Raw genomic sequence first — 112,496 nt, forward strand, 5'->3', positions numbered from 1 at the left:
GGCGCGGCGCCGGGCATCATGGCTCGGCCGCTTGCCGCGCGGAGCGCCGGCCGATGGCGGCTTGCCGCCACGAGGAGAGTTGCCCCTGCCCTTGCCGCCCACACCCTTGCCGCCAGCGCCCTTGCTGCCGGGGCCTTTGCCGCCCGTCTTCATGACATGCTCCGCATAACAGCAAGGCCACCGACCAGCGCCGCCAGCGACAGCACGACCGAGCCGATCACATAGGTGGCAGCCAGCATCGCCTCACCCCGCTCCCAGAGCAGGACGGCATCGAGCGAGAAGGCCGAAAAGGTGGTGAAGCCACCAAGAATTCCGGTCGCCAGGAAGAGACGCAGGTCCTGCGGCACGCCTTCGCCGGCGCGGAAGGCGAACCAGCCGGCGACCAGCCCCATCAGCGCCGAGCCGATGACGTTGATGGCCAGGGTACCATAGGGAAAGCCCATGCCGAACCAGCGCGGCGACACCACGTTGATGCCGTGGCGCAGGGCGCCGCCGATGCCGGCGCCTACAAAAACGAAAACGGTGGAGATCATCGCTGTGGAATAGAGCGCCATGCGGTCCCGCACAAACGAAATCCGCGACCTCGCATTGCCCCGACGATGCACGCGCGGCCATGGGGTAAGGTCATATTGGCAGTGGAGCCGCAGAGCTCACTGCGCCGCTTCGGTGCCATAGCCCCGCAGGAAGGCATCGACCGCAGCCTCGGCATAGCGGGCAAGCTCGGCCGGGTCGGTCTCGCAATTGCCGCTGAACATCGCACGGTTCAGCGGTATCCAGAGCACCAGGCCGGCGAAATGATCGGCGGCGAGCAGAGGATCGTCCATCCGCAGCCGGCCATTGGCGACATAGCGCTGGAAGGCGCCCGCCAGCGTCTGGAGCACCCGTCCGAAGCCACGGGCGAACCAGTCGCGTCCGACTTCGGGAAAACGCTCGGCATTGGCGATCACCAGGCGCCGCAGGCGCAGCAGATCGGGCTGTGTCAGCGCCGTCAGGAACTTGCCCGCCAGTAGGCCGAGCCCTTCCCTCGGATCGTCGGATGCGGACAGCGCGTCGGCCACCAGCCGTAGCAACGCATCGATATCGTCGATCGTCGCCGCGACGATCGCGGCATAGAGCTGCTCCTTGTCGGCGAAGTAGCGATAGAGCGTCGGCTTGGACACGCCGGCCAGCGCCGCCACCTCGTCCATCGTCGTGCCGTCATAGCCCTTGCTCAGGAACAGGCTCGTCGCCGCCTCGGTGACGGCGCCGCGCTTGCGTCCGGACCTGTCGAGGGTGACTTGCGACATGGCGGCTCTCCTTGGCGCTTGACAGCGAGAATGAAACTACACAGTGTAGTTATACTAAACCGTTCAGTTTCGTTCTAACCTACCCTCTCACGGAGAGCCAGATGAAAACCGCGCCTTCCCAGCCCGTCACAAGCCGCCTTCTCGCCTGCGGCGTCGCCTCGACCCCGTTTTTCTACGCCGCCGTTGCGGTTCAGCTCGTGCTCAGGCCGCATTACGATATCCGGACCCAGCCGCTCAGCTTCCTCGCAATCGGCGAATTCGGCTGGATCCAGGTCGCCAACTTCCTGGTGGCGGGAGCCCTGGCGCTTGCCGGCGCGGTCGGGCTGCGCCGGGCATTGCGCGGCCAGCGCGGCGGCGCATCCGGTCCCATCCTCGCCGGCCTCTACGGCATCGGCATGATCGGCGCCGGCCTGTTCGGTCCCGATCCGCTGCCTGTGCCGGGCCAGGCGCCGCAGATGAGCGTCACCGGCGCCTTTCATATGGTGGCGTTCCTGCTCTCGTTCCTGTCGCTGATCGCGGCCTGTTTCGTCTTCGCCCGGCGATTCGGTTCGGTCGGCAAGCGAGGCTGGGCGATCTACAGCATCGTCACGGCATTGCTCGCCCCGGCCCTCGTCGCGGCCGGCATGGCCACTCCGTCATGGGCCGGCGTGATCGTCGGTGGCGCCGGCATCGTTCTCTTCGGCTGGCTGTCTCTCGTCGCCTTCGAGATCCGCTCGGAAGGCTCTGCCTCACCTGCGCGTCTTGCGCCGCGCGCTCCCGTGGCGGCATGACGCAACCCTGATCCGCCCGCAGCGCTCGCAAAAGCCTGCGCAGCGGATGACATCGCTGTGGAACAGGGCGCAGCCTTCATCCGTATTGACGAAATCCGCCGCAATTGGCTGCGCTTCTGCCGCCGCCTCGCATCCACTATCGCGAGGCGGCCGAGGCGACAGCATGATCAGACGGAATGGACCTTCGACCCCGACGCGCCGGCCGCTGCTTCACGCCGCGGCCGCGCTTGTATTTCTGGGTATAGGCAGCGGGTTCGCGGGGGCGCAGCAGCCCCCTGCCCCGGATTGGCCGACGGAAAAATGCAACCGCTACAAAAAGGCTTACGAGCAGGCCTTGAATCGGCAAGGCAAGAAGGGAATCGGGCCGGAGTTCCTCGCCAGCCACGATGCCTTCCTCGCCGCGAACTGCCAGGCGCGCGCCGAAGTCTGCGCCCGCAGCAAGGAGGAGCTCGACCTCGCCAACCGGCTCGTCCTGATGGCGATGAACAGCGGAATGTCCGGCACCTTCCTGCCGTTCAACTGCCGCAGTTGAGAGCACTCAAGGCTGTCGGCGCCGCCGCAGCCAGGGATGCACATAGAGCTCGAAGGCGATGGTCAGCACGATGAAGACCAGCGCGATGGCGAAGGCGACGACCCAATAGGAGACATCGTCCTTCGAGACGAACCAGCCCGCGATCACCGAGGGCACGATCAGGAACAGGCGCGCGAACAAGAACATCCCTACTCTCCCCGCTCCTGCCGCAGCCGTTCCCAATAATCCAGCCGCTTGCGGATCTCGCGTTCGAAGCCGCGTTCCGGCGGGTCATAGAAGCGCTGCCGGCCGAGCGCATCCGGCCAGTAGTTCTGCCCGGAGAAGGCATCGGGCTGATCGTGATCATAGGCGTAGTTGGCGCCATAGCCCTCCTCGCGCATCAGCTTGGTTGGCGCGTTGAGGATGGTCTTGGGCGGCGTCAGGGATCCCCGCTCCTTTGCCACCCGCACAGCCGCCTTGTAGGCGGTATAGGCCGCGTTCGATTTCGGCGCGGTCGCCAGGTAGATCACGCAATTGGCCAGCGCGAGCTCGCCCTCCGGCGTGCCGAGCTGTTCATAGGTCTGCGCCGCCGCGCGGGCATGCAGCAGCGCCTGCGGATCGGCCAGCCCGATATCCTCCACCGCCATCCGCACCAGCCGCCGCGCCAGGAAGCGCGGGTCCTCGCCGGCATCGAGCATGCGCGCGAAATAGTAGAGCGCCGCGTCCGGATCGGAGCCGCGGATCGTCTTGTGCAGGGCGGAGATCAGGTTGTAGTGGCCGTCCTGCGCCTTGTCGTAGATCGGCGCGCGCCGCTGGATGACATCGGAGAGTCCGTGCTCGTCGAGGGTTTCGCCGGGCTTCGCCGCCCGCCAGATCTCCTCGGCCAGCGTCAGCACGGCGCGCCCGTCGCCATCGGCGAAACGCGCCAGCGCCAATCGCGCCTCCGGCGTCAGGGGCAGTTCACGCCCCTCCAGCACTTCGGCCCGGCCGAGCAGGAAGAGCAGCGAACCCTCGTCCAGCGACTTGAAGGTCAGCACCCGCGCCCGCGAGAGCAGCGCCGCATTGAGCGCGAAGGACGGGTTTTCGGTCGTCGCCCCGATCAGCGTGATCGTGCCGTCTTCCATGACGGGCAGGAAGGCGTCGAGCTGGGCGCGGTTGAAGCGATGGATCTCGTCGACGAAGAGCAGCGTGCCCCGGCCGCCCAGCCTTCGCCCGCGCGCCGCCTCGAACACCTTCTTGAGATCGGCGACGCCGGAGAAGATCGCGCTGATCTGCTCGAAACCGAGATCGACGAGCCCCGCCAGCAGCCGCGCCACCGTCGTCTTGCCGGTGCCGGGCGGGCCCCAGAAGATCAGGCTGCCGACCGTGCCGGAGGCGACAAGCCGCGTCAGCGCGCCGTCGGGCCCAGTCAGGTGCTCTTGCCCGGCGACCTCGGCCAGCGTCGTCGGCCGCAAGCGGTCGGCAAGGGGCCGCGGGCCGGACTTGTCCAGCCCCGAGGCTGCGAACAGGTCGCTCACCCCGGGAAGACCGAGGTGATCGTCTGGCCGTTGCGGATGATCGTCACCTCCCAGGCGCGCTTGCGATCCTTGAGGATCGCCTCGACCTCGCGGGAATTGGTCATCTGCTCGCCGTTCAGCGCCTTGATCATGTCGCCTTTCAGGAAGCCGACATTGGCGGCCGTGCTGCCCTCCTCGACCTCGCTGACGACGACGCCCTCGTTGCCGGTATCGACAGAAAGCTCCTCGGCCAACGCCGGCGACATGTTCCCGACGGTCAGGCCGGCCAGTGGCGAGCGGCTGGTCAGCTTCACCATGTCACGCGGCCGTGTCTCGGGCGCGGCGACGAGCTTCACCGGGATCGAGATGCGCTTGCCCGCGCGCAGGACGGTGAGCATCGTCGTGCCGCTGATCGGCCGGGTGGCGAAGCGGTAGCCGAAGGATTCGGGATCATCGACCGCGAAACCATCGACCGAGAGGATGACGTCCGAGCGCTTCAGGCCGGCCTGGTCCGCGGGGCCTTTCTCGACCACGCTGGCGACGACGGAGCCAGCCGGCCGGTCGAGCCCGAGCCCATCCGCGACATCGGCCGTCAGAACCTGTAGCCGCGCCCCGAACCAGGGGCGCTTCACCGTCTTGGCGCCGCTCCTGGCGCTCTCGACGACAAGGCGCACCATCGCCGAGGGAATGGCGAAGCCGATGCCGACGCTGCCGCCGGTGCGCGAATAGATCGCGGTGTTGATGCCGACGACACGGCCCTTCATGTCGATCAGCGCGCCGCCCGAATTGCCGGGATTGATCGCCGCGTCGGTCTGGATGAAGGACTGCGCGTCGCCGACACCGATCTGCGTGCGCGCCAGCGCCGAGACGATGCCCTGCGTCACCGTCTGGCCGACGCCGAAGGGATTGCCCATGGCGAGCACGATGTCGCCGACCTGGAGCTCGTCGGTATCGGCGAGCTCGATCGCGGTCAGGTTCTTGGCATCGGCGAGCTTGAGCACGGCGAGATCGGTGCGCGGATCGCGCAGCAGGATCGTGGCCTCGACCTCGCGCTTGTCGGCGAAGGCGACCTTCACCTCGCTCATGTTCTCGATGACGTGGTTGTTCGTGACCACGAGCCCGCCGCCGGCATCGACGATGACGCCGGAGCCGAGCGAGCGCTGCACCCGCTCGCGCGGCACGCCGAATCCGCCATCCCCGAAGAAGCGGCGGAAGAACGGATCGTCCATGAACGGGTTCTGCGGGCGCTTCTCGACGCGCGCGCCATAGACGTTCACGACCGCGGCCTGCGTCTGCTTGACCAGGGGCGCGAAGGAGAGCGTCACCTGCTCGCGCGTCTCGGGCACCTGGCGCTGCTGGGCGATAGCCGGCAGCGTCGCAGTGCCGACCAGCAGCGCACCCGCAAGGGACGCCATCGCCAGGGTCTTCCGGTATGCTGCGGGGCGGTTGATCATGCTCATCCTCGTTCAGAAACAAAAAGGCGCCGGCACGGAGTTTTCCGTTCAGGCGTGACACCCGCTATACCCATGCAAAGCCCTGCGGTTCCCGCAGCGGCATCTCCCACCTCGATATGGCCTCTCTAGGCCGGATAGGAAGAGTAGGGTGAGCCTGATTCGGCTTGTGTACGCCAGCGAGAGCCGGCTCGTCGACGCCAATCGCCGCGCGGAACTCGACAGCATCCTGGCGAGCGTCCGCCGCTTCAACGACCAGAACGGCATCACCGGCTTCCTGTTGGCCACGGACAACGCTTTCGCGCAGGTCCTGGAAGGATCGCGCGACAGCGTGATGGAAACCTATGGCCGGATCGTGGTGGACCCGCGTCACGCAGGCTTTCGACTGCTCGCCGAGAAACCCATCGCCGCCCGCTCCTTCCCCGGCTGGGCGATGGGCGTCGCCGAGCGCGACGAGACGACCAGCTTCATCTTCGGCCTCTATGGCATCTCGCCTGAAGCCGATCTCCACGCCCAGCCGCTGGAAACCCTCGTCGATCTCGCAGGCGAACTCGCCGGGCGGCCTGCCTGAGGCGACACCCGCCACCATCCAGTCAAAGAAAAAGGCGGCCCGCGAAGGCCGCCTTTTCCAATTCAGTCGGATGAAGCCGATCAGGCGGCTTCGTCTTCCGCCGTGAAGACCGGGCCGGAATCCTTGCCCTTGGCGTCGACATCGCGATCGACGAACTCGATGATCGCCATCGGGGCGTTGTCGCCGAAGCGGAAACCCGCCTTCATGATGCGGAGATAGCCGCCGTTGCGCTCCTTGTAGCGCGGGCCGAGGACCGCGAAGAGCTTACCGACCAGCTCGACATCCTTGATCTGCGCGATCGCCTGACGGCGGGCGTGCAGGTCGCCGCGCTTGCCCAGCGTGATGAGCTTCTCGACGACCGGACGCAGGTCCTTGGCCTTCGGCAGGGTCGTGGTGATCTGCTCGTGCTTGATCAGGGCCTGGGCCATGTTGGCGAACATCGCCTGGCGATGCTCGGCCGAGCGGTTGAAACGACGACCGCGGAAACCGTGACGCATTGTTTGGCTCCTTCGTTGCTTACGGCCGCCGTGCCACGGTACGGCCGTTCGTTATGCTCCGGCTCGGGTAAGCCGGGCGGGATTGGCGCGGGATGCCTCCCGCGCCGTTTGAACTCAGTAGTGCTCTTCGAAGCGCTTCGCGAGCTCTTCGATGTTCTCCGGCGGCCAGCCCTGGACGTCCATGCCCAGGTGCAGGCCCATGGTCGCCAGCACTTCCTTGATCTCGTTCAGCGACTTGCGACCGAAGTTCGGGGTGCGCAGCATCTCGCCCTCGGACTTCTGGATGAGGTCGCCGATATAGACGATGTTGTCGTTCTTGAGGCAGTTGGCCGAGCGGACCGAAAGCTCCAGCTCGTCGACCTTCTTGAGCAGCGCCGGGTTGAAGGGCAGCTGCGGCGCGGTCGAGACGGCCTCTTCCTTGCGCGGCTCCTCGAAGGTGATGAACACCGCGAGCTGGTCCTGCAGGATGCGGGCGGCGAGCGCCAGCGCGTCCTCGGGGGTGACCGAGCCGTTGGTCTCGATCGCCAGCGTCAGCGAGTCCTTGTCGAGGTTCTGGCCCTCGCGGGTGTTCTCGACGCGGTAGGAGACCTTCTTGACCGGCGAGTACAGGCTGTCGACCGGGATCAGGCCGATCGGCGCGTCCTCGGGACGGTTCTGCTCGGCCGGGACATAGCCCTTGCCGGTGTTGACCGTGAACTCCATGCGGATCTCGGCCCCGTCGTCCAGCGTGCAGAGCACGAGGTCGGGGTTCAGGATCGAGACGTCGCCGATGGTGTTGATGTCGCCGGCGGTGACGGTGCCCGGGCCGGACTTGCGAAGCGTCATGCGCTTCGGGCCCTCGCCCTGCATCTTGACCGCGACGGCCTTGATGTTGAGGACGATGTCGGTGACGTCCTCACGGACGCCCGGAATCGAGGAGAACTCGTGGAGGACGCCGTCGATCTGGACGGCGGTCACGGCCGCGCCCTGGAGCGACGACAGCAGCACGCGACGGAGCGCATTGCCGAGCGTCATGCCGAAGCCGCGCTCGAGCGGACGCGCAACCACAGTCGCCTGACGCTTCGGGTCGTCTCCGACCTTCACTTCGAGCTTGTTCGGCTTGGAAAGATCCTGCCAGTTCTTGCTGATCACGACCGCACTCCTGGTGCTGAATTCTTCTGGCGGCCACCGCCGCCCCGGACAGGCGCCCGCCCCTGCGGGCGCCTTGGGCTAACCAAGTCAGGCGTCAGACGCGACGGCGCTTGCGCGGACGGCAGCCATTGTGCGGGATCGGCGTCACGTCGCGGATCGAGGTCACGGTGAAGCCCGCGGCCTGGAGAGCGCGAAGAGCCGACTCGCGGCCCGAACCCGGACCGGTCACCTCGACCTCGAGGGTGCGCATGCCGTGCTCGGCAGCCTTGCGGGCGGCGTCCTCGGCGGCGACCTGGGCGGCGTAGGGGGTCGACTTGCGCGAGCCCTTGAAGCCCATCGTGCCGGCCGACGACCACGAGATCGTGTTGCCCTGCGCGTCGGTGATGGTGATCATGGTGTTGTTGAACGAGGCGTTCACATGCGCGACGCCGGAGACGATGTTCTTGCGTTCGCGACGACGGACGCGCTGGGCTTCCTTGGCCATATCTCTTCTTCCATCCTTCAGGCGCGCCCGTCATGCCAGGCGCTGGGGATGCCGGCGGCCCGTGAGCGGACCGGCCGGCGTATAGACAGCGGGCCGGATTACCGGCCCACCGAAATCACTTCTTCTTGCCGGCGATCGGCTTCGCCTTGCCCTTGCGGGTACGGGCGTTGGTGTGCGTGCGCTGGCCGCGGACCGGCAGCGAGCGGCGATGACGCAGGCCGCGATAGCAGCCGAGATCCATCAGGCGCTTGATGTTCATCGAGACTTCGCGGCGCAGATCGCCCTCGACGAGATAGTCGCGGTCGATCGTCTCGCGAATCTGCAGGACTTCGGCGTCGGTCAGCTGGTTGACGCGGCGCTCCGGCGCGATGCCGACCTTCTCGATGATCTCCTGGGCCTTGGCCGCGCCAATGCCGTGGATGTACTGCAGGCCGATGACGACGCGCTTGCCGGTGGGAATGTTGACGCCCGCGATACGAGCCATGGCCTCATCTCCATGTCGGCCGAAGCACCCGATGGCACCCCGGCGGTGGGAAAAATCCCGCGTCCGGTGGAGGCCGGCTCATGCAGGACGTTGAACGGCTCCACGCGATAATGCGACGTCGTCCCTTCTCGCGAAGGCAACGGCATCGCTCCCATGAAACCGGATGGCGGCTCGTTAACGGGTTGGGCGCAACGAGTCAACCCGTGCAACCAAGAAACATGCCAAGGCCGGTGAACCAGCCGAAGCGCTGCGAGGTCAAGGCGGTAGCCGCGATTGCTATATAAGGGCTCCGTCATTCCGGGCAAGCGGCGTGGCCGCGCCCGGAATGACGCGCTCACGGATGAACCCTTACTTCTTCACCAGGCTGCACTTGCTCTCCGAGAGCGGTGCGATGATCTCGGCCGCCGGGATCTTGCGGACGACCTTGAAGTAATCCCACGGCGCCTTCGAATCGGTGGGCTTCTTCACCTCGACCAGCAGCATGTCGTTCATCAGCCGGCCATCCTCGCGGACCTTCGCGCCCGGCGCGTAGAAATCCTCGACCGGCAGCTCCTTCATCTTCGCCGCGACCGCGGGGCCGGCGGCGGTGCCGGCGGCCTTCACGGCCTTGAGATAGTGCAGCACCGAGGAATAGACGCTGGCCTGGATCATGCCCGGCATCTTCTTGGTCCGCGCCATGTAGCGGTCGGCGAAGTCGCGGCTCGGCTTGTCGGCATCATGGTAATAGGCGGTGGTGGTTATCAGCCCCTTGGCCTTGTCGAGGCCGAGACCGTGGACGTCGCTCAGCACCACGACCATCGCCGCGAGCTTCTGGCCGCCATCGACCAGGCCGAACTCGCCGGCCTGCTTGATCGAGTTGATCGTGTCCGTACCCGCATTGGCGAAGGCGACGATCTTGGCTTTGGAGGCCTGCGCCTGCAGCAGGAACGAGGAGAAGTCGGGCGTCGAGAGCGGCGCGCGCACCGTGCCCAGCGTCTTGCCGCCATTGGCCTTCACGATCGACTCGATATCGGCGGTGAGCTGGTGGCCGAAGGCATAGTCGGCAGCAATGATATACCAGCTGTCGCCGCCCTCGCGCAGCACCGAAAGCGCCGTGCCCTTGGCCGAGGTCGCCGTGTCGAAGGTCCACATGAAGCCGGTCGGCGAACAATCCTCGTTGAAGAGGCGCGTCGTCGCCGGGCCGTTATAGAGCGCGATCTTCTGCTTTTCCTTGGCGATGCCGGCCACCCCCAGCGCGACGGCGGAGTTGGTCAGGTCCGCGATCGCGGTGACACCATCGACATCGTACCAGCGACGCGCCAGCCCCACGGCGATGTCCGGCTTGTTCTGATGGTCGCCCGAGACGATCTCGATCGGCTTGCCCAGCACCGAGCCGCCGAAATCCTCGATCGCGAGCTTCGCCGCCTCGACCGAGCCCAATCCTCCGAATTCGGCATAGTTGCCGGACTGGTCGTTGAGGATGCCGATCTTCACTGCGTCCTGCGCCCGCGCCGCCGCCGGCATCAACGCCAGCGTGCTCGCGACCAGCAATGCTCCAAACCTCGTCATGCGCCTGCTCCCTGTCCTGCAACCGGACCCGGAAAACCGCTTCGCCTTCCGGTCGACGGATGCTTGCCACCGCTTCGCGCGGATTGGGCTTCAGCACATCCGCCGTGGTTGAGCCTGTCAACGCACGGGCAGGCCGAGAAAAGGCAAAGGCATCAGCGCAAAAGCGCACCGCAGAAATGAAGAACCCGGCCGAACCGTAAGGTCCGCCCGGGTTCGAACTGGTTTCGCTGGAGAGCCGATCAGCCCTGAGCGGCGACCGAAAGCGCGTCCGCGATCGCCTGCGAGACATCGTCGATCGGCTGCATGCCGTCGATTGCCGTCAGTTGGCCACGCTTCTCGTAATAGGGCGCGACCACGGCCGTATCGCGGTTATAGGCTTCGAGCCGGGTCTTGAAGACCTCCGGGTCGTCGTCCTTGCGCACCGGCTGCCCGGCCGCCCTCGCCTCATCGGCGCGGCGGACGATGCGGTCGACGAGCTTGGTCTGGTCGACCCTGAGTTCGAGCACGGCGTCGAGCTTCAGCCCCTTCCCGTCCAGCATCCGGTCGAGCGCTTCGGCCTGCGCCAGCGTCCGCGGAAAGCCGTCGAGGATGAAGCCCTTCCTGGCATCCGCCTCTTCGATGCGGTCGGCGACGATGCCGATAACGATCTCGTCCGAGACCAGCCCGCCCGCATCCATCACGGCCTTGGCCTTCTGGCCGACCGGGGTGCCGGCGGCGACGGCCGCGCGCAGCATGTCGCCGGTCGAGAGTTGCGGAATGCCGTGCTTCGCGACAATGCGCGCCGCCTGAGTGCCCTTACCCGCCCCCGGCGGCCCCAGGAAAATCAACCGCATTTAGCGCCTCGCTCCTCGCAACTTGGCCTTCTTGACCAGCCCTTCGTACTGATGGGCCAGCAGGTGCCCGTGAACTTGCGCCACGGTGTCCATCGTCGTCGTCACCACGATGAGCAGCGAGGTGCCGCCCAGCAGGATGATCGGAATCTGAGCATAGGTGATCATGAACTCGGGGATAAGGCAGACAATCGTCAAATATCCTGCGCCGAGAACGGTGATGCGCGTGAGGATGCGGTCGATATGCTCGGCGGTCCGCTCGCCCGGACGGATGCCCGGCATGAAGCCGCCATGCTTCTTGAGGTTGTCTGCCGTCTCGACCGGGTTGAACACGATCGCGGTGTAGAAGAAGCAGAAGAAGATGATCAGCGCCGCGTAGAGGATCATGAACAGCGGCCGGCCATGGGCCAGATAGGTCGCCATGGTCGACAGGAAGCCGGTGCCGCCCGAGGCCTGCTGGAAGCTCGCGACGGTCGTCGGCAGCAGCAGCAGCGACGAGGCGAAGATCGGCGGGATGACGCCGGCGGTGTTGAGCTTCAGCGGCAGGAACGAGGTCTGGCCCTCATACATGCGGTTGCCGACCTGGCGCTTCGGATAGTTGATCAGCAGGCGGCGCTGGGCGCGCTCCATGAACACGCAGAAGGCGATGACGCAGATAGCCATCACCAGCACGCCGAGCAGCAGGCCGGTCGAGATCGCGCCCTGGCGGCCGAGCTCGAAGGTCTGGGCGAGCTGCGAGGGGAATTCGGCGATGATGCCCGCGAAGATGATCATCGAGGTGCCGTTGCCGATGCCGCGGCTGGTGATCTGCTCACCGAGCCAGAGCAGGAACATCGTGCCGCCGACGAGCGTGATCGTGGTCGAGAGCAGGAAGAACGGCCCGGGCTGCAGCACGAGGTTGCCCGAGCCCTGCAGGCCGACGCCGATCGCATAGGCCTGGAACACGGCCAGCACGAGGGTCAGGTAGCGGGTGTACTGGTTCAGGGTCTTGCGGCCCTGCTCGCCTTCCTTCTTCAGCGCCTCGAAGCTCGGCACCACGCTGGAGAGCAGCTGCACGATGATCGAGGCCGAGATGTAGGGCATGATCGCAAGCGCGAAGATCGCAAGACGTCCGACCGCGCCGCCAGAGAACATGTTGAACATGCCGAGCATGCCGGACTGGGTCTGGCGGAAGAGATCAGCCACCGCATCCGGATTCATTCCGGGCAGCGGGATATAGGTGCCGAGCCGGTAGATGACGAGCGCGCCCAGCGTGAACCAGATTCGCTTCTTGAGTTCATCCGCCTTGGCGAAAGCCCCGAAATTGAGGTTCGCCGCAAGCTGTTCAGCCGCCGATGCCATGCGTCCGGTCCCTGGGTCTCAAACTGGTCGTTGAAGCACATCGCTCAACGCACGCGAGGTGCTGTCTGCGGATTCGTGCCTTGCGTCAAACAGTCAAACGGCGGCCAAGGCGCTGGGCCCGGCCGCCGTTCGCAAACGTCATGTAGGCGTTCGGATCACGCCTGTGAAGCGGCAGCCGCCAGGATCTTGACCGAACCGCCAGCCTTCTCGATCGCAGCGACGGCCGACTTGGACGCGCCCGCGACTTCGAAAGCAAGCTTGGTCTTGAGCTCGCCGACGCCGAGGATCTTGACGCCGTCCTTGGCCTGGCGGGTGATGACACCGGCGGCGACGAGCGCCTCGATGGTCACGGTGCCCTTGGCGTCGAGCTTGCCGGCTTCCACCGCCTGCTGAATCCGGCCGAGGTTCACCTCGTTCAAATCCTTGGCGAAGAGGTTGTTGAAGCCGCGCTTCGGCAGGCGACGATACAGCGGCATCTGGCCGCCTTCGAAGCCCTTGATGGCGACGCCGGCGCGCGAGGTCTGACCCTTCACGCCGCGACCACCGGTCTTGCCCTTGCCGGAGCCAATGCCACGGCCGACGCGGATGCGCTGCTTCAGAGCGCCTTCGTTGTCACGGATTTCATTGAGTTTCATGTGTCGCCCTCCTCACTTCGCGTCGACGACGCGGACGAGGTGCTTGACCTTCTCGACCATGCCACGCACCGCGGGGGTGTCCTGGAGGGTCGAGCGGCGGCGGATCTTGTTCAGGCCGAGACCGATGAGGGTCTGGCGCTGGGTGGCCTCGCGGCGGATCGGCGAACCGATCTGCTCGATGGTGAAGGTCTTCTCAGCCTTTGCCATGATGTCCCCCTCACGCTTCCGCGGCCGCATCCGTGCCGGCATCGCGGCGACGGGTCTGCAGGGCCGAAACCTTGAGCGAGCGACGAGCCGCGACCGAGCGCGGGCTGTCCTCGTTCTTCAGCGCGTCGAAGGTGGCGCGCACGAGGTTGTACGGGTTGGAGGAGCCGAGCGACTTCGACACGACGTCCTGCATGCCGACCGCCTCGAAGACGGCGCGCATCGGGCCGCCGGCGATGATGCCGGTACCGGCCGGAGCCGCGCGCAGCACGACCTTGCCGGCGCCGTGGCGGCCCTGCACGTCGTGATGGAGGGTCCGGCCCTCGCGCAGCGGGATGCGGACGAGACCGCGCTTGGCGGCTTCAGTTGCCTTGCGGATCGCCTCGGGAACTTCACGGGCCTTGCCGTGGCCGAAGCCGACGCGGCCCTTCTGGTCGCCGACGACGACGAGCGCGGCGAAGCCGAAGCGACGACCACCCTTCACCACCTTGGCGACGCGGTTGATGTGGACGAGCTTGTCCACGAATTCGGAAACTTCCGTTTCCCGATCTTTACGCTCACGCGGCTCTCTAGCCATGTGTCTGTCCTCTTACTTGCGCGGACGAGGATCGAAGCCCCGCCGCTCGCTCGAGCCTAACCCCGTGCGTCATTGCGCGGGGAAGCTTGTAAACAGGCATCGCCCGGCCGGCGCTGAACGCTGGCCGGGCGAAACCCGATAACCTCAGAAGCTGAGGCCGCCCTCGCGGGCCGCTTCGGCCAGCGCCTTGACGCGGCCATGGTACATGTACGGGCCGCGGTCGAAGACCACTTCCGTCACACCGGCCTTGACCGCGCGCTCGGCGACGATCTTGCCGATCTGGCCGGCGGCCTCGACATTCGCGCCGGACTTGATCTGCTCGCGCACATCCTTGTCCCGCGACGAAGCGGAAGCGAGGGTGACCCCGTTCACGTCGTCGATGACCTGGGCGTAGATCTGCTTGCCGGTGCGGTGCACCGACAGGCGCGGGCGACCATTGGCTACGGCCTTGATCGCGCGGCGGACGCGGGCCTTGCGGCGCGCAGTCACATCGTTCTGCTTGCTCATGGCTGGCGTCCTTACTTCTTCTTGCCTTCCTTGCGGAAGATGAATTCGCCGGCGTACTTGACGCCCTTGCCCTTGTAGGGCTCGGGGCCACGATAGTCGCGGATTTCCGCGGCGGTCTGGCCGACGACCTGCTTGTCGATGCCGCTGACGACGATTTCCGTCGGCTTCGGCGTCACGATCGCGACACCGGCCGGGATTTCGTAGTCGATGTCGTGGCTGTAGCCGAGCGACAGCTTCAGCACCTTGCCAGCGACGGCGGCCTTGTAGCCGACGCCGTTGATCTCGAGGCGCTTCTCGAAGCCGGCGGTGGTGCCGATCACGAGGTTGTTGATGCGGGCGCGCGAGGTGCCCCAGAGCGCACGGGCGCGCTTCGACTGCGAACGCGGCTGCACCGCGATCGCGCCGTTCTCCATGGCGACCGAGACGTCCTCGGGAACCTCGAAGGAGAGCTCGCCCTTGGAGCCCTTGATCTTGACGAGCTGGCCGGTGACCGAGGCGGTGACGCCCGCGGGAACCGAAACCGGCTTCTTACCGATACGAGACATTTGGATTTCTCCTGAAAATGAGCGGGGCGCCTGTAAGGTCAGAAGACCTTGCAGAGCACTTCGCCGCCCACGTTCTGCTCGCGGGCCACATGATCGGCCATCACGCCACGCGGGGTCGAGACGATCGTCACGCCAAGGCCATCGGCCACGCGCGGCATGGTCTCGACCGACGAGTAAACGCGGCGGCCGGGCTTCGAAACACGCGAGATCGACCGGATGACCGGCTGGCCCTCGTGATACTTCAGCTCGATGTCGAACTCCGTCCGGCCATTGCCGAACTCGGTCTGGCTGTAGCCGCGGATGTAGCCCTCGGACTGCAGCACGTCGAGCACGCGGGCGCGCAGCTTCGAGCCAGGGGTGGAAACGCGGGACTTGCGACGCATCTGCGCATTGCGGATGCGGGTCAGCATATCGCCGAGCGGATCAATGATTGCCATTGTTCCAGTCCTCCTTACCAGCTCGACTTCACGAGGCCGGGAACCAGCCCCTTGTTACCGAGCTCACGCAGCGCGACACGCGACATCTTGAGCTTGCGATAGAACGCGCGCGGACGACCCGTCACTTCGCAGCGGTTGCGAATGCGAATCTTGGCCGAGTTGCGCGGCAGTTCGGCCAGCTTCAGGCGGGCGAGGAAACGCTCGTCCATGGGCTGGTTGTCGTCATTGGCGATCGCGAGAAGGCGAGCCCGGCGGCCGGCGAATTTCTTCACCAGCTTCCTGCGGCGCTCGTTGTTCTCGACGGAGCTTTTCTTAGCCATCGATCTCTCCTGGTTTCCGCGTATGAACGCTTAGGTTCACTGCCGGAACGGGAAGTTGAAGTGCTTGAGCAGAGCGCGTGCCTCGTCGTCCGACTTCGCAGTCGTGCAGACGATCACGTCCATGCCCCAGACCTGGTCGACCTTGTCGTAGTTGATCTCGGGGAACACGATGTGCTCCTTGATCCCGAGCGCGAAATTGCCGCGCCCGTCGAACGACTTGGGGTTGAGGCCCCGGAAGTCGCGCACGCGGGGCAAAGCGATGGTGACGAGCCGGTCGACGAACTCGAACATCTTGGTCTTGCGCAGCGTGACCTTGCAGCCAACCGCCATGTTCTCGCGCAGCTTGAAGCCGGCGATGGCGAGGCGGGACTTGGTGATGACCGGCTTCTGGCCAGCGATCATGGCGAGGTCGCCGGCAGCGTTGTCGACCTTCTTGCGGTCGGCAGTCGCTTCACCAACGCCCATGTTGATGACGATCTTCTCGATCGCCGGCACTTCCATGACGTTCTTGTAGCCGAATTCGGCGATCATCGCGGGACGAACGACGTCCTCGTAATGCTTCTTCATGCGCGGCGAGAGCGCCGCCTGCTGAGCCTCAGCCATCGATCAGATCCCCCGAACGCTTGGCGAAACGAACCTTGCGGCCGTCATCGAGCACCTTGAAACCGACGCGGGTCGCCTTGCCGTCCTTGGGATCGGCGATGGCGATGTTCGACAGGTCGATCGTCGCTTCCTTGCTGATGATGCCGCCCTCGGACTGCGGGGACTGCTTCGTGTGGCGCTTCACCAGGTTGACGCCACGAACGACGGCGCGGCCGTCCTTCGGCAGAACCTGGAGCACCTCACCCGCCTTGCCCTTGTCGCGGCCGGCGAGCACGACGACCTTGTCGCCCTTCTTGATCTTCGCAGCCATCACAGCACCTCCGGCGCCAGCGAGATGATCTTCATGTGGTTCTTGGCGCGCAGCTCGCGCGGAACCGGTCCGAAGATACGCGTGCCGACCGGCTCCTTCTGGTTGTTGATCAGCACGGCCGCATTGCGGTCGAAGCGGATCACCGAACCGTCCTGGCGCTTGACGTCCTTGGCGGTGCGAACGACGACCGCCTTCATGACGTCGCCCTTCTTCACGCGACCGCGCGGAATGGCTTCCTTGATCGAAACGACGATGATGTCGCCAATACGGGCATAGCGCCGCTTCGACCCGCCGAGAACCTTGATGCACATCACGCGACGCGCGCCGGAATTGTCGGCGACGTCGAGATTCGTCTGCACCTGGATCATGGCCTTGATCCTTCCAATCTGTGTATCAGCGCGGTTTCCCGGACCGCATCAGCGCCGCCCGGGACTACGACTGACGGGGGTCGATCGCCCCCTGGCCTCAAACAAAACACGATGCGCAAAAGTGGTTTCCACCTTTGCGGAGAAACATGTCCGGCTTCTTTCCTGCCCCGCCCTGCCCCTGATTCGGGGCCGGGCGAAGCCGTCTCGAATCACGCCTTGGGGGCGTCCTCGAGCACAACCCAGCTTTTCAGCTTGGAAATCGGCTTGGACTCCTCGATCCAAACCGTGTCGCCGACCTTGAACGAACCCGCCTCGTCATGGGCGTGATAGTTCTTCGTACGGCGCACCGTCTTCTTGAGGAGCGGGTGCGTATAACGCCGCTCGACCTTAACCACAACAGTTTTGTTCTGCTTGTCGCTGACGACGACGCCCTGCAGTACGCGCTTAGGCATTATTCTCTCCTCACGCGCTCGCCGCGACGGTCTTCGACCGCTGCAGCGTCTTGATGCGGGCGATGTCCTTGCGCACTTCGGTGACGCGCGCGGTGTTCTCGAGCTGCCCGGTGGCCTTCTGGAAGCGCAGGTTGAACTGCTCCTTCTTGAGCTTGAGGAGCTCGTCCTGGAGCTGGTCCGTGCTCATGGCCTTCAGGTCGGACTGACGCTGAGTGATTTTCATGTCGGCCTCCCTTACTCGGCGATGCGCTGGATGAAGCGGGTCTTGATCGGCAGCTTGGCGGCACCGAGACGGAGCGCCTCGCGGGCGATCTCCTCGGACACGCCGTCGAGCTCGAACATGATCCGGCCCGGCTTGACCTTGGCCGCCCAGAACTCGGGCGAACCCTTGCCCTTACCCATGCGGACTTCGGTCGGCTTCTTGGAAACCGGCACGTCGGGGAACACGCGGATCCAGACACGGCCCACGCGCTTCATGGCGCGGGTGATCGCGCGGCGAGCCGCCTCGATCTGCCGGGCGGTGACGCGCTCGGGCTCCTGGGCCTTCAGGCCGAACTGGCCGAAGTTGAGGTCCGTGCCGCCCTTGGCGACGCCGGAGATGCGTCCCTTGAACTGCTTGCGGAACTTGGTGCGTTTTGGTTGCAGCATGGCTCTTCTCGATCAGCCTTACGCAGCCTGCTCGCGACGATCGCGATGGTCGCGATCACGACCGCCGGAGCGGCCGCCCTCGTCGGAGAGGCGCTTGTCCTGGGCCATCGGGTCGTGTTCGAGGATCTCGCCCTTGAAGATCCAGACCTTGATGCCGCACGTCCCGTAGGTCGTGAAAGCGGTGGCGACGCCGTAATCGACGTCGGCGCGCAGCGTATGCAGCGGCACGCGGCCCTCACGGTACCATTCGAGGCGGGCGATCTCGGCGCCGCCGAGACGGCCCGAGCAGTTGATGCGGATGCCTTCGGCGCCCAGACGCATCGCCGACTGCACGGCGCGCTTCATGGCGCGACGGAAGGCGACGCGGCGCTCGAGCTGCTGGGCGATCGAGTCGGCGACGAGCGTCGCGTCGATCTCGGGCTTGCGCACCTCGACGATGTTGATCGTCACGTCGGCCTTGGTGAGCTTCGAGACTTCCTTGCGGAGCTTCTCGATGTCGGCACCCTTCTTGCCGATCACCACGCCCGGACGAGCCGAGTGGATGGTGACGCGGCACTTCTTGTGCGGACGCTCGATGATGATCTTCGAGACGGCGGCCTGCTTCAGCAGCTTCATGAGCGCGGCACGGATGGCCATGTCTTCATGCAGCAGCTTGCCGTACTCGCCCTTGTTGGCGAACCAACGCGAGTCCCAGGTACGGTTGATGCCGAGGCGAAGGCCGATCGGATTGATTTTCTGACCCATCGTTCTCTCCTCAGGCCTTCGCAGCCTGCACTTCGCGCACCACGATCGTGATGTTCGAGAACGGCTTCAGGATACGGGCGCCACGGCCGCGGGCGCGGGCGTGGAAGCGCTTCATGACAAGCGCCTTGCCGACGAAGGCCTGTGCCACGACGAGATCATCGACATCGAGATCATGGTTGTTCTCGGCGTTGGCGATCGCGCTCTGCAGGCACTTGCGCACGTCGAGCGAGATCCGCTTGCGCGAGAACTCGAGATCGGCGAGCGCGGTCGCGACCTTCTTGCCACGGATCAGCTGAGCGACGAGGTTCAGCTTCTGCGGCGAGACGCGAAGGTTGCGAGCGATCGCAGTGGCTTCGTTCTCGGGCAGCGCACGGGGGGCGGATGCTTTACCCATGGCTTACTTCCTCTTCGCCTTCTTGTCGGCGGCGTGGCCGTGGAAGGTGCGGGTCGGCGAGAACTCGCCGAACTTGTGACCCACCATCTCCTCGGACACGGACACCGGCACATGCTTATGGCCGTTGTAGACGCCGAACGTCAGACCGACGAACTGCGGCAGGATCGTGGAGCGACGGCTCCAGATCTTGATAACTTCATTACGAGCCGAGGTCCTGGCGACCTCGGCCTTCTTCAGGAGGTATCCGTCGACGAACGGACCTTTCCAAAGCGAACGCGCCATGACGGACCTCAGTTCTTCTTCTTGCGGGCGTGACGGCTCGACACGATGAACGTATCGGTCCGCTTGTTCGAGCGGGTCTTCTTACCCTTGGTCGGCAGACCCCAGGGCGTGACCGGATGACGGCCACCCGAGGTCCGGCCTTCACCACCGCCGTGCGGATGGTCGACCGGGTTCATCGAGACGCCGCGGTTATGCGGACGGCGGCCGAGCCAGCGCGAGCGACCAGCCTTGCCGTCATTCCGATTCATGTGATCCGGGTTCGAGACGGCGCCGACGGTGGCGTAGCACAGGCCCGAGATCAGGCGCTGCTCGCCCGAGTTCAGGCGGACGATGACATAGCCCTGGTCGCGACCGACGATCTGGGCGTAGTTGCCGGCCGAACGGGCGAGCGCGCCGCCCTTGCCGATCTTCAGCTCGACATTGTGCACGATCGTGCCGATCGGCAGCGTGCCCATCGGAGCCGCGTTGCCGGGCTTCACGTCGACCGAGTCACCCGCGAGGACCGTGTCGCCGACAGCCAGGCGCTGCGGCGCCAGGATGTAGGAGAGCTCGCCGTCCTGATACTTGATCAGGGCGATGAAGGCCGTGCGGTTCGGATCGTACTCGATCCGCTCGACGGTCGCCGGGATGCCGGCCTTGCCGCGACGCTTGAAGTCGATGAGACGCAGCGTGCGCTTGTGGCCACCGCCGCGGAAGCGGACGGTGATGCGGCCGAGGTTGTTGCGGCCGCCCGAGGAGCTCTTGCCCTCGGTCAGCACCTTGACCGGCTTGCCCTTGTAGAGCTCGCTGCGGTCGACGATCACGAGCTGGCGAAGGCTCGGCGTGATCGGCTTGAAGTTCTTCAAAGCCATGATGATTTCCTCACAGGCCCGTGGTCACGTCGATGGAGTGGCCCTCTTCGAGGGTCACGACCGCCTTCTTGACGTCCGAACGCTGGCCGGGACGGCCACGGAACATCTTGACCTTGCCCTCGGTGACGATCGTGTTGACGCTCTTCACCTTGACGTCGAAGAGCTTCTCGATCGCCGCCTTGATCTGCGGCTTCGTTGCGGTCTTGGCAACCTTGAAGACGACCTTGTTATGCTCGGAGAGCATCGTCGCCTTCTCGGTAATGACCGGCGCCACGATCACATCGTAGTGGCGCGGGTCGAGGTTCTTGGCGGACTGGCTCATTTGAAGCGCGCCTCCAGCGCATCGACGGCCGCGCGCGTCAGGACGAGCTTGTCGCGACGCAGGATGTCGTAAACGTTGATGCCCTGGACCGGCAGCACGTCGACATTCGGGATCGAGCGAGCGGCCAGGCCGAAGTTGGTATCGATCTCGGCGCCGCCGATGATCAGCGCGCTCGACAGGTCGAGCTTGCCGAAATGGCCGAGCAGCACCTTGGTCTTCGGCTCGGAGAGCTTGGCATCGTCGATCACGATGATGCCGGCATCCTTGGCCTTGGCCGAGAGAGCGTGGCGCAGAGCCAGCGCACGGACCTTCTTGGGAAGATCATGGCCGTGGTCGCGCAGGACCGGGCCAAAGGCCTTGCCGCCGCCGCGGAACTGCGGAGCCGAAGCCGCGCCGTGGCGAGCGCCGCCGGTGCCCTTCTGCTTGTAGATCTTCTTGCGGGTGCGATCGACTTCCGAGCGGCCCTTGGACTTGTGGGTCCCGGCGCGGCGCTTGGCGAGCTGATAGCGGACCATGCGGGCGAGCAGATCGGCGCGCGGCTCCAGGCCGAACACCTCATCCGACAGCTCGACCGAACCGGCCGACTTGCCCTCGAGAGTGGTGATATCGAATTTCATCACGCGTTCTCCTCAGCCTGGGCCGCAGGAGCCTCATCCGCCTTGCCCTCGCCGGAAACCTTGAACTTGCCCGGCAGCGGCGCATCCTTCGGCAGGGCGCGCTTGACGGCGTCACGGACGTGAATCCAGCCGCCGGCGACGCCAGGAACGGCGCCCTCGACGAGGATCAGGCCACGCTCGGCATCCGTCTGGACGACGCGCAGGTTCTGCGTGGTGACACGCTCGGCGCCGAGATGGCCCGGCATCTTCTTGTTCTTGAAGGTCTTGCCCGGGTCCTGACGGCCACCGGTCGAACCGATCGAGCGATGCGAGACCGACACGCCGTGCGTGGCGCGCAGACCGCCGAAGTTCCAGCGCTTCATACCGCCGGCGAAACCCTTACCGGTGGTGGTGCCGGAAACGTCGACGAACTGGCCGACGACGAAGTGGTCCGCGGTCAGCTCGGCGCCGACGGGGATCAGCGCGTCATTGCTGACGCGGAACTCGACCACCTTGCGCTTCGGCTCGACCTTGGCGACCGCGAAATGACCGCGCTCAGCCTTCGAGACATTCTTCACCTTCGCCTGGCCGGAGCCCAGCTGCACGGCCACATAGCCGTTCTTCTCGATCGTGCGATGCGCGACGACCTGGCAGTTGTCGAGCTTCAGCACGGTGACCGGGATGTGCTCGCCGGCATCCGTGAAGATGCGGGTCATCCCGACTTTCTGTGCAATCACACCGGAACGCATCGGTGCATACCTTCCTTTGGGGTCATGTCCATCCGGGGTCGCCGGAAACAGAGGACCCGTTTAATCGGATCAGAGCTTGATTTCGACGTCGACGCCGGCGGCGAGATCGAGCTTCATGAGGGCGTCGACCGTCTGGGGGGTCGGGTCGACGATGTCGAGAACCCGCTTGTGGGTCCGCATCTCGAACTGCTCGCGCGACTTCTTGTCGATGTGGGGCGAGCGGTTGACGGTGAACTTCTCGATGAGCGTGGGCAGCGGAATCGGTCCGCGGACCTGGGCGCCCGTCCGCTTCGCGGTCGACACGATCTCGCGCGTCGAAGCGTCGAGGATGCGGTGGTCGAACGCCTTGAGGCGGATCCGAATGTTCTGACCGTTCATGGTCTTAGTTCTCCGTGACGTGAGAAAAGGCAAAGGCCCCGAAGGGCCCTTGCCCCTCACGCAAACGCGTTACGCGATGATGCTGGCGACGACGCCGGCGCCGACGGTGCGACCGCCTTCGCGGATGGCGAAGCGCAGCTTCTCTTCCATCGCGATCGGGGCGATCAGCGTCACCTCCATCGAGATGTTGTCGCCCGGCATCACCATCTCCGTGCCTTCCGGCAGCGAGACCACGCCGGTCACGTCCGTCGTGCGGAAGTAGAACTGCGGGCGGTAGTTGGTGAAGAACGGCGTGTGACGGCCACCCTCTTCCTTCGTCAGGATGTAGGCCTCGGCCTTGAACTTCGTGTGCGGCTTCACCGAGCCCGGCTTGCACAGCACCTGGCCGCGCTCGACGTCCTCACGCTTCGTGCCGCGCAGCAGCGCGCCGATGTTGTCGCCAGCCTGGCCCTGGTCCAGCAGCTTGCGGAACATCTCGACGCCCGTGACGGTCGTCTTGACGGTGTCCTTCAGGCCGACGATCTCGATTTCCTCGCCGACCTTCACGATGCCGCGCTCGACGCGGCCGGTCACAACCGTGCCACGGCCCGAGATCGAGAACACGTCCTCGACCGGCATCAGGAACGGCTGGTCGATCGGGCGCTCCGGCTGCGGGATGTAGTCGTCGACCGTCTGCATCAGAGCGACGACCGCGTCATGGCCGATCGCCTTGTCGCCGTTGTCCAGCGCGACCTTGGCCGAGCCCTTGGTGATCGGGATGTCGTCGCCGGGGAAGTCGTACTTCGAGAGGAGCTCGCGGATCTCCATCTCGACGAGCTCCAGCAGCTCGGCGTCGTCGACCAGGTCGACCTTGTTCATGAACACCACCAGCGCGGGAACGCCGACCTGGCGCGCCAGCAGGATGTGCTCGCGGGTCTGCGGCATCGGGCCGTCGGCAGCCGACACGACCAGGATCGCGCCGTCCATCTGCGCCGCGCCCGTGATCATGTTCTTCACGTAGTCGGCGTGGCCGGGGCAGTCGACATGCGCGTAGTGGCGGTTCGCCGTCTCGTACTCGACGTGAGCCGTCGAGATCGTGATGCCGCGAGCCTTCTCTTCCGGAGCCTTGTCGATCTGGTCATACGCCGTGAACGAAGCGCCGCCCGTCTCGGCCAGAACCTTCGTGATCGCAGCCGTCAAAGACGTCTTGCCATGGTCAACGTGACCAATCGTTCCAATGTTGCAGTGCGGCTTGTTCCGCGAAAACTTCTCTTTGGCCATCGTAGCCTCCGTCAGATCTTGTTCAAATGGTCAGTCGGGTCGGTGCGGGGTTCAGGCGTACTTGGCCTGGACCTCGGCGGCCACCGCCGACGGCACCTGCTCATAGTGGTCGAACTGCATCGTGTAGTTGGCGCGGCCCTGCGAGAACGAGCGAAGCTGGTTCACGTAGCCGAACATGTTCGCCAGCGGAACCATCGCGTTGATCACGACGGCGTTGCCACGCATGTCCTGGCCCTGGATCTGGCCACGGCGGGAGTTCAGGTCGCCGATGACCGAACCGGTATAGTCTTCCGGGGTCACGACCTCGACCTTCATGATCGGCTCGAGCAGCACCGAGCCGCCCTTCTGCAGACCTTCGCGCAGCGCTGCACGAGAAGCGATTTCGAAGGCGAGCGCCGACGAGTCGACTTCGTGGAAGGCGCCGTCGATCAGCGAGACCTTGACGTCGACGACCGGGAAGCCGGCGAGCACGCCGGAGCCGATGACCGAGTTCAGGCCCTTTTCGACGCCCGGGATGTACTCCTTCGGCACCGCGCCGCCGACGATCTTCGACTCAAACTCGAAGCCCTTGCCGGTCTCGTTCGGTTCGATGACGAGCTTGACGCGGGCGAACTGGCCCGTACCGCCGGTCTGCTTCTTGTGGGTGTAGTCGACCTCGGCCTTCTTGGTCAGCGTCTCGCGATACGCAACCTGCGGCGCGCCGATATTGGCGTCGACCTTGTAGGTGCGCTTCAGGATGTCGACCTTGATGTCGAGATGGAGCTCGCCCATGCCCTTAAGGATGGTCTGGCCGCTCTCCTGGTCGGTCGACACGCGGAAGGACGGGTCCTCATTCGCGAGCTTCGACAGGGCGAGGCCCAGCTTCTCCTGGTCGGCCTTGGACTTCGGCTCGATCGCGATCGTGATGACCGGCTCGGGGAACTCCATGCGCTCAAGGATGACCGCGTTGGTCGGGTCGCAGAGCGTGTCGCCGGTGCGGACGTCCTTGAGGCCGGCCAGGGCGACGATGTCACCGGCATAAGCCTCCTTGATGTCCTCGCGGTTGTTCGCATGCATCAGGAGCATGCGACCGACGCGCTCCTTCTTGTCGCGGGTCGAGTTGATGACGCCCTGGCCGGCTTCGACCTTGCCCGAATAGATGCGGCAGAAGGTGATGGTGCCGACGAAGGGGTCGTCCATGATCTTGAACGCGAGCATCGCGAACGGGTCGCTGTCGCTCGGGTTGCGGGTGGTCGGCTCTTCCGTCTTGAAGTCGATGCCTTCGACCGCGCCGCGATCGATCGGCGACGGCAGGAAGTCGACGACGGCGTCGAGCAGGGGCTGCACGCCCTTGTTCTTGAAGGCCGAGCCGCAGAGTACCGGGTGGAACGCGCGGCGCTGCACGGCGGTACGGACGAGCTTGCGCAACGTCGCGGCATCCGGCTCGGTGCCCTCAAGATAGGCCTCCATCGCGGCGTCGTCCATCTCGACGGCGGCCTCGACGAGCTTGTTGCGATACTCGGCGGCCTTGTCGGCGAGGTCGGCAGGAATCTCCTGCTCCTCGAACGAGGCGCCGAGCGCCTCGCCGTTCCAGACGATCGCCTTCATCTTGATGAGGTCAATCACGCCGGCGAAGTTCGACTCCGAACCGATCGGGATCTGCAGGCAGACGGGCTTGCCGGCGACGCGGTCGATGATGTCCTGGACGCAGCGATAGAAATCGGCGCCGATCTTGTCCATCTTGTTGACGAACACGATACGCGGGACGTCGTACTTGTCGGCCTGACGCCAGACGGTCTCGGTCTGGGGCTCGACGCCCTGGTTGCCGTCGAGAACGCAGACGGCGCCATCGAGCACGCGCAGCGAACGCTCGACTTCGATGGTGAAGTCGACGTGGCCGGGGGTGTCGATGATGTTCAGACGGTTGTCTTGCCAGAAGCAGGTCGTCGCAGCCGAGGTGATCGTGATGCCACGCTCCTGCTCCTGCGTCATCCAGTCCATGGTCGCGGCGCCGTCATGGACTTCGCCGATCTTATGGGACTTGCCGGTGTAGTAGAGGATGCGCTCGGTCGTCGTCGTCTTGCCGGCATCAATGTGGGCCATGATGCCGAAGTTGCGATAACGGTCGATGGGATGGGAACGGGCCATGATCGTGCTCTATGTCTCGGGTCAGCGCGCCGCTTACCAGCGGTAGTGCGAGAAGGCGCGGTTGGCTTCCGCCATCCGGTGCGTGTCTTCGCGCTTCTTGACCGCGTTGCCGCGGTTGTTGGCGGCATCCATCAGCTCAGCCGACAGGCGCTCAACCATGGTCTTGTCGTTGCGGCCGCGAGCGGCAGCGATCAGCCAGCGGATGGCGAGAGCCTGACGGCGCTCGGTGCGGACTTCGACCGGAACCTGATAGGTCGCACCGCCGACGCGACGCGAACGGACCTCGATCGCCGGAGCGACGTTCTCGAGCGCCGACTTGAAGACGCCGAGCGGCTCGCTCTTGGTCTTGGCCTCGATGATGTCGAAGGCACCGTAGACGATCCGCTCGGCGGTCGACTTCTTACCTTCGTACATGACCGAGTTCATGAACTTGGTCACGACGATATCGCCGAACTTCGGGTCCGGGATAACTTCGCGCTTTTCGGCACTATGGCGGCGGGACATCGTCTAGTCTCCGTAAATCTTCAACGCGGCGGACCGGCTCAGGCAGGTCGCCAGGCCGGTCGGGCCGAAATTACTTGGGACGCTTCGCGCCGTACTTCGAACGGCGCTGCTTGCGGTTCTTGACGCCCTGCGTGTCGAGCACACCGCGCAGGATGTGATAGCGCACGCCGGGAAGGTCCTTCACGCGGCCGCCACGGATCATGACGACGGAGTGCTCCTGGAGGTTGTGACCCTCACCCGGAATGTAGCCGATCACCTCGAAGCCGTTGGTCAGGCGAACCTTCGCAACCTTGCGGAGCGCCGAGTTCGGCTTCTTCGGGGTCGTCGTATAGACGCGCGTGCAAACGCCGCGCTTCTGCGGGCAATTCTCAAGCGCCGGGGCGGTGTTACGCGCCTTCACGGGCGACCGCGACTTGCGGATGAGCTGGCTGATTGTCGGCATTCTGGCCTCTCGCCCCACTGAGCGTTTGGAAATTCCTGGTCAATCTCCCAGGCCGAGCAAAGCCATGACATAAACGAAGCCGCGCCATCGGCGCCCTTTTCGGGGCCTCAGGCGCGTTCGCCAGCAGAGGAACACGGAAAACCCGCGTTCATGCATCCTGCCATGTCGTCAATCGACGCTGGAATTCCGACGGAGTTTCGGTCGCGAACCTCGCTCGCGAACAATGCGCAAGCGACAAACGTGTCCGACAGCCGTCGACAGTGGCGCGCTTATGACTCACACGGAGATTCGCGTCAACCCCGGATTCAGGTTCCGGACGCGTTTCGGCCGGTATTTCCGCCACCCGCCGGGCGGATGACGTCTTCGAGCCTTGCGAGATCGAAGGTCGTGCGCTTATCGACAGCATAGCGAGCCGAACCGAAGCGTACAGCTCCCTTCGATCCCGGGAATCGCACCATCCCCAGAAGAGAATCATCCGGTTACGCCGTCGTCCGGGAACTTGCCGCCCTCCCCTGTCGGGCCACCATGCCGGCAAGCGCTGGGGAGAAAAGCAGGAGGTTCCGGGACGCGCGACCTTGAGGCGCGCCTTCCGGAAGACGGGCGTGCCCCGGCAGAGCGAGCTTTCGGCGCGGCATGGCGCCTCTCCGCTGCCCCCAAGGCTTCGGCGAGCAGGCCGCGTCAAGCGCGCGGGCTGCCAAAAATGCCGTGCCCAGAAAGCAAAACGGCCGCCCGAAGGCGGCCGTTCCGTAACATCTGGCTTTGGCCGGGCTGCTTACTCGGCAGCCGGCAGCACCGCGGCGGCTGCCTTGGCAGCCTTGGCCGCCGCATCCGCCTTCTGGCCGACGATGAGATCGTCGCGACGCGTGGCCACCTGCTTGATGCGGGCGACCTGGGCACCGGTGCCGGCCGGGATGAGCGAGCCGACGATGACGTTCTCCTTGAGGCCTTCGAGCATGTCCGACTTGCCGTTGACCGCCGCCTCGGTGAGGACGCGGGTGGTCTCCTGGAAGGACGCCGCCGAGATGAAGGAGCGGGTCTGCAGCGAGGCCTTGGTGATGCCGAGCAGGACCGGAACGCCGGAGGCCGGCTTCTTGCCCTCTTCGCGCAGCTTCGCGTTGACCTCTTCCAGCTCGATCCGATCGACCTGGTCGCCGGTCAGGATGTCGCTGTCGCCGGACTCGGTGATCTCGACCTTCTGCAGCATCTGCCGGACGATGACCTCGATGTGCTTGTCGTTGATGGTCACGCCCTGGAGGCGATAGACCTCCTGGATCTCGTTGACCAGATAAGCCGCCAGCTCCTCGACGCCCTTGATCGCAAGGATGTCGTGCGGGGCCGGGTTGCCGTCGAGGATGTAGTCGCCGACCTCCACGACGTCGCCGTCCTGGAGATGGATGTGCTTGCCCTTCGGGATCAGGTACTCGACCCCGTCGGAACCATCGTGCGGCGTCAGCGTGACGCGACGCTTGTTCTTGTAGTCCTTGCCGAAGCCGATGACACCCGACTTCTCGGCGATGATCGCCGCATCCTTCGGACGACGCGCCTCGAACAGCTCCGCCACGCGCGGCAGACCGCCGGTGATGTCGCGGGTCTTGGCCGAGTCGGTCGAGACGCGGGCGAGCACGTCGCCGGCCTTGATCGAGTGGCCCGGCTCCACCGAGATGATGCCGTCGACCGGCAGGATGTAGCGGGCTTCGCCACCGCGGGCGAGCTTCGCAACCTTGCCGTCGGCGCCCTGGATCACCATCGCCGGCTTGAGATCCGCCGTACGGGCCGAGCCGCGCCAGTCGATGACGACGCGCTTGGAGATGCCGGTCGCCTCGTCGGTCGTCTCGGTGATCGACATGCCGTCCACGAGATCCTCGTAGCCGACCTTGCCGTCCACTTCCGCGAGAATCGGGCGGGAATAGGGGTCCCACTCGATCAGGCGCTGGCCGCGCTTGACCTTGTCTCCCTCGTCCACGCGCAGCTTCGAGCCGAACTGGACGCGATGGACCGCGCGCTCGGCTCCATCAGGGCCGACGATCACGATGGCGATGTTGCGCGCCATGGCGATGAGGTCGCCGTCCGAGTTCCGCGCGACGTTGCGGTTGCGCATCTTGACCGTGCCTTCGAAGTTCGACTCGACGAAGGACTGGTCGGCGATGGTGGCCGCGCCGCCGATGTGGAAGGTACGCATGGTGAGCTGCGTGCCCGGCTCGCCGATCGACTGCGCCGCGATGACGCCGACGGCCTCGCCCATGTTGACGGGCGTGCCGCGAGCGAGGTCGCGACCGTAGCAGGTGGCGCAGACGCCGTTCTTGGTCTCGCAGGTGAGAACCGAACGGATCTTCACCTCCTGGACGCCGGCGGCGTTAATCCTGGCGATGTCGCTCTCTTCGATCACGACGCCCTTGGCGACGAGGACCTTGCCCTCGACATCGACGACGTCCTCGGCCGCGGCGCGACCCAGGATGCGCATGCCGAGCGAGGCCACGACCTGGCCGGCATCGACGATAGCGCGCATCTTGATGCCGTTATCCGAGCCGCAATCGACCTCGGAGATGATCGCGTCCTGCGCCACGTCGACGAGACGGCGGGTGAGATAGCCGGAGTTGGCCGTCTTGAGCGCCGTGTCGGCAAGACCCTTGCGGGCGCCGTGGGTCGAGTTGAAGTACTCGAGAACGTCGAGGCCTTCCTTGAAGTTCGAGATGATCGGGCTCTCGATGATCTCGCCCGACGGCTTGGCCATCAGGCCGCGCATGGCGGCGAGCTGGCGCATCTGCGCCGGCGAACCACGGGCGCCCGAGTGCGACATCATGTAGATCGAGTTGATCTGCTTGTCGCGGCCGGTCTCGTCCTTCTGGACGGTCGAGATGCGGGCCATCATCTCCTGGGCGAGCTTGTCGGAGCACTTCGCCCAGGCGTCGACGACCTTGTTGTACTTCTCGCCCTGGGTGATCAGGCCGTCCTGGTACTGCTGCTCGTAATCCTTGGCGAGCGCGCGGGTCGTGTCGACGATCTGCCACTTGTTCTCCGGCACGACCATGTCGTCCTTGCCGAAGGAGATGCCGGCCTTGAACGCGTGGCGGAAGCCCAGCGCCATGACGCGGTCGCAGAAGATCACCGATTCCTTCTGACCGCAGCCGCGATAGACGGCATCGATCATTCCGGAGATCTCCTTCTTCGTCATCAGCTTGTTGACGACGTCGAAGGATACGGCCGGATGCTCCGGCAGCGCGGTCGACAGGATCACGCGACCCGGCGTGGTGTCGTAGATCTTGGTGTACGGCTTGCCGTCATGGCCGACGCCGGTCCAGCGGTATTTGATCTTCGAATGCAGCGTCACGACCTTCTCGTGCAGCGCGTATTCGAGCTCGCCGAAATCGCCGAAGATCTTGCCCTGGCCCGGCTCGCCGTCCGAGATGATCGAGAGGTAGTAGAGGCCGAGCACGATGTCCTGCGACGGCACGATGATCGGCATGCCGTTCGCCGGGTGCAGGATGTTGTTGGTCGACATCATCAGCACGCGCGCTTCGAGCTGCGCCTCGAGCGACAGCGGGACGTGCACGGCCATCTGGTCGCCGTCGAAGTCCGCGTTGAAGGCGGCGCAGACCAGCGGGTGGAGCTGGATCGCCTTGCCCTCGATCAGCACGGGCTCGAAGGCCTGGATGCCCAGGCGGTGCAGCGTCGGCGCGCGGTTCAGCATCACCGGATGCTCGCGGATAACCTCGTCCAGGATATCCCAGACCTCGGGCTTCTCCTTCTCGACGAGCTTCTTGGCCTGCTTGACCGTGGTCGAGTAGCCCTTGGCGTCGAGGCGCGCATAGATGAACGGCTTGAACAGCTCCAGCGCCATCTTCTTCGGCAGGCCGCACTGGTGCAGCTTCATCTCCGGGCCGACGACGATGACCGAACGGCCCGAATAGTCGACGCGCTTGCCGAGCAGGTTCTGGCGGAAGCGGCCCTGCTTGCCCTTCAGCATGTCGGCGAGCGACTTCAGCGGGCGCTTGTTGGCACCCGTGATGACGCGGCCGCGGCGGCCGTTGTCGAACAGAGCGTCGACGGACTCCTGCAGCATCCGCTTCTCGTTACGGATGATGATGTCCGGCGCGCGCAGCTCGATCAGGCGCTTCAGGCGGTTGTTGCGGTTGATGACGCGGCGATAGAGGTCGTTCAGGTCCGAGGTCGCGAAGCGGCCGCCGTCGAGCGGCACGAGCGGGCGCAGATCCGGCGGGATGACCGGGATCTGGGTCATCACCATCCATTCCGGCTTGTTGCCCGACTCCTGGAAGGCCTCGATGATCTTGAGGCGCTTCATCAGCTTCTTGGGCTTCAGCTCCGACGTCGTCGTCGCGATCTCATGCTTGAGATCGGCGTTGATCTGGTCGAGGTCGAGCGCGCGCAGCATCTCGCGGATCGCTTCCGCGCCGATCATGGCGGTGAAGGTGTCCGCGCCGTACTCTTCCTGAGCCCGGACGTACTCTTCTTCCGACAGCAGCTGACGGTCCTTGAGCGGGGTCAGGCCCGGCTCGATGACGACGTAGCTTTCGAAATAGAGGATGCGCTCCAGGTCCTTGAGCGGCATATCCATCAAGAGGCCGATGCGCGAGGGCAGCGACTTCAGAAACCAGATATGCGCGACCGGGGCGGCGAGCTCGATATGGCCCATGCGCTCGCGCCGGACGCGGGCAAGCGTGACTTCGACGCCGCACTTCTCGCAGATGACGCCCTTGAACTTCATGCGCTTGTACTTGCCGCACAGGCACTCGTAGTCCTTGATCGGCCCGAAGATGCGCGCGCAGAACAGGCCGTCACGCTCCGGCTTGAACGTGCGGTAGTTGATGGTCTCCGGCTTTTTGATCTCGCCATAGGACCAGGACAGGATCTTCTCCGGGCTCGCGATCGAGATCTTGATCGCGTCGAAGGCCTGCTGGACCGGCTGCTGGCCGAAAAGGTTCATGACCTCTTGCTTCATCGCCTGTCTCCTTCCGCCGGTGGGGCTCAAGGCCGCCCTGCCCGGCTCGTCAATTCCGTCAGCCGGCGGCGTCAGTGCCGCCGGCGAATATCCAAGGTTCGTCTAGCGGCTCACTCGGCCGCTTCGGCCGGCGGCAACTCGCCCGGCTTCACCTTGTTGTTGATCAGCTCGACATTGAGGCCGAGCGAGCGCATTTCCTTGACGAGAACGTTGAAGCTCTCGGGGATGCCCGCCTCGAAATTGTCCTCGCCGCGCACGATCGACTCGTAGACCTTGGTGCGGCCCGCGACGTCGTCCGACTTCACCGTCAGCATTTCCTGCAGGGTGTAGGCGGCGCCGTAGGCTTCGAGCGCCCAGACCTCCATTTCGCCGAAGCGCTGGCCGCCGAACTGCGCCTTGCCGCCCAGCGGCTGCTGGGTGACGAGCGAGTACGGACCGATCGAACGCGCGTGGATCTTGTCGTCGACCAGGTGGTGCAGCTTCAGCATGTAGATGTAGCCCATCGTCACCTTGCGGTCGAAAGGCTCGCCCGTGCGGCCGTCATAGAGGGTCGACTGACCCGAGGAGTGCAGGCCGGCCTGCTCCAGGAGCCGCTCGATATCGGCCTCCTTGGCGCCGTTGAAGACCGGTGTCGCGACAGGAACGCCGCGGCGCAGGTTCTGGCCCATCTCGACGAGTTCGTTCTCGTCCATCGAGGCGATGATCTCGTTATCCTCGTAGACGGCATCGAACTCGGCCTTCAGCGCCTTGAAGTCGTTGGACTTCTTGTAGGCGTCGAGAGCCTTCGAGATCTGCTTGCCGAGACCGGCAGCAGCCCAGCCCAGATGGGTCTCCAGGATCTGGCCGACATTCATGCGCGAGGGCACGCCGAGCGGGTTCAGCACGATGTCGGCATGGGTGCCGTCCTCGAGGAACGGCATGTCCTCCACCGGCACGATGCGCGAGACCACGCCCTTGTTGCCGTGGCGGCCGGCCATCTTGTCGCCCGGCTGGATCTTGCGCTTCACCGCGACGAAGACCTTGACCATCTTCATCACGCCCGGAGGCAATTCGTCGCCGCGCTGCAGCTTCTCGACCTTGTCGAGGAAGCGCTGCTCAAGGCGCTTCTTCGACTCGTCGTACTGCTTCCGCATCGCTTCGATCTCGGTCATCAGCGCGTCTTCGGCGGTCGCGAACAGCCACCACTGCGAACGCGGGAACTCGCTCATCACCTCACGGGTGATGACCGTGTCCTTCTTGAAGCCCTTCGGGCCGGCGAGGCCGGTCTTGCCGGTCAGGATCTCGGCCAGACGCGCGAAGGTGTTGCGGTCCAGGATCGCCTGCTCGTCGTCACGGTCCTTGGCGAGACGCTCGATCTCCTCGCGTTCGATCGCCTGGGCGCGTTCGTCCTTGTCGACGCCATGGCGGTTGAACACGCGCACTTCGACGATCGTCCCCTGCACGCCGGGCGGAACGCGCAGCGAGGTGTCGCGCACGTCCGAAGCCTTCTCGCCGAAGATGGCGCGCAGCAGCTTCTCTTCCGGGGTCATCGGGCTCTCGCCCTTCGGCGTGATCTTGCCGACGAGGATGTCGCCCGCCGCCACTTCAGCGCCGATATAGACGATGCCGGCTTCGTCGAGGTTCTTCAGCGCCTCTTCCGAAACGTTCGGAATGTCGCGCGTGATTTCCTCCGGGCCGAGCTTGGTGTCGCGGGCCATGACCTCGAACTCCTCGATATGGATCGAGGTGAAGACGTCCTGAGCCACGATGTTCTCGGAGAGAAGAATCGAGTCCTCGAAGTTGTAGCCGTTCCACGGCATGAACGCGACGAGCACGTTGCGGCCGAGCGCGAGCTCGCCGAACTCCGTCGACGGGCCGTCGGCGACGATGTCGCCCTTCTTGATGATGTCGCCGACGCGGACCAGCGGGCGCTGCGTGATGCAGGTCGACTGGTTGGAGCGCTGGAACTTCTGCAGGCGGTAGATGTCGACGCCGGGCTTGGTCGGGTCCATCTCGTCCGAAGCGCGGATGACGATACGGGTCGCGTCGACCTGGTCGACGATACCGCCGCGGCGGGCCGCGATCGCAGCGCCCGAGTCACGGGCGACGACGGCTTCCATGCCGGTGCCGACGAAGGGCGCGTCGGCGCGAACCAGCGGCACCGCCTGGCGCTGCATGTTCGAGCCCATCAGCGCGCGGTTGGCGTCGTCGTTCTCAAGGAACGGGATCAGCGCCGCGGCGACCGAGACGAGCTGCTTCGGCGACACGTCCTGGAAATCGACCTTGTCGACCGGGGTGACGATGACTTCACCGGCGCGGCGGCAGACGATCAGGTCGTCGGTCAGGCGGCCTTCGGCGTCGACGGCGGCATTCGCCTGGGCGACGTTGTACTTGGCCTCTTCCATCGCCGAGAGATAGATCACCTCATCGGTGACCTTGCCGTCACGGATGCGGCGATACGGGCTCTCGATGAAGCCGTACTTGTTCACCCGCGCGAAGGTGGCGAGCGAGTTGATCAGGCCGATATTCGGGCCTTCCGGCGTCTCGATCGGGCAGATGCGGCCATAGTGCGTCGGGTGCACGTCGCGCACCTCGAAGCCGGCGCGCTCGCGGGTCAGGCCGCCCGGGCCAAGCGCCGAGAGACGGCGCTTGTGGGTGACTTCCGAGAGCGGGTTCGTCTGGTCCATGAACTGCGAGAGCTGCGACGAGCCGAAGAACTCGCGCACGGCGGCGGCCGCCGGCTTCGCGTTGATCAGGTCCTGCGGCATGACCGTGTCGATATCGACCGAGGACATGCGCTCCTTGATCGCGCGCTCCATGCGGAGCAGGCCCAGGCGATACTGGTTCTCCATGAGCTCGCCGACCGAGCGCACGCGGCGGTTGCCGAGATGGTCGATGTCGTCGATCTCGCCCTTGCCGTCGCGCAGGTCGACCAGCGCCTTGACGACCGCGAAGATATCCTCCTTGCGCAGGATGCGCACGGTGTCCTCGGCGTCGAGGTCGAGGCGCATGTTCATCTTGACGCGACCCACGGCCGAAAGGTCGTAGCGCTCGGCATCGAAGAACAGCGACTGGAACATGTTCTCAGCCGTCTCGAGGGTCGGCGGCTCGCCCGGACGCATCACGCGGTAGATGTCGAACAGGGCTTCCTCGCGGCGCGAGTTCTTGTCGACGTTGAGCGTGTTGCGGATGTAGGGGCCGACCGTGATGTGGTCGATGTCGAGCACCGGGATCTCGTCGAAGCCTTCGTCGACGAGCTGCTTCAGCAGCTTCTCGGTGATCTCCTCGCCGGCCTCGGCATAGACCTCGCCCGTCGCCGGGTTGACCAGGTCCTCGGCGATGTACTGGGTGTACAGGTCCTCGTCCTGCGCGCGCAGGAACTTCAGGCCCTTCTCGGCCAGCTGGCGGGCGGTGCGGGCGACGAGCTTCTTGCCGGCCTCGACCACGACCTCGCCGGTATCGGCGTCGATCAGGTCCTCGGAGGCCTTGAAGCCCTTCATGCGCTCCGCATCGTAGGGAACGCGCCAGCCCTTGGCGTCCTTGGCATAGGTGATGTGGTTGTAGAAGCGGTTGAGGATCTCCTCGCCGTCCATGCCGAGCGCGAACAGCAGCGAGGTGACCGGGATCTTACGCTTCCGGTCGATACGGGCATAGACGATGTCCTTGGCGTCGAACTCGATGTCGAGCCAGGACCCGCGATACGGGATGATGCGCGCCGCGAAGAGCAGCTTGCCCGAGGAATGGGTCTTGCCCTTGTCGTGGTCGAAGAACACGCCCGGCGAACGGTGCATCTGCGAGACGATGACGCGCTCGGTGCCGTTGACGATGAAGGTGCCGTTATCGGTCATGAGCGGCATATCGCCCATGTAGACATCCTGCTCCTTGATGTCCTTGACCGACTTGGCCTGGGTGTCCGGATCGATATCGAACACGATCAGGCGCAGCGTCACCTTGAGCGGCGCCGAGAAGGTCATGCCGCGCTGGCGGCACTCGTCGACGTCGTATTTCGGCGGCTCGAAGGTGTACTTCACGAACTCCAGCAGCGAGGCGCCGGAGAAATCGCCGATCGGGAAGACGGACTTGAAGACGGACTGAAGGCCCTCGTCGGCGCGGCCGCCCTTGGGCTCGTCGACCATCAGGAACTGGTCATAGGACGCCTTCTGAACCTCGATGAGGTTCGGCATCTGGGCCACTTCCTTGAGTTTGCCGAAGAACTTGCGGACGCGCCTGCGACCCTGGAGCGAATTGACCATGTTGTTCCTCGCGTTCTTCGGGCCCGGCGGAGAACGCCATGCCCAACCTTGACACATCCGCGCAGATTCATCTGGCGATGAACCGCTGTTGCAGACGGCTGACCCGGAGGTCCCACCGAGCCGACGGCAAGGCCGCCGGGTCAGCCGTTCGAGGCAAATCCTGCCTCACTGATTCGTCGCACCTTGCGGAAACGACGCAACAGCCCCGGAGGCGTTAAGCGCCCCGGGACTGTCGATAGTGACTACGGTCGGACCGGCATCAGCCGGCCCAAGCTCACTTGAGCTCGACCTTGGCGCCGACGGCCTCGAGCTGCTTCTTGAGCTTCTCGGCCTCGTCCTTGGCAACCGACTCCTTGACCGGCTTCGGAGCGCCTTCGACCAGGTCCTTGGCTTCCTTGAGGCCCAGGCCGGTGATGGCGCGGACTTCCTTGATCACCTCGATCTTCTTGTCGCCGGCCGAAGCCAGGACAACGGTGAACTCGGTCTGCTCTTCAGCAGCGGCGGCAGCGCCACCGCCAGCAGCCGGACCAGCCGCAACGGCGACGGCGGCGGCGGCGGAAACGCCCCACTTCTCTTCGAGCATCTTGGCGAGGTCAGCGGCCTCGAGAACGGTGAGCGACGACAGCTCATCGACGAGCTTGGCGAGATCGGCCATGTTTAACTTCCTGTCTTAAGAGGTTCGAACGATAAGGTTTTGCTGGCTATCAAGCCGCATTCTTGTCGGCATAAGCCTGAACCACGCGAGCCAGCTTGCCGGCGGGCGCGTTCGTGAGCTGCGCGAGCTTCGTAGCCGGGGCCTGGATGAGGCCGATGAGCTTGGCGCGCATTTCGTCGAGCGAGGGCATCGTGGCCAGGGCCTTGACACCATCGGGGTTCAGGGCGGTCGTGCCCATCGCGCCGCCCAGGATGACGAGCTTGTCATTTTCCTTGGCGAAAGCGGTGGCGACCTTCGGCGCCGCGACCGGATCGCTCGAATAAGCGATCAGGGTGGGACCCGTCAGCAGCTTGCTGATGGACGCGACGTCGGTGCCTTCAAGAGCGATTTTGGCCAAGCGGTTCTTTGCGACCTTAACAGTGGCGCCATTCGCCTTCATCTCGCGACGAAGCTTCTGGAACTGGGCCACGGTCAAACCCGCATAGTGGGCCACGACGACGACCGACGTGTTCGCAAACACATCGTTCAGCGACGCGACGGCATCTTTCTTTGCCGCTTTATCCACTGGGCTCTCTCCGGTAGGCGACAAGCCTTGAGGGCTGGCCGCCGGTTGCAAATGCCGCTTCCCGAAACCCCGGTTGACACCGGCGTCCCGCAAAGCGACGCTTGGTGCCCTGTCCCCGCTCCCGAACCCACGAAGGGCCGCGATCGGGCGAGATGGTTCGAACCGTCTTTTCCGGATCTCGCGATCCGGGACTAAGCTCTTGCACCGTCTATGCAGGCCTCTTGGCGAAATTATGCCCCCGGACGAATCTGGAGCGCACCTGCAGTCTCAGACAGGACTGGATGATTCCATGCCTTGGAAATCGCTTTCCTAGGCTCAAATCACCCATTCTTCAGCGGAAAACCGCCGAAAAACGCGAAACAGACCCCTTCGTGCCAGGCACGCTGGAGCCCCTTCACTTATGGAAACAGGCTGCGTCATAACGCTTTAGCCTGCTCCTGCCAAGTAGGCTCTTGACTTCACGAAATCAAGAGCGGGTGGGCGGCCGGTCAGCCGCCCTGCCCTTAAGCCTGATCAGCCGCCGATGACGGTGTTCGGCTCGATCTTGACTCCCGGGCCCATGGTCGACGACAGGGCGACGCGCTGGATATAGGTGCCCTTGGCGCCGGCGGGCTTCGCCTTGGCGACTGAGTCGACGAACGCCTTGATGTTCTCCGACAGCTTCTCGGCCGAGAACGAGGCCTTGCCGACGGCGGCGTGGACGATACCGGCCTTCTCGACGCGGAACTCCACCGACCCGCCCTTCGAGGCGGCGACGGCGGCAGTCACGTCCATGGTGACGGTGCCGACGCGCGGGTTCGGCATCAGGCCGCGCGGGCCGAGCACCTTGCCGAGACGGCCGACGAGACCCATCATGTCCGGGGTCGCGATGCAGCGATCGAAGTTGATCTCGCCCTTCTGGACAGTCTCGACCAGCTCCTCGGCGCCGACGATGTCGGCACCCGCAGCCTTGGCCTCATCGGCCTTGGCGCCACGGGCGAAGACGGCGACGCGCAGCGTGCGGCCCGAGCCGTTCGGCAGGTTGCAGACGCCACGGACCATCTGGTCGGCGTGACGCGGATCGACGCCGAGATTCATCGCGATCTCGACAGTCTCGTCGAACTTGGCGTTGGCGCGCTCCTTGATGAACGTGACAGCCTGGTCGAGCGAGTACAGCTTGGTGCGGTCAATGCCTTCACGGCCCTTGACGACGCGCTTTCCGACATGTGCCATTGGTCAGCCTCCCTCAGCCCACGACTTCCAGACCCATCGAGCGGGCCGAGCCACGGATCATGGCCGAAGCCGATTCGACGGTGTCGCAGTTGAGATCGGCCATCTTCTTCTCGGCGATCTCGGCGATCTGCGCAGTGGTGACCTTGCCGACATTGGCGCCCTTGCCCGGGGTCTTCGAACCCGAGGTCAGGCCGGCGGCCTTCTTCAGCCAGTACGAGACCGGCGGCTGCTTCATCTCGAAGGTGAAGGAACGATCGGCATACGCGGTGATGATCACCGGGATCGGCATGCCCTTTTCCATCTGCTGGGTCTTCGCGTTGAAGGCCTTGCAGAATTCCATGATGTTGAGGCCGCGCTGACCCAGCGCCGGACCGATCGGCGGCGACGGATTGGCCGCGCCCGCCGGAACCTGAAGCTTCACGTAGCCCGTGATCTTCTTCGCCATTATGGCTGCTCCTGCCGTCCGCCCCGCTGCCTATTCGGAACGACGACGACCCCGCCTGCCGATGCTCTTCATCGGGGCCGGGGTGGTTGCAGTGCGTGGTGCGGCGCCTTGAGTCCGGCTGGCGACCGGCACGCCTCCCACGCGGTTGAGGCGCGCCCTATGACATAAGGCAGCGCCGAAGGGAAGAAAAAATCCTCCCCGACGAGGCTTCTTCGAGAATTCGCTGGCGCGAGCCGAATGGCGTGGCGGCCGAGAACCGGAGCGGAGCGGACATCGGTCCGTGAGCACCGGAAGCGCGGGCCGCCGCGTCAGGCGGCCACGCCAGTAGAACTCGCGAAAAGCCTCAGAGCTTCTCGACCTGGCTGTATTCGAGCTCGACCGGCGTGGCGCGGCCGAAGATCGAGACCGCGACCTTGAGGCGGGCGCGGGCATGGTCGACATCCTCGACGACGCCGTTGAACGACGCGAAGGGGCCGTCCGCGACCTTGACCTGCTCGCCGACCTCGAAAACGATCGTCGGCTTCGGCCGCTCGATGCCCTCGGCGACCTGGCCCTTGATCCGCATCGCCTCATGCTCGGGGATCGGCATCGGCTTGGCCTTGTCGGCGCCCAGGAAGCCGGTGACCTTCGGCGTGTTCTTGATGAGGTGATAGACCTCGTCGGTCATCTCGCACTTCACCAGGACATAGCCCGGGAAGAACTTGCGCTCGGTGTCGACCTTGCGGCCGCGGCGGACCTCGACGACCTTCTCGGTCGGCACCAGCACCTCGTCGAACTTGTCGGCGAGGTTACGCTGCGCGGCCTGGTCGCGGATCGACTGGGCGACCTTGTTCTCGAAGTTCGAATAGGCGTGGACGATATACCAGCGGGTGCTCACGTTCGTAATTCCGTTCAACGGGCGCCGAGGACGAGGCCGAGCACCCAGCGGATGACGGTGTCGGTGAAGAGGAAGAACAGGCTGGACAGGACCACCATGGCGAGCACGAGGCCCGTGGTGATCAGCGTCTCGCGGCGCGACGGCCAGGTGACCTTGGTCGCCTCCGAGCGCACGTCCTGCAGGAACTGGAAGGGATTGGATTTCGCCATGAACCACCTCGGGTTCCGAGCCGGCCCGCAACCTTGCGCGTCGCCGATTCGGCTGTCCTGAAACATTCGCGGCGCGGAACCCGGGGAGGGTCGCGCGCCGTCATGGCTAGCCTCTTACATCGCATCCGACGCAGAGCCAAGCGTCTTTTTTGCAGGCTGGCCAGTGGCTTTCCGGGTCGAGCCCCGCTTCTTACCGGCACACTCAGCCCTTGGACGATCCCTTTGGACCGTCGCGGGCTTCGTCCGGTATCGGGGAGCCGCCGCAGAGCCGCGGCTCGGCCGCACGAATGTGGCGCGCATAATTGGCGAGGTGAACGCCATCCCGGTCGATCCCCGACATGGCCGCCCCCGACCGCTCACCAGCCCCGTCGAACGCATCAACCACATCACAGCGCCCGAAACTGCAAGCCTCGCGCATGGCCGCATCGAAGCGTAGCGCCGCCGAGCGAGGGAATTCAGCTTCCTGCCTGCTCGCCACCGGCGGGATCGTGATCAGGGTGATCCCATCCGCCCAGCCACTGAGCCGATCGAGCAGCCCATCCAATGCGGCACGGAACGCGACGACGGCGCCGGGATCGTCGGGATGGCGGCGGATCCAGATATCGTTGGTTCCCACGATGAGGACCAGTTGCCGGGACTTGCGACGCGGCTCAAGCAAACGGGCAAGGCCGAGCACATCCGCAGCCGTGGCTCCGGACAGCCCGGCATTGAGAACCGGAAGGCCGCACAGCTCCGGCAGATAGAGCCGCTCCGCATGGGAATCGCCGATCGCGATCAGGTAATCGCCCTCGACCTGATCCAGCTGCGACTGGATCGTCTTCATGCGAATCTTGGCGAAGCCCTCCGCCTTGGGCGTGGCAACGCGCAATCCCGGCAGGCCGCCGAGAGCCAGGGCGAGAGCCACCGCCAGCAGCGGCAATCCGAGGAACGCGGTCATGACGCGCCGAGCCGGCGCCCTCGCAAAATGCCGCGGCGGGCGGCCGATCATCCCGACATGCATCGATGGTTTCCAGTTCAATGGTCAGCGAAGGAAAGCCCTCCGCTTCGATGATCCGGATATAAGTGGGAATAATTCCCACTTCAAGTGGTCGACCTATGATTGCCGGCAGTTGGCAGCCCGGCGGCCCAATCAGCCGCGATGCAGGGACATCAGCAGGAAGAAGGGCCGCTCGCGCTCTCTTGCCCATCCAGGCTCCGCCGCGACCTGCTCCGGGCTCGGCGCCCATTCGACCAGCCTGTCCAGCTGGAAGCCAGCGCCCAGCAGCAGGTCGAGATAGGTCCCGATGGTGCGATGGCGCTTGACCACGCCCTCCGCCAGCCAGTGGCTCACCCGCCTGCCCTCGTCGTGATAGCCGTTGACCGGCCAGGTCTCGCGGCCATCGGCATCCACGAGCCATTCCTGCCGCGTAGGCGCGGTCATGATCGGATGCTCGACCGAGCAGACGAGGCTGCCGCCCGGCTTCAACGCCGCATGAACCCGCCCGAACAGGCCAGCGAGATCCTCGATATAGTGGAAGGCGAGCGAGCTGTAGGCGGCATCGAAGGCATCGGCCGGCGGCGCATAGCTTTCGAGATCGACACGCGCGTAGCTCACGCAGGAATCGGGCGTCTCGCGCCGGGCCCGCTCCAGCATCTTCTCGGAGACGTCGATGCCGAACACGCTGGCAGCCCCCTCGCCCGCCGCGAAACGGCAGAACCAGCCGAAGCCGCAGCCGAGATCGAGCACGCGCTTGCCGGCGAGTTCCGGCAGCATCCCGCGCAGCACCGGCCATTCCGGCGCACCCTCGAGCCCATGGACCGAACGCGGCAGCTGGCTGTAGCCCGCGAAGAAGGTCTCGTCGTCGTAGATGTTCTGGGTCATGGATGCCTCGCCAACCTGCTTGGGCATCCGGGCTAAAAGTCGCCAGCGGGACGACTGGCAGGGGCAGCAGGGCTCGAACCCGCGACCTGCGGTTTTGGAGACCGCCGCTCTACCAACTGAGCTATACCCCTGCAGGTGGGCGTCATGTGCCCCAAGGCGCGACGCATTTCAAGTCGAAATCGCGGGTCATCCTCATTTGCTGTAGGGGCCGAGCTCCCGCGCATAGCGCTCGACCAGCTTGAGCCCGAATTCGGTCGGCCTGAGCGCCGGGCCGCGATCGTGGATCGCGATGCCAGCGCGGGCCCCGAAGATGCGCTTGCCGTAGCAAAGCAGCGTCTCGATCGACTGCATGATGAAGGTGATCGCCGGCAGGACCTCGCGATAGGCGGCATCCGCCCCCGCCTCGTCGCCCGCCTTGTAACGGGCATAGGCGCGCAGTGCGTAGTCGATCGTGTCGGGCGCCAGGATCATGCCGGCGCAGCCGGCGCGGAAATTGTCGATGAGTTCCAAGCCGCCGCGCCCGTTGAGAATCGGGAGATGGCCTTCGGTGACCGCGATCAGGCGTTCGATCTCGACGACCGAGCCCTCGCCCTTGATCAGGCTGATATTCGGATAGCGCCGCGTCAGCTCGCGGATATCCTCGGCCGAAAGGCCGCGGCCCATATAGGCCGGCGCATTCTGGATCGCGACTGGAAGCGTCGTCGTCTCGGCGATCCGCCCGAAGAAACTGATATATTCGGCCGCGCCGAAGCTGCCGACCATCGGCGGCTGGAGAATCACCCAGTCGGCGCCGTTCTTCTCGGCGACCTTCACCAGTGCGGCCTGCTCCGCCACCGAGGAGCCGAAGATCGTGAAGGCGAGCGGCTTCCTGCCCGCCACGTCCTCCGCCATCCATTCCATCACGGTGCAGCGCTCGGTGAAGCTCAGCTTCGAGACTTCGGTCGCGAGCCCCAGCGCAGCCATGCCCTGCACGTCGAGATCGAGGCTGATCTGCGTCTGCTTGCGCATCGCGGCGCGATCGAGCCGCTCCTGCGCGTCGAACAGCGCGAACACGATCGAATGGATGCCCGGAAACGGCGGCGCGAAACCCATGAGACGAACCTCCCTTGGGCCGCTCTGCGGGGCGTCCGCTTTGGCGCGGATCGGGTGACGGCCCTGCCCTCGTTTCTAGAGAGCCACCATCCCTGCGACCAGCCCGCCCGGCAGGCGGGCGCCCTGCGCCATCCGCAGGATCAGGCGATGTCGAGCCAGCGCCCTTCCCGCGCCGAGGCCTGGATCGTCTCGACCAGCATCTGGATGCGTTCTCCTGCACGGAAATCGAACGGCTCGGGCGCCAGGCCCGCGATCGCGTCCATGAAGCGCGCCACCTCGATCGCCTTCAGGTCGTTGAAGCCCAGCTGATGGCCCGGCGCCACGCAGAACAGCCCATAGGGCTCATGCTCCGGCCCGGCCTCGATCCGGCGGAAGCCGCGCCGCCCGGCGGCATCGGCCGTGCTGTAGAGGTGGAGTTCGTTGAGGCGCTCCTGCGTGAAGAGCAGCGCGCCTTTGGTGCCATAGACCTCGAAATCATGCTGCATCTTGCGGCCGGTCGCAACCCAGCTCGCCTCGATGCTGCCGCTCGCGCCATTGGCAAAGCGCAGGAAGGCCCGGCTGGTATCGTCAACCGCGACCGCGCGCTGCCCGCCCCGGCCGTCCGGCCGGCTGGCGATGGCGGTGACGCAATCGCCCATCGCCTTCTCGATCGGCCCGAGCAGGAATTCCGCCGTCGCCAGCGCATGGCTGCCGATATCGGCGAGCGCCCCGCCGCCAGCCGGCTCGTGCCGGAAGCCGAAGGGCGTCGCGGCATCGGCCATGTAGTCCTCGGCATGGATGCCGCGATAGCTTCTGACCTCGCCGATCTCGCCGGCCCGGATCATCTCCCGCGCCAGCCCGAGCATCGGATTGCAGAGATAGTTGAAGCCGACCTGCGTCTTGATCGCCGCGGCAGCGGCCGCATCGGCCATCTCGCGCGCCTCGGCCGCCGTCGGCGCCAGCGGCTTCTCGCAATAAACATGCTTGCCGGCCGCGATGGCCGCGAGCGCCATCTCGCGATGGAAGGCGTTGGGCGCGGTGATGTCGATCAGGTCGATCTCGGGATCGGCGATAAGGCTGCGCCAGTCGCCGCTGGAGCGGGCGAAGCCGAGCGTCCGCGCGGCAGCCGCCGCGAGCGCCTCGTCCCGGTCGGCGACCGTATGCAGTTCAAGCTCGAAAGGCAGGTCGAAGACCCGCTGCGCCGCGGCGAAGCCGAAGACATGGGCCTTGCCCATGAAGCCCGTGCCGATCAGGCCGATCCTCAGCCTTGGCTTTCCCGTCGTCATCGGCGTCTCCCGGCAGTCGCTCTCGAAACGGCGACATTGCCGAACTGATAGCCGGCTGATTGCCGGGGCGCCATGGCGCGAACATGCACAGCTGTGCACAGATTATTGAACAGGCCTCTTCGACGCGCTCGCAGGCCAAACGGGTGAGTTTGAGGCAAAGAAAAAGGGCGGTGTCGCCACCGCCCTTTCCCAAATCGCTATGCGCGCAGTCGATCAAGCAATGATCGAAGCAACAACACCTGCTCCAACGGTGCGACCGCCTTCGCGGATGGCGAAGCGCAGCTTCTCTTCCATCGCGATCGGGGCGATCAGCGTCACCTCCATCGAGATGTTGTCGCCCGGCATCACCATCTCCGTGCCTTCCGGCAGCGAGACCACGCCGGTCACGTCCGTCGTGCGGAAGTAGAACTGCGGGCGGTAGTTGGTGAAGAACGGCGTGTGACGGCCACCCTCTTCCTTCGTCAGGATGTAGGCCTCGGCCTTGAACTTCGTGTGCGGCTTCACCGAGCCCGGCTTGCACAGCACCTGGCCGCGCTCGACGTCCTCACGCTTCGTGCCGCGCAGCAGCGCGCCGATGTTGTCGCCAGCCTGGCCCTGGTCCAGCAGCTTGCGGAACATCTCGACGCCCGTGACGGTCGTCTTGACGGTGTCCTTCAGGCCGACGATCTCGATTTCCTCGCCGACCTTCACGATGCCGCGCTCGACGCGGCCGGTCACAACCGTGCCACGGCCCGAGATCGAGAACACGTCCTCGACCGGCATCAGGAACGGCTGGTCGATCGGGCGCTCCGGCTGCGGGATGTAGTCGTCGACCGTCTGCATCAGAGCGACGACCGCGTCATGGCCGATCGCCTTGTCGCCGTTGTCCAGCGCGACCTTGGCCGAGCCCTTGGTGATCGGGATGTCGTCGCCGGGGAAGTCGTACTTCGAGAGGAGCTCGCGGATCTCCATCTCGACGAGCTCCAGCAGCTCGGCGTCGTCGACCAGGTCGACCTTGTTCATGAACACCACCAGCGCGGGAACGCCGACCTGGCGCGCCAGCAGGATGTGCTCGCGGGTCTGCGGCATCGGGCCGTCGGCAGCCGACACGACCAGGATCGCGCCGTCCATCTGCGCCGCGCCCGTGATCATGTTCTTCACGTAGTCGGCGTGGCCGGGGCAGTCGACATGCGCGTAGTGGCGGTTCGCCGTCTCGTACTCGACGTGAGCCGTCGAGATCGTGATGCCGCGAGCCTTCTCTTCCGGAGCCTTGTCGATCTGGTCATACGCCGTGAACGAAGCGCCGCCCGTCTCGGCCAGAACCTTCGTGATCGCAGCCGTCAAAGACGTCTTGCCATGGTCAACGTGACCAATCGTTCCAATGTTGCAGTGCGGCTTGTTCCGCGAAAACTTCTCTTTGGCCATGACACCCTTGTCCTCGAAGGCGGCCCTTCGGGCCCGGAAACGCGGTCGCATTAGGGGTTTTTGCGCGGCGATGCAAGATTGGTCATGGAAGGCCGTTAAGGCGTGGTCTCCCGAGCTTTGAGAACGCTGCGGATCGGAAGCGAAGCAATGTCCCGAAACACCCGTCCCACACGGCATCATCTCGCGGCGTTCGTCATGGCGGCAGCGCTCCTGGCCGGCGAAGCAGTGCAAGCCTGCACGCGCTTCGTCTATTTCGGAGCCGAGGGCCGCGTCATCACCGCGCGCTCGATGGATTGGAAAAGCGACGTCGCGACCAATCTCTGGATCATGCCGCGCGGCGTCGAGCGATCAGGCGAAGCCGGACCGAATTCGATCCGCTGGACCGCGAAATATGGCAGCGTCATCGCCTCGGGCTATGACATCTCGACAACGGACGGCGTCAACGAGGCCGGGCTTTCCGCCAACGTGCTCTGGCTCGTGGAATCGCAGTATCCGACATTCGAGGCAGGCTCGAAGCCGGGCCTGACCATCGCCGCCTGGGCGCAATACGCGCTCGACAATTTCGGCACGGTGGCCGAGGCGGTGGAAGCGTTGCGCCGGGAGCCGTTCACGATCGTCACCGATGCGGTCCCCGGCGAGACGCGCCTGGCGACGCTGCATCTTTCGCTATCGGATGCCACCGGCGACAGCGCGATCGTCGAATATATCGGCGGTAAGCAGGTCATCCATCACGGCCGCCAGTATCAAGTCATGACCAACTCGCCGGTCTTCGACCAGCAGCTCGCGCTGAACGCATACTGGAAGCAGATCGGCGGCACGGTGATGCTCCCCGGCACCAATCGGGCCGCGGACCGCTTCGCCCGCGCCTCCTTCTATGCCAACGCGATCCCGAAATTCGACGATCCGAACCGGGCCGTCGCCAGCGTCTTCAGCGTGATCCGAAATGTCTCGGTGCCGTTCGGGCTGAACACGCCGGAGGAGCCCAACATCTCCTCGACGCGCTGGCGCACGGTCGTCGATCACGCCCGCAAGCTCTATTTCTTCGAATCGGCGCTCACCCCGAACACCTTCTGGGTCGACCTGAAGAAGATCGACTTCGCGACGGCAGCCGGCACCCGCAAGCTCGACCTCGGCCGCGACCAGGACCACGTCTATGCCGGCGACGCCACGGAGAAATTCGTGGCGGCCAAACCCTTCGCCTTCCTCGGCCTCAAGCCATAGGGCCGACGGCGCGACGCCTTACTGGAACACCCGCCGGTAGCGCTTCACCATCTCCGGATCGCCGGAGACCTTCTCGGGATTGTCGGAGAGCTTCACGGCCGGCCGCCCATTCGCCTTGGTGACCTTGCAGACCAGCGAGATCGGATCGAGCGCACGCGAGCCGTCGGGCGAGCAGCCGACGAGGTCGTTGGTGAGGTCCGTGCCCCAGCCGAAGGCCATGCGGACCTTGCCGTCGAAATGATGATAGACGCGCTCGATCGCGTCGACATCCAGCCCGTCGGAGAAGACCAGCATCTTGTCGCGCGGATCGCGCCCATGCTCGCGCCACCACGCCATGATGGTCTCGCCAGCCGGGATCGGCGGCGCGCTGTCCGGGCGGAAGCCGGTCCAGTCGGCGACCCAGTCCGGCGCATGACGCAGGAAGCTCTGCGAGCCGAAGGCGTCGGGCAGCGCAATCAGGAGGTTGCCGCCATAGACCTGGCGCCACTCGTCGAGCACGCGATAGGGCGCGCGCAGCAATTCCTCGTCCGAATCGGCAAGCGCCGCCAGCACCATCGGCAATTCATGGGCATTGGTGCCGATCGCTTCCAGATCGGCATCCATCGCCAGCAGCACGTTCGAGGTGCCGGTGAAGGCCGATCCCAGCCCTTCCTTCAGCGCCTCGACGCACCAGCGCTGCCAGAGATGGCCATGGCGCCGGCGCGTGCCGAAATCGGAGAGCTTGAGGTTCGGCAGCTTCTGCAGCCGCTCGACCTTGTCCCACATCTTCGCCTTGGCGCGAGCATAGAGCACGTCGAGCGAGAAGCGTTTCTGGCCGAGCATCATACGCCGTGCGCGCAGCTCGTTGACGATCGCCAGCGCCGGCACCTCCCACATCGTGCTGTCGGTCCAGGGGCCCTCGAAATGCAATTCGTACTGCCCGTCAACCTTGCGCAGGTCGTAATCGGGCAACTGGAAATCGGCGAGCCAGGCCATGAATTCCGGCGAGAACATCTGCGTCTTGCCGTAGAAGCTGTTGCCGGCGAGCCAGATCAACTCGTTCTTGGTGAAGCGCAGCGAGCGGGCGTGGTCGAGCTGCGCCCTGAGCTCGCCCTCGTCGACGATATCGGCGAGCCGGATATGCTTCGAGCGGTTGATCAGCGAGAAGGTGACCTGCACGTCCGGGTGAAAGGCCCGGATCATCTGCAGCATCAGGAGCTTGTAGAAATCCGTGTCGAGCAGGCTGCGGATGATCGGGTCGAGCCGCCAACCGTGGTTGTAGGTCCGCGTCGCGATGTCGGTGAAGATCATATCGGAGTCCGGGCCGGCTCACGGCATAGGCGATGGAATGGCGCGGGCGCCGGGCGAATGAAAGGCATCAGAACAGCGCCTTGAGCCCCGGCGCAAGCGCGGGCCACGCAGCCATGCCCAGCGACAGCACCATGAGCGCCGCCAGCAACACGCCGAGCAGCGGCAGCGCCGCGCGGAAAACCGCGCCCGCCGGCACGCGCATGATGCCGCTGACGACATAGACGAGGATGCCGAGCGGCGGCGTCAGCCCGTGGATCATCAGGTTGACCACAAGCACCACGCCGAACTGGATCGGATCGAGCCCGGCCGCGACCGCAACCGGCAGCAGCAGCGGCGCCAGGAGCAGGATCGCCGCACCGATATCGAGGAAGAGCCCGGCCACCAGCAGCACGAGATTGGCGAGCAGCATCACCGCATAGGGCCCGGCACCGAACGCGGTGACGAGCCCGGCCATCTGCTCGGAGACCCGGTCGACCGCGAGCAGGAAGGCGAAAGGCGCTGACGCCCCGATCAGCAGGCCGATCGCCGCCGCCTCCGACGCCGATTTGCGCAGGGCGGCGAGCACGCCGCGCGCGTTGAGGCTACGCAGCGCGAAGCAGGCGATGACGGCATAGGCGACAGCAAGCGCCGAAGCCTCCGTCACCGTCACCACCCCGAAACGGATGCCGAGCACCACGACGATGCCCAGCCCGATCGCCGGAATGGCGCCGATCAGCGCCCTGCCCCGCTCGGCCATGCTCGCCTTCGGTGCTGCATCGACGATGACGCGCGCGCTGAGATGGATGCCAATCGCCAAGGCCAGCGCCAGCACCCCGCCGGCGACGAAGCCGCCGACCAGCAGTGAACCGACCGAGAGATTGGTCGCGCTCGCCAGTATGAGGAAGGCGATCGAGGGTGGGATGATGTTGTCGAGCATCGAGACGCCCGCGACGATCGCCGCCGCATTCGCCGGCGGATAGCCGCGCGCCACCAAGGTCGGCGCCATCACCTTGGCGCCGAAGGCGGCATTGGCCACCGAGGAGCCGGACGCGCCCGAGAACAGCACGCTCGCGACCAGCGCGGTCTGCGCGAGCCCTGCCCGCCAATGGCCGACCAGCGTCGCGGCGAAGCGGATCAGGCGCTCGGCGAGCCCGCCCGCGGTCAAAAGCTCGCCCGCCAGCAGGAAGAACGGAATCGCCAGCAGCAGGAACTTGCCGATGCCGCCGACCATCGTCTGCACGATCGCCGGCTCCGGCATCAATCCGCCGAACGGCCCGGTCAGCGAGACGCCGGCCAGAAGCGCGAAGGGCAGCGGCGCGCCGAGTAGGAGTCCCGCCCCCGCGACGAGCGCCGCGACCAGGCTCGGCATTGGAAAGACATCGAAGGAGAGCTGCGCCAGCCCGTAGAAGCAACCGCCGAGCATGAGCGCGGCGAACGTGCCGGCCCAGCCGCGCTCGATCCCCCCCCGCAGAAACAGCATCAGGGTCGTCAATCCGCCGCCGCAGGCGAAGACAGCGAAGCGCAAGGCTTCCGGCAGGCCGAGCACGGTCGAATGACCGCCGACGAGCAAAGCGACATTCGCCCCGCCGGCCGCCAGAACAAACGCGCCATGAAAGGCGATAGCATCAGCGAGAACAGCTGCGATCCGCCGTGGCATGGCCGGTAGCAGGCGGACCAGAACATCGAGCCGCATCGCCAGGGTGCCGGTGATGGCAAGCGGCGCGCCGACCGCGATCAGCGCCAGGTGCAGCCAGATCGCCAGTTCATCCGACCAGACGAAGCCGCCGCCGAACAGATAACGCTGCAGGACGGCCGCCATCACGATGACGAACAGCACCGCCAGGGTCGCCGCGCCGGCGTATTCCAGCACCGTGCGAAGGACAGCCTCCGCCCGCTCCGGGAACCGCCCGCCGTGCTCTCGCTCCACCGACTGGCTCATCCTGCCGCCATGCCCTGCCCGGATGCCCTGTTCCGGCCTCGCGCGCCGCGCGTCAAGCCGCCCGAATTGACATCCTCCCCGAATTGACCACAGGAGCAGGCTTGCCGCGTCGTCCCGGCCGGGATTGGATGGCGCTGTCGCCCAGCCTTTTCCAGCCTTCCAGAAGACGCGCATGGCTTCCGAAACGACCTCGCCCTTAGCCGGCTTCGGCACCGTCCCCGCCACCCCCTACGACCTCGCCGTCATCGGCGGCGGCATCAACGGCGCGGGTATCGCCCGCGACGCCGCCGGGCGCGGCGCCTCGGTCGTGCTGTTCGAGAAGGACGATCTCGCGAGCGCCACCTCCTCGCGCTCGACCAAGCTGATCCATGGCGGCCTGCGCTATCTCGAGCACTACAAGTTCCGGCTGGTGCGCGAGGCCCTGATGGAGCGCGAGCGGCTCTGGGCCATTGCGCCGCATATCATCCGCCCGCTGCGCTTCGTGCTGCCGCATCACAAGGGCCTGCGCCCGGCCTGGCTGCTCCGGCTCGGCCTGTTCCTCTACGACCATATCGGCGGCCGCAAGCTCCTGCCGGCGACGCGCACGCTCGACCTCGCCCATGACGCGGTCGGCAAGCCGCTCAAGGACGTTAAGGCGAAGGCCTTCGAATATTCCGATTGCTGGGTCGAGGATGCCCGCCTCGTCGTGTTGAACGCGATGGATGCCGCTGTGCGCGGCGCCGCGATCCATACCCGCACCCGCGTGACTGCTGCGCGGCGCGAGAACGGGCTTTGGCAGCTCGACACGGACAGCCCCGAGGGCCGGCAGACGATCTGGGCGCGCACGCTCGTCAATGCCGCCGGCCCCTGGGTCGGCGATGTCCTGAACGGCGTCATCCACACCAATGCCAAGGCCGGCGTCCGCATGGTCCAGGGCAGCCATATCGTCGTGCCCAGGCTCTACGAGCACGACCGCTGCTACATCTTCCAGAACGCGGACGGGCGCATCATCTTCGCCATCCCCTACGAGCAGGATTTCACGCTGATCGGCACGACCGACCGCGACTATCACGGCGACCCGTCCGAGGTCGTCGCGACGCCGGAAGAGATCGCCTATCTCTGTGCGGCCGCGAGCGAGTATTTCCGCCAGCCCGTGACGCCCGAATCCGTAGTCTGGACCTATTCCGGCGTGCGCCCGCTCTATGACGACGGCGCTTCCAAGGCGCAGGAGGCGACGCGCGATTACGTGCTGACACTCGATGCGCCCCAAGGCGAGGCGCCGCTGCTCTCCGTCTTCGGCGGCAAGATCACGACCTATCGCCGCCTTGCGGAGGCCGCGATCGCCAAGCTCGCGCCGCTCGCGCCCTGGGCCGCCCGCGCCGAGTGGACGGTTTCCGGCGCCCTGCCCGGCGGCGATTTCCCGGTCGGCGGCTTCGACGCGCTCGTGAGCGGGATCGCCAGCACTTATCCCTGGCTGGAACATCGCACGGCGACGCGGCTCGCCCGCGCCTATGGCACCCGCGCCCGCGACATCCTCGGCGATGCGAAGAGCCTCGCCGATCTCGGCCGGCATTTCGGCGCGGACCTCTACGAGCGCGAGGTGCGCTACCTGATGAAGGCGGAATGGGCGCGCCGGGCGCAGGACGTGCTCTGGCGCCGCGGCAAGCTCGGCCTGCAGCTGTCGAAGGCCGAGAGCGAGACGCTGGACGAGTTCATGCAGGCGGCAGCGCCCGTCTAGGTCCGCTCAGGCAATCCAGGCCGGCGGCCGCACTACGATGACCTTGCCGGTGCCGTCGACCTGGATGTATTTGCCGCTGCCGCCGGACTTGACGCCATCCCAGCCGAGTCGGCCGTGCTTCGGGCCGAAATGGCCGGACCCGTCATTGGCGCCGTTCGAATGGGCGATCAGCAGCGCGTCCGGAATGACGTTGGTGTAGGATACCAGCGCAATATGGCCGGGCTTGCGGGTCTCGAGCATCTTGTCGGTCATCCAGACGACCATGTCGCCGGTCCTGATCTCGTCGAAATCCCAGATCAGGGCGCTGGGCAGGCCGGGTGGCTTGCCCTTCTTGGCCGCGCCGACCAAGAAGGGGCAGCTCGCGCCGCCCGAATACTTGTCGAGGCTGATCCGGCTCAGCTCGCTGTAATAGGCGACGACGAAGCCGGTGCAGTCGACTCCGAGGCTCTGGTCCGCCCAGGCCTGGATCGTGCTCTCCGTCGCCTTGCCGGTATCCAGCGCGAGGCCGAGGATATGTTCGCAATCGTCTGGGCTGACCTTGCCCATGCTGGCCCGGTTGAACGCCTTCTTGTTCACGGACAGCTTGCGCCTTACCGCCTCCTGCATGACGAGGCTGCGCTTGGTCGCCCCCGCATCGGCATTGTGGATGCCGATCATGTATTTGTTGATCGATACCGTGATGTCGCCCACCGGGACATTCCAGTAGCGATCGACCCAGTCCGCGGGCGAGGGCGAGGCATTCGCGATATCGGTCGGGTTGCTCGGATCCGGGACCATAGGCGATCTCCTCGCCGGGACGTTGCGAAAGTGCGGTTCACGCCACCTGATAGGCGAACTGGCCCTCTTCGACCGAGACCTTCGCCTCGGTCAGCGGCTTCTTCTCCAGCTGCAGGTTGAGGATCGCGCGCGAGAGCGCCGGCAGCATCGAGTTGGTGATGATGTTGTCGATCATGCGCCCGCCCGAATCCGGGTCGTTGCATTGGCCGACGATGTGCTCGACCACCGCATCGTCATAGACGAAGGCCGCCTTGTGGTTCTCGGCCAAGCGCTTGCCGATACGCCCGAGCTGGAGCTTCACGATCCCGGCCAGCATGTCCGAGGACAGCGGATAGTAGGGGATGGTCACGAGCCGCCCGATCAGCGCCGGGGGGAAGACCTTGAGCAGCGCCGGCCTGAGGCTCACCGCCATCACCTCGGGATCGGGCTTGGCCGCGCCATTGGCGGACAGGCTCATGATCTCGTCGGTGCCGACATTCGAGGTCAGGATGATCAGCGTGTTCTTGAAGTCGATGCGCCTTCCGGTGCCGTCCTCCATCTGGCCCTTGTCGAAGACCTGGAAGAACAGCTCGTGCACGTCGGGATGCGCCTTCTCGACCTCGTCGAGCAGCACCACCGAATAGGGCTTGCGCCGGACCGCTTCGGTCAGGCGCCCACCCTCGCCATAGCCGACATAGCCGGGAGGCGCGCCCTTGAGCGTCGAGACGGTATGCGCCTCCTGGAACTCGCTCATATTGATGGTGATGACGTTCTGCTCGCCGCCATAGAGCGATTCCGCCAGCGCCAATGCCGTCTCGGTCTTGCCGACGCCGGACGGACCGCAGAGCATGAAGACGCCGATCGGCTTGTTGGGATTGTCGAGCCGGGCGCGGTTGGTCTCGATGCGCTTGGCGATCATGCCAATGCCATGGCCCTGCCCGACGACTCGCTTGTTCAGCGTCTCGGCGAGGTTGAGCACGGTCTCAATCTCGTCCTTGACCATCCGGCCGACCGGGATGCCGGTCCAGTCCGAGACGACGGACGCCACCGACTGCTCGTCGACATGGGCGTAGATCATCCGGTTGGCAGGATCGATCTCGCTCAGCGCCGCGAACTTGGCATTGAGCGCGGCGCGCGATTCGGCGGAATCCGCTTCGGGCGCCGGAGCTTCGGCCGGCGCGGCCTCGCTGCTCGCCTCCTGCACGGCTGCATCGGCCTTCGCCTCCCCGCCCGGCGCCTTATCGCCGAGCTTGGCCCGCAGCGCCTTGATCTCCTCGACGATGGCGAGTTCGCCCGCCCAGGCACCTTCGAGCCCGGCGAGCTTCTCCTGCCGTTCAGTGATTTCGGCCTCGATCTCACCGAGCCGCTTGGTGGCATCGGTGCCGAGATCGGCATCCGCCGTCAGCGCCGCCTTCTCCTGCTCCAGCGACGAGATCGCGACGCGCGCATCCTCGATCGCGGCCGGGGTCGCGCTCTGGCTGATGGCGACGCGGGCGCAGGCCGTGTCGAGCAGGCTCACCGCCTTGTCGGGGAGCTGGCGGGCCGGAATGTAGCGATGCGAGAGCGAGACCGCCGCGACGATGGCCGCGTCCGAGATGCGGACTTTGTGATGCTTCTCCATCGGCCCGATCAGCCCGCGCAGCATTGTGCAGCAGCGCGCGACATCCGGCTCATCGACCTGCACCGGCTGGAAGCGCCGGGTCAGTGCTGGATCCTTCTCGAAATACTGGCGATATTCCGACCATGTCGTCGCCGCGATGGTGCGCAAAGTGCCGCGCGCCAATGCCGGCTTCAGCAGGTTGGCGGCATCGCCCGTGCCGGCCTGCCCGCCGGCACCGATCAGCGTATGCGCCTCGTCGATGAACAGGATCACCGGCGTCGGCGAGGACTGCACCTCGTCGATCACCGAGCGCAGGCGCTGCTCGAACTCGCCCTTCATCGAGGCGCCGGCCTGCATCAGGCCGATATCGAGCGCACAGACCCGCACGCCCCGGAGCGGCGGCGGCACATCGCCGGAAGCGACGCGCTGGGCGAAGCCTTCCGCGATCGCGGTCTTGCCGACGCCGGCCTCGCCGGTGAGGATCGGGTTGTTCTGGCGCCGCCGCATCAGCACGTCGATGACCTGCCGGATTTCGTCGTCGCGGCCGAGGATCGGGTCCATCGTGCCGGAGCGGGCCTTGACGGTGAGGTCCTGCGAGAAGCGGTCGAGCGCGGTCGTACCCTTCGCGCCTTCGGCAGCTTCTGCGCCCGGCGTTCCCGCCGCGCGCAGCCCCGAGCCGTCCATCGGCCGCAGGTTTTCCTCTTCCGAGCTTTCCCAGATCTTGCCGTAGCCTGCGGCCAGTTCCTCGACCGGGATCTTGGAGAATTCCTTGGAAAGCCCGGTCAGCACGCGGCGCAGTTCTGTCGATTTCAGCGCCGCGACCAGCAGATGGCCGGTCCTGATCTGCGTCTCCCCGAAGAACAGGGTCGCGTAATGCCAGCCACGGTCGAGGATATCGACGATGTGGTTGGCGATGCCCGGCATCTCCGTCTCGTTGCGGCGGAAGCCCTCGACCACGCCGCCGAGCTCCATCAGCATCTTGGCGCGGTCGAGCTTGTAATGGTCGGCGGTCAGGGTCAGGTCGTTGCTGGTGCCCTGCAGGACCTGCAGCAGCCAATGCGCCAGCTCGACATTGCGGTTTCCCGCCCCCTTCGCCTGCCGGAGCGCCTGCAGGAAGGTGTCGTAGCCGACCCGGTTGAGCTTGCCTGTGACGGCTTCGAGGCTGATATCGGCCATGGTCGTCCCCTTCGATGTCAGGTGGCCGCAGCGCGGCTTCGTTTCAGGCGCAGGCTTTCGGCGGGATGGAAGCGGGCGTCGCGGCGCAAGGCGCCCTCCTCGACATTCCAGTTCGGCGCCATCCAGCTCGTCCAGCCAAGATGGCCGGACTGGCCGAGCCGGACCGGCTTCACCTCGCCGACCGGCAAGGCGAGCTCGACATCCCATTCGAACTGCTCGCCGAGATGGAAGAACACCGCATCCGCCAGGGGCTCGCAGCGGTCACCGTTCGGCAGGAAGCGCTCGAACTGTTCGAGATCGCGCGCCACAATCTTCACGCGGAACTTGTCCTCGACGCTGTAGACGCTGCCGCCGAGCAGCGCGTCGCTGCCGAGCGAGCAATGCGAGCCGCCGAGCCGCGTTCGGTCGGCCGGATCGAAGACCAGCCACATCCCGGCGAATTGCTCGATCTCGATATCGGCCTTAAACAGGCCGGCGAGGAAGCGCCGCAGACGCGAGGCCGATTTCGCCTGCGCGCCGATCAAACCGGCATGGGCGAGCTTCTCGGCATCGGGCACGCTGTCGCGCTTGAGATAGGGCTTCGAGCCCACCCCGATCATGCTGCCTATATAGGCGGCGAAGCGGTCGAGATCGGGCCGGTCATGCTGGGCGATCGGGCGCGAATCCGCCCAGGCCCGATAGAACAATTGCAGGAAGCGGTGGTTGAAGATGTCGAGGAAGCGCGGAAAGGCGTCATCGCGCGCCAGCGTCCAGTGATAGCTCTCCTCGGTCGTCGCCAGCGGCAACGGTCCCTGCGGCCCGAGCAGGCCGAGGAACTTGACGAAGAGCCGCAAGCGCCCCTGGCCGTCGCGATCGGCTTCCGCGAGGCTCGACGCCGCGAAATCAAGATAGGGCTGCTCGCCCAGCGCGACATATTCATCGCGCCGCGAGACGACATCGCCCACCCTTGGGCGATCCGGGAAACTGCGCTCCAGCCGGCGCATCACCGCGTAGAAATCGAAGCGCCAGGGCTCGGCCTCGAGCTGCGCCTGATAGTTCGGCGCCTTCTCCAGCGGGGTGGCGGCGTCCTCGCTCACAGGATGCGCCTCGCGCCGGCGCGCGGCGGAAAGCGCATGACTTCGCCGCGCTCGACGGTGCGGATCACCGTCTGGGTGAAATGGTTCATCGCCGCATACTCGGCGAAGAAGCGGTCGAGGACCGCCCCGAGCAGGAAGACGCCGGAGCCCTCAAAGGCCTTCTCGTCGAGCAGGACGGTGATTTCGAGCCCGCGCGCCGCGCCCGTTCCTGCCCGTTGCGGGAAGCGGCGCACCACCGCGCGGCTGTCGACGCTCTTGATGCCGCGGATGCGCCGCTCGGTGGCGCTATCGGCGAGATCGGCGAAGAGCGAGAGCAGCTCGCGCAGCGCCTCGCCGTTCTCGCCCGCACCCCGCTGGACGAGGCCGAGATGGTTCAGGCTGATCAGGTTGACCAGGCGCCAGGTCACGACGCCGGTGCTCGCGGTTTCCGAGCGCAGCTTGAGCTGGGAGACGACCGGCTCGCGCGGCGGCGTCGGCCCTGCGAGGCAGGCGATGTCGAGCGAGACATTGTCGATCAGGCGGAAATCGGCCCCGCCCTGCCCGGTCGGCAGATGCTCGGTCAGATGCCGGTTGGAGCAGAGCGCGCGGACGCTGAGTTCCGCCACCGAGGCGGTATCCGAGACACCCGCCGGCTCGACCAGCGAGATGAACATCTCCGTGCCCGTGTAGTCGGAGGCCTTGCCTTGCCGGCGCTCGGCCGACGAGCGGCGGCGCGGCAGGCGCCGCTGCGTATAGTGCAGCCCCTGTGTCGGCGAGGCGCCCTCCGGCGAGGAGTAGAGCGGATGGACCGGCTGCTTCTCGCGCCCGCCGACATAATGCGCGTGCACGGAGAGGATGCTGTGCGGCTCATAGTCGAGCGCCCGGCTCCGGTCCGGCACGACATGGAACTCGTGCTGGTTCGTCTTGACCGGGATGCGGTCCGTCGTCTTCTCGAACAGGTTGATCGCGGGCGACGCGTAGAGCGCGAACATCTCCTTGCGCACCGCACCCGGCAGACGCGTGTTCACCTCGTCGAAGACGAAGATAACATCGACAGACTTCGCCTTGAGCTTCGGCATGATGCCGGCAAGCCCTTCCAGCCGGAAGCCGAGGAATTTGCGCGGGAACCAGAACAGTTCGCGCAGCAGATCGAAGCCACGGAAGACGCGCGTATCGGCCGGCAACAGCGCCTCGTCCTCACCAAAGCCGATCTGCTCGATCCGGCAGCCATCGCCCGACGTCACCACCGGATCGCCGAACTCGTCGAGATGGCGGAAATGAATGCCGATGCAGTTCGAGAAGAGCTGCTCGTAGAGCGCGACCGCTTCCCCCTCGGCCCCGAGCAGATGGAACGGCAATTCGCGCGTCCGGCAGCCGGCGAACCAGCTCGCCGGGTTCTTCAGCGCCTGCGCGGCGGAGGGCTCCAGCTCCCGATCGGCCATGACACGATGGGTGAGCGAGATGCGCAGGCCCGACAAGGCGCGGGGCCCGGTGCGCAGGCCGAGCGCCTGCAGAGGCCCCGGCGCCGGGATATATTCGGCCGCCGTGATCTCGAAAGGCCAGAGCGTGACATCGCCGCCGAGGCGATAGCGACAGGCGACCCGGCGCTCACGCTCCAGATAGGTCGCGTCGATATAGGAGCCGCGCGCGATCCGCAGGCCCTCGCGCAGGGCCGGGTCCGAATAGGTCGGAACCACCCCTGCCAGCAGCGCAGAGGGCGTCGGCGCCAGATAGTTCGGCAGCAGCTGCTCAATCAGGTTGTTGGTGAATTCGGGGAATTCGTGCCGGAGCTTTAGCTGGACGCGGGCGGCGAGGAAGGCCGCGCCCTCCAGCAGGCCCCCGACCATCGGGTCCATGCGCTCGCCGGCGAGCCCGCCGAGCCGCTCGGCGATGCCCGGATATTCCTCCGCGAACTCCTTGCTGTGCTCCATGAAGAGCCGGAGTTCCTGGTTGTAGAGATCGAGAAACTCCTGGTTCATCGCGTCACCGCCCCTGAAGGGCCACTAACCAAATCCGGAGGGGTCTCGACGCCGGCAATTCGCCCGCTCCGCCAGGAGAGGGGCGAAGCCGATACCCTAGGTATCGGCAAGCGCCGCGACGCCGCGGGCGGTCGAATTCCCGGCGCCGTAGGTGGGCTTTGGAAGGCCGCCTGCGGCGTCGGAACGACTTGCCGATATCTAAGGATATCGGCTGCGCGCTCCTCCTGGCATTCGGCTCTTCCAAAGCCCATCGAGACCCCTCCGGATTTGGTTAGTGGCCCTTAATCGCGATCTTGCCGGTGTCCAATTCGAGATCGGCGACGAATTGGACGGGAATATTGAGCGGTTCGCAATTCAGATCGGCGCGAACGAGAAAGCGGATCTTCAGCTCGGCCGGATCGAGGCTATCGTCGCGCTCGACGGCGACCGACTTGCGGATCAGCCGCGGCTCGTAGCCGACCAGAACATTGGCGAGGTCCTCGCGGATCGCATCGACGCGATGCTCGTCGATCGACAACCGCGTCATGTCGGGAAAGCCGTAGTTGAGCACCGAGCGGCGCACATGCTCCAGCCCCGAGAGATCGACGCAGGAGCCGAGATTGATGGTATTGACGAGCGCATCGAGATCGACGGCGATCTCGCGGCGCAGTTTCTGCTCGGTGATCGCGGCCCGCGGCGCCGCGCGACGCGGCGCGATCACGCGTTCGCCGCCCTCGTCCCGCAGGTCGAGCGCGGTCCTCGCATCCTTCTCAAGATGCGCCTCCCGGAATGCGAACATCAAAGGCGGCCGCAGCCGCTTCTTCGAGATCGGATCGACCATGGTCTGACGTACCATCGGCAAGGCAAAGCAAGACAAGGCATCGGCCCCGGCGGGTGCCGGGGCCGACAATCTTCAGCTCACTTGGAATGGGTCTTGATGTCCCAGGTCATGGTGATCGGCGCATCGAGCGTGCCGTCCTGCTTCTGCGGCTTGTACTCGTATTTGATCTTCGCGTAGTTCAGCGAGAACTGGTCGGTCGGGATGCTCGCCCCGCCGGCAGCGTCGCCGGACTGGTAGCTCGACACCAGCAGGTCCTCCAGCGTGACCACGTAATAGTCCTGCTGCGTCTCGCCCTGCTTGCGCACGAAGAGCACCGCCTTCTTGATGTGCTTGCCGCTGGCGCAGGACAGCGCCAGGTTGGCCGAGGCCTTGCCGACCGAGGCCGTGAAATGGATGTCCTGGAAGCTCGCCTTGCCGGCACCGCCGCCGGCATTCGACGCATGCGAGCCCGCATTGCTGATGCCCCAGGAGAAGGAATCCACCTCGATCGTGTCCTTGTGGTTCTTGTCCTTGCTTTCGCCCTTGATGCCGTCGATCTCGAGCAGGAAGTCGCTAGCCATTGTTACCTCCAGGGTAGGGATTGCTATGGGCTCGCGGATGCGGGCCCGCTGTGGACGCACTTCTCCTGTCGCGCCGGCCTCGACCGGCCGGCACGCCGAAGATCCTCGTTGTCGCCGTCACCTGCGGATCAGGTGGCGGTCACTGCTTGGGAGCTGGCAGTCGCGAGACCAGGCTCAGGCCGATATCCATGCCTTCGAGCTGGAAGTGCGGCCGCAGATAGAACTTGGCCGAGTAGTAGCCAGGGTTCTCCTCGTCCTCGAAGACGTCGATGCGCGCATCGGAGAGCGGGCGCCGCGCCTTCGTCTCTTCGCTGGAATTGACCGGATCGCCGTCGACATAGTCGGTGATCCACTCCTGCAGCCAGCGCCGCAGCGGCTCCTTTTCCTTGTAGGAGCCGATCTTGTCGCGAACCATGCACTTCAGGTAGTGCGCGAAGCGCGAGACCGCGAACATGTAGGGCAGCCGCGACGACAGGTTGTCGGATGCGGTGGCCGCCACGCCGTCCGGCCCCGAGAAGGCCTTGGGCTTGTAGAGCGACTGGGCGCCGATGAAGGCGGCCTTGTCGGTGTTCTTGCGATGGATCAGCGGGATCAGGCCGGATTTCGCCAGCTCCGCCTCGCGCCGGTCGCTGATCGCGATCTCGGTCGGGCATTTCAGGTCGACGCCGCCATCATCCGTCGGGAAGGTATGGGTCGGCAGGTTGAGCACCTCGCCGCCCGACTGGACGCCGCGGATACGCGTGCACCAGCCATATTCCTTGAAGGCGCGGTTGACGTTGACCGCCATGGCATAGGCCGCGTTCATCCAGGCGTATTTCTCGCCCTTGTGCCCGTCGGTATCCTCCTCGAAGGCGAATTCCTCGACCGGCTCGGACTTGGCGCCATAGGGCACCCGCGACAGCACTCGCGGCAGGCACAGGCCGACATAGCGGGAGTCGGCGGCATCGCGCAGACCCTTCCAGGCCGCATAATCCGGCGTGTCGAAGACCTTGCCGAGATCGCGCGGGTTCGACAGCTCCGTCCAGGCATCCATGCCCATCAGGGTCGGATCGGCCCCGGCGAAGAAGGGCGCATGCGCCGCCGCCGCCACCTTCGACAGATCGCGCAGCAATTGCACGTCGGTCGGGACATGGCTGAAATGATAGTCGCCGACCAGGCAGCCGAAGGGCTGGCCGCCGAGCTGACCGAACTCCTGCTCGTAGATCTGCTTGAACAGCGGGCTCTGGTCCCAGCGCGCGCCGGGGAACGTCTTGAGATTGCGATAGAGCTCGTTCTTCGAGACGTTCATCACCTTGATCTTCAACTGCGCATCCGTCTCCGAATTGAAGACGAGGTAGTTGAGACCGCGCCAGGCGCTTTCGATCTTCTGGAACTCCGGCGCGTGCAGCACCTCGTTCATCTGCTCGGTCAGCTTGGCGTCGAGCCTGGCGATCATCTCCTCGATCGTGTCGATGACGTCGCCCTTGATCAGGGTCTGGTCCGCCAGCGCCTGGTTGACCAGGGTCGCGACCGCGTTCTCGACCTCGGTCGCCGCGCGTTCCGTCTTGGGCTTGAAACTCTGCTTCAGGATCGCCGAGAAATCGTCGATCTCGCGCGTCTCGACTGCTGCCCCGCCGGGCTGTTGGGATTTTGCTTCCGCTGCCATTGCCGCCTCGCTCGCTTAACCGCCTGCAGGCCCTGCCCCGTCCTATCCGGACGGGATCGCTTCGGATCGTCCGGAGCGTCGCTCTCGCGAAAACCGGTCCCGGTTCCTCGCGCCGCGCTCCGGGGCTGAGCCTGCGCCCTGCCTCAGTTTGCCGTCTTGTCCTCGGAAGGTTCGCCCTTGCCGAGCCTGTCCTTCAGCGCTGCCATCAGCTGGGGATCGGCCAGCAGCGCCTTGATCTGGTCGCTCGCGGCCATCTTGCCGTCCATGTAGCGCAGCAGGTTGGCGAGCTGCTCGCGCGCCTCCAGCAGCTTCGCCGTCGCCGGGATCTGGCGGGCGATCGCGGCCGGGTTGAAATCCTCGAACTTCGAGAACTTCAGCGCCACCGAGAGCTTCTCGTTGCTGTCCTCGCCCAGCTTGTTGGGCACATTGAAGGACACGGCCGGCTCGATCGCAGCCATGCGCTGGTCGAAATTGTCCATGTCGAAATCAAGGAACTTGCGCTGCGAGATGTCGGATTTCTCGACCGCCGAGGCATTGCCCGAGAGATCGGCCATCACGCCCATCACGAAGGGCAGCTCGATCTTCTGTTCCGCGTTGTACGGATCCTCATAGGTGATGTGGACCCGAGGCGGCCTGTTGCGGCGGATGAACTTCTGTCCAGAATCTCCGGCCATGTGACGTGCCCCTCTGCATTCGTGCCACGCCGACGTAACGTGACATCCTATCCGGTTTCACCCGTCATCGATATAGTCTCGCGACCGTGACGGGAGGTTCAAGGCAATGGTGAAAAACTTCCCTAGCTGTCGGTCTCCGGCAACGGCACGACATCTGGCAGGATGTTGCCGAGAAGCGACATGAAATCATGCTGCGCCAGAGCACAGGCCTTGTCCATGAGAAGCGGCGTCGGGTGCGAGGGCTCGACCTGGCGATAGAAGGCGGCGACCGCCTTCATCGCGTTCACCGCATCCGCGCGGCTGCCGATCACGATCGTGGCCGGCACCGGGCTCGGCGCGAGGCTGGAAGGCTCGGCCGCCTCTGCAGCGACCTCCTCCTCCGCCCCGTCTTCGGAAGCCGCCTCGCTCGCTTCGGCGTCGCCGTCATAGCTCTCCTCGGCTTCATCCGAACTGTCGCCGTAGCTCTCGTCCGAATCGCCATCGTCTTCGTATTCGCTCTCCGCCTCGTAGCCGTCAGGCGCCGGCAGCCGCTCGAGCGGCAAGCGGAACCGGCGCTGCTCGCCGATCTCGATCACCGCCTTGTCGACATGCTCGGGGAACATGATCTGGATGACCTCGATCAACGATTTTCCGATCAGCTGCTGTGCCTGCCCGATCAGCAGGACGGCCGGGCTCGACGGCTCGGTTTTGCGAAAGTAGCCGAGGCAGGCAGAGAGCGTATCCTTCACATGGAGGATGCTCGAAACGCTGCCGGGACTGAAGCTGACGGGGTTTGCTGCCGAGCCCTGCGGACCGGTCGCCGCCGGCTCCGACCCCGCCGCCTGATGGCCCGGGACGCGCCGCGTGACCGCAGCATCGAGGAAGGCGGCGATCTGGTCCAGCAGCGCCGCCAGGCGCGGAAAGCTCAGGGGATGATCGACGCCGACCTTCTCCAGCCAGCTTGCCCGCAGGCGCGCGAGCGCGTCGCGCGCCGCATTCACCTGGCCGAGCACCGCGACCAGATCGTCGGCATCGACCTCCCCCAGCGCCGCCTGGATCGTGCTCGCATCGGGATGCTGCTCGCCATCGACCAGCTTGGTCTCGCCACTGGCCACAAGCTGGCTGCGGAACATGAACGGGCCGATACGCCGGCTGACGAAGAGAGGCGCGTGCTGCAGTGGCAGCACTACCGTCGCCAACTCGTCGAGCCCCTGCAGGGCAACCTCGCGCATCACGAAATCGCCGTCCATCGCGCGCGGATGCGCCTCCTCCCAGTACGAGCCGAGGAGATCGGCCATGGCTGAGAGGCTGGCAGCGAAACTCGGCACGTCACGATTGAGGATCGTCAGCTTCGCCGCGAGCACGAAGAGCCTGAGGTCGCGCGAGCGCTCCAGCAGCTTGCCGAGCTCGGCGAAGGCAGCGGGAAACTCGATGCTCGTGCGGTCGAAGGCAATCTGCCGGCCGTCGTCGTCGCGGCGGAAATACGAGGCCGGAAGCGCGACCTCGAGCCGCGCCGTGGCATTCATGAAATCGAGATCATCCTCGAGATCCGGCCCGCAGGGCTCGTCAGCCGAGATCGGCTTCGTAAGTTCGGCGAAATTCAGGCCCGCCATCGCTTTCCCCGCTCACAGGAACAGCGCCCCGGCCACAGCCGGGGGCGCCGCAGCCGTCCCTCGTCCCGCATCACTCGGTCCGCAGGCGTGTCTCCACCCGGCGGTTGTCGCCGGAGAGGGGATCGGCCGCGATCGGCTTGCTCTGCCCGTAGCCCTTGGCCACCAGGTTGGAGGCCTTGACGCCGTGCCCGCCGAGATAGCGGACCACGGCCTGCGCGCGGCGCTGCGACAGATTGAGATTGTAAGAAGCGCTGCCGGCGGCGTCGGTATGCCCCTCGACCATGAAGGTCTGCTTGGAGAGCTGCGGGGTCTTCAGCGCCTTGGCGAACTCGTCCAGATTGAGCTTGGCCTCGGGCTCCAGCTCGTCGGAATTGTATTTGAACTTCACCACGAGGTCGAAGGCGCTCACCGGCTTGGCCGGCTCGACCACCTGCCCGGCCCGGGCGCATTCGGCCTCGGTGCCGACGCAGAGCCCCCGCGTCAGGGCGGGCTTGGGCGCGACCCCCGGCCCGAAATGCTTGACGATGTCGTCCGCCTTGTAGGTCTGCGCGCCCGCCATGTTCGCCATGAAGAGAACCATGGCGCCGGTCAGAGCGACAAAGGCAGTGAAGCCGGGCTGCTTGCGCATGGGAACACTCCCGCTGAGTTTCGCCGTCTGGCAGTTGATGACTTAGGGATCGAAGGATGAACCTAGAAATCACCTACGTCAAGATAAAAATAGAGGCACGAATCGAAAGGTTCAATTGATGCCATCCGCCCTTGGACAAGAACAGAGAACCGCGTCCTTCTCAACTCCGGCGGGGAAAGACGAATTTACACTTATTAAATTCGAAGCCAGCGAAGCTTTGAGCGAACTATTTACCTTTAATATTGAGGCGACCAGCAAGACTGAGAACGCCGATCTGCAAAGCATCATGAGCGAGAAATGCTCGATCAAGTTCACGCTCAAGAACAAGAGCGAGCGCGTGCTGAACGGAACGCTGGTCGATGCGCAATGGCTCGGCCAGCAGGACGACCTCTATATCTACCGCTTCACGCTCCGGCCCTGGCTCTGGCTGCTCTCGCAGCGGGCGGATTGCCGGATCTTCAAGAACAAGACCGCGCTCGACATCATCAAGGAGATATTCAAGAAGGAGGGGTCGGCGAGCTTCGACGACCGCACCAGCGAGACGCTCCAGCCGATCGACTACTGCGTGCAGTATCGCGAGACCGATCTCGACTTCGTGCTACGCCTGATGGAGCAGTACGGCATCTACTACTATTTCAAGCACAGCGACGGCGACCACAAGCTCGTGCTCTGCGATTCCCGCTCCGCCCATGACCAGGTGACGGCGGCGGCCGAGCCGAGCTTCCAGGGCGATGCCTCGGCCTATGCCTTCGTCCCGCAGGGCAATCGCTTCCCGCGCAGCATGGTCGAGCACCTCACGCACTGGTCGACGATCCGCCGCCTGCGCACCGGCAAGTTCGAGCTCAAGGACTATGATTTCGAGAAATCGGAATCCGATCTCACGGCCCGCGCCGAGGAAGGCTTCCCGAAGGCCAAGTCCTACGAGGCCTATGACTATCCGGCCGCCTACACCAAACGCGACCAGGGCGAGCATTTCGCCCGCGTGATGGCCCAGGCCGAGCAGGCGCAGGACGACCGCCGCTATGCCGGCGGCGATGCCGCGAGCCTCTATCCCGGCGCGCTGATGAAGCTCTGCGAGCACCCGACCGGCGCCGAGAACAGCGAATATATCGTCGTGCGCGCCACCCATGCCTTCGGCATCCAGAGCTATCGCTCCTCGGGACGCCGGGACGAGGCCCTCTATCACGGCTCCTACGAGCTCCAGAAAAGCGACAAGCGCTTCCGCGCGCCGATCGTGACGCCGCGCCCGACCGTCTACGGGCCGCACACCGCCAAGGTGGTCGGCGAGAAGAACCAGGGCGAGGAAGGCGACATCGACGTCGACGAATACGGCCGCATCTGGCTGCGCTTTCATTGGGATCGCGAGGACGGCTCGACCTCCTGCCGCACCCGCGTCGCGCAGATGTGGGCCGGCAAGGGCTGGGGCGGTCAGGTGATCCCGCGCATCGGCCAGGAGGTGATCGTCGAATACATCGAGGGCAATCCCGACCTGCCGCTCGTCGTGGGTGCCGTCGTCAACGACCAGCACAAGCCGCCCTATGAACTGCCGGCGAACAAGACCCAGTCCGGCCTCAAGTCGGAATCGACCGATGGAGCGGGTTTCTCCGACACCTACAACGAGATCAAGTTCGAGGATCGCAAGGACCAGGAGGTCCTGGAAATCCGGACCGAGAAGGACCACAAGATCACGGTCAACAACATCGAGACCCGCGATATCGGCGAACGTTACCAGGATGGAGGCTATTCGCGCGAGACGACGCTCATCAAGGGCAACGACAAGCTCGACATCCAGAACGGCAAGCTCGACGTCGAGGCGCTCACGGAAATCAACCTCAAGGTCGGCGAGAGCACGATCAAGATGACGCCCGGCAGCATCGAGATCAAATCGCCGAAGATCACGATCCATAGCCAGGCGCTGACGGAGGTGAAAAGCGATGGCATCCTCACCGTCAAGGCGTCGATGGTGAACATCAACTGACGGCGCATATCGATAACGACCGAACGGCCGGAGCCTCCATGTCACGCCTGCGCTTCAGCACCGCCCGCGAAGTGTTCGAGACCTATCCCGCGGCCCGTCAGGCCGTGACGATGGCGCCGACCAACGAGCCGCCGCTGGCTTTCCTCGGCCGGTTGGTCAGGGGTCCTGCACCGACGGAAGCCGCAAGCTTCTGCGCCTTCCTCCTGCCGCGGCGCGAGACCGTGTGGTGGGCGCTCCAGGCGGTGCGCTCGATGCAGCCGCCCGGCACGCAGGACCCGGGCCTCGCCGCAGCCGAAGCCTGGGTGCGCGAGCCCGGCGACAAGACCCGTTTCGAGGCGCTGCGGCAGGCGCAGACCGGCGACAGCGCGCGGCCCGGCACCTTCGTCGCCTGGGCCGCAGGCTATTCCGGCGGCAGCATGTCGGAGAGCCATCCCATCCCGACGCCGTCCGACCTCACCGCGAAAATGGCCCGGATCGCAGTGCTCAATGCGATCAACTCTCTCCCCGCACGCGAGCGTGAAGGCGCATTGCGTGCTTGCGTCGAAGCATGCATTCGTTTGGCTGAAGACGATGCCGGCAAGCGCTGATACGCCAGAGCATTTTCAAGCGAAGTGGACACCGGTTCGCGTGAAGAAAATGCGACAAGCCAATGACCTAAGGCCGTAACGGGATGTCCGCGATGGCGCTGACACTGACGATCGAGAACCAGACCTCGCTGCCCGATGGCGGCCCGCTCAGCGTGACCACCAGCGGCGGACGCGGCCTCGATATCGGCCGCGACCAGCATCTCGACTGGGCCTTGCCTGACCCGTCGCGCGCCGTCTCCGGCCGTCATTGCGAGATTCGCTTTCGCGACGGCGGCTGGTGGCTGCGCGACATCTCGACCAACGGGACCTTCGTCAATGGCGGCGAGCATCGCGTGCAGTCGCCCTACCGGCTCCAGAATGGCGATCGGCTGGAGATCGGCCACTACATCATCGCCGTCGCCATCGAAGGCGAGGCCGGGCAAGCCGCCGACGTCGCCCCTGCCCCGCCGCCCTATGCCGCCCAGCCGGAATCGTTGTGGGCACCGAGCGAGGAGGCCGCCCCGCCGATCCCGCGCCGCGACCTGATGCCCCCAAACCATGCCAGGCCGGTCCATGCCGGCTTCATCGACTGGGCGGCCGATATCCCGGCTCCGAGCGCCGAGCCAGCACCGCCGCCGCCGGCACGGGACTGGTCTGCGCCAGCGGCGCGGACCGACGAATTCGCCTGGGCACCGCTCCAGCCGCAGCCCCTTCCCCCGGAGGAGCCTGCTGCGCCGATCCCGACGCCGCGCCGCCCGCCTGCGGGCAGCCCGGCCAGCGCCAGCCCGTGGGACGAGCCGACCGAGGATACCGTTCCATCCGAGCCGGCTGCCGAACCGCCTCCTGCTCCGGCTGCCTTCGCGCCGCCGCCCTTCCCGGCAGAGCCGGCCGCTCGACAGCCCGGCGCGCCCGCGCCGATCTCGATGGGCGAGTTCATGCAGCGCTTCGCCAAGGGCGCCGGCGTCTCACCGCAAGCGCTCGCGACGCAGGACCCCGGCGCCTTCGCCGAGCAGCTCGGCGGCCTGATGCGCCTGATCGCCGAGGAGCTTAAAGGCCTGCTCGCCGCCCGCGCTGAAACCAAGCGCATCGCCCGCAGCACCAGCCAGACGATGATCCAGGCGCAGGACAACAACCCGTTGAAATTCTCGCCGACGGTCGACGACGCACTGCAACTGATCTTCGGCCAGCCGCGCAGCGGCTATCTCGATGCCAAGCGCGCTTTCGACGAGAGCTTCCGCGATCTCAAGGCCCACCAGATCAAGACCTATTCGGCCATGCAGCACGCGCTGAAGATGCTGGTCGAGGATCTCGATCCGCAGGCGATCAACGAGGCGACGGCACAGGATGGCGGCATCAGTGGGCTGATCGGCTCGCGCAAGGCCAAGATGTGGGAGGCCTATGTCGCCCGCTGGGACGCCAAGACCGCCCCTTACGAAAACGGCCTCGTCGACGCCTTCATGATCTATTTCGCCGAGTGCTACGACCGCGGCGGGAGATGACGGGCCTCACCGTCATGCTCGCCCTTGTGGCGAGCATCCACGTCTTGAACACGACCTTCGATCACTGAAGACGTGGATGGTCGGGACAAGCCCGACCATGACGTTATCCGGCAACGCGCGAGGACTATCCCTTCGCCGCCACCGCCGTGATCTCGATGGCATAGCCGGGCGAGGCCAGCTTCGCCTCGACGGTCGCGCGGGCCGGGGAATGGCCCTTCGCCACCCATTTGTCCCAGACCGCGTTCATCTCGCCGATCCTGCTGATATCGGTGAGGAAAATCTGGACGCTGAGGATGCGTTCCTTGCGGCTGCCGGCCTGCGCCAGCGTGTCTTCCAGCAGCGCGAGCACCTCCTCGGTCTGCTCGGTCAGCGAAGCGCCCTCGGTCTTCTCCGCGACATGGCCGGCGAGGAAGATGATGCCGTTGAAAATGGCGGCGTCGCAGTAGCGGGCAGCCAGTCCGATGCGTTCGATGGTCATGGGCTTTGCGTCCTGTCGCGGAAGAGGGAAAGCCCGCTTCGCCCGCCAGCCTCGCCCGGTCAAGCCGGCGGCAGCGTCAGAATCTCGCGGATCGCCTGCAATTTGAGCTGGCGCGGCGTCTCGTCCATCGCGACCTTGTAATAGCCAAGAATGCTGAGCTGCTCGTAGGTCGCCCAGATCGAGTCGTCCTCGAAGGCGGCCATCCGCTCCTCGAAATTCAGGATCATGCCGTATTCCATGCCGACGCCACGCTTGAGCGGCGGCGGGGTCGGCTTGCTGCGCTTCTGCGCCTCGGCCGCCGCGAAGGCGGCAATCGCGCCGGGTATCCAGACCTGCTCATAGGCCGCGACGATATCGGACGGGGCATCGCCCTTGCCGGTCAGGACCCTCCGGCAGGCATCGGCGAAGGCCTCGGTCAGGCCGTTCGCCTCGGCCGCGGAATCGGCCTTGTTGTAGTCGGCCCGCAGCGGCTCGACATAGGCGAAGAGGTTTTCGAGCTGCCGCGCCGCCGGCCCGGCCAGGAACAGCCAGGGAAAGGCACCGTCGATCGATATCTGACCGGGCAGGAGATGCGCCGCCTGCTCGCCATCGTCGGCCCGGAAGAACTGGCGCACCGCCGCCGTGCAGCTCACGTTCGGCACCGGCAGGATCGGCCGCTTGCGCCGGGCCGGATCGCGGATCAGCGCCATGAAGCAGAGGGCCTCGGCGACGCGCCCGTTGCGGGCGAGCCCATGGTTCTTCGCCCGGCGCTGGTCCGAGGACAGGCGCTGGACCGTCTTGAGGCGGAAGCGCTCCAGCTTCGCCTCCGCCCGATCCGGGACCGTCCGCCTGCTTTTCGCCATCGCACCTCGCAGCGAGAAAACGATTCCGCCTCAACGACTTCCGCCGCCGTCTTGAATCAATCCGTGATCATCCGCCGATGATCACGGTCGGCAGGCCCATCGCGATCTTGTTGGGCGGACCGAGCGCCTCCAGGACCGTGTCGCCCATCCGGCAGGCCGGCAGGTTGTTGATCAGCACGGTCTGCGAGCCGTCGATGACGACCCCGGGCCCATGCGTCGGCAGCGGCAACGGGCCGAGCGGTGTCAGGCAGATATGGATATCGGCGCCGCCTGCCGCGCCTGTGATCATCGAGCCCATGCTGGCGGCGGCCGTGTTCTTGGCGGTTTCCTCGGCGGCGATGGCGGCTGGCGCTCCCGGCGTGCCGGCTGCGGCGACGGTGGCCGCCTGAGCCACCTGCAGAGCCGCATCGGAGACCGCCTTGGCGGCCTGTATTGCAGCCGCTGCGGCGGCCGGCACGCCGCGCCAGGCCAGCATCCCGCCGATGATCACGTTCATGCTGCCAGGTCCCGGTTGCAGGACTGGCGGCAGCGGGTGCAGCACCGGGTCCATGATACGGGCGGCCGGTCCCTTGGGCATGCGAGCCTCCTGCTGGAACGGATTCGTCGCTACGAGGACTGCCGCGAAAATCGCTCGCCCGCATCCTTCAAGTCAATGATGGCGGTGCCTGACCGCCGCGCTAGCATTCGTTTGGTGACGCTTGGGTAGGACCCGTATAAGCTCGCCCAGCCTGCCGTCGAGTGAGCGAGACCGGAATGTCGTGGTACAGCAAGGTCGTCTGGTCGGAAGGACTGTTTCTCAGGCCGCATCACTTCCAGCAGAGCGACCGTTATCTCGAAAACCTGCTGGAAAGCCGCGTCAGGACCATCACGCCCTATCCATGGGGCTTCTCGGTGCTGGAGATCGACCGCGACCTCGCCCAGCAGAGCCGCATCGGCCTGCGCCGCGCCGTCGGCGTGATGCCGGACGGCACGCCCTTCGCGCTGCCCGATAACAGCCCGCTCCCCGCCGCGATCGAGGTGCCGGAGAACGCCGCCGGCCAGATCGTCTGGCTTTCGCTGCCGCTCGCCGCCGCCAACACGCGCGAGGTCGAGGACACCCTGAACGGCTCGGCCAGCCGCTATGTCCCCGCGAACGAGATGCTGATCGATTCCACCGCCTCGCTGCGGACGGAGGAAGAGATCGACGTCGCCCATCCGCGCCTGACGCTGGAGCTGCGCAAGACCTCGAAGGCCGGCTATGTCGGCCTCGCGCTCGGCCGCATCCTCGAAGTGCGCGACCGCGCCATCCTCTTCGACGAGAAATTCGCCCCACCCGTGCTGGTCTGCTCGGCCTATCCGGTGATCGAGGGCTGGCTCGACCGCGTCATCGGCTGGATCGACAACAAGCTGGAGGAGCTCGCCCGCTACGCCGCCGATCCGACGGCCGGCGGCGGCCTGCAGAGCGCGGACTATTTCGTGCTCCAGCTCCTCAACCGCAACATCCCCGTGCTCAAGCACCTGCGCCGCTCGCGCTTTGTCCATCCCGAGCGATTGTTCTCGACCTTCCTGGCGCTCGCTGGCGAGCTTGCGACCTTCACCACGGCAGAGCGTCGCGCCCGCGACTACCCGGCCTACGATCATGACGACCTGGAGAACTGCTTTGCGCCGGTCGTGCGCGACATCCAGGACTTCCTCTCGGCCAATCTCGGCCGCCGGGCGATCCGGCTGGAGATCGTCGAGCGGGCGCAGAACGCCTTCATGTCGACGATCCGCGACCGCAGCCTCGTGCGCAACGCGACGCTGGTGCTGGAAGTGGCGGCGCGCCGGCCTCTGACCGAGATCCAGGCGCAGTTCCCGCAGCTCTTCAAGATCGGCCCCAACACCAAGATGAACGAGATCGTCCATGCCCATCTGCCGGGCATCAATCTCGTCCATCTGCCGACGCCGCCGCCGCAGATCCGCGCGCTCACGGATCATGTATACTTCTATCTCGACCGCACCTCGCCGCTCTGGCCGGAATTTTCGACGGCGAGTTCGATCGGCATGCATTTTTCCGGTGACTGGCCCGATCTCGAACTCGAGCTCTGGGCCGTTCTGGAGGGCAGGCGATGAGCGATCCGGGTTCGCCCTCAGATCCGTTCGGCCGCTCCGAGCGGACGATCATCAGGCCGAACCCCGGCGGGCGCCGCGCGCCTTTGCCGCCCGCTCCCGCCGCGCCGGCAGCCGCAGCGCCGCAGGCTGCCCAGCCCTATCAGCCGCCGCAGGTGCCCTCGCCCGGCGTGCCCGGCACCGGCGACGAATGGATGTCTCAAGCTGCGCCGGTCCCGCAGCGTCAGGCTCCGCCGCCTCCGGCCGGCGGGGGGCAGTCCCTGCCGCGCCGCGACCAGCTGCTGACGCCGAACGCCAACCCGCTATTGCGCGCGGCCGGCCCGCTCCTGCTGCTGCTCGGGCGCATGCGCGCCAATCTCTCCAACGCGCCCTTCGCCCAGCTCCTCGGGCAGGTCGGCGAGACGATCGAGGCTTTCGAGCATGAGGTCCGCGCCGCCGGCGTCTCGGCCGATACGGCGCAGATGGCGAAATACGTCATCGCCGCGACCGCCGACGACATCGTCCAGAACATCCCCGGCGACGACCGCCATGTCTGGACGCAATACAGCATGCTCTCGCGCTTCTTCGGCGAGCGCATCGGCGGCGTGCGCTTCTTCGAAATGCTCGACAAGGCCAAGGCCGACCCATCGGTCAATTACGACCTGCTCGAACTGATGCATGCCTGCCTGGCGCTGGGCTTCCAGGGTATCCACCGGACGTCTGCCGGCGGCGCCAACAATCTCCAGATGATCCAGCGCAACCTGTTCGAGACGCTGCGCCGGGTGAAGCAGCCCGACCCCGAATTGTCGCCGCGCTGGCGTGGGCAGGCGATCGCGCAGGCCGTCGCCGGGTTCAAGGTGCCGGTCTGGTCGGTGGCGGCGATCGCGGCCGTCGCTCTGCTCGGCGTCTATTTCGTCTTCCGCGCGCTGCTCGCCGGCAATGCCGAGGCGGCCTCGACCGCGCTGCTCTCGGTCCATCCCAAGGGCGAGATCGGCATCATGCGCAAGGTCTTCTCGGCCCCGCCGCCGCCTCCCCCGCCTCCGCCGCAGCCGCCCAAGGTCTGCGCCGCCGTGCAGCCGCCGATCGTCTGCCTTGTGACGCCGAACGTCGTCATCGTCCGCCTCGTCGGCATCACCCTGTTCGAGCCGGGGCAAGCGGCCGTGCGCGCGGAGTTCCAGCCCCTGATCGAGCGCATCGCCGCCGTGCTGGAGCAGGAGGGCGGTGCGATCAAGGTCGTCGGCCATACCGACAACGTGCCGATCCGCACCGCCCGCTTCCCGTCCAATGTCGAGCTGTCGCAGGCCCGCGCCAAGGCCGTCGGCGATGGCTTGAAGGCCAAGCTCAGCAAGCCGGACCGGATCGCGACCGAGGGCAAGGGCGCGGATACGCCGATCGCACCCAACACCACCGCCGACGGACGCGCCCAGAACCGGCGCGTCGAAATCCTGATCCAGCGTCAGAACTAGGAGGCAGGACGATGAATCTCGCCACCTGGCTCCGCATCGTGGCCATCCTGATCGGCGCGCTCGCGCTCGCGGCGCTGATCTGGTTCGGCGGTCCCTTCGTCGCGTTCGGCGAGGTCCGCCCGTTCGAATCCTTCTGGGTGCGCTTGGCCGTCGCCGTGCTTCTTTTGGTGGGGGCGCTCGCCTGGATCGCCGTCATCGTCATCCGCCGCCGCAAGGCGACCGCCGCGCTGACCGAGGCTCTTGAAAAGGAAGAATCGACCGGCGATGGCGCCGCGCTCTCCAGCGCGATGAAGGACGCGCTCGCGACGCTGAAGAGCGCGCGCGGCAAGGGCGGCGATTATCTCTACGACCTGCCCTGGTACGTGATCATCGGCCCGCCCGGCGCCGGCAAGACGACCGCGCTAGTCAATTCCGGGCTGAAATTCCCGCTCGCGCGCGGCGCGACGCCGGCCGCCGTCGCCGGCTCCGGCGGCACCCGCTATTGCGACTGGTGGTTCGCCGAGGACGCAGTGCTGATCGACACCGCCGGCCGCTATACGACGCAGGACACCGACACCAAGGCCGAGAAGTCGAGCTGGCTCGCCTTCCTCGACCTGCTCAAGACCAATCGCCCGCGCCAACCCATCAACGGCGTGCTCGTCGCGATCAGCGTCGAGGACCTGCTGACTTCCTCGCCCGAGGAGATCGCCGCCCATGCCGACGCGATCCGCGCCCGCCTGCTCGAACTGCACGAGCGCCTGAAGGTCGATTTCCCGGTCTATGCCGTCTTCACCAAAGCCGACCTGATCGCCGGCTTCAACGAATTCTTCGGCCAGTTGACCGAGCCGCAGCGGCGCATGGTCTGGGGCCATACCTTCCAGACCGCCGACAAGACCCGCAACATGATCGGCGACGTGCCGCCGGAATACGACGCATTGATCGAGCGGCTGAACGAGCGCCTGCCCGACCGGCTCCAGGACGAGCACAACCCGACCGCCCGCGCCCAGATCTTCGGCTTCCCGAGCCAGATGGCGACGCTGAAGCGCTCCATCGTCGATTTCCTCACCCGCGTCTTCGAACCGACGCGCTACCATGCCAATGCGACGCTGCGCGGCTTCTACTTCACCTCGGGCACGCAGGAAGGCACGCCGATCGACCAGTTGATCGGCGCGCTATCGCGCAATTTCGGCTCGGACCATGCCGGCGCGGCCTCCTTCTCCGGCAAGGGCAAGAGCTACTTCCTGACCGAGCTGGTCCAGAAGGTCGTGATCGGCGAATCCGGCTGGGTGTCGACCGATCTCGGCGCCGCCCGCCGCACGACCGCCCTGCGCATCGCCGGCTTCGCCACGGTCGCGTTGCTCTCGCTCGCCGCGCTCAGCCTGTGGTGGACGAGTTTTTCACGCAACAGCGACCTGGTCACCGCGACCAACTACGGGCTCTCGGATTATCGCAGCGCCGCAGCCCCGGTTCTGCAGGAGACCACGATCTCCGACCGCAACTTCAGCCGCGTGCTGCCGCTGCTGCACAAGCTCCGGAACATGCCGGCTGGCTATGCCACGAAATCCGAGCCGACGCCGACGCTCGCCACTTTCGGCCTGAGCCAGCGCGACCGCCTGCAGAACGCGACCGAGATCACCTATCAGCAGGCGCTGGAGCGGATGCTGCGCTCGCGCATCATCTTCCGGCTGGAGGAGCAGCTCGAGGCCAATGCCAACAATCCCGGCTTCGTCTACGAGGCGCTGAAGGTCTACATGATGGTCGGCGGCCAGGCGAAGATGGACCGCGATCTCGTGACCTCCTGGATGCGGCTCGACTGGGCCGAGAACCTCTTCCCCGGCCCGGCCAATGCCAAGGGCCGCGAGGCGCTGGAGGAGCATCTCGCCGCCATGCTCGATCTCGACGAGGGCACGGGCGAGCCGATCGTCAAGCTCAACCAGTCGCTGATCGAGCAGAGCCAGCGCACCTTGCGCCGCCTCAGCATCGCTGAGCGCGCCTATGAGCTCCTGCGCACGCAGTCCCGCAGCGAGAGCCAGAAGGACTGGGTCGTCTCGCAGCGCGGCGGCTCCGATGTCCGCCTCGTCTTCGAAGGCGTCACCGGCGAGGATCTCGACCAGATCCGCGTGCCCTATTTCTACACCTATGACGGCTTCCAGAACGCCTTCATCGCCAAGCTCGGCGATATCGGCGACCAGATCGAGCGCGAGCGCTGGGTGCTCGGCGAAAACCTCGACCAGCAGGCGATCACCGCTCAGTACGCCACGCTCTTCCCCGACCTGATGAAGCTCTACAGCCGCGACTATGCCGCGAGCTGGCAGCGCATGCTGAAGCGCCTGAAGCTCAGGCCGCTCAACGCCGACAAGCCGCGCTATGTCGCGCTCAGCGCGATCAGCGCCGCGACCTCCCCCTTCAAGCAGGTGCTGGAGGCGCTCCGCGACGAGACGCAGCTCACCAAGGAGCGCCCCAACGCGAAGAAGGCCGTCGCGCAGGCTGCGGCCCAGGCCGCTGCCGATACGCTGGCCCAGCGCGCTAGCAGCGCCTTGAGCCGCCTCGGCACCAATCTGCCGCTGGCGGCGCCCGGCGTCGACCGCGTGCTGGCGGGTGGCGGGGCCGATACGGCGCTCGGCGCGGATATCGAATCCCAGTTCAAGCCTTTCCACGTCCTCGTCGACGGCGATCTCGGCCGCCGGCCTGTGGACCAGCTCCTGCAGACCTTCTCGGAGATCAACCAGAACCTCGCGACCGCCGCGACCAACCCGGCGCAGTCTGCGGCGGCGAATGCCGCGCTCGTGCCGCTGATCGCGACCTTGCGCGCCAATTCCTCGCGCTATCCCGCGCCCTTCGACGGCATGGTCATCCAGGCGGTGAATGATTTCGAGGGTGACGCCACCGGCGCGACGGTCGCCCTGCTGCGGCAGGCGCTGGCCGAGCAGGTCACGCGCGTCTGCACCGAGGTGATGAACAACCGCTACCCCTTCACCAAGGCGAGCACGCGGGACGTGCCGCTCGCCGATTTCGCCCGGCTCTTCGCGCCCGGCCAGATCATGGACAAGTTCTACAAGGAGCGGCTGGAGCCCTTCGCCGACACCTCCAAGCCGCAATGGAACTGGCGCATCGACAGCCGGGTGGCGCGCGCGCTTTCGCCGACGACGCTGCGCGAGTTCCAGCGCGCCAGCGAGATCAAGGAAGCCTTCTTCCCGACCGGCGGCAACCTGCCCTCCTTCCAGATGGTGGTGACGCCGACCGCGCTCTCGGCCGATGCCGCCAATGCCAAGCTGGAGATCAACGGCTTCACCGTGACGAGCCAGCAGGGCGTCAACACGCCGACCCCGGTGATGTGGCCGGGCGGCGGCGTCGGCAAGACGGCGGTGACGCTGACGCTGGGCGGCGGCGGCAACGCGTCCGGCGGCATGTTCAGCGGCGGCTTCTTCTCTTCAGGTCAGCAAGGCGGCGGCGCGCAGGGCGGCGAAGCCAAGCTGTTCGAGAAGGACGGCACGTGGTCCTTCTTCCGCCTGCTCGATGCCGGCTCGGTGCTGAAGCAGGGCGACAATGTCGGCTTCAACCTGAATGCCGGCGGCCGGCAGGTCGGCTATTCCTTCGGCGTCGGCTCGCTCAAGAACCCGCTGATCCTGCCGGCGCTGCGGGAAATCCGCTGCCCCACCGGGATCTGAGCCTTGAGCTGCGGCCTCTTCGGCAAGCTGCCGGCCAAGCGCGACTTCATCGCGCTGAACGCTCCATCCGGCTTCCTCGGAACTTATGAGAAATGGCTGCAGGGCGGGCTGACCGCGAGCCGGCTCGAACTCGGCAATCGCTGGCAGGAGGCCTATCTCAACGCCCCGATCTGGCGCTTCTGGCTGGGCGGCGCCCATGGCGGGCAGACGGTCGCCGGCGCCTTCATGCCCTCCATCGACGGTGTCGGCCGCTATTTCCCGCTGACGGTCTTCGCTGTCGCCAGCCCGGGAGCCGCGATCCCGCCGCCCGAGCTCGACCCGCAGGATCAATGGTTCGAGGCGGTCGAGGATTTCCTGCTCCACGCGCTGGAACCGCAGGCGAGCTACGAGGCCGTGGCGCAGCGCCTCGCCGCCCTGCCCGTCCCCAACGATCACCATCTCGCCGCGCCGCCCCAGGACATGGTCCGCCTCGCCGACGGCACCATCGTCAGCGCCGCGATCGCTTCCGGCTTCCCGGAGCGGCTGGCGGCCCTGCGCGTCGAGGATCATGCCCGCGCCTATGCCCATGCATGCTATCTCTGGACGGTCGGCGGCCCGAATTTCGAGCCGCTGGCCCTGACCGGCCACGCCTTGCCCGATCCCTATCTCTTCGCCGGCCTGCTCACCGGCCGCTTCGACGGCCATCTCGCGCCCGAGCGCGCCGGATCATGAGGGCGATGCCATGAACGACGCCCCGCGCCGGAACCCGGATTTCGAGACCGGCTGCATCAGCCATACCGGCAAGGTCCGCACGGCCAACGAGGACAATTTCATCCTGCGCCCGGAGATCGGCCTCTGGGCCGTCGCCGACGGCATGGGCGGGCACGAGAACGGCGCGCTCGCCAGCGCAACCGTGGTCGCGGCGCTGGAGGCGGTCGGCGCCGCCGACTCCGCGCCCGATCTGCTCGCCATGCTCGAAGCGGGTGTGCTCAAGGCCAACGAGGATCTCCGCGCCGAGATCGACAAGCGCGGCGCGACCATGGGCGCGACATTGGTCTGCCTCCTGATCCACCAGCGTCATTTCGCCTGCCTTTGGTCGGGCGACAGCCGCATCTACCTGATCCGCGGCGGCATCATCGCGCAGGTCTCGCGCGACCATACCGAGGTCCAGGACATGGTCGATCGCGGCCTGCTCACCGCCGAGGAGGCGAAGCGCTCGCCGCGCCGGCACATCATCACCCATGCGATCGGCGTCCACGAGACGCCCGAACTCGATCTCGAAAACGGCGAGATCGCCGATGGCGACGCCTTCCTGCTCTGCTCGGACGGATTGACCGAGCATGTCACTGACGCCGAGATCCTGGCTGCCGTCCAGGCCGGCAGCGCGCAGGCCGCCTGCGACGCCCTGCTGGCGCTGACGCTGGAGCGCGGCGCGCGCGACAATGTCACCGTCGTCATCGTGCGCTATCGACAGGGAGCGAGCGAAAGGACACGCTGGATGCCGAACCGGTCCGCACGGGGGAACGCTACGCCAGGGAGCTCCATGCCATGAGCGACGACTCCGAGCGCACCGTCTTCGCGCCTCGCGCCAATGCCCGCATCGGCACGAAGCTGAACGGCATCTACGAGATCGAGAGCCTGATCGCGGTCGGCGGCATGGGCGAGGTCTACAAGGGCCGCGCCATCCAGACCGGCGACGCCGTGGCGATCAAGATGATCCGCCCGGACATGGCGCGCGACGACGCCGTGCTCGCCCTGTTCCGGCGCGAGGCGGCGGCCCTGCACAACCTCTATAACGAGGCCATCGTCCGCTACTACGTCTTCGCCATCGATCCGGTGAGCGAGACGCCTTATCTCGCGATGGAATTCGTCGACGGCCAGCCGCTCTCCGAGCGCATCCAGCAGGGGCCGCTCAGCGTCGAGGAAGCCGATATCCTGCGCCAGCGCGTCGGGCCGGGCCTGCATGCCGCACACCGGCTCGGCATCATCCATCGCGATATCTCGCCCGACAATATCATCCTGCCGGGTGGCGATCCCTCGCGCGCCAAGATCATCGATTTCGGCATCGCCCGCTCCAGCATTCTGGGCGAAGGCACCGTGATCGGCTCCGGCTTCGCCGGAAAGTACAACTATGTTTCGCCCGAGCAACTCGGCCTCTATGGCGGCGAAGTCTCAGGCCGCTCGGACATGTACTCCTTCGCGCTGGTACTGGCTCAGGCCCTGACCGGCCGCGCGATCGACATGGGCGGCAGCCAGGTCGACATCATCGACAAGCGCCGCCGCCTGCCTGATCTCTCCGGCGTCGACGCACGGATTCGCCCGCTGATCGCGCGCATGCTCGCGCCCGATCCGAAGGATCGCCCCGCCGACATGGCCGAGGTCGCGACCTGGCAAGCGCCCGTTTCAGGCAAGAAGGCTGCAGCGAAGGCCCCCACCGGCAAGACGACCACCGACAAGCCGGGCCGCTCCCCCCTGCCGCTCGTCGCCGGCATCGCCGCACTCGCGCTGCTGGGGGGCGGCGGCTTCTACGCCTGGACGACGATTGGCGGCGGGCAGCCGGCGCGCGTCGCGACCAACGATCCGCCGCCGCTCTCGGAACAGCCCTCGGCCAGCACGCCGACTGCCGCGGTGAACGCGCCGCCTGCCCTGACCGAAGCGCCTGCCGCTAAGGCCCCGCCGGCAAGCGCTCCCCCGGCGCTGACCGAAGCACCGGCGCAGCCTGCCGCCCCTGCGACGCCGGTGCCTACCGCCGAGAAGTCTCCCGCGCCACCGAGCCCGCCTGCGCCGCCCCCGATGGCACAGCCGCCGGCCGCTCAAACGCAAACGGGGCAGCAGCAGCCCCAACGACCACAGCGGCCTTCGCCTGGCTCATCGGGCTCTCAGGTCGCCGTGAACACCGAGCCGCCACAGCAGCAGACACCCGCACGTCCGCCTGCCGCCGAGCCCGTCAAGCCGCCACCGGCCGTGGAGGTGAAACCGCCGGAGCTGCCGCCCGTCGCCGTCGTCATTCCGACGCCGCCCCTCAGCCCGAGCGTCTCGCCGCCGCAGGTCGCCGCCATGGTGCAGGAGCCCGAGCCGCGCACGCCGGCCGAGCGGATCGAACGCTATGTCCGCGACTATGACGGCGGCTCCTGCTTCTTCCTCTGGCCGCTGGAGATCGGCGACCGCAAGGCCACGCTGGAAGGCTTCGGCAGCGCGTCCGCGCCCTTCGTCGCCTTCGACGGCGCCTTCAAGGCGGCGCAGGGTTTCGAGGCACAGATTCACCTGCGGCCGATGACCGAAGCGCAGTGTCCGATGGTGGATTTCCTGCGCCGGCCCGGCATCGGCATCGACCGCAGCCCGAAAATCCAGATCGGCTCCTTCAACATGAAGAGCGGCGACATCCTCAACGGCTCCGTCGAGGCCGGCGGCGGTCAGAATCTCGATGTCGTGCTGATCGGCGACGACGGCCTGGTCTACAACCTCGCGAGCTTCATGAAGCGCGACGGCGGCAAGGTGACCTTCAACCTCAAGCTCGAATCGACCGGCGGCGCCGCACGTCCGCAGACCGTGCTCGCGCTCGTCACCAAGGAGCCGCTGCCGGCGCTCTCCGGCCCCAATCCCTCGCCCGCGAGCGAGTTTTTCGCCAATCTCAAGCTCGACCTCGCTCGCCAGACCGGCAAGCTGGGGCTGGCGATCAAGTATTTCCGGATCGAGTGAGGCGCTGCCCCTTCCCTTCTCCCCTTGCGGGAGAAGGAAGATCCCCTCAATCCTCGCGATAGAGCACGCCCCATTCGTCCTGCCAGACGCCGGCCTTGTCCTCGACCACGATCGGCGCCCTGATCTCGTTGGCGAGGCGTATCGCGGTGCGGAAGGCGTCCTTCGCGGCCAGCTCGTCGCTGACGAAATCATTGACGAGATGCCCGCCGGCGAGATCGGCCGGGCAGAGCACATGCCCGAAGGCTTCCCCGCCGCGCTCCGACAGCTTGAGCGTGATCGCATCGGTCGGTGGCTCGTCGACCTGTTCGAAACGGTTGGCCGGCATGGTTCGTCTCCTTTCGGTGCTCGCTGGGAGCGGATGGCCGCGCGCGGCGGCAAGGCGTCATTTCTTCGGTTGCGGCCGGGCGATGCCCGGCCCCTGCCCCGGTCTGACCGCGCTGTAGCGGTCGAGCCTGACCTTGATCATCTCGTTGAACTTCTTGTGGACCTCGGAGACCGTGAGCACCTTGGTCTCGCCGCCGGCATCCGCGTAGAAGATCGGGCGATTGGCCTGGGCCGGCTTGGGCAGGAGCTCGGCCGCCTTGACGCCCGGTTGCTCCTCCATGGTCTCGATGAAGGTCTGCGCCGCATCGGGCCCGAGGAAGTGGATCAGGTAGATCTCGCCACCGGTGAGATGGCGCCCCAGCGCCCGCTCCAGCCGAAGCGTGTCGCGCTTCAGCATCTCGGCCGCCAGCAACGCCGAGATATAGGGCTCACGCCGCATGTCGAGGATGCGCTGGCGCTGGGCAGCATCGCTCACCACGAACTGCCGGCCTGACTTGCCGATCAGCTTCGCGTCGGCGGCAAGCCCGTGCTTGGCACCGAACTCGTAGATCACGCCGAGCCAGGTCTGCTCGATGAACTGATAGAGCCCGGTCGCCGAGGAGGTCTGCGCCTTCACCGCCGTCGAGAACGAGGATTCCTTGTCGGCGACAGCCATCAGCAGGGTCGGATCGGCACCGACGACCTTGCTCGCCCGCACGATCAGGTCGACGAGATGGCGGCGGATCTTGATCGGCCCGAAGGTCAGAACCTGATCGGGATCGCCGCTGGAAATCTGCGGCGGCGGCTGCGGCGCACCGCTGGACGAGACCGGTCCCGGCGGCGGCCCGCTTTGCATCTTCGGCGGTACCAGCAGGATGTTGGACGGCAACTGCAACTGGTTGACCGGCACCTGCTGGGTCGGCGCATCCCCCTGCGGCTTGATCGCCGCCAGCGAGGGGTCGTTGTCGAGAGCGAACTGGGCTGCCTGCCGCGCGCCCTCGAGATCCTGCTCGACCGAGGACAGGATCAGCGAGGGCCGCGCCGGCGCGTCCTTCAGCGCCGGAGCCTCGACCGCCGCGACCTCGATACCGCGCTCCGGCTCCGGCCGCTCCTGCTGCTGGAGCCGTGCATAGGCCAGCCCAAGGACAGCCGCCGTCACGCAAGCGACGCCGGCCACGACGGCTGCGATCGCCTTGCGCCCGGAAGCCGCCTTTTTCGGTCGCGCATCGGATGGTTCGGCAACCTCCGAGGGTTTGTCGGGAGAGTTTCGCGAGGGGGCCGGAGAAGCAGCTGCCGGCGGCGGGGCGGAAGATGGAGCTGGGGTGGCCGCAATCGGCCGCGCCGGAGCGGGTCGCGGTGGCGTCGCCGCCACCTGTCGCGCTGGGGAAGGCGCGACCGGAGCAGGGAATGGGCGCGAAGGTGGCGGGCTTGCAGGCTCCGGCGTTGCGGCCGCTTCCGGCTTCCCCATCACGAGGCTGCGCAGTTTTTCCAGCCAGCCGGTATCCCCTCGCCCGGCAAGCGCAGCGAGATCATCGACAAGCCGCTGCGCCATGACCTGCGGCACGCCTGTATCGCGCGCGATCGTGCCGACAGCGCCCTTGCCCAGCTGCTCCGATACCGTCTTCAGCGCGTAGAACCAGAGCTGCAGCGGTGTGCGCCGGCTCTCCAGCGGCGTCCCCTCGGCCGGATGGATCATGTAATTGCAATGCTGGCAGGCGAAGCCGCGCAACTTCGGGCGCGGCTCGAACTGCGCCGGCCGGCCGCAGGCGGGGCAGGTCATGCTCGTCCCGCCACGGCGCAGGCGCATCAGCGCGGCGAGGCAAGCCTCCTCCGGAAACAGCGCCTGGAATTGCCGGAAGCGCTCGCTCATTCCGCTGGCCTGCGCTCCATCGCCCCCTGCCGCAAGGTTACGCCCGGCACGGGCGCTCGACAATCATCACGCCCGCAGCAGCCCGAGCCGCGCGACGTCCTTCAGATGCATCGCCACCTCTTCCGCCGTCGCCCGCTCCGGCAGGTTGGGGACAGTGATGCCGGAGCTCCGGGTCTCGTCGAGGAAGGTGTTCATCGCATCGAGCAGCATGCGCTGGTCGCGCGAGCCGTCGAGAAGACTGACGAACTTGCGCACCACGACACCGTCGAGTTGCACGGTGCGGTGGCGCAGATCGGTGACCTCGGCAGAACTCGAGGCCTGCCAGCGCGCGATCTCGCTGGCGGCCGGCTTCTCGCTGATCGTCGTCGTCAAGGGCGGCGCTTCCAGCCGGATGTCGAGCAAACCCGCCTTGAAGATCGCGATCAGGGCCTCGTCCAGCCGCGCGATCTCATGCGCCCGATCCGCCCCCAGTTCATCGGCCACCGCGCGACAGGAGCGTTCGACCAGCTCGTCCCAGGCGATGCTCGCCGGCCAGATCGCGCTGAGGATTCCGAGCGCCGCCTTGCACAGCGGCAGATCGACCGCGAGCTGCACGCCCTCGTCGAAGCTGAAGCGCTGGACGCCGGGCTTCTCGTCGTCCTTGGCAGGCGCAAGCCGCGCATTGGCGGCAAGGTGATAAGGCCTGAGCGAGCCGGGCCGAACGCCGCGGCTGAGCGGGACATCGGCACGGCACAGGAGCGTCTCGCGAAAGGCGCGCCCGATCAGCAGGTCGAGCATCTGCTCGCGCAAGGCCGCCTGCTCCAGCGGCAGCTTGTCGAGCATCTGCTGAGCCGGCCCCTTGGCCGCGCCGTAGAGGTTCGGGAACGAGGCCTCGGCCAGGAATTGCAGGCCATTCCGCTCCGCGACCGACAGCACCTCATGCAGCGCGAAGGCACGCGCCCCGGGATTGAGATCGTCATGATAGAGGACGTTATCGGGCAGTTCGTCGATCTGCTTCAGGCGCTGCCGCAGCGCCGCGCCATGGAAGGTGTCGGGATCGCTCGCTTCGGCGATCTCCTTCAGGGCGTCGCGGGCGACCCTGACCCGCTCACGCGGGTCATCGATGCCTTTGACGGCGAAGAGCATGACGTCGCGTGCGAGATCCCGCAGCCGGCAACCGGGCAAGGCATTGTAGCTGACATAGGCCACGCCCTGCGGCGCCAGCAATTGCCCGAACAGCGCGATGATCCGCTCGCGCACCACGTCCGGCACCCATGAATAGACGCCGTGGACGATGATGTAGTCGAAGGTGCCGATCTCCGCGCCGACCGCGAGGATGTCGCGTTGCTCGAAGGCGAGATTGGAGAGGCCGAGCTCTGCGGCATTGGCGCTCGCCTGCCGGATCGAGTCACCGCTGAGATCGATGCCGAGGAAGCGGCTGCCGGGGTATTGCGCCGCCATCGGGATCAGGTTGCCGCCGCGCCCGCAGCCCAGCTCGAGCACGCGCATCGCGCTCGGCAAGGCTGGGGCCATGCTGTGGAAATGCGCGATGGTCGACAGCCGCGCCGGATGGGTCTGCGCGAAGGAATGGCCGGGATAGGCCACGGCATCATAGGGATTGATGGCTGAATCGCTCGTCATGCCCGCTGCCGCCCGGCTTCGTCCCCGGTATTCGAGCCGAAGCACCGCCCCGGCGCTTCATTCATTTGAAGGAGCGCCCGGCCCGACCCTGCTCCTGCGGGACAGCCGGAACAAGCCCTCCGATACGCGGGCAATTAAGTCACACCCGCGCGATTACGCTTGAGGAACCGCTGCGGTTGCCGCTGCCAACATCAAGCGAAACCTGGAGAACAGGCCGGTCGGAGCCGGTTCCGGGTCGTGGTTTCCCAGGGTGATTTAATGTTGCTTCAAGTGCCGGCTTTCTGGGAACCTCCGTCATATGGCGGACGCCCCTTCGAGTCGTGGGCGTCAGACAGGGTCCAGCGAGTCGTTTGTCTCGCCCAGGGGAAGCAGCATGCGGATACATGCCCGGGCCTATGCGTATCTCGTCGCCGCGTGGACCGTGGCCTTCGCCGCGCTGAGCCTCGGCGCCACGCCCGCCCTCGCCCAGAAGCGCTTCGCCTTCGTCGTCGGCAATGGCGCCTATGCCAATGTCACGAAGCTGCCCAACGCCCTGAACGATGCCAATGCCACCAGCACCATGCTGCGGGAAGCGGGCTTCGATATCACGCCGGCGCTCGATCTCTCGCTCGCAGGCCTGCGCGGCGCGCTCGACGTCTTCATCGACAAGGTCCGCCGCAGCGGCCCCGATACCACGGCACTGGTCTATTACGCCGGCCATGCTGTGCAGCTCGATGGCGCCAACTACATCCTACCGACCGATATCCGCCCGCAGATCGCGACCAGCATCGCCGATCAATCGCTGTCGCTGGGCGATATCCTGCGCCGCCTCGACGGAGCCGGCGCCAAGTCGAAGATCGCGATCCTCGATGCCTGCCGCGACAATCCCTTTGCCAACCGCCAGGGCGCGCGCGGGCTGGCCCTGCAGATCGTCGACGGCGCCAATGAAGGCATCAGCAACGAGGCGGGCCTCGCCCGCGTCGATTCCGGCAGCGGCACCTTCGTCGCCTTCGCGACCTCGCCCGGCTCCACCGCAGCGGACGGCACGGGGAACAACAGCCCCTTCACCACCGCCTTCCTGCGCGAGGCGCGCGAGCCGGGCCTCGCCGTCGAGCAGATCTTCCGCCGCATCCGCCTGGCCGTCTACGATTCAACCAACGGCACCCAGATCCCCTGGGACACCTCCTCGCTGATCACCGAGTTCAGCTTCTTCCAGCGCCCGGCCGGCGCTCCTGGCGCCCAGCCTGCCACCGCCGGCAACGTGCCGCTGACGGCGCGCCCGACGCTCGCCTCGCTGCGCGCCATGTCTCCGGCCGATGCCGCCCGCACCGCGATCGCCTGGGACCGCAGCGATATCTACGGCAACACCCTGGCCATCAATCCCGAGGATCAGACCGCGCTGCGCCTGAACCGCATCCTCGCCCAGCGCACCGACGAGCGCGCCTGGGCCGAGGCGATACTTGCCGGCGATGCCGAATCCTTCCGGCTCTATGCCCGGCTCTACCCGGTCTCGGATCATACCGCCGCAGCCCTGCGGCTGGCAGCGACCGCGCCCAGCCGCAACCGCGTCCAGGTCGCACAGACCTGCCCGATCTGCCCGGCCGTCCAGCAGCCCCGCACCCGCCGCGCCGACTATACGCCGCGCGGCGTCTCGCCGGCTCAGTCGGGCGCGCCGCGTCAGGCGCCCGTCACGCCGCCTCAGGGTGTGGCACCGCAGACCATGGCGCCCGTCCTGCCCACCCTGCTGCCCGAACGCCCACGTTGGACCGGATTCTACGTCGGCGGCTCGCTCGGTGGCGGTCGCCAGAGCGACCGCACGACGGTGGTCGGCCCCTTCGGCAGCCCGATCTTCACGCCGACGACAACCACTACCACGACCGTCACCACGACGTCGCCCATTGCCGGAACCACGACGACGACGACGACGACCTTCGGCACTCCGGTCCTTGCCGCTAACGCCATCAACGCGGCCGCCGTGCCGCGCAGCCTGACGCCTGACGGCAGCGGCATGGTCGGCGGCGCGCAGTTCGGCTTCAACTACCAGATCGGCGCCGTGGTGCTCGGCGCCGAGACCGACCTCTCGGCGACGCGCCTCGGCGGCAGTCAGACGGTCGCGGCCAATCCAGGCGGAACCCGCTTCACCACCCGCGCCGAGAACGAGGTTTCGATGCTGGGCACGGTCCGCGCCCGCGCCGGCTTCGTCCTTGGCGACTTCATGATCTATGGCAGCGGCGGCTATGCCTATGGCCTCGTCGACCAGAAGGGCTCGATCGCCCCCGACAATCCGGCGACCACCTCGGGCGCCGCAGGCTCGCGGTCAGGTCTCGCCAGCGGCTGGGCCCTGGGTGGCGGCGTGGAATATGCGATCATGCCCGGCATGACGCTGCGGCTCGACTACACGCATTACGACCTGGGCAACCAGAAGCTGACCTTGCAGGACTATACCGGGCTCGCGCCCTCGCAGTACGCGATCATGCGCGCCCGCACCGCCGGGGATATCATCAAGGCCGGCTTCAACTTCGGCTTCTGAGTCCGGCAGGCCTCTCTCTGGCGCTGGAGACGGAAGCGCCGGAGCCACATCTGGCGGACAACCTTGATCGGCCCCTTGACACTGGCGGGTCCGATGGGGAATTTGGCGCCCGATGCGGGTGTAGCTCAATGGTAGAGCAGCAGCCTTCCAAGCTGAATACCCGGGTTCGATTCCCGGTACCCGCTCCAAAAATCCCGATGATCGCCAAAGCATTGCAGCCGAGCCTCGTGATCGGTTTCCATTCCCGGCGCTGCGGGCACGGCTGGCCCCCCTGCTCTTACTCGAACCACGTTCCATCGAGTCAGGCGCGACGGCCCTTCAAGCGCCCTCGTCGACGCACCTCACGCTCGCCGGCCCCTCCGGGCGCCGGACGCCATTTTGCGTGATCGGCGATCTCTGAGTATGGACGTTGCCCGCATCAGTTACAGAACACGAGCGAACCATGCCGAAGCTCTGCAAGTTCACATCGCCTGGCGACGGAAAGCCCGTCTACGTCAATCCCGACCAGGTGGCGGTTGTCTATCAGTTCAAGGGCGAGCCGCCGGACACCATTATCGCCTTTCGGAAGGACTTCGTTCTCGGCGTGAAGGAGAGCGTCGAGGCGGTTGTGGCGGCGCTGGAAAACGCGTCCCTGAACACGGTCGAGTGATCCCAAAGCGATCACCCGGCAGAATCGGATCGACGGCTCACACCGTCGGCGCAATCGCATAGGCCCGAAACACCGCCCCGTAGAAGCAGCCGGAAGCCACGAGAACGAAGCCATGCCAGATCGCATTCTGGAACGGCAGGCTTTCCCAGACGTGGAAGATGACCCCGATCGAATAGAGAAGGCCGCCGGCGACGATCAACCACAAGGTGGTCGCCGGCAGCAGGCTGACGCTTTCCCAGATCAGGAGCCCGCTCCATCCGATCATGAGATAGAGAACGATCGACAGGCGGTCGAACCGGCCGGGCAAGACCACCTTGATCACGACGCCGGCTGCGGCCGCGAACCACACGACCGCCAGCAGAATCGGGGCAAAAAAGCTTCCACTCAGCTTCATCAGGAACGGGGTGTAGGTGCCGGCGATGAGAACATAGATCGCCGAATGGTCGAAGCGCCTGATGAACCACTTGCGGGGCGAGATCGGCCACATGTTGTACGTGGCGGAAACGATCAGAACGGCGAGCAGGGCCGCGCTGTAGATCGAAACGGGGATCAGATCGAACAGCGGAGCACTGTTCGCGACCTGAACGATCAAGACTGCGACGGCCCCCAAGCCCAAGGCAACGCCAAGGACATGGATCACGCCGTCGGCCCAAAGCTCGGCACGCCTGAAAACAAAACGTCCTGTGGCTGGCAGGTTCAAGGGAGGCCTCGCGGATACAGGGGCTTCACGAAGAAACACCTAGCAAAAACCGGTTGCTCTTTCCTACCCGCGATTTGAATGGGCGCTTATCACCGTCGGCTCCTTGCGCCGATGATTGCGAGAAATGCGCCCTCGCAATGCTCCTGCCGTTCTCAGGTCGCCGGCATGAGCGCGGGATAGAGCGACGCGAGCAGCAACAGCGCCATCGCGAGGTTGAAGGCGCGCAGGAAGCGCGCATCGCCGAGAAAGCCGCGCAGCATCGTGCCGAGCCCCGCCCAGGCGATAATGCAGGGCGCATTGATGACCATGTAGACCAGCGTCACGATCAGGATGTTGGAAAAGAAGCCGTCCTGCGGCGTATAGGTCGCCACCGCCCCGATCGCCATGATCCACGCCTTGGGGTTGATCCACTGAAACGCCGCCATGTCCACGAAGCCGAAGGGCTCGCTGCCGGCGCTTTCCGTACCCACCGCCCCTGATCGGGCGATCTTCCAGGCGAGATAGGCGAGATAGGCCGCGCCGCCATAGCGCAGCAGATCATGCAGGATCGGAAAGGCCGTGAAGACGGTGCCGATGCCGAGCCCGACCGCCATAACCATGGCGGAGAAGCCGAGATTGACCCCGAGAATGGCCGGAATCGTCGGCCGAAAGCCGAAATTGGCTCCGGACACCAGAAGCATCGTGTTGTTCGGCCCCGGCGTGATCGACGTCACGAAGGCATAGACGGCAAAGCCGAGGAGAAGATCGAGACTCATGAACCACCGCGTGATCGAGAAGCCCTCGAATGCGCAGTGGTCACGGTGCGAGGCAAACGAGTAATATTGACCTCCGCGTGAATGATCCTCACGCGCCGCACGGCTGCAGCCTGCATGAGCTCAGGCAGCCGGCGCCGCGCTTTCCTGCAGGATCCAGGAGCGGAACGCGGCAATGCGCGGATCATCCGCCCGGCTTTCGGCTCCGACGAGCCAGTAAGCGGTCTTGCTCGGGACCGCCTCCCAGACTTCCACGAGATCGCCCGAAGCCAGTTCCTCGTTCACCAGGGGCTTGCGCCCCATCGCCACGCCAAGCCCGCGGCTGGCCGCCTGGAAGGCCATCTGGATGGTGTCGAAGCGCAGGCCCCGCGCCGCATCAGGCACAACACGGCCGGTTTCGGCCGCCCAGGTCGCCCAGTCCTCGCTGGTCCGCGTCACATGGATCAACGGCGCCTGCTCGATATCGGCGAGGCCCTGCACGCGCTCGCGGATCGAGGGCGCGCAGACGGGAACCAGCTCCTCGGCGACCAGCTTGTCGGCGATGACGCCCTGCCAGTTGCCACGGCCCATGCGGATCGCGAGATCGACCCCGCCCTCCGACAGCTCGGCCCGCTCCTGCGCGGTGTCGATGACGATCTGGATCTCCGGATGAAGCGCGCGGAACTTGTGCAGTCGCGGCAGCAGCCAGCGCGCCCCGAATGTCGGCGCCGCGCTGATCGAGAGCTGGCCCGAGCCGTGGCGGTTGATGATCTGAGCGCTGCCGCTGGCCAGCAAGTGAAGTGCTTCCCGAACCACCGGGACATAGGCGTGTCCCGCCTCCGACAGCACCAGCCCTTTCGAGGTCCGCAGGAAAAGCGGCACGCCGAGCCATTCCTCCAGCGACTGGATGCCGTGGCTGACGGCACTCGGCGTCAGCAGCAGCTCCTCCGCCGCGTTCTTGAAGCTCGACAGCCGTGCCGCCGCCTCGAACAGGCGCAGCGAGTTCAGCGGGGGTAACCGGGAGCGCATCGCACTCGCCTCCTGTTAGGCTTCTCGCCGCACAAACAACCCAGCGCCAATCACAGAGGTGAAATTTTCTCACGTGACCACGAATATTACCCGTTTGTTCGATCCGCGGCCTGATTGCAACGTCGCGCGACGCAGCAGAGGCAGGAGCCGTGATCATGACCGCAACGACAGAGCACCCGGTGTTGATCGAGATCGCCGGCAGCATCGCCACCCTCACGCTCAACCGGCCGGACAAGCTGAACGCGCTGAACTATGCGACGATCGACATGCTGCAACGCGACTTCGACACGATCGAGCGCGACGATTCCGTGGGCATCGTGATCCTGACCGGAGCGGGCGACAAGGCGTTCAGCGCCGGTGCCGATATCGCCGGCTTCTCCCTCAGCGTCGAGGCCGGCGTCACCGCCGCCATGCGGGACTTCGTCGGGCGCGGCCAGGCCCTGACCCGCCGCATCGAGAACTTCCCCAAGCCCGTCATCGCTGCGGTGAACGGCCTCGCCTTCGGCGGCGGCTGCGAGATCGTCGAGGCCTGTCCGCTCGCGATCGCAAGCGAACATGCCCGCTTCGCGAAGCCCGAGATCAATCTCGGCTTTCCCCCGACCTTCGGCGGGACGCAGCGCCTGCCGCGCCATGTCGGCCGCAAGCGGGCACTCCAGCTCATCCTCACCGGGGAGCCGATCCCGGCCGAGGAAGCCATGCAGATCGGGCTGATCAACGAGGTCGTCCCCGCAGCCCGGCTCCTGAAGCGGGCACGGCAGCTCGCGACGACGATCCTCGGCAAGTCGCCGGCGGCGGTCAGCGCCTGCCTCGCGAGCGTCACCCGCGGCATCAACCTCTCCATCGACGAGGGGCTGGCGGTCGAAGCCGGCCAGTTCGCGCAGCTGGCCCATACGGCGGACGTCCGCGAGGGCATCAGCGCCTTCCTCGAGCGCCGGCCGGCCCGGTTCGGCGGGCACTGACGGTGACCGGAACAACGTTGGCAACCCGCTCCACCCGCAAGGCCAGGAACATGTCAGGCTACATTGATATCGAGAAGGAACGTTACCTCGCGCTGCGCGACGGCGAGCATCAGGGCGCAATCCACCTGCTCAACCTGATCCGCCTGCGCGAGCACGCCGATTATCCGGATGGCCGCGAGGTCAGCGGCGTCGAGGCCTATCAGAGCTACGGCCGGGCCAGCGAGCCGGTGCTCGCCCGCATCGGCGCCCGGATCGTCTGGGAGGGCCGGTTCGAGACGATGCTGATCGGGCCGTGGGGAGAATACTGGGATCTCTGCTTCGTCGCGGAATATCGCAGCGTGCAGGCCTTCATCGAGCTGCTGCGCGACCCCGTCTATCGCGAAGCCGTCCTGCATCGGAAGGCCGCCGCGCTGGACTCCCGTCTCATCGCCCTGCAGCCCCGGCCGGGGGCGACCCGCTTCGGCCAGTTCCTTGCGGAAGCCTATGGCTGATCGCTGGCGCGGCGACGGCCTCAGGCCGAGGCCACGACGGGCTAGAGCGTCTCGGACGTGTCGACCGCGCGGCCGCCTCGCTGCCCGCTGCGCTTGCGCGGCGAACGCCTGAACAGGGTCGCGTGGACAGCATGCAGGATCGGGTGCGGCTTTCCGAGCAGGTAGCCCTGCGCCTCGGTGCAGCCCGCACGATCGACGGCATCGAGCTGGTCCTGCGTCTCGATGCCCTCCGCCGTGGTCGTCATGCCGAGCTCGGCCGCCAGCGCCGCGACCGCCGTCACGATGGCCGCGCTGTCGGAATGGGCCGTCATGTCGCGCACGAAGGAGCGGTCGATCTTGACCTTGTCCAGCGGGAACAGCCTGAGATGGCTGAGACTCGAATAGCCCGTCCCGAAGTCGTCGAGCACGATGCGTACGCCAAGCTCCTTCAGGCTCCTCAGCGTCCCGAGATTGCGGTTATCGTTGGCGAGCAGCGCGGTCTCGGTGATCTCCAGCTCCAGCCGTTCCGGATCAAGCCCCGTCTCACGCAGGATGTCGCGCACGGTCGCGACCGCATCGCCGAAGATCAACTGCACCGGCGACAGGTTGACCGCGATGCGCAGGTCGCCCGGCAACTGGGCCGCATCGGTGCAGGCCTGGCGGAGGACCCATTCGCCGAGATCGACGATCAGTCGCGTCTCCTCGGCCAGCGGCACGAACTCGGCCGGCGCGACGAGGCCGCGTTCGGGATGGTGCCAGCGCAGCAATGCCTCGAAGCCGCAGAGCTTGCTGGAATTCAGGTCGAAGATCGGCTGGTAGGACAATTCGAACTGCCGCTCCTCGATCGCCTCGCGCAAATCGGCTTCGAGCTCGATACGGGCGCGCAGCTGCTCGTCCATCTCGGCCGTGAAGACGCAGCAGACGCCGCGCCCCAGAGCCTTGGCCTGATAGAGCGCGAGATCGGCCTGTTTCAGCAGAAGGTCGGCATCGAAGTCCGGCCCGTCGGCCACGGCGATGCCGATGCTCGCCGAGATCGAGATCGTACGCTCCTTGATGATATAGGGCTGGCTCAGAACCTCGATGATGCTCGCGCCGAGCGCCTGCGCCTGTTGCGGCTGCTCCCGGCCGAGGCTGAGGACCGCGAATTCGTCTCCACCGAGGCGGGCGACGCAGTCGGTATCGCGCACGCAGGTCGCCAGCCGCTCAGCGACGGACAGGAGCAGCTGATCGCCGACCGGGTGCCCGAGCGTGTCGTTGACGTCCTTGAAGCGATCGAGATCGAGGAAGAGCAGCGCGACCGCCCCGGCCTCGCCCCCCGCACGCCGGAGTGATTTTGCGATCTGGCTGCGGAAGGAGAAGCGGTTCTGCAGGCTCGTCAGGTCATCATGATGCGCCAGGAAGCGGATGCGGCTCTCCTGTTCGATGAGAGCCGCATTCTGCTGCCGCGCTTCCTCCGCCGCCTCGTTCGCGCGTATATTGGCGGCCGCCAGCTCGGCAAGCGCCGCCTTGAGCGCGGTGATGTCGGTACGGATGCCGACGGTCCCGCCGGCCTTCATCCGCCGCTCGGTGATCAGGAGCCAGCGGCCATCCGGCAGCAGGCGCTCCATCGCGCCGCTGCCTTGCCGGTGCCAGCTGGCGATCTCCTTCACGAATTCATCGATATCGACCGTCATCTGGGGATACTGGCCGAGCTCCGCACCCTTGCGGATGATCTCCTCGAAATGCGTTCCGACCGTCATGAAGGGCGCGCTCAGGGCGTAGAGCTCGCGGTAGCGCTGGTTGCAGGTCACCAGCCGATCGTCCTCGTCCCACATCACGAAGCCGTCGGACATCGCCTCGATCGCGTTATCGAGCACGCCGGCCGCACGCGCCCGCTCGGCATCCGCGCGTTCGCGCTGGTGGATGGCGAGCAGGATCGCCCCGGCAAAGGCCGACAGAAGCAGCGCCCCGACGATCGCCGCGGTGATCGTCCTGTCCCGATCCTGGCGCCAATCCGCGAGGAGAACCGCATTGGTTGCGCTCAGGATGACGCGGATATCGCCGTATAGCGAGCTGCGGACCACGTTGAGGGTGCCGTTCTCGCTGCCTCTGCTTCCGAGCATGAAGGCCTTGCCGTTGACCACCCCTTCCGGCAGCGCGGCGGCGCGAGCCTTGCCGATCAGCAACTCGTCATGCGGCAGCGTGGCGACGACCTGGCCGTTGGCGCGTTCGAGCGAGATCTGCGTGCCGGGGCTGATGCCGGTTTCGCCCAGGAGCTTCATCAGCGTGTGCAGGGGCACTTCCGCGACGGGGGCAACGCCGTGCCATGCGGGGATCCGGCGTGCGACATAGAGCGACCAGTCCCCGGTGACGACGTTGCGCAGGGGTCCGATCAGGTCGGTCGGCGCTCGCCCGACCATGGCGACGGCGAGCGGCAGCCCATGACGTGCACCGCTCGATCTGGCGGAGGCGATGACGCTGCCGTCCGGCCCGACGAGCAGAAGATCGCGGAAGGCCATGGTCTGGAAATTGAGCCCGCGCAGCAGCCGGCTCGCGGCGTCCCGCTGGCCTGGCCCGATCTGTGCGACCTCGAACAGGGTGGCGAAACTCGCCAGCGCGCCGTCGACCTGCAGCAACTGCCGGTCAAGCGCATTCTCGACGGCCATGGCGGAGCTTTCCAGCGCCTGCTCGGCGGCGCGCCAGGCGGCGGCCTCGCGCTGCCGGACCAGATTGGACGCACCGGTGGCAGCCACTGCAAGGATGACGGCCGTCCCTGCTGCGACCATGAGTTTCAGGCGGCTGATCACGGCGTCTTGGGCTCGATGGCATGGAGCGGTTTGAGATAGGTGTTCCAGGCCGAGACACAGTCCTGGCCGCAGCGCTCGAACCAGCGCGGCAGGACGACCTCGGCGAGGAGACGACGGCGCGTCTCGTCGGCAGGCGAGGTCGGCACCACGGTCATCGGCCGCTCGGGCTTGCCCGAGCAGGGTTCCGATCCGGCATTGCAGGCCAGCCCTTTCCGCGTATCGGCTTCCGTCTGCGACCAGATGCGATCCTCGAGCCGGCCGACGCCCATCTTGATCGTATCACGCACATCCGCAGGCAGGGCATTCCAGGCGGTCGCATTGGCGCCGAAGATCGAGACGCCCCAGCTGAGCGCGAAGGCATGCACGGAGACGGCGACGCGCGGCAGGCCGATCTCATAGCCGCTGAGCGTGCCGGTGATCGCGCAATCGGCGACCCCGCCGCGCAGCGCCGCCACGATCTCGGCAAAGGGCAGGATCACCGGCACGGCACCCATCGCGGTCATCAGTTCGGATTGAGCGACCGAGGAGGTGCGGACCTTGCGGCCGGTGAGATCGCCGAGCCCGGTGAAGGGCTTCGCGCAGAACATGACCTGGGCCGGATAGGCGTAAACCCCGAGAAGCTCGATATCGTAGCGCTCGCGCAGCACATTGCGCAGATGCGCCCGGAAGGCATCGACGGTCCGGCGCAGCGTCGCGACATCCGGATTCAGAACCGGCAGGTCGACGGCGCTCAGTTCCGGTTCGTCGCCCGCGACCGCGCTCAGCAGCGCCGTGCCGAACGAGACCACGCCGAGCCGCATCAGCTGAAGCATTTCCTGGTTGCGCAGGCCCCCGGCATCGAGCGGCCGGATCGTCGCGCTGATGCGGCCCTTCGACAGCGCGCTGATTTCCGACTGCCAGAAGGGTTGCTCGATCTTGGTGTACTGGGTGACGCCGGCAAGCCCGCCGATGATCTGCAGCTTGACCGGCTCCTCGGGCTTCGTCTGGGCCTGAGCGTCACAGCCTGCGAAGGCGAGCATCGCAGCAACCGCTGCAATCACAGGCTGCACGCGTCGACGCGGGTGATACGTGCTGGCGTTGTCGCAGGCCGTGCCCATCTCCCCCCCGGTGGTCGCCTGTTACGAGGGGGCCGATATTCGACCGCAGCGGTTAACCGGGGTTGAATCGGAAGCTCGACCTTGTCGGGATGGCGTATCTGTCCCCGCTTTCCAGAGGGCGATCAGAAATCCGGATGCAGGGCTTGCCTGCGGGCAACGGGAGGTTGGGCTTCTCGACGGTACATCCGAATACTGTTCGGAGCGCAGCAGCGGATTCTATTGCAGAAGCGAGCGATAGCGGGGGCTGCCTGCAACAACGGCCGGGAACGCTTCTGCTGTTGCCGTGCAAGCCAGGCTCGCTATGCTCAACAATCTGGCGATCCTGATCCCAAGTCATGCCCCGAGGCCCCGTGGCTTCTCCCTTCACGCGCGTCTGGCGACGACGCGTGGATGAGCCAGGACGGGCCTGTCGAGCAAGGGCTGGTGGGGCGAACAGGCTCGAGCGATGCAGTGGGGGCAGAAGATGCGTCTATGGGCGGCAGCGGTGCTTTGGGCTCTGGCATGTCCGACGGCAGCGACCAGCGAGGTGCTGCGCCAGGGCGAATTCCTGCAGGACTACATCACCTGCGAGGCCTGGATGAAGCGTGAGGCAGCGGATAACGAGATGCATGCCCTGATCGGCCACTGGGTGATCGACGCCCTGCGCAAGAGCTCGCCGTCGCGGCTGTCGAAATACGGCGACGGCGAAGTCCTCGAGGCGGTCGAGCGGCAATGCCGCGCTCAACCGGCCAAGACATTGACGGTCGCCACCTTCCTGGCCGGCCTTCGGCTGCCCGAGTAACGCCCTGCCATCGATCGAGGTGTCAGAACGAAGGTGCCAGGCCGTTGCCGAAGCTGTCGGACCGGCCGGCAAAGCCAGGTGAGCTGTCGCGCGAGTAGGCCGGGCCGCTCAGCCGGGCGGGGGCCGGGCCAGCGTCGAGATAGCTGCGCTGCTGCGGCCGGATCGTCATGGTCTGCACGGCCGGCGGTTCGGAATAGGCGGCAGGCTGGTTCGAAACGCAGCCACCCAGCGCCGCGAGGAAAGCCGTGGCTGCAGAGAAACGGAGAATGCGCATCGTTGCCTCGTCATGAAAATGCAGGAGGAAAACGAAGACCGGCCGCGCCGATGCGATTCACCCCGCTGAACCGTCATTATCGGGACCCCGGCCGGAAATGTACATGACCGCCCCGACCCTTCGCCGCAGGCCGGGCATGCATCACTTGTTCAGCAGTGGTCGCGGCGCCCCTGCGACGGAATGAATTCGATCTGCTCCTCCGCGACCGTTCCATCGGCCGCGATGACGGCCTGCCAGCGGCGATTGCCGCAGAGAACCGAGAGGCGCCAGCGACCGGCATCCTCACCCTCCCCGCGCTCGACCCGGCTCGTCACCAGCCCGCGGCGCATCAGCTCGCGCAATTCTTCCGCCGACCAGCCGAAGCGCCGGGACAGTCGCGCGGCATCGAGCACGAAGGAGCCATCCGCATCCCGGGTGAAGGGCAATTCGGGCGAGGCTTCGCCGGTGGTCATGACGTTTCGCTCCGGAGGCGCCGATCATTCGGCCTCTTCTGCCGCGAAGCACCAGCCGCATCCAGCCTTCAAGAAAGGAAGGAACGGAATTCTTTCCGCGCGCCATCATCCGGTGGCGCTTCCGCCTCCGGCGCGGGCGATCTTTGAAAGGCTGTTTCATTGACCGCGCAGCGTTCCGCAGAAAGAATGATCAGTATCGAGCGGTGTTCGCATCGCTCCTTCGCGGGATTTGCTGGAGCAGCTTGCACCGCGTCAACAATGCTAAAAGCACCACGACGAAATCGTGGGCTCCGCGACACGGAGACACGTCGGTGACGACATGCACGACTTCACCCAATCCTACCCCGACGCGCCTGGAACGATGTTCCTGACGGAATGTCGGGCGCCCTGAGCGCCTGAAATCTTTCCATCGCGACGCTACTGCGACGCCGGCTCTTCCGGCGAAGGGAGAGGCTTGCCCCATCCTCCCGGCAGCAATCTGCGGAACTGCCGCCCATCGGCGCCCTGCCCCTCACACATCCAGACGGCCTGCTCCAGAGGTTTCCATGGCGATCCTGTCTCTTGCCTCCTCGCTTCCGACCCGTGCCGCGACCGGCCAGGCCGCCCGTAGTCTCCCGGCCTCGACGACCGAGAACGGCGATTTCCGCACGGCGCTACGCCACCTCGCCGGTGGCGTGTCGGTCATCACGGCTGGGCGTGGCGAGGATCGCACCGGCCTGACCGTGACGTCGCTGTCGTCGCTCTCGGCCGAGCCGCCGACCGTGATGTTCGGCCTCAACCTCTCCTCTTCTACCTACCCCGTCCTCGCGCGCCATCGCAGCTTCGGCGTCAACTTCCTCAGCGCCGCGCAGAAGCAGGTCGCCGACCGCTTCGCCGGCCGTGGCGGCGAGAAGGGCCCGGAGCGCTATGCCGAGGCGGAGTGGAGCGAGGGCCGCACCGGCGCGCCGCTTCTCGAAGGCGCGCTCGCCGCGCTCGATTGCGAGCTGGAAGAGCTGATCGAGCGGCACTCGCACGCCATCGTCATCGGCCGGGTGCGCGAGATCCGGCTCGGCGCCAACGATGCCGCCCTTCTCTACTGGCGCGGCGATTACGAGCGGCTCGGCTGGATGGCCGAGGAAGCGTCGACAGCCCTCGGCCTCCGCTCCGCCTGATCTCCCGAACGGTATCGAATCCCATGACCTACGCACTCAGCCTTCTCGACAAGACCCCGCTCATCGAAGGGGAAACCGCCGGCGCGGCGCTCCAGCGCACGGTGAACCTGGCCCAGGCGGCGGAGCGTCTCGGCTATCATCGCTTCTGGCTGGCCGAGCACCATGATTTCCCCGGCCTCGTCAGTCCGGCGCCTGAAGTATTCGCCGCCTATCTGCTGGCGCGCACGCAGCGCATCCGGATCGGCTCCGGCGGCGTCCTGCTGCCGCATTACAGCCCCTACAAGGTCGCCGAGACCTTCAACCTGCTGGCCTCGCTCGCGCCCGGCCGTGTCGATCTCGGCATCGGCAAGGCGCCGGGAGGCCTGCCGCTCTCGACCAAGGCCCTGCGCGTGCTGCACGATCCCGCACGCGCACCGTCGTTCGAAGCTCTGCTGGACGAGCTCGACGGCTTCCTCGCTCCGCCCGCAGCCACGGACGGCCCGCGGGACAAGGCGCGTGCCCTGCCCGTCCCGCCCGTGACGCCCGAGCGCTTCCTGCTCGGCGCCAGCCCGGACAGCGCCCGGCAGGCGGGCGAGCGCGGCTGGCACTTCGTCTTCGCCGGTCACCACAACGGCGATCCCAAGGCGATAGACGAGAGCCTGAACGCCTATGCCAAGGCCGGCGGCACGGCCCCCTTGCTGCTCGCGGTAGCCGCCTTCGCCGCCGAGACGACCGAGGAGGCCCTGAGCTTGACGGAGAACCACCGCGTTGTCCGTCTGACCCTCGACAACGGCCAGAACCTCAATCTCGGCAGCGAGGAGCAGGCGGCCGAGTATGCCCGCCAGGCCGGCGCCGCCTCCTACCGCACCGAGATCCGCAAGCCGCATATCCTCGCCGGCACGTCCGAGCAGGTCCGGCGCGAGCTCGACGGGCTGCATGCCCGCTTCGGCATCGCCGAATTCGTCATCGACACGCCGAATGCCCTGACCAGCCGGCGTCTCGCCTCCCTCACGCTGCTCGCCGGCGAGAGGCCGGCGCTGGCAGCCTGATCCCCGCTTTCGAAAGGACTGATCCCATGTCCCGCACCCGCCTCACTTTCGGCCTGATGCTCCAGGGCGCCGGCAGCCACATGAACGCCTGGCGCCACCCCAGCAACCCGGCCGATGCCAGCGTCAATCTCGACTTCTTCATCCGCAACGCCCGCAAAGCCGAGGAGAACGGCATCGCATTCGCCTTCGTCGCGGACGGGCTCTACATCAACGAGAAGTCGATCCCGCATTTCCTCAACCGCTTCGAACCGCTGACCATCCTCTCGGCGCTGGCGACGGTGACGACGAAGCTCGGCCTCGTCGGCACGGTCTCGACCTCCTATAGCGACCCCTACACGATCGCCCGGCAATTCGCCTCGCTCGACCTGATCTCCGGCGGCCGCGCCGGCTGGAACGCCGTCACCTCGCCGCTGGAAGGCTCCGGTCGCAACTACAGCCGCCCGCATCCCGAGCATTCGCTGCGCTACGAGATCGCCCAGGAATATCTCGATGTCGCCAAAGGCCTCTGGGATTCCTGGGATGACGACGCCTTCATCCGCGACCGCGAAGCGAGCCGCTTCTTCAACCGCGACAAGCTGCACACGCTGAACCACAAGGGCCGCTTCTTCCAGGTCGAGGGCCCGCTCAACATCCAGCGCTCACCGCAGGGCCAGCCGGTGCTGTTCCAGGCCGGCGCCTCGGAATCCGGCATCGGGCTCGCCGGCCGCCATGCCGATGCGGTCTTCGCCAATCATGTCCCGCTGGAGGAGGCGCAGGCCCTCTACCGCGCCATCAAGACCAGCGCCGTCGCCCATGGCCGCAGCGCCGATGATGTGAAGCTCTTCCCCGGCGCCGGGCCGATCGTCGGACGCACGGCGGCAGAAGCCGAGGAGAAGTACCAAGCCATCCGCAATCTCGTCTCGATCGAGGATGCGCTGGCCTATATCGGCCGCTATTTCGACCATCACGACTTCACGGCCTACCCGCTGGACGCGCCGTTCCCAGAGCTCGGCGATATCGGCAAGAACAGCTTCCGCTCGACGACCGATCGCATCAAGCGCAACGCCGTCCTGAAAGGCCAGACGCTGCGCGAAGCGGCGCTGGAAGCCGCCACGCCCCGCACCGACCTGATCGGCTCGGCTGAGGAGATCGCCGACCGGCTGATCGAGCGCGTCGAGGCGCAGGCCGCCGACGGCTTCGTGCTCGGCTTCCCGGTGATCGGCCAGGGCCTCGACGATTTCGTCGAGCTGGTCATCCCGGTGCTGGAGGAGCGCGGCGTCTACGACCGCAACCTGCCGGGCACGACGCTTCGCGACCATCTCGGCCTCCCCCGCCGCGAGAGCCGCTACGCCACCCCATCGGACGCCGAGCCCGCGCGCCGCGCGAGTTGAGCTGTCCGCAACGATGTCCCGGAAAGGCTGACGCCATGGCCGACAGGTTCCTCTACACCACCCCGCTCGATCCGCTTGCCCAGCCGCTGGTCGAGCAGCTCACCTGGGAATATGCCACACGCTACGGCAGCTATTTCGGCGAGGCACCGGGCGCGGAGATGAGCCGCTACCCGGCCGAACTCTTCGCCCCGCCCGACGGCAATTTCGTCCTGCTGCTACGCAATGGCCGCCCCATCGCCGGCGGCGCCTTCAAGCGCTACGACGCGCGCACGGCCGAGATGAAGCGGATCTGGACGGATAGCGAGTTCCGCCGCCAGGGCCTCGCGCGCCGCATCGTCGCCGAGCTGGAGCTGCAGGCCATCCGCCAGGGCTATGGCCGGATTTTCCTGACCACCGGCTTCCGCCAGCCAGAGGCCAAGGGTCTCTATCTGGAGACCGGCTACACGCCGCTCTTCGACGTCACGGTCGATCCCGAGATCTACGGCAAGCTCGGCTTCGAGAAGGAGCTGTCCGTCGCGCCGGCCTCACTGCCGCCCCCGCCTGACGCTCACGCCTCGCGCAGCGCCGCCTGACGGGCCCGCTTCCCTTTCTCCAATAACAAGAGCCAGCCATGACCCTCGCCAGCGACTTCGCGGGCTTGCCCTCGCACGCCCAGAATCCAGCCCCGCATCGCGATTTCAGCCGCTATCGCATCGTCCCCGCCCGCTATCCCGGGCGGACCATCGGCACGGTCTTCGCCGCCGTCGTGATCTTCGCGATCCTGAACTCGGTGCTCTCGAATCCGCGCTGGGGCTGGGATGTCTTCGCGGAGTGGTTCTTCGCCGAACCCGTGCTGGTCGGGCTCGGCCGCACCCTGTTCCTGACCCTGCTCGGCACGGTCTTCGGCTTCCTGTTCGGCACCTTGCTGGCACTGGCGCGGGTCTCCGGCTCGCCGCTGCTCGCCTCGCTCTCCTGGGGCTATGTCTGGCTCTTCCGCTCGATCCCGCTGATCGTGCTGCTGCTGATCCTGAACAATCTCGGCTATCTCTACAGCACGATCTGGCTGGGCATTCCCTTCACCGATATCGGCTTCGGCAGCTGGTCGACCACGCAACTGATCACGCCCTTCTTCGCGGCGGTACTGGGTCTCACCCTCAACGCTGCCGCCTTCTCCTCGGAGATCGTGCGTGGCGGCATCCTCGCTGTCGACCAGGGCCAGCACGAGGCCGCCGCCGCGCTCGGCCTGCCGAAGCACCGTCAGGTCTCGCGGATCGTGCTGCCGCAGGCGATGCGCTCGATCCTGCCGACCGCCTTCAACGAGATCATCAGCCTCGCCAAGGGTACGAGCCAAGTCTACATCCTGGCCCTGCCGGAGCTGTTCTACACCATCCAGGTGATCTACCGGCGCAATCTCGAGGTGATCCCGCTGCTGATGGTGGCGACGGTCTGGTACCTCGTCATCCTCAGCGTCCTTTCCTTCTTCCAGCGCCATATCGAGCGCCACTATGCCCGCGGCGCCCTGCGCAATCCGCCGCCCTCGGCCATCGACACGGCCCTGCGCTGGCTCGGCCGGAACCGGGTCGCCCCAGCAGCGGCTGACGCCGGCTTCGCAACCCCGACGCAAACCCCAGTCGCACCGCGCACGGCCTCGCTCGCCACGCTTTCCCCGCGCAGCGGCGGTGAGATCCGGATCAGCCATGTCTCGAAGAGCTTCGGCCCGCTCAAGGTGCTCGACGATGTCAGCCTGTCGCTGCGCCCCGGCAGCGTCACCGCGATCATCGGCCAGTCCGGCTCCGGCAAATCGACCCTGCTGCGCTCGATCAACCATCTGGAGCGCGTCGACGAGGGCTTCATCGCCATCGATGGCGAGCTGATCGGCTACCGGCAGGACGGCGAGACGCTCTACGAATTGAAGGAGAAGGACATCCTGGCCCGGCGCGTCGATGTCGGCATGGTCTTCCAGAACTTCAATCTCTTCCCGCATCTGACCGCGATCGAGAACATCGCCGAGGCGCCGGTCACCGTGCGCGGCCTCTCCCGCGAGCAGGCTCAGGCCGAAGCGCTGGAACTGCTCGCCCGTGTCGGCCTCGCCGAGAAGGCGGACGCCTATCCGCGCCAGCTTTCCGGCGGCCAGCAGCAGCGCGTCGCCATCGCCCGGGCGCTCGCCCTCAAGCCCAAGGTGCTGCTCTTCGACGAGCCGACCTCGGCGCTCGACCCCGAGCTCGTCGGCGAAGTACTCGACGTCATCAAGGAGCTCGCCCGCTCCGGCACGACGCTGGTCATCGTCACCCACGAGATCGGCTTCGCCCGCGAAGTCGCCGACCAAGTCGTCTTCATGGAGGCCGGCCGCATCGTCGAGAGCGGCGCCCCGGCCGATGTCCTCGGCAACCCCAGCCACACCCGCACCCGCGAATTCCTCGCCAAGGTGCTCTGAATTCTCCGCCACGCCCAACAAGGAACCCTGTCATGATTACGCGTCGTAACTCGCTCAGCCTTCTCGCCGGCGCCGCATCGGCCGCGCTCATCCCCGCCAGCGCCTTCGCCCAGCAGGTCGTCGACCTCTCGGCCGAGCAGCCTGGCCGCCCCCGCGCCGAGCGCGATGAGGAGGCGATCAAGCTCATTGCCAAGGATGCCAAATTCGCGAAGGACGGCGTCTTCACCGTGGGCAACAACACCGGGCGCTTTCCGTTCAGCGGCTTTGCGACCGATAACAAGACGGTCATCGGCGGCGAGGCCGAGATCGCGCAGCTTGTCGCGGACGCGCTGGGCCGCAAGCTGGAGATCGTCACGACTGCCTGGGCGGACTGGCCGCTCGGCGTCGTCTCCGGCAAGTTCGACGCGGTGATCTCCAACGTCACCGTCACCGAGCAGCGCAAGGAGAAGTTCGACTTCTCGACCTATCGCAAGGACCTGCTCGGCTTCTATGTGAAGAAGGGCAACGAGATCGATATTCGCGAGCCCCGCGATGTGGCGGGCCTCAAGGTCATCGTCGGCGCCGGCACCAATCAGGAGCAGATCCTGCTGCGCTGGAACGAGGCCAACCTCAAGGCCGGGCTGAAGCCGGTCGAGATCCAGTATTATGACGACGATGTCGTGCTCTATCTCGCGCTCGAATCCGGCCGTGCGGACGCCTATCTCGGCCCCAATGCGCTGCTGAGCTTCAAGGCCGCGCAGGAGGGCAAGACCCGGCTCGCCGGCAATTTCTCCGGCGGCTGGCCGGTTCTGGCCGAGATCGCAGTGACCACCCGCAAAGGCGCAGGCCTCGCCGAGGCCATCACCCAGGCGCTCAACACCCAGATCAAGAACGGCAACTACGCCAAGGTGCTGGCACGCTGGAACCTCTCGGCCGAGGCGATCGAGGCATCGCGCACCAACCCGCCCGGCCTGCCGAAGGCGTGAGCACCTCGCCCGACCACGGACACTTTCGAGAACTGGAGAGCATCATGATCCCGCGACGGACACTCCTGTCGCTGCTCGTCGGCGCGCTCAGCGCCACGAGCCTGCCCGCCCTCGCCCAGCAAGCCCCCTTCGACCTCGGCCCCGAGCAACCCGGCCGTATTCGCGCCGAGAAGGACCCGGCAGCCATCGCCGCCGTGCCCAAGGGCTTCAGGTTCGTCGAGCCCGGCCTCTTCACCGTCGGCATCAGCCCCGGTGGCCCGCCGCTGACGACCTACGCCACCGATGCAAAGACCGTGATCGGCGCCGATCCCGACTTCGCCCAGCTCATCGCCGACAGCCTCGGCCTCAAGCTCAATCTCGTGCCGCTCGCCTGGGCCGACTGGCCGCTGGGCCTGACCTCCGGGAAATATGACGCCGTGATCTCGAATGTCGGCGTCACCGAACAGCGCAAGGAGAAGTTCGACTTCTCGACCTATCGCCTCGGCCTGCACGGCTTCTTCGTCAAGGCTGACAGCAAGGTCACGAGCATCAAGGAGCCGAAGGACGCCGCCGGCCTGAGCTTCAGCGTCGGCGGCGGCACCAATCAGGAGCGCATCCTGCTGGAATGGAGCAAGCAGAACGTCGCTGCCGGCCTGAAGCCGCTCGAACTGCAACTCTTCGACGACGAGGCCGCCCGGCTCGTCGCCTTGCGGGGCGGCCGCGTCGATGTCGTCGTGCAGCCCCACGCCCAGCTCGTCTTCATCGCGGCCCGCGATAAGGACATCAAGCGCATCGGCACGCTCAGCGCCGGCTGGCCGCTGAAATCAGACGTCGCGATCACCACGCGCAAGGGCAGCGGCCTCGTCGATGCCCTCACGCTCGCCACCAACAACCTGATCAAGTCAGGCAAATACCGGCAGGCGCTCGCCCGCTGGGGCATCGAGGAGGAAGCGGTCGAGCGCTCCGAGACCAATCCGCCCGGCCTGCCCAAGTACTGACGGCTCTCAGCGTTCCTCGATGGCGAGCACGGCGAATGTCGCAAGCCAGTGCTCGCCCATATAGTCGCCGGCGATATGCGGTAGCCCGGTTTCGAGATGCAGCCTCGCCGCATCCGCGATGACCGGGCGCCGCACATCCCATTCCGGCAGCGCCGCGGCCAGCGCGCTCCAGCACCAGGCGCGGCTGAGATTGAGCCCGTCGAGATGCGCGATCTTGCCGTCGGTCCGGTCGGTCACGGTTGCCGGCTTGAACAGGATCGCCGGCTGCTGCTGCGCGACACGCGGCAGGAAACTCTCGAACCAGTGCAGGAAGCGCTCCGCCGGCAGCAGGCGGCGCATGCATTCGGCCTCGATCAGCGCCGATGACTGGAAATCGTCGCCGCTCGGCTCGCCCCAGGCCGGGCAATCCTCGTCGGCGCCATACCAGCGCAGCGCCGTCTCGCGCAGCAGGGTCAGGAAAGCGCCATCCCCGGTCGCATCGGCATAGTCCGCCGCCATCCGCAGACCGAACGCCGTGTTGAAATGCGTGCCGACCCGCACCGGATAGGTCGCGATCGGCAGGAAATCGCGAAAGCGCTGCGCGAAGGCCTCGGCGAGCGGTTCCAGCGCCCGACTCCAGCGCCCGTCATCGAGCCCCTTCAGCTCGGACGCGAGCTTCAGCAGCCAGCCCCAGCCATAGGGTCGCTTGAAGCCGCGCGCCGTCGGCTGGGCGAGATAGGCGCATTCGACCGCAACCTTCTCCGGGACGAGCTGTGCGTCGAACAGCGCGACGATATCGGCAGCGGCCTCCATCGTCGGATGGCGCCGCAGCAGGCGCGCGAGCATCCAGTAGCTGTGCACGCAGGAATGCCAGTCATAGCTGCCGTAAAAGACCGGATGCAGCTGGCTCGGCGTCTGCGCATCCTGCGGCCCAGCCAGGGTGTGGTCCGGCTTGTTGGGATATTCGCGACGGATATGGCCGAGCGCGATGCGGGCAAAACGCTGGGCGATCTCTTCGGTCAGCTTGGGGGTGGTCATGAAGTGGCTTTCTCCGGCGTGGCCCAGCGTATCAGGAATGCGATCAGGCGGGGGGTCATGTAGATCGGAAACTGCGTCGCTGCGAAGAAAAGCGCCATGGTCGGCGAGGCCGAGGCGCCGAGCGCCGACCAGACCAGCCCGACATTGCGATTGCCCAGGATCAGGCCGATGCCGAGCCGCTCGGCCAAGGTGCCCGGCAACAGCGCCGCGCCCAGGCCTTGCAGGGCGAGATTGCAGGCGAAGGCAAGCGTGACGCAGACAAGGGCGGCCATGGGCTCGGCCTCGATCTGGGCGCGGACCCCGGCCATCGTCGAAATCGCGAAGATCAGCAGCGCGGCCAGCACCAGCCCATCGATGCCATCGGCATGGCGTTTCAACAATCCCGCTGCGCGTTGCCTCAGAACCAGCGCGACGCCGGCCGCCCCAGCCGTCAAGACGAACAGGCGCAGCGCCAGCTCGAACGGATCGAAGGCCATTCCAGCGAACCACGATGCCAGCACGGGCACGCTCAGCGGTGCCAGCGCCATCGACAGCAAGGTGACCGCCAGCGGAATTGTCGCGTCGAGTCCCAGCATCCGCGCCACGGCGGCCGTGCCGCCCGATGGCGGCGCGCAGACCGCGAGCACCATGGCCAGCGCCAACTCTGGCCCGATCCCGATCACACGAGCGGCCATCCCGACCAAGGCAGGGCAAACCAGCATCACCACGACGGGCAACAGAGCCGAGAAGCGCGGCTGCTGCATCGTCCGTATGAAATCGGCCGCGTTCACACGGAGCAGCGTGCCGAGCACGATGACGAAGATCGATGCCGCCATCGCCGGGCGGACAGCCCCGGCCAGAGCCGGAAAGGCAAGGCCGGCGAGCACGCCGACGATCAGTAGGGTCGGTCCGCGCGGTACGAAGCGCAGAAGGGAATTCGTCATGCGGCGTCCGGCCCATCGATCGAGTCCGGCGCAAGCTAGGCGGGTCGATTCCATTATTGAAATCGATTTTTGATATCTGCATCATTGTTCAAATGAATTTAGCCGCGATCGACCTCAACCTGCTGGTGGCCTTCGAGGCCTTGATGGAGGAGCGCCACGTCACGCGCGCTGCGAGCCGCATCGGCCTGGCCCAACCCTCGATGAGCAGCGCGCTCCGGCGACTGCGCGATCTTTTCGGCGACGAACTCTTCCTGCGCGGCCCCGGCGGCATGCAGCCGACCGACAAGGCGCTGGCCCTCGCGCAGCCGATCGGCGCGGCGCTGGAGCAAATCCGTGGAGCGCTCGCCCCCGGGCAAGGCTTCGATCCCGCCACCTCGCGGCGGCGCTTCGCCATCGCCGTGACGGATTACGGCGACCTCGTGATCGTACCGGCCCTCGTCGCGCTGCTGCGCCGGGAAGCACCGGGCATCGACCTCGTCATCCGCCCGATCACCGACGCGGCGGCAGCGCTGGCGAAGCTCGAACGCGGCGAACTCGACGCCCTGATCGGCGGTCATCTTCCGGACTCATCGGCGAGCCTGCGCCAGCAGCTGTTCGAGGAGCGCTTCGTCTGCATCCGCGACCGCAGCCATGCGGCCGACACGACCGCTCTCGACATCGGCGAGTACGCCGCGCTGCCCCATGCCCTGTTCTCGGCAGCCGGCGGCGACGGGTTGCCGAGCGCGATCGACGATGTGCTGGCGCGCCAAGGCCTGAAACGCCGCATCGCGGTCACGCTCCCCCATGTCGTGGCCGTGCCCTTCACTGTCGCCGGCACCGATCTCGTCGCGACCATGGCCGAGCGCGTGGCGCGGCGCTTCGCGGAGAGCGCCGGGGTCGCGGTGCTGCCGCTTCCCTTCGAAAGTCCGGCCTTCGCCATCGACCTCGTCCACGCACGGCGCGCACTGGCTGACCCAGCTTTGCGCTGGCTCGCCGAAGCCATCACGAGAGCAGCTGTCTGATCCGCCAGCAGGCTGCAACCCCGCCATCTCCTGCCATAGGGTCCGCGGCCCCGCTCGCTATGATCTAACCGAGTCCGCGCGTTCCCACAGGCTTCGGTCGGCCGGGCAGCGCCGCCAATCCATTCGCCTGAGGGGAAACGCCATGGACCTGCCTGCCAACGCCTTCAAGGCCGCCCTGAAGCGCGGCGAGCTTCAGATCGGATTGTGGAGCAGCTTGTGCAGCCCGATCGTGTCCGAGATCATTGGTCAGAGCGGCTTCGACTGGATACTGGTCGATACCGAGCATTCGCCCAATGAGCCGCCCGACGTCCTCGCCCAGTTGCAGGCCCTAAAAGGGGGCACCGCGACGCCGATCGTCCGCCCGGCCTGGAATGACGCGGTGCTGCTCAAGCGCCTGCTCGATATCGGCGTGCAGGCCGTGCTCGTGCCCTTCGTCCAGAACGCCGAGGAAGCGCGCAAGGCCGTCGCCGCCTGCCGCTATCCGCCCGCCGGCATCCGCGGCATCACGGTCAGCGGCCGTGGCAGCCATTACGGGCGCGTGCCGGATTATCTCAAGCGCGCCGATGGCGAGATCTGCGTGCTGGTGCAGGTCGAGACCGGCGAGGCGCTCGCCCGCATCGAGGAGATCGCCTCGGTCGACGGTGTCGACGGCGTCTTCATCGGCCCGGCCGATCTCTCCGCCTCGCTCGGCCATATCGGCAATCCCGACCATCCCGAGGTCCAGGCCGCGATCCAGGACGCGGTGAAGCGCCTGACCGCGATCGGCAAGCCGGCCGGCATCCTGACGCCGTCAGAGCCCGACGCGCGCCGCTATATCGAATGGGGCTATCGCTTCGTCGCGGTCGGCTCCGACCTCGGTCTCATGACCAAGCATGCCGACGCGCTGGCCAAGGCGTTCGCCGGGCAGCGCTGATCGGAGCGTGACTTAAGCCGGGGCGCCCGCCCCGGCTCTCACTCGATCTTCACATTCGCCTTCTGCGCGACCTCGGCCCAGCGCTTGGTCTCGGAGGCGATATGGGCGGCGAACTGCTCCTGGCTCGACCCGACCGGGTCGACACCGAGCTTCTTGAGCTGCTCGATCACCGCCGGCTCGCGCATGATCGCCTGCGTCTCCGCCGAGAGCTTGGCGACGATCTCCTTCGGCACGCCTGACGGCGCGAAGAAGCCGTGCCAGGAGCTGGCATCGTAGCCCGGAATGAACTCCGACAGCGCCGGCAGGTCCGGGGCGACCGCGAGCCGCTTCGGCGTCGCGGTGGCGAGCGCGCGGATCTTGCCGTCCTGCACATGCGGCCAGGCGATGGTGATGTTGTCGAAGGTGATCTGGATCTGGCCGGAGAGCAGATCCTGCGTCACCTGCCCGCTCGACCGATATGGCACATGCACCATGTCGGTGCCGGTCGAGACCTTGAACAGCTCGGCCGCCATATGCGTCGAGGTGCCCGCCCCCGACGAGCCGAACGAATATTTGCCGGGGTTCTTCTTCAGCAGGTCGATCAGCTCCGGCACGCTCTTCGCCGGCAGGTCGATATTGACCATCAGGATGTTCGGCACGCTCGCCACCTGCGAGATCGGCGCGAAATCCTTGATGTGGTCGAAGGGCAGCTTCGTATAGACCGCCGGGTTGATCGCATGGCTCGACACCGTGCCCATGGTCAGCGTGTAGCCGTCGGCCGGCGCGCGGGCGACCGCCGCGACGCCGGTATTGCCGCCCGCTCCGGGCCGGTTCTCGACGATGAACTTGCCGCCGAGCCGTTGCCCCAACCGGTCGGCCAGGATGCGCCCGAGCAGGTCGGTCGTGCCGCCGGCCGCGAAGGGCACGACGATGGTGACGACCTTGCTGCCGGGATAGTCGCCCTGCGCGAAGGCGGGCCCTGCCGCAGCCAGGCAGGCGGCGGCGATGATGGTTCTGCGCGTAATGCTCATCGGTTCGTCTCCCCGTCGCGGACAATTCCGCCTGCACCTCATGACGGGCGCTTGCTCCAAGCGATAACACAGGATCACAGATTTGAAATCTGAAATTTCAGATTGCCGGGCACCGCGCTTTGTGCTGTTTGATGGCCATGGCGCATGAGCCGGCAGCCGCGGTGGAGCGGCCTCAGTAACGCGCCCCGGAAGAACCATGTTGCAGCCTGCCGTCGAACCCGTTGCGCCCGATCTGCTGCGTTCGCTGCGCGAGCATGTCCATGAGCGCCTGCGCCGCGCCATCGTCGCCGGCCGCTTCCGCAATGGCGAGCGCTTGAACGAGCGCCATCTCGCCGAGATGCTCGGGGTCAGCACGACGCCGGTGAAGGACGCGATCCGCAAGCTCGAAAGCGAGGGATTGGTCCGGACCGAGGCGCGCCGCGGCGTCTTCGTCGAGTTCTCGCCGCGGCAGGCCTTGGAGATGGCGCTCGGCCGGGCCGCGCTCGAAAGCGTCATGGCCCATATCGCCGCCAATCACCTGACCGAGGATGGCGCGACCGAACTCGGCAGGCTGATCGCCGAGATGGAGCAGGCGACCGAGCATGGCGATCTTGAGGACCTCGTTGCGCTGAACGAGGCCTATCACCGCGCGATCCATCGCATCTCCGGCTGCACCTATCTGGAGCGCCGCCTCGACGGCCAGCGCATGTACGACCATGCCCAGCGCATCGCCCTGCATTCCGAACCGGACGAGCGCCGGAGAGGCTTCGAGGAACATCGCGACATCTACGAGGCGCTCCTGGCACGCGATCCCGCGCGCGCCGAACTCAGGATGCGCCATCACATCGTCCGCTCGGCGAAGGCCCATGTCAGGCTGGTTTTCGGCGCGGATGCGGAGGGACTGAATTATGACGAATGACAAGGTTCGCCACGCGCTGCGCGGCATTTCCGGCGTCCATGTCACCGCCTGGAAGGCGGGTGGCGAGGCCGACTGGGCGCTGACCGGCAAGATCGTCCGGCGCATCGCGGAAGCCGGCATCCACAACATCGTCTCGGCAGGCAATACCGGCGAGTTTTACCCCATGACGACGGCTGAGGTGGAGCGCTCGCACGCCACCGCCGCCGAAGCCGCTGCCGGCAAGGCGCTGGTCACCGCCGGCATCGGCCGCTCCCTGCGCGAGGCCGTTGCGACCGGCAAGCTCGCGGCCAAGGCCGGCTGCGATGCCGCCATGGTGCATCACCCGCTCGACCCCTTCGCCGCGCCGCAATCGCAGGCCGATTACATTCTCGCCATCGCCGAGGCGCTGACGATCCCGCTCGTCGCCTATATCCGCTCGGACGCGATCGGCGTGAAGGACCTGATCCGGGTCGCAACCCACCCGAATGTCGCAGGCGTGAAATTCGCCTCGAACAACATGATGCTGCTCGCCGATTGCGTGCGCGAGACGGAAGGCTCCTCCGCCAACTGGATCTGCGGCCTCGCCGAGGGCTGGGCCGCGCCCTTCTACGCGCTGGGTGCGCGGGGCTTCACCTCCGGCCTGATCAATGTCGCACCAGAGCGCTCGCTGGCTGTCTGGCGTGCGCTGGAGGCCAGCGACTACGACACGGCACGGCGCGAGGTCGATGCCATCGCCGGCTTCGAGAAGCTGCGCACGAAATACGGCAACGGCGCCAATGTCACCGTGGTGAAGGAGGCGCTCGGCCTGCTCGGCACCCATGTCGGCCCGGTCCGCCTCCCCGGCCTGCCCGAGCTGAACGAGGCCGAGCGGGCAGAGCTGCGCGGCATCGTATCGAGCTGGGGTGCGGTGAAGGCCGCCGCTGAGTGACGAGCCGTCATTCTCGGGCGGCGCGTAGCGCAGACCCGAGAATCTCATGACAAGATGACACTGGTTTCCGAAATGGTCGGGTCAAGCCCGACCATGACGCCAGCACCAGTTAGAACGACAAGAATTCGAGGGAACGCCCATGTCTGCCCGCCCCCGCAAGACGCCCGAGACCCTGCGCAGCTGGCGCTGGTTCGGGGCGAGCGATCTGCGCTCCTTCGGGCATCGCTCGCGAGCCCTGCAGATGGGCTTCGGCCATGAGGAGTTCATGGGCAAGCCGGTCATCGGCATCATCAACACCTGGTCCGAGATCAACCCCTGCCACACCCATCTGCGCGACCGCGCGGAAGCCGTAAAGCGCGCGGTCTGGGCGGCCGGCGGCTTCCCCATCGAAATTCCGGTTATGTCGGTTTCCGAGCAATATCAGAAGCCTACGACCATGCTCTATCGGAACTTCCTGGCGATGGAGACCGAGGAATCGATCCGCTCCCATCCGCTTGACGGCGCCGTGCTGCTCGGCGGCTGCGACAAGTCCACGCCGGCCCTGATCATGGGCGCCTGCAGCGCCGGCCTGCCTTTCATCTTCGTGCCGGCCGGGCCGATGCTGCGCGGCAACTGGGCCGGCAAGGTGCTGGGTTCCGGCGCCGATGTCTGGAAATACTGGGCCGAGAAGGAAGCCGGCAACATCACCGACGATCAGTGGAAGGACATGGAGAGCGGCATCGCCCGCTCCTACGGCACCTGCATGGTGATGGGCACGGCCGCGACGATGATGAGCCATGCCGAGGTGCTCGGCCTCACCCTGCCCGGCGCCTCCGCCATCCCCGCCGCCGACGCCGCCCATCCCCGCATGGCCGCAATGGCAGGCAAGCGCATCGTCGAGATGGTCTGGGAGGACCTGACCCCGGATCAGATCCTGACCCGCAAGAGCTTCGAGAACGCGCTGACCGTGCATATGGCCGTCGCCGGCTCGACCAATGCCATTATCCATCTCGTCGCCATGGCCGGCCGCGCCGGCGTGCCGCTGACGCCCGATGATTTCGATGCCGTCTCGCGCAACGTCCCGGTCGTCGCGAACCTGCGCCCCTCCGGCGATTTCCTGATGGAGGATTTCTTCTATGCCGGCGGCCTGCCCGCCCTGCTGAAGCAGCTCGAAAGCAAACTCCACACCGATGCCATGACAGTGACCGGCAAGCCGATCGCGGAGACCATCGCGCTCGCGCAGGTCTATGACGACAACGTCATCCGCCCGCTCGACAAGCCCGTCTCGACCGCCAACGGGCTGGCCGTGCTCAAGGGCAACCTCGCGCCCGATGGCTGCGTCATCAAGCCTTCGGCGGCCGAGCCGCGCCTGCTCAAACATTCCGGCCCGGCGCTGGTCTTCGAGCATTACGACGCGATGATGCAGGCCGTGA

Annotated in this window: 109 protein-coding genes and 2 tRNA genes (1 of these 111 running past the window's edge); 32 read left to right on the forward strand and 79 right to left on the reverse strand. The window is 66.3% G+C overall.

What is annotated here, in order from left to right; genetic code table 11:
- Positions 1–149: 149 nt before the first annotated feature.
- Entirely contained in the window at positions 150–533 is a 384-nt protein-coding gene (crcB, locus tag NUV79_RS05010) for a fluoride efflux transporter CrcB (RefSeq protein WP_257732341.1), read from the reverse strand.
- A gap of 117 nt (positions 534–650) precedes the next feature.
- Positions 651–1,286, reverse strand: coding sequence for a TetR/AcrR family transcriptional regulator (locus tag NUV79_RS05015; protein WP_257731989.1), 636 nt, complete (start codon positions 1,284–1,286; stop codon positions 651–653).
- A gap of 101 nt (positions 1,287–1,387) precedes the next feature.
- On the opposite strand from NUV79_RS05015, the gene NUV79_RS05020 reads away from it, so the two are divergent.
- Both NUV79_RS05020 and NUV79_RS05025 read left to right on the forward strand, forming a co-directional pair.
- Positions 1,388–2,056 (forward strand): DUF998 domain-containing protein, encoded by a 669-nt coding sequence (locus NUV79_RS05020; protein ID WP_257731990.1) that lies wholly within the window; start codon positions 1,388–1,390, stop codon positions 2,054–2,056.
- A gap of 334 nt (positions 2,057–2,390) precedes the next feature.
- Positions 2,391–2,588: a hypothetical protein gene (locus tag NUV79_RS05025; protein ID WP_257731991.1), complete on the forward strand. Its 198-nt coding sequence runs from the start codon at positions 2,391–2,393 to the stop codon at positions 2,586–2,588.
- Positions 2,589–2,594: 6 nt separating this feature from the next.
- On the opposite strand, the gene NUV79_RS05030 is transcribed toward NUV79_RS05025, so the two are convergent.
- Genes NUV79_RS05030 through NUV79_RS05040 form a run of 3 tightly spaced genes read right to left on the reverse strand, consistent with a single transcriptional unit; the run spans position 2,595 to position 5,517 of the window.
- The gene (locus tag NUV79_RS05030; RefSeq protein WP_257731992.1) at positions 2,595–2,774 is read right to left on the reverse strand and encodes a hypothetical protein; all 180 of its coding nucleotides are present in this window, start codon (positions 2,772–2,774) and stop codon (positions 2,595–2,597) included.
- Between the two features lie 2 nt (positions 2,775–2,776).
- Positions 2,777–4,084, reverse strand: a complete 1,308-nt coding sequence (locus tag NUV79_RS05035; RefSeq protein WP_257731993.1) for a replication-associated recombination protein A — start codon at positions 4,082–4,084, stop codon at positions 2,777–2,779.
- Positions 4,081–5,517, reverse strand: coding sequence for a Do family serine endopeptidase (locus tag NUV79_RS05040; protein ID WP_257731994.1), 1,437 nt, complete (start codon positions 5,515–5,517; stop codon positions 4,081–4,083). The genes NUV79_RS05035 and NUV79_RS05040 overlap by 4 nt, the downstream gene beginning before the upstream one ends.
- A 148-nt stretch (positions 5,518–5,665) precedes the next feature.
- Between NUV79_RS05040 and NUV79_RS05045 the strand changes: the two genes are divergently transcribed.
- Positions 5,666–6,085, forward strand: a complete 420-nt coding sequence (locus tag NUV79_RS05045) for a BLUF domain-containing protein (protein WP_257731995.1) — start codon at positions 5,666–5,668, stop codon at positions 6,083–6,085.
- An 80-nt stretch (positions 6,086–6,165) separates the two neighbouring features.
- Here NUV79_RS05045 and rplQ read toward each other — a convergent pair whose 3' ends face one another.
- The 46 genes from rplQ to tuf (NUV79_RS05275) form a co-directional block, all read right to left on the reverse strand.
- Positions 6,166–6,582 carry a 50S ribosomal protein L17 gene (rplQ, locus tag NUV79_RS05050; protein ID WP_061967384.1) on the reverse strand — a complete coding sequence of 139 codons (417 nt, stop codon included), beginning with the start codon at positions 6,580–6,582 and terminating at the stop codon, positions 6,166–6,168.
- A gap of 114 nt (positions 6,583–6,696) precedes the next feature.
- On the reverse strand, positions 6,697–7,713 hold the full coding sequence (locus NUV79_RS05055) for a DNA-directed RNA polymerase subunit alpha (protein ID WP_257731996.1): 1,017 nt from the start codon (positions 7,711–7,713) through the stop codon (positions 6,697–6,699).
- Between the two features lie 94 nt (positions 7,714–7,807).
- The gene (rpsK, locus tag NUV79_RS05060; RefSeq protein ID WP_043237079.1) at positions 7,808–8,197 is read right to left on the reverse strand and encodes a 30S ribosomal protein S11; all 390 of its coding nucleotides are present in this window, start codon (positions 8,195–8,197) and stop codon (positions 7,808–7,810) included.
- A 115-nt stretch (positions 8,198–8,312) separates the two neighbouring features.
- Positions 8,313–8,681 carry a 30S ribosomal protein S13 gene (rpsM, locus tag NUV79_RS05065; RefSeq protein ID WP_257731997.1) on the reverse strand — a complete coding sequence of 123 codons (369 nt, stop codon included), beginning with the start codon at positions 8,679–8,681 and terminating at the stop codon, positions 8,313–8,315.
- A gap of 348 nt (positions 8,682–9,029) precedes the next feature.
- On the reverse strand, positions 9,030–10,229 hold the full coding sequence (locus NUV79_RS05070; RefSeq protein ID WP_257731998.1) for an ABC transporter substrate-binding protein: 1,200 nt from the start codon (positions 10,227–10,229) through the stop codon (positions 9,030–9,032).
- A gap of 239 nt (positions 10,230–10,468) precedes the next feature.
- Positions 10,469–11,062: an adenylate kinase gene (locus tag NUV79_RS05075; protein ID WP_257731999.1), complete on the reverse strand. Its 594-nt coding sequence runs from the start codon at positions 11,060–11,062 to the stop codon at positions 10,469–10,471.
- Positions 11,063–12,400 carry a preprotein translocase subunit SecY gene (secY, locus tag NUV79_RS05080; RefSeq protein WP_257732000.1) on the reverse strand — a complete coding sequence of 446 codons (1,338 nt, stop codon included), beginning with the start codon at positions 12,398–12,400 and terminating at the stop codon, positions 11,063–11,065.
- Between the two features lie 155 nt (positions 12,401–12,555).
- A complete protein-coding gene (rplO, locus tag NUV79_RS05085) occupies positions 12,556–13,035 on the reverse strand; it encodes a 50S ribosomal protein L15 (protein ID WP_257732001.1) in 480 nt (159 codons plus the stop codon).
- Between the two features lie 12 nt (positions 13,036–13,047).
- Entirely contained in the window at positions 13,048–13,242 is a 195-nt protein-coding gene (gene rpmD, locus NUV79_RS05090; RefSeq protein WP_061967372.1) for a 50S ribosomal protein L30, read from the reverse strand.
- 10 nt (positions 13,243–13,252) lie between these two features.
- On the reverse strand, positions 13,253–13,816 hold the full coding sequence (rpsE, locus tag NUV79_RS05095; RefSeq protein WP_047582054.1) for a 30S ribosomal protein S5: 564 nt from the start codon (positions 13,814–13,816) through the stop codon (positions 13,253–13,255).
- Between the two features lie 144 nt (positions 13,817–13,960).
- Positions 13,961–14,323 (reverse strand): 50S ribosomal protein L18, encoded by a 363-nt coding sequence (rplR, locus tag NUV79_RS05100; RefSeq protein ID WP_257732002.1) that lies wholly within the window; start codon positions 14,321–14,323, stop codon positions 13,961–13,963.
- Between the two features lie 11 nt (positions 14,324–14,334).
- Positions 14,335–14,868, reverse strand: coding sequence for a 50S ribosomal protein L6 (rplF, locus tag NUV79_RS05105; protein WP_257732003.1), 534 nt, complete (start codon positions 14,866–14,868; stop codon positions 14,335–14,337).
- Between the two features lie 38 nt (positions 14,869–14,906).
- On the reverse strand, positions 14,907–15,305 hold the full coding sequence (gene rpsH / locus NUV79_RS05110) for a 30S ribosomal protein S8 (protein WP_047582049.1): 399 nt from the start codon (positions 15,303–15,305) through the stop codon (positions 14,907–14,909).
- Positions 15,306–15,319: 14 nt separating this feature from the next.
- On the reverse strand, positions 15,320–15,625 hold the full coding sequence (rpsN, locus tag NUV79_RS05115) for a 30S ribosomal protein S14 (RefSeq protein ID WP_199085556.1): 306 nt from the start codon (positions 15,623–15,625) through the stop codon (positions 15,320–15,322).
- 36 nt (positions 15,626–15,661) lie between these two features.
- The gene (gene rplE, locus NUV79_RS05120) at positions 15,662–16,228 is read right to left on the reverse strand and encodes a 50S ribosomal protein L5 (RefSeq protein WP_257732004.1); all 567 of its coding nucleotides are present in this window, start codon (positions 16,226–16,228) and stop codon (positions 15,662–15,664) included.
- Positions 16,221–16,538 (reverse strand): 50S ribosomal protein L24, encoded by a 318-nt coding sequence (gene rplX / locus NUV79_RS05125; RefSeq protein WP_047582043.1) that lies wholly within the window; start codon positions 16,536–16,538, stop codon positions 16,221–16,223. Before rplX ends, rplE begins: the two co-directional genes overlap by 8 nt.
- Positions 16,538–16,906, reverse strand: a complete 369-nt coding sequence (rplN, locus tag NUV79_RS05130; RefSeq protein WP_038365406.1) for a 50S ribosomal protein L14 — start codon at positions 16,904–16,906, stop codon at positions 16,538–16,540. The genes rplX and rplN overlap by 1 nt, the downstream gene beginning before the upstream one ends.
- A 209-nt stretch (positions 16,907–17,115) precedes the next feature.
- Positions 17,116–17,358 carry a 30S ribosomal protein S17 gene (rpsQ, locus tag NUV79_RS05135; RefSeq protein WP_199085553.1) on the reverse strand — a complete coding sequence of 81 codons (243 nt, stop codon included), beginning with the start codon at positions 17,356–17,358 and terminating at the stop codon, positions 17,116–17,118.
- A gap of 10 nt (positions 17,359–17,368) precedes the next feature.
- Positions 17,369–17,581: a 50S ribosomal protein L29 gene (rpmC, locus tag NUV79_RS05140; protein ID WP_047582036.1), complete on the reverse strand. Its 213-nt coding sequence runs from the start codon at positions 17,579–17,581 to the stop codon at positions 17,369–17,371.
- A gap of 11 nt (positions 17,582–17,592) precedes the next feature.
- Positions 17,593–18,006, reverse strand: coding sequence for a 50S ribosomal protein L16 (rplP, locus tag NUV79_RS05145; protein WP_112581124.1), 414 nt, complete (start codon positions 18,004–18,006; stop codon positions 17,593–17,595).
- 18 nt (positions 18,007–18,024) lie between these two features.
- Positions 18,025–18,750, reverse strand: a complete 726-nt coding sequence (gene rpsC / locus NUV79_RS05150) for a 30S ribosomal protein S3 (protein WP_047582032.1) — start codon at positions 18,748–18,750, stop codon at positions 18,025–18,027.
- Positions 18,751–18,760: 10 nt separating this feature from the next.
- Entirely contained in the window at positions 18,761–19,144 is a 384-nt protein-coding gene (rplV, locus tag NUV79_RS05155; protein WP_047582031.1) for a 50S ribosomal protein L22, read from the reverse strand.
- A gap of 3 nt (positions 19,145–19,147) precedes the next feature.
- Positions 19,148–19,426: a 30S ribosomal protein S19 gene (rpsS, locus tag NUV79_RS05160; protein ID WP_047582029.1), complete on the reverse strand. Its 279-nt coding sequence runs from the start codon at positions 19,424–19,426 to the stop codon at positions 19,148–19,150.
- 8 nt (positions 19,427–19,434) lie between these two features.
- A complete protein-coding gene (gene rplB, locus NUV79_RS05165; RefSeq protein ID WP_257732005.1) occupies positions 19,435–20,277 on the reverse strand; it encodes a 50S ribosomal protein L2 in 843 nt (280 codons plus the stop codon).
- Between the two features lie 10 nt (positions 20,278–20,287).
- Positions 20,288–20,599 (reverse strand): 50S ribosomal protein L23, encoded by a 312-nt coding sequence (locus NUV79_RS05170; RefSeq protein WP_047582026.1) that lies wholly within the window; start codon positions 20,597–20,599, stop codon positions 20,288–20,290.
- A complete protein-coding gene (rplD, locus tag NUV79_RS05175; protein WP_257732006.1) occupies positions 20,596–21,216 on the reverse strand; it encodes a 50S ribosomal protein L4 in 621 nt (206 codons plus the stop codon). The genes NUV79_RS05170 and rplD overlap by 4 nt, the downstream gene beginning before the upstream one ends.
- Entirely contained in the window at positions 21,216–21,944 is a 729-nt protein-coding gene (gene rplC / locus NUV79_RS05180) for a 50S ribosomal protein L3 (protein WP_257732007.1), read from the reverse strand. Before rplC ends, rplD begins: the two co-directional genes overlap by 1 nt.
- A gap of 69 nt (positions 21,945–22,013) precedes the next feature.
- On the reverse strand, positions 22,014–22,322 hold the full coding sequence (gene rpsJ, locus NUV79_RS05185; RefSeq protein WP_043237115.1) for a 30S ribosomal protein S10: 309 nt from the start codon (positions 22,320–22,322) through the stop codon (positions 22,014–22,016).
- 69 nt (positions 22,323–22,391) lie between these two features.
- Positions 22,392–23,582: an elongation factor Tu gene (tuf, locus tag NUV79_RS05190; protein ID WP_257732008.1), complete on the reverse strand. Its 1,191-nt coding sequence runs from the start codon at positions 23,580–23,582 to the stop codon at positions 22,392–22,394.
- Between the two features lie 51 nt (positions 23,583–23,633).
- On the reverse strand, positions 23,634–25,709 hold the full coding sequence (gene fusA / locus NUV79_RS05195) for an elongation factor G (protein WP_257732009.1): 2,076 nt from the start codon (positions 25,707–25,709) through the stop codon (positions 23,634–23,636).
- A gap of 33 nt (positions 25,710–25,742) precedes the next feature.
- Entirely contained in the window at positions 25,743–26,213 is a 471-nt protein-coding gene (gene rpsG / locus NUV79_RS05200) for a 30S ribosomal protein S7 (protein WP_089175040.1), read from the reverse strand.
- 70 nt (positions 26,214–26,283) lie between these two features.
- Positions 26,284–26,655, reverse strand: coding sequence for a 30S ribosomal protein S12 (gene rpsL / locus NUV79_RS05205; protein WP_199085547.1), 372 nt, complete (start codon positions 26,653–26,655; stop codon positions 26,284–26,286).
- 772 nt (positions 26,656–27,427) lie between these two features.
- Positions 27,428–31,612 (reverse strand): DNA-directed RNA polymerase subunit beta', encoded by a 4,185-nt coding sequence (gene rpoC, locus NUV79_RS05210; protein WP_257732010.1) that lies wholly within the window; start codon positions 31,610–31,612, stop codon positions 27,428–27,430.
- A gap of 110 nt (positions 31,613–31,722) precedes the next feature.
- A complete protein-coding gene (gene rpoB, locus NUV79_RS05215) occupies positions 31,723–35,844 on the reverse strand; it encodes a DNA-directed RNA polymerase subunit beta (RefSeq protein WP_257732011.1) in 4,122 nt (1,373 codons plus the stop codon).
- A gap of 274 nt (positions 35,845–36,118) precedes the next feature.
- Positions 36,119–36,499, reverse strand: coding sequence for a 50S ribosomal protein L7/L12 (gene rplL, locus NUV79_RS05220; protein ID WP_257732012.1), 381 nt, complete (start codon positions 36,497–36,499; stop codon positions 36,119–36,121).
- A 49-nt stretch (positions 36,500–36,548) separates the two neighbouring features.
- Positions 36,549–37,064, reverse strand: coding sequence for a 50S ribosomal protein L10 (gene rplJ, locus NUV79_RS05225; protein ID WP_257732013.1), 516 nt, complete (start codon positions 37,062–37,064; stop codon positions 36,549–36,551).
- A gap of 513 nt (positions 37,065–37,577) precedes the next feature.
- Positions 37,578–38,276, reverse strand: a complete 699-nt coding sequence (rplA, locus tag NUV79_RS05230; RefSeq protein ID WP_047577919.1) for a 50S ribosomal protein L1 — start codon at positions 38,274–38,276, stop codon at positions 37,578–37,580.
- A gap of 13 nt (positions 38,277–38,289) precedes the next feature.
- The gene (rplK, locus tag NUV79_RS05235; protein WP_257732014.1) at positions 38,290–38,721 is read right to left on the reverse strand and encodes a 50S ribosomal protein L11; all 432 of its coding nucleotides are present in this window, start codon (positions 38,719–38,721) and stop codon (positions 38,290–38,292) included.
- Positions 38,722–39,064: 343 nt separating this feature from the next.
- Complete coding sequence (gene nusG, locus NUV79_RS05240; RefSeq protein WP_047577926.1) at positions 39,065–39,598, reverse strand: transcription termination/antitermination protein NusG; 534 nt, start codon at positions 39,596–39,598, stop codon at positions 39,065–39,067.
- A gap of 14 nt (positions 39,599–39,612) precedes the next feature.
- On the reverse strand, positions 39,613–39,807 hold the full coding sequence (gene secE / locus NUV79_RS05245; protein WP_061966725.1) for a preprotein translocase subunit SecE: 195 nt from the start codon (positions 39,805–39,807) through the stop codon (positions 39,613–39,615).
- Between the two features lie 202 nt (positions 39,808–40,009).
- The gene (locus tag NUV79_RS05250) at positions 40,010–40,744 is read right to left on the reverse strand and encodes an SGNH/GDSL hydrolase family protein (protein WP_257732015.1); all 735 of its coding nucleotides are present in this window, start codon (positions 40,742–40,744) and stop codon (positions 40,010–40,012) included.
- Between the two features lie 192 nt (positions 40,745–40,936).
- Positions 40,937–41,668 (reverse strand): class I SAM-dependent methyltransferase, encoded by a 732-nt coding sequence (locus NUV79_RS05255; protein ID WP_257732016.1) that lies wholly within the window; start codon positions 41,666–41,668, stop codon positions 40,937–40,939.
- 55 nt (positions 41,669–41,723) lie between these two features.
- Positions 41,724–41,799, reverse strand: a tRNA-Trp gene (locus NUV79_RS05260).
- Between the two features lie 61 nt (positions 41,800–41,860).
- The gene (locus NUV79_RS05265) at positions 41,861–42,760 is read right to left on the reverse strand and encodes a dihydrodipicolinate synthase family protein (RefSeq protein ID WP_257732017.1); all 900 of its coding nucleotides are present in this window, start codon (positions 42,758–42,760) and stop codon (positions 41,861–41,863) included.
- Positions 42,761–42,900: 140 nt separating this feature from the next.
- The gene (locus NUV79_RS05270) at positions 42,901–44,025 is read right to left on the reverse strand and encodes a Gfo/Idh/MocA family protein (RefSeq protein WP_257732018.1); all 1,125 of its coding nucleotides are present in this window, start codon (positions 44,023–44,025) and stop codon (positions 42,901–42,903) included.
- Positions 44,026–44,238: 213 nt separating this feature from the next.
- Positions 44,239–45,429, reverse strand: coding sequence for an elongation factor Tu (tuf, locus tag NUV79_RS05275; RefSeq protein ID WP_257732008.1), 1,191 nt, complete (start codon positions 45,427–45,429; stop codon positions 44,239–44,241).
- Positions 45,430–45,624: 195 nt separating this feature from the next.
- Here tuf (NUV79_RS05275) and NUV79_RS05280 point away from each other — a divergent pair, with 195 nt between their 5' ends.
- Complete coding sequence (locus tag NUV79_RS05280; protein WP_257732019.1) at positions 45,625–46,650, forward strand: linear amide C-N hydrolase; 1,026 nt, start codon at positions 45,625–45,627, stop codon at positions 46,648–46,650.
- 18 nt (positions 46,651–46,668) lie between these two features.
- Here the strand turns inward: NUV79_RS05280 and pncB are convergent, their stop codons facing one another.
- Positions 46,669–47,940, reverse strand: a complete 1,272-nt coding sequence (pncB, locus tag NUV79_RS05285; RefSeq protein ID WP_257732020.1) for a nicotinate phosphoribosyltransferase — start codon at positions 47,938–47,940, stop codon at positions 46,669–46,671.
- Between the two features lie 67 nt (positions 47,941–48,007).
- Positions 48,008–49,858 carry a TRAP transporter large permease gene (locus NUV79_RS05290; RefSeq protein ID WP_257732021.1) on the reverse strand — a complete coding sequence of 617 codons (1,851 nt, stop codon included), beginning with the start codon at positions 49,856–49,858 and terminating at the stop codon, positions 48,008–48,010.
- 172 nt (positions 49,859–50,030) lie between these two features.
- On the opposite strand from NUV79_RS05290, the gene glpD reads away from it, so the two are divergent.
- Positions 50,031–51,575 (forward strand): glycerol-3-phosphate dehydrogenase, encoded by a 1,545-nt coding sequence (gene glpD / locus NUV79_RS05295; RefSeq protein WP_257732022.1) that lies wholly within the window; start codon positions 50,031–50,033, stop codon positions 51,573–51,575.
- Positions 51,576–51,581: 6 nt separating this feature from the next.
- Here glpD and NUV79_RS05300 read toward each other — a convergent pair whose 3' ends face one another.
- The 10 genes from NUV79_RS05300 to NUV79_RS05345 form a co-directional block, all read right to left on the reverse strand.
- Positions 51,582–52,352: a hypothetical protein gene (locus NUV79_RS05300; protein WP_173045782.1), complete on the reverse strand. Its 771-nt coding sequence runs from the start codon at positions 52,350–52,352 to the stop codon at positions 51,582–51,584.
- 37 nt (positions 52,353–52,389) lie between these two features.
- Positions 52,390–55,107, reverse strand: coding sequence for a type VI secretion system ATPase TssH (tssH, locus tag NUV79_RS05305; protein ID WP_257732023.1), 2,718 nt, complete (start codon positions 55,105–55,107; stop codon positions 52,390–52,392).
- A 17-nt stretch (positions 55,108–55,124) separates the two neighbouring features.
- Positions 55,125–56,183 (reverse strand): type VI secretion system baseplate subunit TssG, encoded by a 1,059-nt coding sequence (gene tssG / locus NUV79_RS05310; RefSeq protein ID WP_374678857.1) that lies wholly within the window; start codon positions 56,181–56,183, stop codon positions 55,125–55,127.
- A complete protein-coding gene (tssF, locus tag NUV79_RS05315) occupies positions 56,180–58,141 on the reverse strand; it encodes a type VI secretion system baseplate subunit TssF (protein WP_257732024.1) in 1,962 nt (653 codons plus the stop codon). Before tssF ends, tssG begins: the two co-directional genes overlap by 4 nt.
- A 271-nt stretch (positions 58,142–58,412) precedes the next feature.
- Positions 58,413–58,919 (reverse strand): type VI secretion system baseplate subunit TssE, encoded by a 507-nt coding sequence (gene tssE / locus NUV79_RS05320; RefSeq protein WP_257732025.1) that lies wholly within the window; start codon positions 58,917–58,919, stop codon positions 58,413–58,415.
- Between the two features lie 119 nt (positions 58,920–59,038).
- Positions 59,039–59,521: an Hcp family type VI secretion system effector gene (locus NUV79_RS05325; RefSeq protein ID WP_257732026.1), complete on the reverse strand. Its 483-nt coding sequence runs from the start codon at positions 59,519–59,521 to the stop codon at positions 59,039–59,041.
- Positions 59,522–59,660: 139 nt separating this feature from the next.
- Complete coding sequence (gene tssC / locus NUV79_RS05330; protein ID WP_257732027.1) at positions 59,661–61,166, reverse strand: type VI secretion system contractile sheath large subunit; 1,506 nt, start codon at positions 61,164–61,166, stop codon at positions 59,661–59,663.
- 143 nt (positions 61,167–61,309) lie between these two features.
- Positions 61,310–61,840 (reverse strand): type VI secretion system contractile sheath small subunit, encoded by a 531-nt coding sequence (tssB, locus tag NUV79_RS05335; RefSeq protein WP_257732028.1) that lies wholly within the window; start codon positions 61,838–61,840, stop codon positions 61,310–61,312.
- A gap of 122 nt (positions 61,841–61,962) precedes the next feature.
- Entirely contained in the window at positions 61,963–63,432 is a 1,470-nt protein-coding gene (locus NUV79_RS05340; RefSeq protein WP_257732029.1) for a type VI secretion system protein TssA, read from the reverse strand.
- 70 nt (positions 63,433–63,502) lie between these two features.
- Positions 63,503–64,060: an OmpA family protein gene (locus NUV79_RS05345; protein WP_257732030.1), complete on the reverse strand. Its 558-nt coding sequence runs from the start codon at positions 64,058–64,060 to the stop codon at positions 63,503–63,505.
- Between the two features lie 118 nt (positions 64,061–64,178).
- Here NUV79_RS05345 and NUV79_RS05350 point away from each other — a divergent pair, with 118 nt between their 5' ends.
- The 3 genes from NUV79_RS05350 (at position 64,179) to tagH (ending at position 68,103) form a co-directional block, all read left to right on the forward strand.
- Positions 64,179–66,038, forward strand: a complete 1,860-nt coding sequence (locus tag NUV79_RS05350; RefSeq protein WP_257732031.1) for a type VI secretion system Vgr family protein — start codon at positions 64,179–64,181, stop codon at positions 66,036–66,038.
- A gap of 38 nt (positions 66,039–66,076) precedes the next feature.
- Positions 66,077–66,625, forward strand: a complete 549-nt coding sequence (locus NUV79_RS05355) for a DUF6931 family protein (RefSeq protein ID WP_257732032.1) — start codon at positions 66,077–66,079, stop codon at positions 66,623–66,625.
- Between the two features lie 92 nt (positions 66,626–66,717).
- Positions 66,718–68,103 (forward strand): type VI secretion system-associated FHA domain protein TagH, encoded by a 1,386-nt coding sequence (tagH, locus tag NUV79_RS05360; RefSeq protein ID WP_257732033.1) that lies wholly within the window; start codon positions 66,718–66,720, stop codon positions 68,101–68,103.
- Between the two features lie 124 nt (positions 68,104–68,227).
- Here the strand turns inward: tagH and NUV79_RS05365 are convergent, their stop codons facing one another.
- The 3 genes from NUV79_RS05365 to NUV79_RS05375 all read right to left on the reverse strand — a co-directional run bounded on the left by NUV79_RS05365 (position 68,228) and on the right by NUV79_RS05375 (position 70,000).
- Positions 68,228–68,581, reverse strand: a complete 354-nt coding sequence (locus tag NUV79_RS05365) for a RidA family protein (RefSeq protein WP_257732034.1) — start codon at positions 68,579–68,581, stop codon at positions 68,228–68,230.
- Between the two features lie 59 nt (positions 68,582–68,640).
- Entirely contained in the window at positions 68,641–69,423 is a 783-nt protein-coding gene (locus tag NUV79_RS05370; RefSeq protein ID WP_257732035.1) for a hypothetical protein, read from the reverse strand.
- Positions 69,424–69,490: 67 nt separating this feature from the next.
- The gene (locus NUV79_RS05375; RefSeq protein WP_257732036.1) at positions 69,491–70,000 is read right to left on the reverse strand and encodes a PAAR domain-containing protein; all 510 of its coding nucleotides are present in this window, start codon (positions 69,998–70,000) and stop codon (positions 69,491–69,493) included.
- Between the two features lie 176 nt (positions 70,001–70,176).
- On the opposite strand from NUV79_RS05375, the gene tssK reads away from it, so the two are divergent.
- Genes tssK through NUV79_RS05405 form a run of 6 tightly spaced genes read left to right on the forward strand, consistent with a single transcriptional unit; the run spans position 70,177 to position 80,281 of the window.
- On the forward strand, positions 70,177–71,514 hold the full coding sequence (gene tssK / locus NUV79_RS05380; protein ID WP_257732037.1) for a type VI secretion system baseplate subunit TssK: 1,338 nt from the start codon (positions 70,177–70,179) through the stop codon (positions 71,512–71,514).
- Positions 71,511–72,956, forward strand: coding sequence for a type VI secretion system protein TssL, long form (gene tssL, locus NUV79_RS05385; RefSeq protein ID WP_257732038.1), 1,446 nt, complete (start codon positions 71,511–71,513; stop codon positions 72,954–72,956). The genes tssK and tssL overlap by 4 nt, the downstream gene beginning before the upstream one ends.
- An 11-nt stretch (positions 72,957–72,967) precedes the next feature.
- Positions 72,968–76,603 carry a type VI secretion system membrane subunit TssM gene (tssM, locus tag NUV79_RS05390; RefSeq protein ID WP_257732039.1) on the forward strand — a complete coding sequence of 1,212 codons (3,636 nt, stop codon included), beginning with the start codon at positions 72,968–72,970 and terminating at the stop codon, positions 76,601–76,603.
- Positions 76,604–76,606: 3 nt separating this feature from the next.
- Positions 76,607–77,314: a type VI secretion system-associated protein TagF gene (gene tagF, locus NUV79_RS05395; protein ID WP_257732040.1), complete on the forward strand. Its 708-nt coding sequence runs from the start codon at positions 76,607–76,609 to the stop codon at positions 77,312–77,314.
- 10 nt (positions 77,315–77,324) lie between these two features.
- Positions 77,325–78,134: a PP2C family protein-serine/threonine phosphatase gene (locus NUV79_RS05400; RefSeq protein WP_257732041.1), complete on the forward strand. Its 810-nt coding sequence runs from the start codon at positions 77,325–77,327 to the stop codon at positions 78,132–78,134.
- Positions 78,131–80,281, forward strand: a complete 2,151-nt coding sequence (locus NUV79_RS05405; protein ID WP_257732042.1) for a serine/threonine-protein kinase — start codon at positions 78,131–78,133, stop codon at positions 80,279–80,281. Before NUV79_RS05400 ends, NUV79_RS05405 begins: the two co-directional genes overlap by 4 nt.
- Before the next feature lie 46 nt (positions 80,282–80,327).
- Here NUV79_RS05405 and NUV79_RS05410 read toward each other — a convergent pair whose 3' ends face one another.
- From NUV79_RS05410 to NUV79_RS05420, 3 genes are all read right to left on the reverse strand, one after another.
- On the reverse strand, positions 80,328–80,606 hold the full coding sequence (locus tag NUV79_RS05410) for a hypothetical protein (protein WP_257732043.1): 279 nt from the start codon (positions 80,604–80,606) through the stop codon (positions 80,328–80,330).
- 57 nt (positions 80,607–80,663) lie between these two features.
- Positions 80,664–82,454, reverse strand: coding sequence for a transglycosylase SLT domain-containing protein (locus NUV79_RS05415; RefSeq protein ID WP_257732044.1), 1,791 nt, complete (start codon positions 82,452–82,454; stop codon positions 80,664–80,666).
- Between the two features lie 66 nt (positions 82,455–82,520).
- On the reverse strand, positions 82,521–84,074 hold the full coding sequence (locus NUV79_RS05420; RefSeq protein ID WP_257732045.1) for a methyltransferase regulatory domain-containing protein: 1,554 nt from the start codon (positions 84,072–84,074) through the stop codon (positions 82,521–82,523).
- Positions 84,075–84,447: 373 nt separating this feature from the next.
- On the opposite strand from NUV79_RS05420, the gene NUV79_RS05425 reads away from it, so the two are divergent.
- The 3 genes from NUV79_RS05425 (at position 84,448) to NUV79_RS05435 (ending at position 87,232) form a co-directional block, all read left to right on the forward strand.
- Positions 84,448–86,583: a caspase family protein gene (locus tag NUV79_RS05425; protein ID WP_257732046.1), complete on the forward strand. Its 2,136-nt coding sequence runs from the start codon at positions 84,448–84,450 to the stop codon at positions 86,581–86,583.
- Positions 86,584–86,697: 114 nt separating this feature from the next.
- Positions 86,698–86,771: transfer RNA gene (locus tag NUV79_RS05430), tRNA-Gly, on the forward strand.
- 254 nt (positions 86,772–87,025) lie between these two features.
- Positions 87,026–87,232, forward strand: coding sequence for a hypothetical protein (locus tag NUV79_RS05435; protein ID WP_257732047.1), 207 nt, complete (start codon positions 87,026–87,028; stop codon positions 87,230–87,232).
- 37 nt (positions 87,233–87,269) lie between these two features.
- On the opposite strand, the gene trhA is transcribed toward NUV79_RS05435, so the two are convergent.
- From trhA to gcvA, 3 genes are all read right to left on the reverse strand, one after another.
- On the reverse strand, positions 87,270–87,932 hold the full coding sequence (gene trhA, locus NUV79_RS05440; RefSeq protein WP_257732048.1) for a PAQR family membrane homeostasis protein TrhA: 663 nt from the start codon (positions 87,930–87,932) through the stop codon (positions 87,270–87,272).
- 152 nt (positions 87,933–88,084) lie between these two features.
- Complete coding sequence (locus tag NUV79_RS05445) at positions 88,085–88,687, reverse strand: LysE family translocator (protein WP_257732049.1); 603 nt, start codon at positions 88,685–88,687, stop codon at positions 88,085–88,087.
- Between the two features lie 120 nt (positions 88,688–88,807).
- Complete coding sequence (gcvA, locus tag NUV79_RS05450) at positions 88,808–89,692, reverse strand: transcriptional regulator GcvA (protein WP_257732050.1); 885 nt, start codon at positions 89,690–89,692, stop codon at positions 88,808–88,810.
- A 155-nt stretch (positions 89,693–89,847) separates the two neighbouring features.
- Between gcvA and NUV79_RS05455 the strand changes: the two genes are divergently transcribed.
- Positions 89,848–90,651 (forward strand): crotonase/enoyl-CoA hydratase family protein, encoded by an 804-nt coding sequence (locus NUV79_RS05455; protein ID WP_257732051.1) that lies wholly within the window; start codon positions 89,848–89,850, stop codon positions 90,649–90,651.
- Positions 90,652–90,701: 50 nt separating this feature from the next.
- Positions 90,702–91,142, forward strand: a complete 441-nt coding sequence (locus NUV79_RS05460) for a DUF1330 domain-containing protein (protein WP_257732052.1) — start codon at positions 90,702–90,704, stop codon at positions 91,140–91,142.
- Positions 91,143–91,183: 41 nt separating this feature from the next.
- Here NUV79_RS05460 and NUV79_RS05465 read toward each other — a convergent pair whose 3' ends face one another.
- Together NUV79_RS05465 and NUV79_RS05470 are read right to left on the reverse strand one after the other, a co-directional pair.
- Positions 91,184–93,907 carry a bifunctional diguanylate cyclase/phosphodiesterase gene (locus tag NUV79_RS05465; protein ID WP_257732053.1) on the reverse strand — a complete coding sequence of 908 codons (2,724 nt, stop codon included), beginning with the start codon at positions 93,905–93,907 and terminating at the stop codon, positions 91,184–91,186.
- Positions 93,904–94,926 (reverse strand): TRAP transporter substrate-binding protein, encoded by a 1,023-nt coding sequence (locus NUV79_RS05470; protein WP_257732054.1) that lies wholly within the window; start codon positions 94,924–94,926, stop codon positions 93,904–93,906. Before NUV79_RS05470 ends, NUV79_RS05465 begins: the two co-directional genes overlap by 4 nt.
- A 523-nt stretch (positions 94,927–95,449) precedes the next feature.
- Here NUV79_RS05470 and NUV79_RS05475 point away from each other — a divergent pair.
- Positions 95,450–95,785, forward strand: a complete 336-nt coding sequence (locus NUV79_RS05475; RefSeq protein ID WP_257732055.1) for a hypothetical protein — start codon at positions 95,450–95,452, stop codon at positions 95,783–95,785.
- Between the two features lie 22 nt (positions 95,786–95,807).
- Here the strand turns inward: NUV79_RS05475 and NUV79_RS05480 are convergent, their stop codons facing one another.
- Together NUV79_RS05480 and NUV79_RS05485 are read right to left on the reverse strand one after the other, a co-directional pair.
- Positions 95,808–96,059 carry a hypothetical protein gene (locus NUV79_RS05480; RefSeq protein WP_257732056.1) on the reverse strand — a complete coding sequence of 84 codons (252 nt, stop codon included), beginning with the start codon at positions 96,057–96,059 and terminating at the stop codon, positions 95,808–95,810.
- A 149-nt stretch (positions 96,060–96,208) separates the two neighbouring features.
- Complete coding sequence (locus NUV79_RS05485) at positions 96,209–96,511, reverse strand: DUF6522 family protein (RefSeq protein WP_257732057.1); 303 nt, start codon at positions 96,509–96,511, stop codon at positions 96,209–96,211.
- Between the two features lie 545 nt (positions 96,512–97,056).
- Here NUV79_RS05485 and NUV79_RS05490 point away from each other — a divergent pair.
- Genes NUV79_RS05490 through NUV79_RS05525 form a run of 7 tightly spaced genes read left to right on the forward strand, consistent with a single transcriptional unit; the run spans position 97,057 to position 104,415 of the window.
- The gene (locus tag NUV79_RS05490) at positions 97,057–97,662 is read left to right on the forward strand and encodes a flavin reductase family protein (RefSeq protein WP_257732058.1); all 606 of its coding nucleotides are present in this window, start codon (positions 97,057–97,059) and stop codon (positions 97,660–97,662) included.
- A gap of 23 nt (positions 97,663–97,685) precedes the next feature.
- Positions 97,686–98,690, forward strand: a complete 1,005-nt coding sequence (locus NUV79_RS05495; RefSeq protein ID WP_257732059.1) for an MsnO8 family LLM class oxidoreductase — start codon at positions 97,686–97,688, stop codon at positions 98,688–98,690.
- Between the two features lie 26 nt (positions 98,691–98,716).
- Positions 98,717–100,060 (forward strand): LLM class flavin-dependent oxidoreductase, encoded by a 1,344-nt coding sequence (locus NUV79_RS05500; protein ID WP_257732060.1) that lies wholly within the window; start codon positions 98,717–98,719, stop codon positions 100,058–100,060.
- 35 nt (positions 100,061–100,095) lie between these two features.
- Positions 100,096–100,632, forward strand: coding sequence for a GNAT family N-acetyltransferase (locus tag NUV79_RS05505; protein WP_257732061.1), 537 nt, complete (start codon positions 100,096–100,098; stop codon positions 100,630–100,632).
- Positions 100,633–100,670: 38 nt separating this feature from the next.
- Complete coding sequence (locus tag NUV79_RS25250; RefSeq protein WP_308218164.1) at positions 100,671–102,473, forward strand: amino acid ABC transporter permease/ATP-binding protein; 1,803 nt, start codon at positions 100,671–100,673, stop codon at positions 102,471–102,473.
- A gap of 32 nt (positions 102,474–102,505) precedes the next feature.
- Positions 102,506–103,438, forward strand: a complete 933-nt coding sequence (locus NUV79_RS05520; RefSeq protein WP_257732062.1) for an ABC transporter substrate-binding protein — start codon at positions 102,506–102,508, stop codon at positions 103,436–103,438.
- Between the two features lie 44 nt (positions 103,439–103,482).
- Complete coding sequence (locus tag NUV79_RS05525; RefSeq protein ID WP_257732063.1) at positions 103,483–104,415, forward strand: ABC transporter substrate-binding protein; 933 nt, start codon at positions 103,483–103,485, stop codon at positions 104,413–104,415.
- A 6-nt stretch (positions 104,416–104,421) separates the two neighbouring features.
- On the opposite strand, the gene NUV79_RS05530 is transcribed toward NUV79_RS05525, so the two are convergent.
- Positions 104,422–105,432 carry a DUF2891 domain-containing protein gene (locus NUV79_RS05530; RefSeq protein WP_257732064.1) on the reverse strand — a complete coding sequence of 337 codons (1,011 nt, stop codon included), beginning with the start codon at positions 105,430–105,432 and terminating at the stop codon, positions 104,422–104,424.
- Positions 105,429–106,355, reverse strand: coding sequence for a hypothetical protein (locus tag NUV79_RS05535; RefSeq protein WP_257732065.1), 927 nt, complete (start codon positions 106,353–106,355; stop codon positions 105,429–105,431). Before NUV79_RS05535 ends, NUV79_RS05530 begins: the two co-directional genes overlap by 4 nt.
- A gap of 92 nt (positions 106,356–106,447) precedes the next feature.
- Between NUV79_RS05535 and NUV79_RS05540 the strand changes: the two genes are divergently transcribed.
- Both NUV79_RS05540 and NUV79_RS05545 read left to right on the forward strand, forming a co-directional pair.
- A complete protein-coding gene (locus NUV79_RS05540; protein WP_257732066.1) occupies positions 106,448–107,356 on the forward strand; it encodes a LysR family transcriptional regulator in 909 nt (302 codons plus the stop codon).
- 142 nt (positions 107,357–107,498) lie between these two features.
- A complete protein-coding gene (locus NUV79_RS05545; RefSeq protein ID WP_257732067.1) occupies positions 107,499–108,269 on the forward strand; it encodes an HpcH/HpaI aldolase family protein in 771 nt (256 codons plus the stop codon).
- 38 nt (positions 108,270–108,307) lie between these two features.
- On the opposite strand, the gene NUV79_RS05550 is transcribed toward NUV79_RS05545, so the two are convergent.
- Positions 108,308–109,279 (reverse strand): Bug family tripartite tricarboxylate transporter substrate binding protein, encoded by a 972-nt coding sequence (locus NUV79_RS05550; protein ID WP_257732068.1) that lies wholly within the window; start codon positions 109,277–109,279, stop codon positions 108,308–108,310.
- Positions 109,280–109,475: 196 nt separating this feature from the next.
- Between NUV79_RS05550 and NUV79_RS05555 the strand changes: the two genes are divergently transcribed.
- The 3 genes from NUV79_RS05555 to araD form a co-directional block, all read left to right on the forward strand.
- Positions 109,476–110,177, forward strand: coding sequence for a GntR family transcriptional regulator (locus NUV79_RS05555; RefSeq protein WP_257732069.1), 702 nt, complete (start codon positions 109,476–109,478; stop codon positions 110,175–110,177).
- The gene (locus NUV79_RS05560; protein WP_257732070.1) at positions 110,167–111,084 is read left to right on the forward strand and encodes a dihydrodipicolinate synthase family protein; all 918 of its coding nucleotides are present in this window, start codon (positions 110,167–110,169) and stop codon (positions 111,082–111,084) included. The genes NUV79_RS05555 and NUV79_RS05560 overlap by 11 nt, the downstream gene beginning before the upstream one ends.
- Positions 111,085–111,223: 139 nt before the next feature.
- Positions 111,224–112,496 carry the 5' portion of an L-arabinonate dehydratase gene (gene araD / locus NUV79_RS05565; protein ID WP_257732071.1) on the forward strand. The gene runs 461 nt beyond the window's last position, so the window shows 1,273 of its 1,734 coding nt (coding positions 1–1,273); it begins with the start codon at positions 111,224–111,226; the stop codon falls past the right edge of the window.

It is taken from the genome of Allobosea sp. 47.2.35 (assembly GCF_024655635.1).
In the GTDB taxonomy this organism is placed as follows: domain Bacteria; phylum Pseudomonadota; class Alphaproteobacteria; order Rhizobiales; family Beijerinckiaceae; genus Allobosea.

Excerpts from the sequence above, each read along its gene's own strand:
- NUV79_RS05325 (WP_257732026.1), bottom strand. The coding sequence starts at position 59,521 with ATGGCTAGCGACTTCCTGCTCGAGATCGACGGCATCAAGGGCGAAAGC.
- NUV79_RS05485 (WP_257732057.1), bottom strand. The coding sequence starts at position 96,511 with ATGACCACCGGCGAAGCCTCGCCCGAATTGCCCTTCACCCGGGATGCG.
- rpsM (WP_257731997.1), bottom strand. The coding sequence starts at position 8,681 with ATGGCTCGTATCGCGGGCGTCAACATTCCCACCGGCAAGCGCGTCGTC.
- rplA (WP_047577919.1), bottom strand. The coding sequence starts at position 38,276 with ATGGCACATGTCGGAAAGCGCGTCGTCAAGGGCCGTGAAGGCATTGAC.
- rplR (WP_257732002.1), bottom strand. The coding sequence starts at position 14,323 with ATGAGCAAGCAGAACGATGTGACTGCGCGCCGCAAGGCCCGCGTCCGC.
- glpD (WP_257732022.1), top strand. The coding sequence starts at position 50,031 with ATGGCTTCCGAAACGACCTCGCCCTTAGCCGGCTTCGGCACCGTCCCC.
- rpsN (WP_199085556.1), bottom strand. The coding sequence starts at position 15,625 with ATGGCTAAGAAAAGCTCCGTCGAGAACAACGAGCGCCGCAGGAAGCTG.
- NUV79_RS05480 (WP_257732056.1), bottom strand. The coding sequence starts at position 96,059 with ATGCGCATTCTCCGTTTCTCTGCAGCCACGGCTTTCCTCGCGGCGCTG.
- rplK (WP_257732014.1), bottom strand. The coding sequence starts at position 38,721 with ATGGCGAAGAAGATCACGGGCTACGTGAAGCTTCAGGTTCCGGCGGGC.
- gcvA (WP_257732050.1), bottom strand. The coding sequence starts at position 89,692 with ATGCGCTCCCGGTTACCCCCGCTGAACTCGCTGCGCCTGTTCGAGGCG.
- tssE (WP_257732025.1), bottom strand. The coding sequence starts at position 58,919 with ATGTTCGCATTCCGGGAGGCGCATCTTGAGAAGGATGCGAGGACCGCG.
- secY (WP_257732000.1), bottom strand. The coding sequence starts at position 12,400 with ATGGCATCGGCGGCTGAACAGCTTGCGGCGAACCTCAATTTCGGGGCT.
- NUV79_RS05345 (WP_257732030.1), bottom strand. The coding sequence starts at position 64,060 with ATGCGCAAGCAGCCCGGCTTCACTGCCTTTGTCGCTCTGACCGGCGCC.
- tssM (WP_257732039.1), top strand. The coding sequence starts at position 72,968 with ATGAATCTCGCCACCTGGCTCCGCATCGTGGCCATCCTGATCGGCGCG.
- rpmC (WP_047582036.1), bottom strand. The coding sequence starts at position 17,581 with ATGAAAATCACTCAGCGTCAGTCCGACCTGAAGGCCATGAGCACGGAC.
- NUV79_RS05505 (WP_257732061.1), top strand. The coding sequence starts at position 100,096 with ATGGCCGACAGGTTCCTCTACACCACCCCGCTCGATCCGCTTGCCCAG.
- rpsH (WP_047582049.1), bottom strand. The coding sequence starts at position 15,305 with ATGGCAATCATTGATCCGCTCGGCGATATGCTGACCCGCATCCGCAAT.
- tssL (WP_257732038.1), top strand. The coding sequence starts at position 71,511 with ATGAGCGATCCGGGTTCGCCCTCAGATCCGTTCGGCCGCTCCGAGCGG.
- rplE (WP_257732004.1), bottom strand. The coding sequence starts at position 16,228 with ATGGCTGAGGCTCAGCAGGCGGCGCTCTCGCCGCGCATGAAGAAGCAT.
- NUV79_RS05520 (WP_257732062.1), top strand. The coding sequence starts at position 102,506 with ATGATTACGCGTCGTAACTCGCTCAGCCTTCTCGCCGGCGCCGCATCG.
- NUV79_RS05410 (WP_257732043.1), bottom strand. The coding sequence starts at position 80,606 with ATGCCGGCCAACCGTTTCGAACAGGTCGACGAGCCACCGACCGATGCG.
- NUV79_RS05040 (WP_257731994.1), bottom strand. The coding sequence starts at position 5,517 with ATGATCAACCGCCCCGCAGCATACCGGAAGACCCTGGCGATGGCGTCC.
- NUV79_RS05270 (WP_257732018.1), bottom strand. The coding sequence starts at position 44,025 with ATGACGACGGGAAAGCCAAGGCTGAGGATCGGCCTGATCGGCACGGGC.
- NUV79_RS05455 (WP_257732051.1), top strand. The coding sequence starts at position 89,848 with ATGACCGCAACGACAGAGCACCCGGTGTTGATCGAGATCGCCGGCAGC.
- NUV79_RS05400 (WP_257732041.1), top strand. The coding sequence starts at position 77,325 with ATGAACGACGCCCCGCGCCGGAACCCGGATTTCGAGACCGGCTGCATC.
- rplV (WP_047582031.1), bottom strand. The coding sequence starts at position 19,144 with ATGGGTAAAGCATCCGCCCCCCGTGCGCTGCCCGAGAACGAAGCCACT.
- NUV79_RS05015 (WP_257731989.1), bottom strand. The coding sequence starts at position 1,286 with ATGTCGCAAGTCACCCTCGACAGGTCCGGACGCAAGCGCGGCGCCGTC.
- rplQ (WP_061967384.1), bottom strand. The coding sequence starts at position 6,582 with ATGCGTCACGGTTTCCGCGGTCGTCGTTTCAACCGCTCGGCCGAGCAT.
- NUV79_RS05340 (WP_257732029.1), bottom strand. The coding sequence starts at position 63,432 with ATGGCGGGCCTGAATTTCGCCGAACTTACGAAGCCGATCTCGGCTGAC.
- fusA (WP_257732009.1), bottom strand. The coding sequence starts at position 25,709 with ATGGCCCGTTCCCATCCCATCGACCGTTATCGCAACTTCGGCATCATG.
- NUV79_RS05280 (WP_257732019.1), top strand. The coding sequence starts at position 45,625 with ATGGCGGCAGCGCTCCTGGCCGGCGAAGCAGTGCAAGCCTGCACGCGC.
- NUV79_RS05020 (WP_257731990.1), top strand. The coding sequence starts at position 1,388 with ATGAAAACCGCGCCTTCCCAGCCCGTCACAAGCCGCCTTCTCGCCTGC.
- tssH (WP_257732023.1), bottom strand. The coding sequence starts at position 55,107 with ATGGCCGATATCAGCCTCGAAGCCGTCACAGGCAAGCTCAACCGGGTC.
- NUV79_RS05560 (WP_257732070.1), top strand. The coding sequence starts at position 110,167 with ATGACGAATGACAAGGTTCGCCACGCGCTGCGCGGCATTTCCGGCGTC.
- NUV79_RS05525 (WP_257732063.1), top strand. The coding sequence starts at position 103,483 with ATGATCCCGCGACGGACACTCCTGTCGCTGCTCGTCGGCGCGCTCAGC.
- NUV79_RS05545 (WP_257732067.1), top strand. The coding sequence starts at position 107,499 with ATGGACCTGCCTGCCAACGCCTTCAAGGCCGCCCTGAAGCGCGGCGAG.
- rpmD (WP_061967372.1), bottom strand. The coding sequence starts at position 13,242 with ATGGCAAAGGCTGAGAAGACCTTCACCATCGAGCAGATCGGTTCGCCG.
- NUV79_RS05470 (WP_257732054.1), bottom strand. The coding sequence starts at position 94,926 with ATGCTCGCCTTCGCAGGCTGTGACGCTCAGGCCCAGACGAAGCCCGAG.
- rplN (WP_038365406.1), bottom strand. The coding sequence starts at position 16,906 with ATGATCCAGGTGCAGACGAATCTCGACGTCGCCGACAATTCCGGCGCG.
- NUV79_RS05490 (WP_257732058.1), top strand. The coding sequence starts at position 97,057 with ATGGCGATCCTGTCTCTTGCCTCCTCGCTTCCGACCCGTGCCGCGACC.
- NUV79_RS05170 (WP_047582026.1), bottom strand. The coding sequence starts at position 20,599 with ATGAGCCAGTCCGCCAAGAACCTCGACCCGCGCCACTACGATGTGATC.
- NUV79_RS05460 (WP_257732052.1), top strand. The coding sequence starts at position 90,702 with ATGTCAGGCTACATTGATATCGAGAAGGAACGTTACCTCGCGCTGCGC.
- NUV79_RS05475 (WP_257732055.1), top strand. The coding sequence starts at position 95,450 with ATGCAGTGGGGGCAGAAGATGCGTCTATGGGCGGCAGCGGTGCTTTGG.
- tagH (WP_257732033.1), top strand. The coding sequence starts at position 66,718 with ATGGCGCTGACACTGACGATCGAGAACCAGACCTCGCTGCCCGATGGC.
- NUV79_RS05070 (WP_257731998.1), bottom strand. The coding sequence starts at position 10,229 with ATGACGAGGTTTGGAGCATTGCTGGTCGCGAGCACGCTGGCGTTGATG.
- rplC (WP_257732007.1), bottom strand. The coding sequence starts at position 21,944 with ATGCGTTCCGGTGTGATTGCACAGAAAGTCGGGATGACCCGCATCTTC.
- NUV79_RS05445 (WP_257732049.1), bottom strand. The coding sequence starts at position 88,687 with ATGAGTCTCGATCTTCTCCTCGGCTTTGCCGTCTATGCCTTCGTGACG.
- rpsK (WP_043237079.1), bottom strand. The coding sequence starts at position 8,197 with ATGGCCAAGGAAGCCCAGCGCGTCCGTCGTCGCGAACGCAAGAACATC.
- rpsQ (WP_199085553.1), bottom strand. The coding sequence starts at position 17,358 with ATGCCTAAGCGCGTACTGCAGGGCGTCGTCGTCAGCGACAAGCAGAAC.
- rpsS (WP_047582029.1), bottom strand. The coding sequence starts at position 19,426 with ATGGCGCGTTCGCTTTGGAAAGGTCCGTTCGTCGACGGATACCTCCTG.
- rplL (WP_257732012.1), bottom strand. The coding sequence starts at position 36,499 with ATGGCCGATCTCGCCAAGCTCGTCGATGAGCTGTCGTCGCTCACCGTT.
- rplF (WP_257732003.1), bottom strand. The coding sequence starts at position 14,868 with ATGTCTCGTATCGGTAAGAAGCCGGTTTCGGTTCCCGCGGGCGTCACC.
- NUV79_RS05500 (WP_257732060.1), top strand. The coding sequence starts at position 98,717 with ATGTCCCGCACCCGCCTCACTTTCGGCCTGATGCTCCAGGGCGCCGGC.
- NUV79_RS25250 (WP_308218164.1), top strand. The coding sequence starts at position 100,671 with ATGACCCTCGCCAGCGACTTCGCGGGCTTGCCCTCGCACGCCCAGAAT.
- NUV79_RS05435 (WP_257732047.1), top strand. The coding sequence starts at position 87,026 with ATGCCGAAGCTCTGCAAGTTCACATCGCCTGGCGACGGAAAGCCCGTC.
- NUV79_RS05355 (WP_257732032.1), top strand. The coding sequence starts at position 66,077 with ATGTCACGCCTGCGCTTCAGCACCGCCCGCGAAGTGTTCGAGACCTAT.
- tssK (WP_257732037.1), top strand. The coding sequence starts at position 70,177 with ATGTCGTGGTACAGCAAGGTCGTCTGGTCGGAAGGACTGTTTCTCAGG.
- NUV79_RS05075 (WP_257731999.1), bottom strand. The coding sequence starts at position 11,062 with ATGCGGTTGATTTTCCTGGGGCCGCCGGGGGCGGGTAAGGGCACTCAG.
- tssC (WP_257732027.1), bottom strand. The coding sequence starts at position 61,166 with ATGGCAGCGGAAGCAAAATCCCAACAGCCCGGCGGGGCAGCAGTCGAG.
- NUV79_RS05290 (WP_257732021.1), bottom strand. The coding sequence starts at position 49,858 with ATGAGCCAGTCGGTGGAGCGAGAGCACGGCGGGCGGTTCCCGGAGCGG.
- NUV79_RS05495 (WP_257732059.1), top strand. The coding sequence starts at position 97,686 with ATGACCTACGCACTCAGCCTTCTCGACAAGACCCCGCTCATCGAAGGG.
- NUV79_RS05030 (WP_257731992.1), bottom strand. The coding sequence starts at position 2,774 with ATGTTCTTGTTCGCGCGCCTGTTCCTGATCGTGCCCTCGGTGATCGCG.
- rpsL (WP_199085547.1), bottom strand. The coding sequence starts at position 26,655 with ATGCCGACAATCAGCCAGCTCATCCGCAAGTCGCGGTCGCCCGTGAAG.
- rplP (WP_112581124.1), bottom strand. The coding sequence starts at position 18,006 with ATGCTGCAACCAAAACGCACCAAGTTCCGCAAGCAGTTCAAGGGACGC.
- rpoB (WP_257732011.1), bottom strand. The coding sequence starts at position 35,844 with ATGGTCAATTCGCTCCAGGGTCGCAGGCGCGTCCGCAAGTTCTTCGGC.
- rplO (WP_257732001.1), bottom strand. The coding sequence starts at position 13,035 with ATGAAACTCAATGAAATCCGTGACAACGAAGGCGCTCTGAAGCAGCGC.
- crcB (WP_257732341.1), bottom strand. The coding sequence starts at position 533 with ATGATCTCCACCGTTTTCGTTTTTGTAGGCGCCGGCATCGGCGGCGCC.
- rpsJ (WP_043237115.1), bottom strand. The coding sequence starts at position 22,322 with ATGAACGGTCAGAACATTCGGATCCGCCTCAAGGCGTTCGACCACCGC.
- rpsG (WP_089175040.1), bottom strand. The coding sequence starts at position 26,213 with ATGTCCCGCCGCCATAGTGCCGAAAAGCGCGAAGTTATCCCGGACCCG.
- NUV79_RS05255 (WP_257732016.1), bottom strand. The coding sequence starts at position 41,668 with ATGACCCAGAACATCTACGACGACGAGACCTTCTTCGCGGGCTACAGC.
- rpsE (WP_047582054.1), bottom strand. The coding sequence starts at position 13,816 with ATGGCTAGAGAGCCGCGTGAGCGTAAAGATCGGGAAACGGAAGTTTCC.
- NUV79_RS05550 (WP_257732068.1), bottom strand. The coding sequence starts at position 109,279 with ATGAGCATTACGCGCAGAACCATCATCGCCGCCGCCTGCCTGGCTGCG.
- rpsC (WP_047582032.1), bottom strand. The coding sequence starts at position 18,750 with ATGGGTCAGAAAATCAATCCGATCGGCCTTCGCCTCGGCATCAACCGT.
- NUV79_RS05530 (WP_257732064.1), bottom strand. The coding sequence starts at position 105,432 with ATGACCACCCCCAAGCTGACCGAAGAGATCGCCCAGCGTTTTGCCCGC.
- NUV79_RS05365 (WP_257732034.1), bottom strand. The coding sequence starts at position 68,581 with ATGACCATCGAACGCATCGGACTGGCTGCCCGCTACTGCGACGCCGCC.
- NUV79_RS05555 (WP_257732069.1), top strand. The coding sequence starts at position 109,476 with ATGTTGCAGCCTGCCGTCGAACCCGTTGCGCCCGATCTGCTGCGTTCG.
- NUV79_RS05350 (WP_257732031.1), top strand. The coding sequence starts at position 64,179 with ATGCCATCCGCCCTTGGACAAGAACAGAGAACCGCGTCCTTCTCAACT.
- NUV79_RS05300 (WP_173045782.1), bottom strand. The coding sequence starts at position 52,352 with ATGGTCCCGGATCCGAGCAACCCGACCGATATCGCGAATGCCTCGCCC.
- rplD (WP_257732006.1), bottom strand. The coding sequence starts at position 21,216 with ATGAAATTCGATATCACCACTCTCGAGGGCAAGTCGGCCGGTTCGGTC.
- pncB (WP_257732020.1), bottom strand. The coding sequence starts at position 47,940 with ATGATCTTCACCGACATCGCGACGCGGACCTACAACCACGGTTGGCGG.
- NUV79_RS05375 (WP_257732036.1), bottom strand. The coding sequence starts at position 70,000 with ATGCCCAAGGGACCGGCCGCCCGTATCATGGACCCGGTGCTGCACCCG.
- secE (WP_061966725.1), bottom strand. The coding sequence starts at position 39,807 with ATGGCGAAATCCAATCCCTTCCAGTTCCTGCAGGACGTGCGCTCGGAG.
- NUV79_RS05535 (WP_257732065.1), bottom strand. The coding sequence starts at position 106,355 with ATGACGAATTCCCTTCTGCGCTTCGTACCGCGCGGACCGACCCTACTG.
- tssF (WP_257732024.1), bottom strand. The coding sequence starts at position 58,141 with ATGAACCAGGAGTTTCTCGATCTCTACAACCAGGAACTCCGGCTCTTC.
- NUV79_RS05405 (WP_257732042.1), top strand. The coding sequence starts at position 78,131 with ATGAGCGACGACTCCGAGCGCACCGTCTTCGCGCCTCGCGCCAATGCC.
- tssB (WP_257732028.1), bottom strand. The coding sequence starts at position 61,840 with ATGGCCGGAGATTCTGGACAGAAGTTCATCCGCCGCAACAGGCCGCCT.
- NUV79_RS05250 (WP_257732015.1), bottom strand. The coding sequence starts at position 40,744 with ATGACCGCGTTCCTCGGATTGCCGCTGCTGGCGGTGGCTCTCGCCCTG.
- rpoC (WP_257732010.1), bottom strand. The coding sequence starts at position 31,612 with ATGAAGCAAGAGGTCATGAACCTTTTCGGCCAGCAGCCGGTCCAGCAG.
- tuf (WP_257732008.1), bottom strand. The coding sequence starts at position 23,582 with ATGGCCAAAGAGAAGTTTTCGCGGAACAAGCCGCACTGCAACATTGGA.
- NUV79_RS05370 (WP_257732035.1), bottom strand. The coding sequence starts at position 69,423 with ATGGCGAAAAGCAGGCGGACGGTCCCGGATCGGGCGGAGGCGAAGCTG.
- NUV79_RS05540 (WP_257732066.1), top strand. The coding sequence starts at position 106,448 with ATGAATTTAGCCGCGATCGACCTCAACCTGCTGGTGGCCTTCGAGGCC.
- rplB (WP_257732005.1), bottom strand. The coding sequence starts at position 20,277 with ATGGCTTTGAAGAACTTCAAGCCGATCACGCCGAGCCTTCGCCAGCTC.
- tuf (WP_257732008.1), bottom strand. The coding sequence starts at position 45,429 with ATGGCCAAAGAGAAGTTTTCGCGGAACAAGCCGCACTGCAACATTGGA.
- NUV79_RS05415 (WP_257732044.1), bottom strand. The coding sequence starts at position 82,454 with ATGAGCGAGCGCTTCCGGCAATTCCAGGCGCTGTTTCCGGAGGAGGCT.
- NUV79_RS05425 (WP_257732046.1), top strand. The coding sequence starts at position 84,448 with ATGCGGATACATGCCCGGGCCTATGCGTATCTCGTCGCCGCGTGGACC.
- rplX (WP_047582043.1), bottom strand. The coding sequence starts at position 16,538 with ATGGCTGCGAAGATCAAGAAGGGCGACAAGGTCGTCGTGCTCGCCGGC.
- NUV79_RS05420 (WP_257732045.1), bottom strand. The coding sequence starts at position 84,074 with ATGACGAGCGATTCAGCCATCAATCCCTATGATGCCGTGGCCTATCCC.
- NUV79_RS05265 (WP_257732017.1), bottom strand. The coding sequence starts at position 42,760 with ATGGGTTTCGCGCCGCCGTTTCCGGGCATCCATTCGATCGTGTTCGCG.